Below are 111,573 nucleotides of genomic sequence, written 5' to 3'. Positions count from 1 at the left end.
GCCGAATGATTCGAGGGAAGTGGTTCACCTGCAAGAGCTCGGGACACCGGTGGATGCTTCCTGGGCCAACCCTGTCGAGGCCCACTTCGGACCGCTGAGGCAGTTCACCCTCGCCAACTCCCGCCGTTGGAACCACACCGTCCGGACCCGCGCACTGCACGCCTACCTGCGCCGGCGCAACGCCTACGCCCGCCACTGCGACGCCCTGGCCGCCTAACGCAAAGAGCGCGGCCTGTATCCGCAGCGAGAAAGGCATGCGCTGGGGCGGACGTCCCCTCGCACCAGCGGCCTGACCCACCCGTGGCGCGGCAGGCGCCGCAAGGTGTCTCTCAGCCCTCCCGAGGTTCAAATGCGCCAGATGTCTGCGCGCCTGAATCCTTGCGTGCCGCGAGCAGGAACAAGACTGCAGTGGCGGCGATGAAGCCGAAACCGACGCTCATGCAGGCCATGACCGTCTCGAAGGAGGCGTCGGCAATCCGGGGGATGCCGTTGACGAGCATGAGGGCGTAGATGCACAGAAGGCCGTAGGCACGAAGTCGCAACCCGCGCTGTCGCTTCCGCATCCACGGCGGTGTCCAGCCTGCCAGTATCGCCACCGGCACCGGCAGCACGACCGCCGTGGACACCGCCAACGCTATCCAGTGGTACAGCGGATTGCCGTTCACCCTGACTCCTTCATAGCTGATCACCACCCTACGGAGGGTTGGCGAGACCCGTCCATGCCGAACAGTGCGGGCTTCCGGCGAACCTTTGCGGTCAGAGCAATAGACCCCTTTGCGCCTACCTACGGCTGCCCTACAGCCCTGAACCCGACCCGACCAACTCCGAAGACCGGCGTGCCTACCTGCCATACGAGAAGTCGGGCACGCCGTGATCCGACTCATTCGCGACCACCTCCGTCTCCCTCTCGAACATCCCCACTCTTGGCAAGGCCACGACATCGACTTCACGGGCGTCATATCGGCGGTGGAGACACGCGCGGACCTTTCCAACGGATCGGTCAACTTCAGCGACGCAACGTTCTCCGACTGCTACGTCTCCTTCAATCGAGCGGGGGTCTCCGGCGGCACCGTCGACTCCACCCGGGCTTCGTGGCCCCCTCCGAGCGGTCTGCTTCCATCGCCCGGCACACACTCCTACCGCATGGGCTTGTACCGCCGCAGTGTGGCCCTCTCCGCTTCTTGAACGCTGCCGTGCGGCGAACTGGTCCTCGCTGGCTTTCATGGATGGCGGGCCGCGCACGGCCCGAGGCGTGCACCAGGGCCGTAGCCGTCATGAGCAGCAATCCCGGAGCCGCAGGAGTCCCGGCCGTGGCGCCCGGAGGACGGGCCGCCGCCCGGTCGTTTGGAGGCTGCTGCCAGGCAGAGGAGAAGGTGTCTGCCGCAGCAGCAGATCAGCGTGGCGCACGCCTGTCCTGACGGGAGTAGCTCAGCGGGCGGGACCCCGTACCGGGACGTACGGTCGCGAGCGCGGCCCGACTTTGACAGGACCTCGGGCGGGCGGTCCCGCGGCCCTTCCTACGTGCGCGGGACCGCTGCCTACCACTTCGCGAGGCTGGGCCACTCTTCTGCCCCATCAGGCCCAGCGTGCTGTCGATGCCTGCCGCTCCCAGCGATGCCGGCCCGGGCGGGTGCAGCGAGCGCGGTGCGCGTCGGGCGTGCCCCGGGGGGTACGTGCCGCAGACTCGTCTACGCCTGGGGAGTGGGGGAGGAGCACTCGACAGGTACCGGGGCCGGGCTGCCGAGACCGAACTACCGGTCCACGATGCCATATGAAGCTCCCAGCGGGATACGGTGCGCTCGTGGTGTGGAGATACCACGGTGATGCGACCATGCGCCCGCTGAGGACGAGGAGGATGTCGGCTCCGGCTGCCAACTGCCAGGCCCCGACGCGGTGGATCAGTCCGCTGCACTGCCTCGGCGGCCGAGAGCACAGTGATCTCGGCCGCGCCGGACCGTGTCCTACTCCGTGATCTTGACGACTCCGTTGTCGGACGGCGTAGCGACCGCCGGGCTGAGAGCGGGCTTCTTCTGTGTGATGCCCTGGAGGAGGGCGGCGAGGTCGACGCCGGTCGTGGAGTTGAGGAGTTCCATGCCTTGGGCGACGTTGTCCGCGACTGTACGGGACAGCTGACTCGCCCCGTCCGTCGAGATGACGGTCATCTTGTCGATGGCCGAGAGCGGTTCGGATGCCTTGGCCACGACTTGGGGAAGGACTTCGACGAGCATCTGGAGGACGGCCGCCTCGCCGTACTGGGCGAAGGCGTCGGCCTTCTTCTCCATGGCCTCGGCTTCCGCAGAGCCCTGGGCGGCGATGGCCGCAGCGTTGGCCTCGCCCTCGATGCGTACGGCGTCAGCGAGAGCGGCGCGGTGGGCCTTCTCGCCCTCGCCGGTGAGCTTCGCCCGCTGTGCGTCGGCTTCGGCCTCCTTGACCTGGGCGATGCGGCGAGCCTCGGCCTCCTGTTCGGCCTGGTAGCGGGCGGCGTCGGCGGGCTTGCGGACCTGGGTGTCCAGCTGACGGTCGGTCAGTGCCGCCTGTCGCTCGGCAACCTTCTCCTGCTCGGCGAGGATCTGCTGCTGACGGTCGGCTTCGGCGAGCGGACCCGCGGCGTTCGCCTGAGCCTCGGCCTCGTCCGTCTGCGCCTTGATCTCGGCCTGCTTCAGGTAGAGGGTCCGCTGGGCGATTGCGATCTCCTCCTCGGCCTTCAGCCTGGCCTGTTCGGCGGCGCGACGGGCGACGGCCTCGGCGATGTCGGCCTCCTGCTTGGCCCGGGCGGCCTCCGGCCGGCCGAGGTCTTCCAGATAGGAGCCCTCGGTGGTGATGTCCTGGATCTGGAAGGCGTCCAGGACCAGCCCCTGCCCCGACAGACTGGCCTCCGCCTCCTCTGCGACCTGGCCGGCGAAGGCGGCGCGGTCACGGATGATGTCCTCGACCGACATGCGGCCGACGATGGAACGCAGCGCGCCGGAGAGCACCTCCTGGGTGAAGCCGACGATGCCGTCCTGTTGCATCAGGAACCGCTGGGCTGCGGCCCGAATCGAGTCCTCGGTGCCGCCGACCTTGACGATTGCGACACCCTCCAGATTGGCCTTTACGCCGCGCAGGGTCACCGCGCCGCGTACGGCGATCGGGATGTGCCGACTGGACAGGTCGAGGGTGAACTTCTGCTGCACGAACGGCACGACGAAGACGCCGCCGCCGACCACGACCTTCTGGCCGCTGTTGTCCGTGAACACCCGACCTGTCTGCGGGTCTGTGGCCTGCTTGCCACGCCGTCCCGTGATGATGAACGCTTCACTCGGCCCGGCGACCTTGTAGCGCGTGATGACGACGAGGCCGAGCAGAACGAGCAGAACGACGATGCCCAACACCGCCGTGAGGACAGGGCTCATGACGAGACCCCCTTCGATTGGAACAAAGCGAGAAGAGAAAGAGATATGACGGTCCGTCAGCGTTCGACCGGACGGACGGAGATGGACGTCACGGAGGGCACGGATTCCACCCAGACCTCGGTGCCGCGTGCGACGGGGATTGCAGCCTTCGCCGCGTACTTCACCGGCTGGCCCGCCAGGTACACCAGCACCTCGCCGTATCCGCCCGCCGGGATCGCCGTCACCACCGTGCCGCTGGTGCCGGTCAGGTCCTCGCCACGCGGTGCGGGCGCGGTGCCGTCGCGCAGGAGCGCCCGGCTCAGCCGCCAGGTGCCCCATCCCACGACGCCCCCCACAGCCACGCCCGCACTGGTGGCGACCCCTGCCCCCGTACCGGCGGCGCCCATTGTGATGGCCCCGGTGAAACCGAGCGCCGACACGAAACCGGCGATCACCGGCAACGACAGGAACCCGTCCATCGCGCCGCCGAGCCCGTCGAGAACCCCGTCGAAGACCAGGCACAGGACGAGCAGCACAAGCCCGACAATGCCGAGACCGAGAAACCAAGCCATGCCCCTGTTCCCTTCGGCCACCTTGCGCTGTCTGCCGTCGGTAGATCGTGCCACTGTCCCATGCCGAGTTTCACTGCCGGAGCCCGGCAATCTTTACGTTCTCTGAATGCCGTGGTGGGCAGGTCGGCGCACTGAACACGGCGGAGGCGGTGCCCGTAGGATCGTGTGCCGGTGTGCCGGGAAGTCTGGTCGGGCACCGTCTTTCGCCTGTTTGGGGATCCGGCCGTGCCTGTCACCTTGCTGTTCCTGGCGCTGTTTGCGCTGGCCTTCCTGGCGTTCAACATCGTTCTGTGCATTCGGGTCTGGCGGCTTCGTGCCCTGCCCTTGCGACGAAGGGCTCTGCCTGCACTGCTGCTGTGCTGCGCGCTCGCGGCGAGTATGTGCCGGGCCTGGGGGGTTACGGCCGTCGCCGAGGCCGCTGCCTTTCCGCTGAACATCTCCACCGCGCTTTTGGCCATGCTCGAACTCGACCGGCATCGAAGGCGCGCCGGCACGGGAGCATCGGAGCATTTGGCGTGAGCAGGTCCGACGGGGAACATGCGCCCGTCCGCGCGACGCGTAAAGGGCGCTGATCAGGACACTTCGTCAACAGAAGCAGCAACTGCGTGGTGCCAGTGCAGGCATCATCAGGACAGGGGTCATTGACGCCTTCACTCTTTCCAGAGCCTGGGGGAGACTTTCTCCCGTCGCGGATCTCGGCGCACCTGTCCGCTTGTCATCGACCCCCGCCGACCCGTGAACAGGGCCTCGGCTACCTGATCGTAGCTGTCACACTGCAGGAATCTTCTAGGTTGTTCCGGGAGCTCGGATCCACGAGCGGCAGCCTGCGAGATCGCCGATTTCCTGCAGGGTGTCGAACAGCTCACCGTCACCACCCTGCGGAAGGCCGTGGGTTCCACGGACCCGCAGAAGACTCTCACCTCGCGCGACACCTTCAAGAGCAAACTCCGCGGCGTGCCGGACGAGGCAACCGGAGCGGGGGCTGCGAGCCAACGGGGTCGAGATCAAGGCCATCGACCCGCCGTAGCCCATCAAGGACGCGATGGAGAAGCAGGGGCGTGCAGCGCGACATGAGGGCGGCGATTCTCGGGGCTGAGGGGCAACGGCAGTCGCAGGTGCTCACTGCCGAAGGCGACAAGCAGTCCGCCGACCTCCAGGCGGCCGGCAACCGTAGCGCTGAGATCCTCAAGGCTGAGGCGCAGTCCGGGGCCATCGACGAGGTATTCAGGCCGTGCATGGCACGACCACGACCTCAAACTACGAGCCCACCAGTACACGCAGATGCTCCTCAGCTGGCTGAAAACGATCGCGGTACCTGATGGGTGATCCCCAGCGAGGTCACTTCCGCTCTTCAGGGGGGATCCCGCGCCTTCAGTGAGGTGCTGCCCCGGTCGCCGGCACTCGTGAGAGGGCGGTTCGTGAGGTGATGGCCGTTTCCCGGTGAGGCTGGCGTGGGGCTGCTTGCCCCGGTGCGTGGCGGCTACTGCTTCCTGGTGGAGCTGCCGACGTCGACCTCGGTGAGGGTGCCGAGCTTGACCAGGCGTTTCAGCTAGGCGTGGGTGCCCTCGATGTTCTTCGGCAGCAGTTCGTGGTTGAGGGCTTCGCAGACGTCCCGGGCCCGTTGCGGTCCGGTCGCGTCGTTGAAGACACCGAGGATGCGTGGGTAGTCCGGGTGCTCGGGCAGGTCCGGTGGGACGGCCGGGAGCCGGTCGGCGAGCGCGGTGACGGTCTTCCGCGTGATCTCGGGGTGTTCGAGGTGGGTCTCGGCCTCCCGCAGCCGGCCGTGCAGTCCTTCGATCTGGGTGCGGAGGTCGTCGGCCAGGGCCCGGGCAGCGTCCTCCTGGAGGCCGAGCGCGTCGAGGAGGGCTTGACGTTCACGCTGCCACTGCCTGCGCATCGCGCCAGGTGGGGGTGTTCACGCTGGTGAGGCGCGCCATGATGTGGGTCATCGCCGAGTAGACGCGGGACGCGGAGGACGCGGGGTGGTGCTCGTAGTCGCGGACCAGACACCGGTGCAGTATCAGGATCCCGAAGGTCTGCTCGACCCTCCATCGCTTCGGCTGCGGAACGAACCCCGTCTCATGCGGGTTGCGTACGACGGTCTCGACGTCGATGCCCAGACTGGCGCCATGCGCGACGACTTGGTTCTTGAAGCCCTGATCGACCAGAGCCTTCTCGACGGTGCCGCCGGTGTGCTCGGCAACCTGGTCCAGTAGGGCGATGCCCGCGGCGTTGTCATGCGTGTTCGCGGCCAGCACGATGACGGCGATGACCAGCCCGAGCACATCGACAGCCAGTCCCCGCTTGCGGCCCGGCACCCTCTTCGCCGGATCCCGGCGAGTCGTGGAGGCGACCCGGGCGGCCTCGTGGACACTTTGGGTGTCCAGGACCACCAGGGTCGTGTCCTCTAATCGGCGGGCGCGTTCGCGGACCTGGTAGCGCAGGGAGTTCGTGGATGACCTGGTCGGTCCCGTCGCCGCGCCAGGCCGCGAAGTAGTAGTAGGTCGCGCTCTTCTGCGGCAGGTCGTGCGGGAGGTAGGCCCACTGGCAGCCGGTCCTGCCCTGTTAGAGGATCGCGTTCACGACGCTGCTCCAAACCGTAGCCGGTATCCGCCCGCTCCCGATGGCCATGCCGTGCCGGCGCGGCCATCGGGAGCGAGGCCGCGATGCGCCCCGGCCATCGCTCCGACGGCAGACCTGGCCAGGGGCCATCTCAAGGGCCACCGGCAGCAGTGCCCTTGGTGCATCCTTGATGTGCCGAGACAACGCGATCTTGGCCAGAAGCCCTTGAGGATCTGTCTTCAGCTCATCGCCCCTGGGCAGTAGACGGCCGATCAGTTCGGGGTCAACCTTTGCTCCTCAGGCACCGAGACCACTCGTCGCCGCTGCATCCAGTCGTCCCGGCGAACACTGCCGTCACAGCAGGACGCCTACGCCGTAGGACGCTCTTCGTGGACCCATCGCCCTCCGCCGCCCAGCCCCTTGGCCAGTCATTTCGGTTGCATCATGCGCCCCGCCGCTACGGGCGGCAGCCCTCTGCTTCCATGGCGACCGGCAGATAGGACCGTGTGAAGCGTTCGAGTACTCGGCGCCGCTCCACGGTGTCCTTAGGGTTGTCCACCCCGTCGACGGCCAGGACGTACTGTCGCTTCTCACCCTTGTGGGTGCAGGCCTGCACGGCCATCGCTCCATGGTCGGCGATGGTGGCACCGTCGCCGATGTCGGCCGGCGAGGGGTTGCCCAGCCGACGCATCCCATCCGCTGAGATTTCCAAGGGCTTGATGTACGGCTCGACGATGTCGCCCCGCAGATACAGCGTGAGTTCGCCGTCGACGCTCAGTTGGCAGCGTGGCTGGTCCGGATCGGACAAACTGTCGTCGATTTCCAGCTTATCGCCCTCGGGCAGCAGTTCCCGGATTAGCTCTGGGTCGACCTTCGTCCCGCAGGCTTCAGAAACGTTGAACTCCTTGTCGCCGCCGCAGCCGACGGCCCCGGCGAGCAGCACGGTAAGCAATACTGCGCCGTACACCGGACGTAGGACACTCTTCTTCGTCGACCTCATCACCCTCCCGCCAGACCCTTGGCACGGTCGTTTCCGTTGTAGGCAGCGCCGTTGATCTCGTCTGTGATGGTGTAGCGGGTGTTGGTGTGTTCGGGGTTGGCCTTGGCCCATTCGTCGGCGAGTGCCTGCAACTGCCGCTCCCGGCCGTCGAAGACCCTCGCGTTGTCGCCTGTGTGGATTGCGTCGATCCGCTTCTGCTCCTGCGTCTGCCACTCGTAGGCCACGGCGTCGATGCCACGCTGGGCGAGGTCACCGACGCCGGGTGCGAAGTTCACGATGCTGCCGAACCCGTGGTACATCCACTTCGCATCCCAGGTCGGATCGTCCTTGTCCGTCATCAGAGCCTGGTAGCGGGCCTGTTCCAGGAAACCGACGCTGTTACCCGCCCGTAGCAGAGTCTCCTTGGGATCCTTCAGGTCGTCCTCGTGGATGTCCCTCACCATTTCCCGGCTCAGCCCTTCATTGAGCATGCCGTATGCGTTCTGGTCCCTGGACACCTGTTTGGAGACTTCCAGCAGTTCCTTCCTGTCCAGAAGGTTCGGGTCGTCGGGGTCGTCGGCCAGGGCGCTGGCGGAGTGGTGCACCACGTCGCCGTGGTTCGTCAGTACCGCCGCCATGTCGTCGCGCATCTCCGAGGGGAAGTCGTCGCCCCGCTCCGAGAGGTACTTCAGCGAGTTGTCCAACACCTGCCGGTGCTGTGCCGTGTGCTCGACGGGCCGCGCCGAACTGTCGTCCGGGTTGACCCCGGTCGCCGCCGCGACAAGGGCGTCGCCGGTGGCCTCGTAGCTCGCTTTCGGGCCCTTGTAGTCGCTCGCGGATTCGCCGTACCCCATGGAGTCGGGTACGACGTCGTTGAAGGGCTGCCGGTCCTTCAGGACGTGCTGGGAGTTGTCCTGGGGGTCGGTCGAGCTGAAGAAGTCCGTCGCCGCGTCGGGGTTGTGGGCCAGCGCCTTCATGAACCCGGTCATGGGGTCCGTGCCCGCGTCGGTGTTGTCTCCGTAGTGCAGCTGATCGACCTTCGCGTATGACGGCAGCTTGTCCCACGGGAGAACGTTCTCCCGCGACTTGCCACCAGGACCCGGGTCCTTGACGTCCCCGGTGTTCTCCTTCTCGAACTTGACGAGCGCGTTTCCGTAGTTGTTGAGGAACTCGCCGTCGTATTTCCCGTGGCGCATCAGGTTGCTCATGGCCTGGAAGCCGTAGACACGGGTCTGGCTCGCACCCTTGTCGCTGCCGACGTCCTGGCCGCCGAGTGCGATCACCCGGTCCTTCCAGGAGTCCATGGCGTCGGTGCCCGATCGGGAGGCGGTGGCCAGGGTGGTGCCCAGCTCCTTCTCCAGGGTGCCGAGCAGCGCCATCCGGGCTTCCCGCGACTCCCGGGTGTTCGCATCGCCCTTGTGCTCCCAGTTCTCCAGGTCAACCGCACCGGCGAAGAACTTCAGCGTCCCGTCCGGGCCCAGGCCGGTGGCCAGGCGCTCGGCGAAGATGACATCCCCGGGGTGGTCCTTCATCAGCGCGTTGAAGCGCTCGAGCTCCTTATTGGTGAGCTCGCTCGGGTCCTTCTTTCCCAGGGCTATGAGTTCGTTCGAGTCCTGGATGGTCTTCTGCGCCGAGTCGAAGCTCGTGAAGCCGCTCGACTCGAAGTCGTGCTTGTCCTTGGCATGGAAACGCAGCGCCGCCGCAGCGGTGCTGTCGGTCTCGCCGGCCGCTGTCAGGATGGTGGTGATCTCCTGGGCGACCGCGTCGACTTCGGCCTGGGTCGGCATGGGGATCTTCGCGTCACCGGCCGCCTGCGGCGACGGGACGGAAGCGTTCACCACGCCCTTGTCGCTCACGTAGATGTTCTTCCTGGCCGCCCGGTCCACGGCATCCGCCAGATCCTTCTTGTGCTTCGTCAGCTTCGTGTGCGCGCCGCTCAGGATCGTGTGAACACTCCGCGCGACAGTGACCACGTCATCGAACTCGGCGGCCGTCACCGTGACGAACTCCTTCGTCACGGTGGCGTTCTGCCCCTTCCAGTTGGCACCCCTGGCCTTCTTGTCCAGATCGGCCGCGTTGGCGTCGCCGTCGCCTCCATCGGCGACAAGAGCCAGCTTCTTGACCATCTGTTCCCAGTCCGTCACCGCAGTCTGGAGCTTGCCCAGCCGCAGGTCTTTGAGGTCTTGGAAGGTCACCATGACCGGACGCCCCCGTTACCTGATGTCGTGGTCACTTGAAATAGTCGTTGATGCGTGAAACGGATAGGTCGCCGCCCGCATCGCGCATCGTCGTCGCGATCTTGACCTCGTCCTTCGCGTGCTCGGCGCGCGAGAAGTCGAGGTGGTTGGAAATGTGCGCGCAGGCTTCCTTGAGAGTGCCCGTCTTCGTGTTCCAGGCGTCGTGCAGTTCGGTGAGGGCCGACCCCATGTCCAACCCGTCGTTGAACAGTTCGATCGACGCGTCGAAGGTAGTCGGCCGGGCGTGGTCGGCGGCGGTCGAGAACCTCTGCCGCAGCGAGTAGGCCAGATTGCCCAGCGCGCCCAGCACGTTGTCGTGCACAACCAGGTCCACGTCGCCGCCACCGCCACTGCGTTCGGGGGCCAGCTGGTTCAACTGCATGTGCTGGCCTTGGTCGAAGACCCGACCCTTCGCCTGCTCCCACTCGTCCCACGTCACGGTGTTCCCCCGTTGTGCCGTTCGATTACCTGTCCGACCATCGTCTCCTTGGACGCTACAACAGGAGACTCGAGTGCAGGCGCTGGCCCGTCCGTTCGGCACCGACTCTTCACCGAGGCCCGGAGTCGGGACAGGAAGAGTCATCCAGACCTGTCGGCTGCCGTACATTGCGCAGCACAGAAGTGACCTCCTGCGGCTCACACGAGTTCACGTGGGACGTGCAGACGACGCCCAGGCCATGCCACTCTTGAGCTTGCCGGCGGGGGTGATGGCGACGACTGCCATGGCGCACGCCTCAGGAAGGGTTCTTGACGCATTTCTCGATGTCAGACCCATCCACGAGGTCCCATATGTGGTTGTCGAGGCCGAAGGCGTCGCTTTCTTCGCAAGCGTTGGGGTAGGCGTAGCCCGCGACCATGGTGTATCCGCAGTGCCCGGGTTCCTTTTCGGCCTGCTTCGTCCGGGCTTCTTCGGCATGGCGCTTGGCTGCGGCGATTTCCGCCTCACGCTTGCGTTTGACGTCGGCCGATGCCTGGCTCGCCGCTGCATCCGCTTCAGCCTGGCTCTGCTGGCGACGATCGCGGAGTAGCGGGCGGCCTGCGCTGATTCACTTGCTTCGCTGGCGGACTGTCGGGCATATTCGGCGGAGAACTCGGCCTGTGCGGCGGCGGCGTCTCGGTCGGCGGCGTTGCGTGCGGGTAAGCACGGTGGCGAGCCCAGCTGGCTGGAGCAGTTCGGCCGGCCGCACATGCGAGTGCGGCTATTCCCGGAAGCGCAGCAGAAGCATGGCGGCATCGTCGTGGGCCGGGCCGGCAGCATGACGCACCACGTCTGTGCGCAGCGCCTCCAGCGCGGCTTCCGGGTCGGAGTCCTTCAGGAGATGGGCACGCTCGCCGAGGGGATAGAAGCTCCCTTCCCGGTTCCGCGCCTCGGTGACTCCGTCGGTGTAGAGGAGAAGCTGGTCTCCCGGCGGCGGCCCGCGAGCGTCCTGGCCGAAACATCAGTACTGCCGTGCTGCTGATGGCCGGCACCCAGGGCCGAAGCGGGCTCAAGTGCCTCATGCTCGGCTCGGTCAGAGGCGAAGTCCTCCACCCCGCCCACTGCCGGTCGCCGTCATACCCCGGGTCACGGACGACCTGGACCTTAAGTCGGCCGCCCCCGTTGCCCCTCGCCGGGCGGGGGCAGACCGTCGAGGTCGTAACGCACCAAGGGCCGCGTGCCACGGCCGACGGCGTCCAGTACCCAGCGCAAGAAGCCCTCTGTTTCAACTCGGCAGCCCGACGCGGCGCCGCGCGAACACCGCGTACGCCGCACCCCGGATCCAGTAGTAGTGGTAGTCCCAGTTGCGGGTTCCGCCGATGCACTGGGGCATGGACGACAGGTCGATCAGGGCGGCGTAGCGGCGCACGCTGAGCCCGAACAGTGCCTCGTCGACCGTCCTGCAGTACGCCGTGGCCATGACGGAGGTGCAACGGGCTGGGCTCGGGCGTAGTGGGTACACATGAGATATGGGCGACTGGCGTCCTCTGGCACGCCGTGCGGGATACCTGCCGATCGCTGACCACGGACTGGTGGGCGACGGGCGTGGCAGTGCGCTCGTTGGGCGCGATGGCGGAGTGAGCTTCATGTGCGTGCCCCGCTTCGACAGCCCTCCGCTGTTCGCGGGCCTGCTCGACCGACACAGAGGCGGAAGGTTCGTACTGGGGCCGGACGAAGTCCGGGAAAGTCGGCAGAGCTATGTGCGCGACACGGGTGTGCTGGTCACCGAGATGCGGGGGCCGGACGGGACGGTCGAGGTGACCGACGCCTTCCTGCTCCAGCCCGGTGCCCGCCTTGAGGAGGACTCTCGTGCCGGCCGCGGCGTCCTGCTCCGCCGGGCCAGGGTGACCAGCGGCACCGTCCGCCTTCGCGTTCTCGTCGATACCCGCGATCACCGCCCGGCCCAGCTCGACCCGCACGTCTGGAGGCTGGCATCGGGACAAGATGCGCCACCGTGTCTCGTCAGCACTCGCCCGTTGCCCGGTCTCGACACCTCTGTGGCTCTGGAGCCGGGAGAGGATCTCGCCTTGAGGCTGTGCTGGGGAGACGAGCCGCGCCCGGCAGACCGAACTGTCGAGGAGCCCGACGGCGCGCTCGATGCGACTGCAAGGGCGTGGCGGCGCTGGGCGGCCCAAGTGGTCGATGATGTGCCGTGTCCCGATCTGGTGCGTCGCTCGGCGATCACGATGAAGTTGCTCGACCACATCGAGAACGGTGCCATCGTGGCCGCGTCGACCTCGTCCCTCCCCGAAAGCCTCCATGGAACGCGCAACTGGGACTACCGCTACGCGTGGATAAGAGACGCGGCCTACGGGGTCTTCGCGCTCCGGCGCATCGGACTGCCGATGGAGGCCGAGGGTTTCGTGCACTGGGCACTGACTGCGCTGGGGCACGGCGAGCGTCCCTTGGTCCTGTACGACCTCGACGGCATGCCACCCCCCGCCGAGGTGGAGGACAAAGTCCTGGAGGGGTATCGCGGCTCCGCCCCGGTGCGCTGGGGCGGAGCCGCCGCGGACCAGGTACAGCACGACGTCTACGGGGAGATCCTCGATTGCGCCTTCCAATGGGCCGCTACCGGGGGTGGCCGCTTCGACGACGCGCTGTGGGAACAGCTAGCCGGGCTGGCCGAACAGGCACGCACGGCCTGGAGCCGCCCGGACCATGGCATCTGGGAAGTGCGTACGCGCGGACGGCCCTTCACCTACTCGGCCGCGATGTGTCAGGTGGCCCTTGACCGGGCAGCACGGCTCGCCCGCCGACTGGACCTGCCCGGCGACCCCGAGGGATGGAACCGTCAGGCTGAGAGCCTCACCCGCCGCATCCTGACCGATGCCTGGGACGAGGAGGCGGGCGCGCTCACCGAACACCTCGCCGGCGGCGGTGGTCTGGACGCATCACTCCTCGCACTGCCCCTGCGGCGCGTGCTGCCCGCTGACCACCCGCGGATGATCGCAACCACGCGGGCTATCGCGAACCGGCTCGACGCCGGCGGCGGTCTGCTGTACCGCTACGTGCCGGAGGTCTCGCCTGACGGGATCGACGAACCCGAAGGCGCCTTCTTGCTGTGCAGCTTCTGGATGGTGGACAACCTTGCCGGACAGGGACGCACCGACGACGCGATGGAACTCTTCGAGAAACTGTGCCGGTATGCCAGTCCCCTTGGCCTGTTCCCCGAGCAGATCGACCCGTCCGACGGCTCCTTTCTCGGGAACTTCCCGCAAGGCCTCAGCCACATCGGGCTGCTGTCCAGCGCCGTCGTCCTCGCCCGCACTCAGCACGGTGTGCGGCCGGAGCTGTCCACGCACGCGTGGTTCACATAGCTGGCGCGCCGGAGCGCCCACCCGCTAGCGGTGCCGCGCCCGGATTCTCAACAAGGTGGACACGGTCAGCTGGACGGCGAGCCGCCTGGGCTGTTCCCGTCACCTGGCCTGTCGCGTCAGTGGTTGCTGCTGAGGCGCGCACTCCCTTGCTGCGGGGTCGGCACCACCATCACTGGGCACGTGGCGGTATGCAGCACCTCACCACTCACCGAGCCGAGCAGCAGGCGCTTGAGCCCGGTGCGGCCGTGGGAGCCGACAATCAGCAAGCTGGCGTGACGGGAGGCGTCCACCAGGCAGTGGGCGGGGCGGCGCCGCTCGACTCGCGCTCTTATGTTCAGGCTCGGGTGATGGGGCCGGTAGGCGGACAGCACCTTTTCCAGTGCCTCGTGCGCGCTGCTCGAAGCCGCTTCGTGGGTAGCGAGCAGGGGCCCGGTGGGGCCGGCGGCAAGAAGCTCAGGCCGCGTGTTCGCGTACACCACTTCCAGGGCAGCGTGGCGGGACTCGGCCGCATCCAGCGCGAACTTCATCAGACCCGACGGGATGTCCTCCACATCGACACCCACCACCACGCGGTTCTCCTGCGGCTCTGCGCTCTTGGTCGGCCTGACCACGAGTACAGGGCACGCGGAGTGCGTGGCGACCTGCAGACTCACCGAGCCGAGCGGCAATCTGGGGAATCCTCCGGTACCCCGGTGACCGACAACGATCACCGACGCCTCGGAAGACCGGTCGATGAGCGCCGGCGCCGGGGATCCGGACACCAGATCCGGTACAACCTCCAGCTCCGGAAACTGGTGATTTATTGCCTCAGCAAAGGGAGCGATCACGCGTTCTGCATGTTCCACATTCGTAGCAGCCTTCCCGGCAGATTCTGTCGATCCCGGGGGCAGGGGCCACTCGACCGCATGCAGGATGCGCAGATCGGTTCCGCGCCGAATAGCCTCTTCGGCGGCGCGGCGGACAACCAGCCTCTGCTGCTCAGCATCGACCACCCCCACCACCACGGCGCCGGTCATGCGCTGATCGTCCACAGCTGCCTCCTTTCGCGGTGTCCGTGCGGCTCCTTAAGGCACTGCGTCCTCGCGATGCGGCCTGGGCCCGATGCGGGCTCGTCTCCATCACACAAGCCGACTTCGACCACGGCAACCTGTGCGTCGTCGCGCGTTCGAGGTTCTTGCGATCGAGCAGAATCCGGAAGGGAGGGTTCTGTGCCGACATCGTCCGGACCTCGGAGGTGTGGTCCATGAATGGCGGGGCTGGCTGGTTGCGGTGCTCGCAGTGCTTGGCCTGCTCGCCTTCTCGGCATTGACCGTGCAGGCACGGCGCCGTAGGGGGTGTGATCGCCGGCGGTCCGGCCCGCCGTCAGGGCAAGTTGGCCCGTCGTGACCATCTGTCGGCGAACCGGCGCATCGCCAGCAGTGGGCGGATCTCGCCGACGGCACGGCCGATGCTCGAAGATCCCACTTCGTAGAGCACCGGCAGGGCGTCGTGAGTGAGCCCAATCCGCAGTAGACCAGGGTGATCAACACATGGTCGGTGAAGACGAGTTCGTACCTCGGTCCGGCCCCGGCTTGGCGCCTGCGGCCACCCCGGCGCCGCTCGTGCCGTCCGGAGTCACAATGTGCTTCCCAGCGTGGCGCGAGTTCTTCGATCAACTCGCCGAGATGTTGGCGAGTGAGGCCGCACAGGGCAGGATGGGCCATGGCCGCGTGGGCCTGCTTGATCCTCACACCTCAAGAACCCAGGCGGCCGTCGTGATGTCACGGCCGTCCCGCGATCAATCGCGGGACGGCCGTTAGGGTTTACGGTCGGGCATGGGCCCGGGCAGCCCCGCGTACCAGCCCTCGACGGCCAACCAGAACCCGGCCAGCGCCAAGGCGAGGAGTGCGGTGCGTCCCGTGTACCCGGCGACCGACGGCCCCACTCCCCATCGTCGGGGCAGCAACCACGCAGCCAGGGCAACCACTACACCGGCAAGGACGGTCAGCGGGAGTTCCGCGTACAGGACGTGCCAGTCCGGCCCTGCCGCGAATCCGGCGCGCGCCCGGAGTTCGGCGTCCACGGCCCATCCCAACAGCCCCGCGAACCCGCCGGCCAGGGCCACTCCGATACCGCTCAGTGCTTCAATGCGTTCCCTCATGATCACGGAGACGCCTGCCGCGTCATGGAGGTTCCCGAGGAGCCGATGAGTGGCTTGCGGATGAGCGCTCCCTCGGACGGCTCCAGCTCTCGCAGGACTACAGTAACGGCCAGCCCGCTCCTATCGCGGGGGAGGCCGCAAGCTGTCACGCGCTGCCCTGGTATCCGTCCGTTTGCTGACGATGCCGAGTTCGACGATTTCTGCCTCACGCTTGCGTTTGACGTCGGCCGATGCCTGGCTCGCGGCTGCATCCGCTTCAGCCTGGCTCTTGCCGGCGGCGATCGCGGAGTAGCGGGCGGCCTGCGCTGATTCGCTGGCTTCTCTGGCGGACTGGCGGGTGTATTCGGCGGAGAACTCGGCCTGTGCGGCGGAGGCTTCGGCGGCGTCCGCGTCTCGGCCGGCGGCGTCTGCGGCATTGCGTGCGGTGGCGGCGGACTGGCTGGCTCGGGCGGCGCTGACGGCGGCGGCGTCGGCGGACTTCTTGGCCGCTGCGCGTTCCAGGGATGGTTGTCGTGTATCCCGCGGGTTCGCCTATACCGTCGTTGGCTGACAGGTGTCCTTCGGCCTGTTCGTCAGCCATCCGGCGGCCTGAAGAGGCGCCGCCGGCCCCTGGTTTCGAAGGGCAGGCCTCAGCCTCTTGTTACCTTACGGGTCGACCCGTAAGGTAATTGCTATGAGCTCCTCTCAGCCCTCCAGGGGGCGCCCCAGGGATCCCCGATCACACGAGGCGATCATCGGCGCGACAACAGAGCTGGTGGTCGAGGTCGGCTACGCCGCGACAGCAATCGGCGCGGTGGCCGCGCGGGCCGGTGTCGGCAAAGACACGATCTACCGGCGGTGGTCGGGCAAGCCGGAACTGGTCTTCGAGGCCGTCTTCACGACCACCGATGATACTCCGCCCCCGGACACCGGAACGCTGGCCGGGGATCTGACCGTGCTGGTGCAGGGCCTGGTTGACGAGTTCCGCGCGCCTGCCGCCGCGGCGGCACTCCCGGGGCTGCTCGCCGACTTCGCCGCCGATCCGGAATTGAAGGCGCGCATCCGCGGTGACTTCCTGGCCTCGTCGAAGGAGCGGCTGCTGGTTGTGTTCGAACGCGCGGTGCTGCGCGGGGAGATGGCGACCGAAACGCACACGGACCTGGTCCTGGACGCGCTGGCTGGCACCGTGTTCTTCCATGTAGGGCTGGTCGGGGAGCACCCTGACCCGCAGCTTCCCGCACTGCTGGCCGCCGTCGTGGCCAAAGGAATTGAGGTCCGGTGAACGGCTGGATTCTCGCGGCAGGGATCACTGCGCTCGGGGTGGCCGCAGTGCACATTGTCGGCGGGCACCGCGACGTGGTGCGCCCGCTGCTGTCCTGCGGGCTCGCGGACGAACCCAAGCGTGTCCTGCACGCCGTGTGGCACATGGTGAGCGGCGACCTGGTGCTCTCCGGAATCGCTCTGCTCTACCTCTCCCTGACGGACGGTACGCCGGGTACCAGCCTGGTGGCGTGGTTCGTGGCCGCGCACTTCATCGCGTACGCGGCAACCTTCTTGGTCGTCACGCTGTCAGTCGGCTGGCCCCGACCGCTACTCCGCCTGCCGCAGTGGATTCTGCTCCTGCCGGTCGCGGCGCTGGCAGCGGCGGGCGCCGCGTAGCCGCAGGCCCGGAGAGATCCCGCAGCCGCCCCGTCTAACCGTTCAGACATGCCATCGAGTCTGCAAAGCCGGCGCACCGCCATCAACCGCTGCCTTCGTAGGCCCAGCGGTGTGCGTTGACACTGCAACTGAGTGGGGAGCATAAAGCGACGCCGGGTAGATCTCGGGCCAGCACAGCCATGCGGGGATGCCCGAGCCTTGTCGTTGGTCACAGTCGTGTGACTGCACCGGACCTCACACCCTCGGCCAATCCCGAGGCGGACTGACCGTCAAAGTCCGCGGCACCTGGGACGGCCACGCGCGGCCCTCGCCATCCTGCTGGCACCTGGCACCTGGCAGCGCCACGACAGCATCTGCGCGCGGTCCCTCCCGTCCCTCCTGGAAGGGATCCGGGTCCCGCGCGCCGGCTGGCTGGCCTGCGGCACTCCTTTTGCGGCTGGGCTTGGATCAGGAAACCCGCTCCTCATTGCCCACAAGATTAATCTTGTGGCACCATGTGGGCATGACTGAGATTGCGATCAGCAAAGCCCGATCAGAGCTGGGCGACCTAGTGCGGCGCGCTGCGCATGGCCGTGAAACCATTGCACTAACAGACCACGGCCATGTCGCAGCTCTCCTCGTGTCACCTCAGGTGATAGAGGATCTTGAAGATTCTCTCGCAATTGCTGAACGGGAGCGCCTCCAGGCGCAGGGCCTGCTCGGCGAGGGCGTCAGCCACGAAGAGGTTGGCCGCATGCTGGGGCTGCGTACGTGACCTACAGCATCATCTGGGAGCCCGAGGCCACCAGCGCTGCAGTGCAGTTCCTCAAGGACGATCCGCAAGGTCTAGCCGCCCTGTACGAAGCCGTAGATGCCCTCGGTGAAAATCCTCGGCCCGTCAACTCCTCGCCATACGGCGGTGTGTACCGGCGTCTGAGGGTCGGACCCTATCGAGCGTTGTACATTATTGACAACCAAGTCATCCGCATCCTCGTCACCCACATTGGGCGCGCATCGAGCTAGTGCTGATCTTTGACTACGGGCTTGAAAAGAGGCCGCGGCCACGATCTCGTTGCTCCCGGTGCACTGGGCCTCGTACGACGCACACGCGCGTCCGGGAGTGCGCCCCACGGCTGCGAGGGATCCGGATGCGCACCACCGGCCGTGGTTCAGGCCCGGGTGTAGCCGCCGTCGGCGAAGAGTTCGGCGCCGGTGACGAACGACGAGGCGTCGGAAGCCAGGAAGAGGGCGGCCTCGGCGATTTCCTCGGTGTAGGCCAGCCGCCCCAGTGGCACGACGGCCTCGGCGAACTGGTCGACGTCCGGCCCCGCGGCGCCCAGCAGGCCAGGGGTCCGCGTGGGTCCCGGGCTGAGCACGTTGACCCGGAATCGGCGCTCCCGCGACTGCCGGGCCCAGTTGTGCACGAGGTTGCTCACGGCCCCCTTCGAGGCGCTGTAGACCTCGAGTTGTTCACCCGGCGCTGCCCTCACCGACCCGCTGACCTGCAACGTTACGTTGACAATGCCTCTTCGCACGGACCACCGCTGTTGCCTGTCGACGACGGGTTCGAAGTGCCTGGCGTACGCTGAAAACGACGTCCCTGGGGGTTCGACGGCGTCTGGGTCTCTCCAGATTGAAGGTGACCGGCGATGGCCAGGTCCCATCCGTTCCCTAGGCGTGGGTACCGGCGTGCGGGCCTGCCCGCGGCGCTCTTCTCCTTGCCGCCCTGTGTACCGGCACCGCGCCCGCAGGGGTCGCCGTCGGCCTGGTGCACCAGGACAACTTCGACGCCTACCCCACCGGCGGAGACTGGGCCGAGCAGTACCTTCAGCCGCTCGCCGACGTCCTCGGCGACAAGGTCCGCTTCGGTGCCACCGTCACCGGCGTATCCCGCCTCGGCCGCGATCGGGTCGTAGACGCCGACCGGGATCAGCAGCCGTTCACCGTCCACATCCTCAACGCCGACGGCACCGAGGAGCGGCTCACCGCCACCGCGGTCATCGACGCCTCGGGCACCTGGTCCACCCCCAGCCCGATCGGCGGTGACGGCCTCCCCGCTCTCGGCGAACAGGCCTCCTCCGACCGCATCTCCTACCGCGTCCCGGACCTCAAGAACCCGGCCGTACGGGCCCGTTACGCCGGCAAGCGCACCGCCGTCATCGGGTCCGGTGCCTCGGCGTTCACTGCCCTCGCTTACCTGGCGGACCTCGCCAAGGATGCACCCGGCACGCATGCCGTGTGGGTCCTGAGGCGCGGCATCGGGGGCTCCACCTTCGGTGGCGGTGAGGCCGATCAGCTGCCCACCCGCGGTGCGCTCGGCCTCGCCGCCAAAGCAGCCGTCGACGAGGGCTACGCCGATGCGGTCACCGGCTTCCGCACCAGCGTCGTCGAGAAGGCCGGCGAGCAGCTGGTTCTCGCCGCCGAGGACGGCCGCCGCCTGGACCCGGTCGACGAGGTCATCGTCCTGACCGGCTTGCGCCCCGACCTGTCGTTCGTGGCAGAGCTGCGCCTGAGCCTCGACGAACGCCTCCAGGCCCCCGTCGACCTCGCCCCGCTGATCGACCCCAACCAGCACTCCTGCGGCACCGTCTATCCACACGGCGTCAACGAGCTCTCCCACCCGGAGAAGGACGTCTTTCTCGTCGGTATGAAGAGCTACGGCCGTGCCCCGACTTTCCTCGCCATGACCGGCTACGAGCAGGTCCGCTCCATCGCCGCAGCCCTCGCCGGAGACCAAGAGGCGGCCGAACGCGTCGAGCTGACCCTCCCGGAGACCGGAGTCTGCGGCGGCGCGGGCCTGTTCGACGAGCCCGACGCCACCGAGTCCAAGGCCGGTGGCGGTTGCTGCGCCACCCCCACCACTGTCCAGATCGGCGTCGGCGCTCCGGCCACCTCCGGCGGCTGCTGAAGCCTCAACCCCATCCTCAGGCGGCTCGTCATGTCCCGCGTACAGCTCGCCCTTCGCGCCCCCGACCTCGGCGCAGCCAACGCCTCGCACACCAAGCTGCTCGGCACCGAGCCCGCCAAACTCCGCGACGGCTTGGCCGGCTTCGCCATCGGCGAGACCCCGCTCGAGCTCGTCCTCATAGAAGGCGCGGCGGGAGAGGACACCCGCATGGACCACCTCGGCGTCGAGGTCGAAACCACCGACGCCGTCCACACGACCATCCGCCTGAGCAAGGCGGGCCTGGCCACCGCCGAGGAGAAGGACACCACCTGCCGCTACACCGTCCAGGACAAGGTCTGGGTCCACGGCCCCAGCCAGAAACCCCGGGAGGTGTACGGCATCAAAGCCGACGCCAACGCCCATACCAGACAGGAAGGCAGCACATGCCGCTCCAACCCGGCCGCCAACGACGTCAGTGCGGCCGAGCCTGTCGCCACCAGTGGCTGCTGCTGACCTGACCATGACCGATCTTCACACCCACGAGGCCGCGACCGGAACAGGGGACCGGTCGCGGCCTCGCGCCGTCCTGCCCGCCCTGTGCGCCACCCAGATCACCAGCTGGGGAATCGTCTACTACGCCTTTCCCGTCCTGCTCCCGCACCTGACCGCAGCCACCGGCTGGTCCACGAGCAGCGCAACCGCCGCCTTCTCCGCCGCCCTGCTGATCTCGGCCGTCGCCGCAATACCCGTCGGCCGCATCCTCGACCGCCGAGGCCCCCGCGCCGTGATGACCTGCGGATCCGTACTCGCGGTCGCCTCCGTACTGGCCATTGCCGCGGCGCCGAACCTCTACGCGTTCACCGCCGCCTGGCTCCTGGCCGGCGTCTCCATGGCCGCAACCTTCTACCAGCCCGCCTTCGCCGCACTCACCCGCTGGTGGGGCCCCGACCGCATCCGCGCCCTGACCATCGTCACCCTCGCAGGCGGCCTTGCCAGCACCGTCTTCGCACCCCTCACCGCCCTGCTCGCGGACCAACTCAGCTGGCGCACGACCTACGCCGTACTCGCCGCCATCCTCGCCGGCATCACCATCCCGGCCCACGCTCTTGCCCTGCGCGCCCCTTGGCCCCCCGGCCCGCCAGCGCCCCCTGCCGCGCCCACCTCCGGCTGCGCACCCATCGCCCGGAGCCGTCCCTTCCTCCTCTTGGCGCTGGCCTTCACCTTCTCCGGCTTCGCCATGTACGCCGTCGTCTTCGGACTGGTCTCCCTGCTCACCGAACGCGGCGCGGCCCCCACAACCGCGGCCTGGGCCCTGGGACTGGGCGGAGTGGGCCAGACCCTGGGCCGTACGCTCTACGCATCCCTCGCCCGCCGAACCGGCGTCACCACCCGCACTACCGTCCTGATCGCTGCAGGAGGAGCCACCACCGCCGGCCTGGCCCTGGTCCCCGGCCCGATCCCGCTGCTGATCCTGCTCGCAGTCCTCGCCGGAGTCGTACGCGGCAACCTCACCCTCCTGCACGCCACCGCCGTCACCGACCGCTGGGGGACCGCAGATTACGGCCGCCTGTCCGCACTGCTCACCGCTCCCGCCACTGTGACAGCCGCCCTCGCTCCCTGGGCGGGAGCAACAATGGCCGGATGGCTCGGCGGTTACGACGGCCTCTTCCTCGTGCTCACCATGGGCTCCGCCCTGGCAGCCATCCTTGCTCTCTCATCCGGGCGTCGCACTCAACGCCGCTGAGGTTCGCTCTTCCACCAGCGACTGCCGCGGCGCCGCCACCCCTGCCAGCAACAGCCCTGGCACATATCCCTGGTCGCTCGCCGCGGGGGGCCACCGACGTAATCGAAGATGCCCTGTGGATTGTCGGCGGCTTCGCCCACTTCGGTCTGGAGCCACCGGTCGATGGCTACGGCCTGGCCAGCCTGTTCCCGGCCGGCCTCGCCGGATTCCACGACGGTGCGCTGGTGACGATCGCCGTCGGCCTGGAATTCGTCCGGGCCATGCTCCCCGACAACGGCGCCTGGTGCCGCCTGGTGCCGCCTGGAGGCGGAGGGAGCGTTCGCGGTCCACGTCGGTTGGGACCAGTTCGTCTACGTGGGCACCGTGAGCCACCGCTCATATCCCGAAGGGGGCTCACAGTCCCGAGTCCGGGTCCGCGGCGAAGCCGAGGAAGACAACGTTGCCCGTCATGTTCGCTACGAAGACCCGGCTCAGGACCAGGTAGCTGACCGCGTCGACAAGACCGCTGACCACGGTCAGGGTCAGCAGCGCGGCCACGGTCTGCCGGGAACCGAGCGGAGAAATCACAGCCATGAGGGATCTGAGGTTCTGGCCGCTGGCGCGGAAGACGACCGAGTTGACGGCGACGCGGGTGGCCGTCTCCGTGTGGGCCAATGCCATGCGTTGCGGCCAACTCTCGTGCAGGCGGGGTCGGGGGTGCTCGTGTTGAGGCTGATCTTGCTGCCGTCCTCGTCGCCGGCCTGTCCAGCTCCTGGAGCTCGGGCCAGGTCGAGGGCCACGTCACGCGAATCAAGCTCCTCAAATGGAAGGGCTACGGCCGCGCCAACCTTGACCTCCTGGGACAGCGGGTCCTCCTCACCATCTGACAGCGTCCGGGATCGCGCGTTCAACCTGCTTCCGCGGCGGCCGCGATTCAGACCACCGACGCTCGCTGGGGATCAACATGATCGATCTCCAGGTCCTCAAATCGGCTCTCCGTCTCGTTGCCCTGCCTGAACCGCTCGGCTGCCTCCACCCTCAACTTCTCGCGGAAGGCCCGCCGTTCGTCGGTCAGTCCGCCCCCTTGCGCATACCCCATGCGGTCGACATACCGCAGGATCAAGAGGCGTCAGCCCCTACGACACCACCATTCGAAGGTCAGTAACCGAACACTGGAAACCTGTTCGGGGTGGCAGGGGTTGCCCCTGTCTCATCTGGCGCTACCAGGGCTACACGGCCGTGTCGGGTTCGGGTAAGGGGCCCGTTGGAAACGGCTCTCTTCGCCCGTAAGCTGAGCGCGGCTTCGGGGATGTTGCATCGCTCGTTCCCTTGTGTGGCACGGATTCGTGGGGCGGCGAAGGGGGGGGGCATCCGATGACCGGTGATCCGTATCTGTGGGAGTACCGCAGGCACAAGGGGCGCGCCGTTGCCTTTGTCGTTCCCGCGTTCATGGGTGTGATAGCGGCCGCGGGGGCACTCGTGCTGGGCGGCCGGGTTCCTTTGTGGATCAGTGTGGTGGTCATCTCGTTAGTCGTGATACTCGCCGTTTGGGTGCTCGCTGCGCTGATACGAGCCGTGACGGTCGTCCACCGCGACCACATTCTGATCCGAACGGCTTTCTGGACCAAGAGGGTGGCTTGGTCAGACGTGCAGGGCCTACAGATTGAGCGCATCCCGAGCGCGGAACAGCACGACCTGCCGCAATGGGTCGTTGCGCTTTACGACAGTGACGGTCGCAGGTTCTGGCTTCCCCACCTCAACGAGCGGGAGCTGGGGAAGGTTGGGGACGAGCTTTACGCCCTGCGCGACCTGTGGGAGGAGCAGCGCGGGCAGAGCTGGACGGCCGCTCCGGGTATCGCCGACAAAATGGCCGCTACGACGCGCAAGACCAGCGAATACGAGTTGACGTCGGGCACCCTCGCTTCCTATGCGGGAGGTTGCTCCGCCTGCCTCGTCATGGGGCTGTTCAGCGTCGTGGCTTTCGGCACCGACGTACTGGATGGCGTCTCGGTCGACCTGGTGACCTATCTGCTCTTCGGCACCTTCCCTACGGCGTTCCTCATCGTCTACGTGACCTCTGTCGTTCGTCGTAGGCGCCGCCGACGTTGAGCCTTGAGACCGGTCATGACCGGGTTGGGAACGGTCGATGACCGCCAGACGCCAACAGCCGCCGGATCTCCGGATCCTCATCGGCCTTCACGGCCGAGACGATCTGCTCGATCAGCCACTCGCCGTCCATAGACGCGTGTGATGGGCGGGACGAGGCCCAACCACGGTCGTCCCGCCCATTCAGATCCGCCCGCTCAGAAGGCATCCACATCCCCAACGACTGGGCCACCCAGCAGTCACGCCGTCGCTGTCGGCCTCGGTGACGGTGATGCTGGTGAAATCGCGGTCGTCAGGGGTGTAGCTCGTTGCGTCGACGCGGCGCGGGCCGGATTCCCCTGTTTGAGGATCGGCTGCCAGGGCCTGGTCGCCGACCTTGATCTGCTCGATCGGGCGGGTGGTGCCATCGCCCATGAGGACTTGGGTGCCAGACGGGAAGCTGTCCCCGGCGGCCCTCGCTGGCGCAATTGAGCACTTCCTTGCCCCGCCGGGTTCCTGAGGCGATGTCGTCCTCGACGGCGTCAGCGCCCTTCTTGATGATTGTGAGCTTGCAGGCCGGGGGGCGATGACGACGACTGCCATGGCGGGAAGGGTCCTTGACGCATTTCTCGATGTCGAACCCACCCATGGGCTCCCGTACGAGGTCGTCGAGGCTGAAAGCGTCGCACGTGTGGCTGCCGTGGGAGGGGCCACATGGGTGCTCAGTCGCGGCCGGCCCAGCGCGCGACGACGGCTGCCATTTTCGTGGTGCCGAACAGGACGTTGAGGACGAAGCCAGCGATGAGGACCATGAGACCGATGTGTAGTCATTCGCCGACTTCGCGGGCCCAGCGCACGCACAGCATGGTGGAGACGATGGCGGAGATGAGGTGCGCGGCGAGATAGAGGACGATCATCTCGCGGATGAACGGCGTGTGGGCGTAGTAGGTGTCGAGGTCATGCCGCCCCTCGACGGCAACCGGCTTTCCTGGCGTTGCAAAATATGCATGGGGTCGTTGCGTTGACCACATCATGGCTTGAGAGTGGCCGACCAGGACCTGCGGTACACGCACGGCAGGTACGCAGGGACCGCCGTAGGCAGAAGCGGTGACGCGCCGGGCTCGGAGCAAGCGGGGCCCGGCCGGCCCGGTCGGACCAACCCAGGGAAATATCGTGATCGAGAAGGAAACGGTCTTCTACAGCGAGGGCAGCCGCCTTGAGGCCACCATCTATTACCCCGACGACCTGCCGGATGGCAGGCAGCACGCAGCGCTCGTCATCAACTCCGGCTACCAGGGCTTCAACGAGTTCTACCCGAAGCTGTTCGCGCAGCGACTGACTGCACGGGGTTATGTCTGCCTGGGCTTCGACTACCGCGGCATGGCCGACAGTGAGGGGGAGAAGGGACGGGTCCTGATCGAGGAGCAGGTCCAGGACGTGCGCAACGCGGTGACGTTCATCCGCTCGCGGGATGACGTCGACTCCCGCCGTGTCGGCCTCGTGGGCTGGGGCATGGGCGCCGCGAACGTCATCCTTGCCGCCGAGAAGGCAGGTGACATCGCCGGCGTCGCTGCCCTGAATGGGTTCTACGACGGGGAACGCTGGCTCCAGTCCATCCATACCTATGACGAGTTCCTCAAGATTGTCGAGGAGGTGGCGGAGGACAGGGTCAACCGGGTCCTGAATGGCGAGTCCAAGCTCGCGGACACCTTCGCCCACTACCCGCTCGACCCGGCGACCGGTGACTACGTCGAGAAGGAACTGTCGCAGGTCTACGGGTTCGGGCACCCGACCCGGCTGCAGTTCACGGAGTCCATCCTGGACCTGGAGGTGGCACACGTGGTGGCGAACCTCGCGTCGACACCCCTGTTCATCGCGCACGGTGAGCGGAACTCGCTGCACCCCTACGCTGAGGCTCGCTCCCTGTACGCGGCTGCCGTCTCGCCCAAGACGCTGTACACGATCGACGGTCGGCACAACGATTTCATGTACGACGATCACCCGGAGTTCGCGCTGCTCTGCGACGGTCTGCATGATTTCTTTGATGCGGCGTTTCGGGTCTCCGCCGCTCCCGCCCGGAGCGTCTCGGCCTGACGGCCGGGGTTGCGCGCGCCGGGCCCGGCCGGCCAGCCCCGGCGCCGCGGACGGCCCGTAGGCATCACGGTGTGTAAGAAATGCACGGGTGTGTTGTGTTGCCCACCGTCCACTATCTGGCGATGCATACCGCTACCTAGGACTCGGTATGGTTTTTGAGCAGAAGCAGAACCCTTCAGCGCGAAGCGGCGCTTCGCGTGTGATGGCGATCCTCGACGCCATGGCTTCGGCTGATCCGGCCGGCTTCCCGGACGGGCTGAGCGTGGCCGACGTCGCCCGAGTGGTGGGGCGCGAGAAATCCGTCGTGTCCCGGCAGCTCAAAAGCCTCCTGGAGACCGGCATGGTGGCCAGGCGCCCTTCGGGGCGGTACGAGCTGAGCTGGCGGCTATTCGCCTTGGCGGTTCGGGCGGGGGACCAGCGGCTGACCAAGCTCGCGGCTCCGCAGTTGCTCAGACTGACCGAAAGCGTGCGAGAGCGCACCTACTTGAGTGTGCTCAGCGACGGCGAGGTGCTCACCGTTCTCTCGGAAGGCTCCCGCCGGTCGATCGAGGCCGTGAACTGGGTTGGCCGCACGATCCCGGTACACCGCAGTTCCAGTGGCATGGCGCTGCTGATGGACTACGAGGACGAGCACATCCTCGATATGGTCCGGCGCGGAGCCGACGCGGTCTCGGACCGTGAAGCGGGCGAGTTTCTCGCGCGGGTGGAGGAGTCCCGCCGGCGGGGATACACGGTCGCCAACCGGGTGTTCGACCCGGAGCTGTTCGGCATCGGCGCTCCGGTGCGGGATTTCACCGGACGGATCAAAGCCGCGGTGAACATCTCGGGCCCCGCCTTCAGGATCGAGCCGCACGTCCAGGCGTTCGGCGGGCACCTGCTGTCGGCCGTTCGGGCCCTGCAGACGTCCCTCTGCTCCGACGTGCGCTCTTGCGCCGATCCGAGCGACCTCTGACGGCCGTCGAAGCCGGCCCACCACTATCCGTTCGAGCCCAGGATGACCGGAGAACACCATGCGACATCTCGCCTATCCGATTCCCGAGTCCGGTCCCACCGGCCGACATCCCTTCGGTCTGCGACAACCGCTCCGCCACGCGGTCGGTATCTGGGCCCACGGGGGGTCGGCTGCGCCGTGAACCTCATTGCCTACATGAAAGAGAATTCCTCCTATCTGCTGTTCCTGGCTCAGCAACATATCGAGCTGGTGCTGATCAGTGTTTCGATCGCCTCGGTCGTCGGAACTGGGCTCGCCGTTCTCACCCAGACCACGCCCGGGCTGCGCCAAGCCCTGCTGTCTGTCACGGGATCCCTGCTGACCGTGCCCTCGTTCGCCCTGTTCGCGCTGATGATTCCCGTCTTGGGACTGGGTGTTGCCCCTACGATCGCCGCCCTCACCGCGTACGGGATTTTCCCGATCCTGCGCAATACGGTCACCGGCATCGAAGAGGTCGATCCCGCCGTGGTCGAGGCGGCACGCGGCCTCGGCATGGGCCCGGGACGGCGGATGCGCACGGTTGTTCTGCCACTGGCCTGGCCGGTGATACTCAACGGGATCCGGACGGCGACGATCATGCTGGTCGCGACAGCGGCCATCGGAGCCGTCGTGCGCGGCCCCGGTCTGGGGCAGCTCATCTTCCGCGGGCTCGATCGCATCGGGGGAGCCAACGCGCTGGAGGAAGCCCTCTCCGGCGTGATCGGAGTGGTGCTCGTCGCTCTGGTCCTCGACCTGCTGTTCATAGGAATTGCCAAGATCACTGCGCTGCGAGGATTGCATGTCTGACAGGCCCACCCCGAGCCCCGACACCATGATCTTTCTCGACGAGGTCTCCAAACACTACCCGGGCCAGGAACTCGCGGCCGTCTCCGGGCTTTCGATGGAGATCAAGCGCGGGGAGTTCGTCGTCCTGGTCGGCCCGTCCGGATGCGGGAAGACCACCACGCTGCGCATGATCAACCGCCTCGTCGAGCCGACGGGCGGGCGGATCTTCATCGACGGCAAGGACGTCACCCACGCCGACGTGGACGAGTTGCGGCGAGGCATCGGCTACGTCATCCAGCAGATCGGCCTGATGCCGCACCTCACGATCGCGGACAACATCGCCCTGGTGCCCAGGATGCTCGGGGCGAAGAAGACCGAGCGCCGCGGGCGGGCGATGGAGCTCCTGGAGATGGTCGGGCTCGATCCGGCCGCCTACGCCGATCGCTACCCCCGCCAGCTCTCCGGCGGTCAGCAGCAGAGAGTCGGCGTCGCCCGCGCCCTGGCCGCAGACCCCCCGGTGATGCTGATGGACGAGCCGTTCGGCGCTGTGGACCCCATCGCGCGGGAGAAGCTCCAGCTGGAGTTCCTCAAGCTGCAGGAACGCATCCGCAAGACGATTGTGATGGTCACGCACGACATCGACGAGGCACTGCGCCTGGGCGACCGCATCGCCCTCTTCGGACCCGGCTCCCGCCTGACCCAGTTCGACACCCCCCTTGAGATCCTCACCCACCCCGCCGACGACTTCGTACGCGACTTCGTCGGGTCGGGTGCCCCGGTGCGGCGGCTGTCGCTCCTGACGGTCGCTGACGTCGTCGCCGGCGCTCCGCCTGGCAACGCCGCCGTCGCCAACACCATCGCGATCGACCCCGATGAAAGCGTCCACCGGGCGCTCGAACTGGTACTGGCGTCACGGGCGGAGGGCGTAGAGGTCAGCGTGCCCGGCGACGGCGTCCGCTACCTCGACCTCCAGACCCTGCTCACAGCCGCCGCCCAGCCTGCGAAGGTGTTGTCATGAGCAGCGGGGCCGTCGAAGGGATCACCCAATCCGGAGCCCGGCTCTCCAAGATCTGGGTGCTGCCGCTGGTCGTCCTGGTCCTGCTGGGCGCCCTGTGGGCCTACGTCCATTCCCTCCAGCTGGACTCTATCGAGACCCGCAGTCTGGCCTCCGACGTCGTCCTGAGCGCCTTGTGGGAGCACATCGAGCTGGTCGTCGCCTCGACGCTGCTGACCATCGCCATCGGTGTCCCCCTGGGCGTGCTGCTCACCAGGCCCGGCATCAGCAGGGCGGGCGTGATGGTGCTCGCGGCCGCCAGCGCCAGCCAGGCGGTGCCGTCCATCGGTGTGCTGGTGCTGCTGGCCATGGTCTTCGGCGTCGGCTTTTGGATGGCCGTGGTGGCGCTGGTGCTGTACGCCCTCCTTCCCGTGCTGCGCAACACCATGGTCGGCATCCGTCAGGTCGACCCCGCCCTGATCGACGCGGGACGTGGCATGGGGATGAGCCGACTGCAGGTGCTGCGCACGATCGAACTGCCCCTGGCGGTCCCGGTGATGCTGGCCGGCATCCGCGTGGCACTGATCCTCAACGTCGGGGTGGCCACCCTCGCCGCCTTCACCAACGCCGGGGGTCTCGGTTCCGTCATCTCCTCCGGCATCTCGCTGGACAGGACACCGGTGCTCGTCATCGGCAGCGCCCTCACCATGGCCCTGGCCCTGACCGTCGACTGGCTGGCCGGCCTGGCCGAGCGGGCACTGCGCCCGCGTGGCATCTGAGACCCCGCTCCCGTTCTGATCCGCCCCGACACCGTCAAGCACCACGAAAGGCCTCGGCATGCGCTCACCCATGCTGGCTGCGGCAGGTCTGCTCAGCCTCGCGCTCACGAGCGGCTGCGCGCTCACCAAGAGCGGCGTCGAACAGGCCGGCGGCGGCCCCGCTCACAGCGGTCCCCTCAAAGGGGTCACTGTGAATGTCGCTTCGAAGAACTTCACCGAGCAGCTGCTGCTGTGCGAGATCACCGCCCAGCGGCTCGAATCGCAGGGAGCGCCCGTCAAGCGCACCTGCGGCATGAGCGGAAGCAACGCCGTGCGCGCGGCGGTGACCAGCGGCTCCGTGGACATGTATTGGGAGTACACGGGCACTGGCTGGCTGGCCTTGCGGCTGGAGGGGGCCCTCACCGATCCGGAGGCCGTGTACAAGAAGGTCAGCGCGCTGGACAAGGCCAAGCACGGGGTGGTGTGGCTGCCGCCCGCAGCAGCGAACAACACCTATGCCGTGGCGGTGAAAAGGGAGACCGCGAGGAAACTGGGTGTCTCCACGCTCTCCGACTACGCCGGACTGGTCGCCACGGACCCGAAGAACGCCGGATTCTGCGGCGCCTCGGAGTTCTTCGGCCGCGACGACGGGTGGCCGCAGCTGCAGGAGAAGTACGGCTTCCGTCTCCCCAAAAGAGAGGTGGCGGAGCTGGCCGAGGGCCCGATCTACAACGCCGTCGCCAAGGGCAACCCCTGCAACTTCGGTGAGGTTTTCGCTACCGATGGCCGGATCCCCGCCCTCGGGCTGACCCTCCTGAAGGACGACAGGCAGTTCTTTCCGCCCTACAACCTGTCCCTGAACGTGCGAGGCGCCGTTTTGGAGAAGCACCCGCAGATCCGGACGGCTATGGACCCGGTGAGCAGCCTGCTGACCACCGCCGAACTGCAGTGGCTCAACGCGCGTATCGACGTGGACGGCAAGAGGCCGGAGGAGGTTGCGCACCAGTGGCTCAGCGCCAACAAGCTGAAGTGACGGCGGGCTCGGAGGCGCGGGCCACCCTACGCGTGGGACTCCTCCAGACCGCGCCCGTTTTCGGAGCGATCGAGGAGAACCTCGCCCGCATCGCCGAACTGCACCACGAACTCGACCCGGTCGATCTCGCCCTCACCCCGGAACTCTCTGTCAATGGCTACGGATTCACCCCACACGTGCAGACGGATCTCTTCGCTGCCGACGATCCCCGGCTCCTGTCCCTCGTGTCCGCGGGAATCGCCGTAGGCTTCGCCGAGAAGAGTGCCGCTGGCCTGCCCTGGAACAGCTATCTGCTGACCGACCCGCTGACCGGAACCCGTCACCTCCAGCGCAAGCTCCATCCCGTGTCCTACGCGCCGTGGAACGAACACCTTTCATTCCGGCCAGGTGAGCGGCTGCACGCAGGCGACATGCGGATGGCCAGGATCGCCACGGCCATCTGCAACGACATGTGGCATCCCGTCATCCCGTGGCTGGCGGCCCAGAGCGGTGCCGAAGTTCTGGTCGTGCCCGTGGCCAGTGCCGAAGGCTCCGATCCGGCGCGCATCCGCCGCACGTGGGAGGTGATCCTCGAGCACACGGCCGTGCTGCTGCAGTGCTACGTCGTCTTCGTCAACCGCTGTGGGACGGACTGCGGGGCCCGGTTCTGGGGCGGCTCGCGGGTCTTGGGCCCGGACGGCAGCGTCCTCGTACACCTCGGCGACGAGCCGGGTGCCGATGTCGCGGAGCTCGACCTGAGCGCTCTGCGCCGGCTGCGGGCGGAGGTCCCGCTGCGCGCCGAAGCCCGGACCGGGCTCCTCACCGGAGCCCTCACGGCCGGCCTCGGCCCTGCGAAGGAGCAAATGCATGTTTGACGTCCATGTCCACGCCGCCCCTGACGTCCTCGAGCGGATCGGCTACGACGACCAGATCGGGGCCAGCTACGCCGCGGCCGGGTACAGCGGTTTCGTGCTGAAGGCCCACCACGAATCGACCGTGGGACGTGCCAGTGCTCTCCGCCGCTCGTCCGGCCTCGACGTCGTGGGGGGCATCACTCTCAACCGCGCCGTCGGCGGGATCAATCCGGCTGCCGTCTTGTCGGCCCTGTCTACCGGTGGCCGCGTCGTGTGGTTCCCCACCGCGGACGCTCACACGCAGGAGACCGCCGGACTGCCGCGGTTGGGCGACCTGGACGAACGGTTGGACCGTTCCGTGTTGTCCGTGCCACCGGTCCTGCCGGAGGACGATGCCGCGGTTGAGGACGTCGGCTTCGTCCTCGACCTGATCGCCGAGCACGACGCGGTGTTGTGCACGGGGCATCTCAGCGGCGACGAATGCAGGTGGCTGCTGGATCAGGCGCAGGCCCGGGACATCGGCAGGTTCCTGCTCACCCACCCCTCCTACACCGTTCCCGGGATGGACGTGCGGGAGATCGGCGAGCTGGCTGAGCGGGGTGCCCATGTTGAGATCACCGCCTACCAGCTTCTCCACCAGCCCGGGATGACGCCTGTTCGACTGGCCGCCGTCGCCCGGGCGGCAGGGCCGCGTCTGGTCCTCGCCTCGGATGCGGGACAGCCCGACAGCCCGGAGCCCCCCTCGGCCCTCGCAGAGCTCATCGACGTGCTCGCCGCCGAGGGACTGGACCCCGGGCGGCTGCGAGACGCCGCCGCGCACACCCCCCGGGAACTCGTCCTTCCCTGACGCCGCCAGTAGAGCGCTCGGGAGGCAACCAGCGCATCGCCTCCCGTCCGCAAACCCGAGGCACTTCGACACGGCTTTGTCGCGAACGCATCCGTGTCGGCCCGACAGACTCCCTTGGCCCTCCAGGAGCAGCACGACATGGACGCGACTCTGACAGACCATCCGGCAACCGACGCCTTCCTCGACACCCTGCGCGGGCGCCTGGGCGAGCTCGTCGACGACTCGTCCCTGACCAGGGGGCTGTACGCGACCGACGCCTCGAACTACCGGATCGTCCCGCAGGCCGTGCTCACGCCCCGGTCGAAGGAAGACGTGATCATCGCTGTCGGTGTCGCCCGCGCCCACGGAGTCCCCGTCACTGTCAGGGGAGGTGGCACCTCCTGCGCCGGCAACGCCGTGGGCCACGGCCTCGTGATCGACTTCTCTCGCCACATGAACCGCGTCCTGTCCGTCGACATGGATTCCTCGACGGCCGTAGTCGAACCCGGGACCGTCCTCGGTACACTCCAGGACGTCGTTTTGCCCCACGGACTGCGGTTCGGCCCCGACCCCTCCACAGCCAGCCGCTGCACGATCGGCGGCATGATCGGCAACAACGCATGCGGTCCGCACGGCCTGGCCTACGGGCGCACGGCCGATAACGTGGTGTCCATGACGTGGCTGACCGGCCGCGGCGAGGTCATCACGGCCGGCTCGGGGAAGGGCGCGCTCACTGCGGTGCCCGGCCTGGACTCCTTCGTGACGGCGAACTTGGCCGTACTGCGCACCGAGTTCGGGCGCTTCGGACGCCAGATCTCCGGCTACTCCCTGGAGCACCTGCTCCCCGAGAATGGACACGATCTTGCAGCCGCCCTGGCCGGCACCGAAGGCAGCTGCGGCATCCTCCTCGAAGCGACGGTCAGGCTCGTTCCCCGGGCACCGGCGCCAGCAATCGCCGTCCTGGGTTATGCCGACATGCCCTCTGCCGCGGACGACGTGCCGAAGCTGCTCCCCTTCGATCTGCTCGCCCTGGAAGGCTTGGACGCACAGCTCGTCGACGTCGTCCGCCGGGCACACGGCGACGCCGGCGTCCCCACCCTGCCCGCGGGCAGAGGATGGCTGATCGCCGAAGTCGGCGGCGCCACCTCGGACGAGGCGGTCGAGGCGGCGCGCAGGCTCGTCGCCGCCTCCGGATCGGCCGACGCCGTCGTGCTGCCCGCCGGCCCCGAGGCGACCAGGCTCTGGCAGATCCGTGCCGACGGTGCGGGCCTGGCGGGACGCACCGCCGAGGGCAAGCAGGCCTGGCCGGGCTGGGAGGATTCCGCTGTCCCGCCGGAACGGCTCGGGGACTACCTGCGTGGACTCGAGGCCCTCATGGCCGAGGAGAGCGTCTCCGGGCTGGCATACGGCCACTTCGGCGACGGGTGCGTCCACGTTCGCATCGATTTTCCTCTCGATGCCGGGGGCACGCTCATGCGCAGGTTCCTCGAACGCGCCGCGGCCCTGGCCGCCGAGCACGGGGGCTCCCTCTCCGGTGAGCACGGGGACGGGCGTGCCCGCTCCGAGTTGCTGCCCGCCATGTACAGTCCCGAAGCCCTGCGCGCGATGGAGGCCTTCAAGGCGCTCCTCGACCCCGACGATGTCATGAACCCCGGGGTCGTCGTCCGTCCGGCACCGCTGGACGCTGACCTCCGTCGGCCCCAGGCACGCCGGGTGCGCGCCAGCGACGGTTTTGCCTTCGCGCACGACGCCGGAGACATCACCGATGCCCTGCACCGGTGCGTCGGGGTGGGCAAGTGCCGGGCCGATCTCCGCGAGCAGGGCGGATTCATGTGCCCCTCCTACACCGCGACCCGCGACGAGAAGGACTCCACCCGAGGTCGCGCCCGGGCGCTCCAGGAGATGCTCAACGGCACAGTCGTGGCACCCAGTTGGAGTTCGCCTGAGGTCCACGATGCTCTCGACCTGTGCTTGAGCTGCAAGGCGTGTGCGAACGACTGTCCCACCGGCATCGACATGGCGACGTTCAAGTCCGAGACCCTCCACCAGACGTACAAGGGGCGTCTGCGTCCGCTCAGCCACTACACGCTCGGCCGGCTGCCGCAGTGGCTCAGACTCGCCGCACCGCTGGCCCCGCTTCTCAACCTCGCTGGCCGCACCCCTGTGTTGCGCAGGCTCATGACGGCGATGATGGGGGCCGACTCCCGCCGTTCGCTGCCGACGCTGCCTCGCAAGCCGTTCCGCTGGAAGGCGTCGCTGGCCATCGGGGAGCGGACGGGTGGGCCCAAGGTCCTGCTCTGGGTCGACTCCTTCTCTGATGCCATCGCCCCGGACATCCCCCGCGATGCCCTCGAAGTCCTCGTCGCTGCGGGCTGCGACGTCGAGGTCGCCGACCCCGGGGCCTGCTGTGGTCTGACCCTGGTCTCCACCGGCCAGCTCACGGCCGCCAAGGCCAAGCTCCGCAGGACGCTGGACCTCCTCGTGCCGCACGTCCGAGAGGGAAGAACGGTCGTCGGCATAGAGCCGAGCTGCATCGCCACGCTCCGCTCGGACCTCGTGGAACTCATTCCCGACGACCCCCGAGCGACTGAACTCTCCCGCGCCGTCAGGACCGTCGCGGAGTTCCTCACCTCCATCGGCTGGACACCTCCACAGGCAGCCGAGAAGCTCCTCGTCCAGCCACACTGCCACCACTACTCCGTCATGGGATACGGCCCGGACCGGGCGCTCCTGGAGGCGATGGGCTGCGACGTGGAGACCTCCGCCGGATGCTGCGGTCTCGCCGGGAACTTCGGCATGGAGACGGGGCACTACGAGGTGTCCGAGAAGATTGCACGGGACGGCATCCTCGCCAAGGCGTCCGAGAGTCCTGACCGCCGTATCCTCGCCGACGGGTTCTCCTGCCGCACTCAGGTGCGCGATCTCGCCGACCTCGACAGCCGCCACCTCGTGCAGGTCATCGCCGAGGCCCTCCGGCACTCGACGGCGACGGGGGAGGTGCCGTCGTGATGCGGGCGTCCTCGTGGGAACGGCATGTGGCATCGTGCCGAAGGCGACCGGGTCCTTGCCACACCGCCCGTCGGCCTCCGGGACCACCACCGTTCCCCGCAGTCCGACGTCACCGACCGATGTCGGCAGCGGCACTGCCGGCTCTGTACCGCACCCCGACGCTGACCAGGGACAGGTCCACCTCACCGGGCTTCGCGGCTTCCGCGATCAGACCCTCCAGCAGGGCCTCGAAGGTGCCGACGTCACGCCACTGCCGGAAGCGGTTGTGGACGGTCGACCAGGCGCCATTCCGTCGGCATCTGCCGTCGCTGCCGCCCGTGCTGACCGCCAGATCGCGCTCGAACTGCTGCCGCAGCTGCTCAGGGTACGGACCGTACACCGATTGGCAGGTATGGCTCGATGAACTCCCACGCACTCAGGATCGGTCAGTTGCACTCGCGTCACACACCATGATCTGTCGGATCAGGACGCGACCGTGAGAGCGAAACCCGCAAGCTGATCGCACCCGATAGGCGTTTTAGCCGTACGGGTTGAGTGCCCAGAAGCGGACGGTGTCGCTGCGACGGTCGAACCACAGATAGGTGGAGTATCCGCTACCGTCACGGTCGAGCTCGTGCGAGCGAACCCATTGCGGGTTGCCCCTCGCCCTTAAGCGGCTTTTCGAACCACGAGGAGAAGTCATTGGCCGGCCCCTCGGAGACGAAGGCGTGGGCCGCCGTCAGCTCGGCAAGTTTCCCCGGTGCCAGCCGGGCGAAGCCCGAGATCACCAGCTCCGGCGATGGTATGCCCCGGTCGTTGTCTCGGCTGCTCACCCACTTGGCGTCGGTGAGCGGACCCAGCGGCGGGAACGCCCGCTGGAGCGGTGCGGTGTCAGTGTGCCAGCCCCCCTTGGCCCCGTTCGCCACCTGACGCAGGGCCCACCAGGCGGGCAGGACCGCCAGCCCCGCCCCGATCCCGATCACCATCCGTCGCTCCAACGCGATCCCCCTCATGCCTGACTTCGGGGCACCATATCTAACTGGCCGTTCTCTATCCGTTCGTGTGCTCGGTCTGCTGCGAACGGGGGCCTGGTTCGGGTGAGTTGGCCGACGTCAGGGCATCAAGGAAGGGCCTCTTGGTAGCTCGCGGCGAACCCGTGGCAGCTAGGCTGCGTACGGTCCGCCAGCGTATGCCTCACCCGGCTGACGACAGGCCCCGCTTCGCAGCGGCGGTGATGTGACGGCGGGTCACCTTGGTGACCTCGTCCCAGAACGGCTTGGCGCTGAGGTAGGTGCCGAGCGCGGCGAGAACGCCGAGGGAGACGTCCACGCTGAGCCGTCCCTGCTTGGCCCAGTAGACGTCCTGCAGGTCCAGCAGGAGGGCGAACTCGTCCGTGATCAGGGCGGTTCCGGCGCCGTAGGCGGCAGCGACCGCGGGATGACCAACGGCCCGTTCGTCACCGCGTACGGCGATCAGGCCGATGCCGGCCAGCGCGGCAATGCCGAAGTTGTAGTGATGCAGGTGCTCGCCACCGGCGGAGATGTTGCCCCAGGGCAGCCATCCGCCACGGATGCCGTGGGTAATGAATCGCACTGTGCCCCAGGTCGTGCCGAAGGACGTCCACATGACGACCAGTGACCTCTTGGTCGGTGTGAGATTCCGGTCCGCGGCCTGGCGCCAACGCTCGACCAACCGCGGCCTTCCCGTCACTGACCCGCTCATACCCGCCGCCCCCCGCCACGTGCACCGGCCGGCACACGGGCACCGCCTGGGCCGACCGCGGCGGCGACGTCGTTCGTGCAGCGGCGCCAATCATCCTCGCGCTCCATCACGCCTCCTTGTGCGACGGTTGCCTTCCCCTCCAGCGGCCGGCCGCACAGAGCACGGCCATCACGATCGAGAACGTGCCAGATAGCAGGCCTGGTACGTTCCCCACCGCCAGGTATTGGGGCCCATGCGCGCCGGACCAACTCACCCTGATCACGCCGGATGGAGTCAATGAGCTTCCAGCGGGCCGCCACCCAAACCGGCGACCTGAACCCGGAGTGAAGCGCGCGGCCCGCCAGCCCCTCCCGTGGCGCAGTACGCCTGGGGGGTTGGTATGGCGGGCATCGCGTTCCCGCAGATTCGGACCAAGACACAGGACTACGGGGAGCTGAGCAATTGATTCGGCGACGGCACCTGGTTCTGCACCGGGGCGCCCGAGCTTGCTCCCGCGCCCTTCACCTTGTTGATGACGTTCTGGTAGTTGTTCACAGTCGCGTCGGGGGAGTCGCTCTTGTGGAACTCGTGGGGCAGGTTTTTCAAGCCCTCGATAGCCGCGGTGAGCGGTGCGAGCGCCTTGGAGAGAGCGGGGTCGGCTTGGGCGTTACGGGCGGCCGCCTTGAGCCGGTTGTACGCGAACGCGCCGGCGAGACCGGCCTTCACGAGAGCCATCGTGCGACCGTGATGGCCTTTCTTCAACTTGCCCGCCTTGAAGGGCTTCACGATCCACTCGTAGGTGGCACCCGCGGCCAGACCCGCGTCCACCGCAAAGCGGGTCTTCGCGAGCTTTCGTTCCTCAGTGGTGGGGCTGGGAGTCGGCTGGGCGACGGCACGTGCGTCTTGGGGAGCGCTGCGGCTGGCGGCGTAGGCCGTTGTGCCGAAAACCAGGGCGCAGCAGAGGGCGAATGTCACGGCGAGGCGCCGTATCGGTACGATCACGGTCTCCTCCAGGGAAGCTTCGGGGAGCGTCTCCGGGACACGTCGTCTGCGAAGTGCACGACTCTCCCAGAGTCACCCTGGATCGACAGCTACGCCATTCGGGCAAGTCTGGTGCTCACCGGCTTCATCTCGACGAATCCGTTCCGCCATGACCGAGGGAGCAGTCACAGGTCGACCCGTGCCCTTGACCTCCTCATGGAAATCATCAGCTTGTGGACGAAGCCAGCGCGCCCAACCCCCAGCCTCAACAAGGACGGTTGGGAGAGTGAGCTTTTCACCTCCTGGAAGTCCAGCAGGAGCCGCTCCTGGCGCTGCTCGGTTCACAGGATCCCCACCCTCCCGGATCAAAACGGCGGAGGAGACGAACCCATGGAAAAGGGGACTGTAAGAAATTCGGCTCTGTTCCGTAGTCGGTGGTGACGGCCGGTTGCAGTCATTGGAGAAGGATGCGATGGCGGAGGAGGTCGAATCCTGCTCGGCCGTGCATCTGTCGCATGATCCTCTTTGTTCGGGTATTGACGCCCTCGGTCCGGCCGTTGTGGTGGGGCAGGGTGAGGCCGGCGTTCACGGCGGCGCGGTCGAGTTCGAGGCCGTTGCAGAAGCTGTGCAGGTGGGGAAGGTCGGCAGTGCGGACGGTGGTGATCCACTCGGTGAGCTTGTCGTTGTTGCCCTGGGCGGGGTTCAGAAGTGCAGCGAACTCGCCGGTGAGTCGGGCGAGTGCGGTCATCTGCGGGCAGGCCGCGGTGAGGAGGCCGAGCAGGTCGGTGTCCTTGGTCCACAGGTGCTCGGGGTGGGTGAGCAGGAGTCGGGCGAGGCGGCGGGGGGTTGTCACGGGACGGTCGCCTTCGGCACGGCCCTGGTTAAGGTAGCGAACGAGCAGGTTGGCACTGCCGGTGTAGCCCAGTTTCCTGATCTCGTGCAGGAGGTGGGTGACGGGGACGGCCGGGTTGTCGGACCGGCGTCGGCGCAGGTGCTCGCGGTAGGGGTCGACCAGGGTGGGCCGGTATCGCGGGGCGATGCGATCGGCGGACGGTTCGGGCATGCGGGCGTAGCGTTTGACGGTGTTGAGGGCGAGGTTCAGTCTGCGGGAGCAGTCGAGCAGGCCGACGCCGGAGTCGAGGAGGGCGTGGACTTTGTGCCAGCGCTCGCGGATGGTTTGCTCGCGGACGCCGCCGGTCCGGGACGGGTTGACGACGGCCCAGCAGGGGGCGTGGGCGCGGACCTCGGCCAGGACCTTGTCGCACAGGTTCCGCCACAGATGCCAGCGGTCGCTGACCTGCACCGTGTCGGGCAGGGCCCGGCGGATTGCCTCGGCGTAGGTGGCCGAGCCGTCTCGGCACACGACCTCGATCCCGGTCTTCCCGCGCAGCCATGCCTCCAATGTGGCGGCCTCGCGGTCGGGCAGGACATCGACGCGTTCCCCGGTCTCGGCGTCGATGATGATCGTGGCGTAGCGGTGACGGCGGCGCAGGGCGAAGTCGTCGACCCCGATCACCCGCGGGTCTCGCACCGTCGGCGGGGGGATGCGCCGCAGCAGGCGCAGGGCGGTGGCGTAGGAGACGGGCGTGGCTAGGAACCGGGTGAGTCGGGAGGCCGCCCGGCCGCATAACTCCTTGACCACCTCCGAGACCTGGCTGGTCAGACGCGTGGTGCGGCGTTGAAGGCGCTCGATCAGGCCAGGAACTTGTTCGCGGAAGGTCTGCCGCCGGCAGCCCAGGACCGGGCAGACCAGGCGCCGCACCCGGACACAGGCCACGACCTGCCGACCGTCCACCGGCACATCCGCCACCGTCCGGAGGTGATACCCATGCACCTTCCCCGTCGGCACCCCGCACACGGGGCAGGGCACCGGAGCATCCCGGGTCCGGGCGATGACCCGGATCACCTCGCCGTCATCCGCCACATCCTCGATGACCAGCGCCGAGAGCCCTGAAAACACCATTGCCACAAGGGAGTTGACGTATCGCATGTAGCGTCAACGACGCCCGTCACCTGCCGTCACCACCGACTACGGAACAGAGCCGAAATCTTTACAGACCCGGACCTGAACAACCCGCACAGACCAACCGACCGAAGTACTGACTTGGGGAGCGCAGAGGGGTGCCGGCGCGAGCGGCGCCATGGGGGCGCGAGGCTCAGAGGGCGAAGGCGCGAGCAGGGCCGCAGGACAGTGGCACGACGCCGCCGCGGGGGTGCGAGCAGCGGCGGGTGCGGCATAGCGGAGTGCGGTGTAGTGGCGGTCGTCTGTCGGCGCAGGGCGGCGTCTGCGGCGACCACCGCTGTCACCTCACGGCCGTTGGCCTCCGGGCCGCCCCGGAGGGGGCGGCCCGGAGGCCGAGGACGGTGAGGTGTTCCGGCAGAGGATCCGCGTGGCCGTGGACCGTGGACCACGCCCGCGCCCTGTGCGTGTCGCGCCGCGGGGCTCCTGCCCGACGCGCCTGGCGGGCGATCCGGCGGAGGCGGTGCCCGTCGCTCCGGCGGGCGCGTCCTCGGCGATCCGGTGGAGGCCCCGCCGGCGATCTAGCGGGTGGACCCGGTGTGCTCCCGCACGGTCGCCGGCTCGCTCGCCGTCGTCGCGGCCCCCGGCTCGGCGTTCTGCTTCGCGAAGCCGCGCCGGCCCGGCAGGATCGCGAGGACGATCAGTGTTCCGGCGGCCATGATGATCCCGCCGATGAGGCTGGTCTGGGCGACGCCGTGGGCGAAGGCCTGGTGGACGGCGTCCACGGCGGCCTGGGCCTGCTGGGGCCCGGCGGAGAGATCCTGCGCGACCCGCTGCGCGACGGCCAGGCCGCCGCCGACCGAGTCCTTGGCGATCTCCATCGCCTCGCCCGGGAGCCGGTTGCCCACCAGGTCGGTCAGCTCGTCCCGGTAGGCCGTACCCAGCAGCGAGCCCAGCACCGCGATACCCAGCGCCCCGCCCAGCTCCAGCGCGGTGTCATTGACACCGCCGCCGACGCCCAGCTCGGACTCGGGGAAGGAGCCCATGATCGTGTCGGTCGCCGGGGAGATGGCCAGTCCGAGCGCGAGGCCCAGCATCATCAGCGGCACCAGGAAGTCCCCGTACGTCGAGCCCTTGTCGATCTGGGTGAGCAGGAACATGCCCGCCGTGCCGACGGCCAGGCCGGTCACGACCATGGGCTTCACCCCCAGCTTCGGGGTGAGCATCCCGGTCAGCGCGGACCCGAGGAACACCGCACCGCCAAGCGGCAGCAGCCGTACACCCGTGTCCAGGGCGCCGTAGCCGAGGACGAACTGCAGGAACTGTGTCGAGTAGTAGATCACGGCGAACATGCCGAAGAAGAAGAACATCACCGCGAGCATCGAGCCGCTGAAGGGCCGCAGCGCGAACTTTCGGACGTCCAGCATCGGGTGCGGGTGCCGCAGCTCCCAGGCGACGAAGGCGACCAGACCGACACCGGCGACCACGGCGGCCGTGACGGGGCCGGCGCCCCAACCGGAGTGCGGGCCCTCGATGGCGGCGTAGATCAGGGAGCCGACGGTGACGATCGACAGCAGACCACCGACGTAGTCGATCCGGCCCATGCCCTCCGCCTTGGACGGCGGTACCAGGGCGAGCGCGCCGAACACGGCGAGGACGGCGATCGGCACGTTGATCAGGAAGGTCGAGCCCCAGGCGTGGTCCTCAAGCAGCCAGCCGGAGACCAGCGGGCCGACGGCTACCGCCACCCCGGAGGTCGCGGCCCAGGCAGTGATGGCCTTGGCCCGCTCGCTCCGGGGGAAGGTCGCGACCACCAGGGACAGCGTGGCCGGCATCACGACCGCGGCACCGACACCCATGATCGCGCGGGCCACGATGACCAGTGAGGTCTCGTCGACCATGCTCCCCATCACCGAACCGCCGGCGAAGATCAGCAGACCCAGCACCAGCGCGCCGCGCCGGCTGTACTTGTCGCCGATCGCGCCCAGCACCAGCATCAGCGCCGCGTACGGAACGGTGTAGGAGTCGACGACCCACTGCAGATCACTGCTGCTCAGGCCCAGGTCGGTGGTCATGTCGGGGGCGGCGACGATCAGCGACGTGTTCGCCATCACCGTGATCAGCAGGCTCAGGCACAGCACGAGCAGCGCCCACCAGCGCCGCGCGTAAGGCCCGGCCATTTTCTCCACGGGGGTGTTCGCTAGGAAGGGCATCAGTAGCTCCTGAGAGGGACGGGGCGGACGAGCGGAATCACTTAATTGCCCGTGAGGGGAGCGGGCGACGGGCTGAGATCTCAGGGCTTCGAGATCATCCTGTGGCCCCGTGTGGGCTTGCCTCGGCGATCCCCTGGAGGGCCGCGTCGGTGTCCGCGGTGGCCAGCATCCTGTTGATGTAGTCGGCGGCCAGTGCGCCGGCCGCTGCGGAGGCCCCGACCTGGGCGACCGGATCGGTGGCGTTGCCGGCCACCCACACACCCGGCACCTCGGTGGTGCCGGCCATACCGGCGGCGAAACCGCGGCCCATGTTGTTCGGCAGGTCCTGCACCGGCAGGCCCAGACCTTCCAGGCCCCGGGTGCGGGCCTGCATCCGCGGGACGACCGCGAGGACGCGGCGGGCCACGACCTGACCATCGGCCAGGCGCACCCCGGCGAGGGCACCGCCGGTGTCGTTGACGACCTCGGTGACCGGGGTGTCGATGACGCGGATACCGCGGGCGGCGAAGCGGGCGCGGCTGTCCTCGTCCAGGTCGGTGCCGTGGGTGAAGTAGGTCAGGTCCTCGGTCAGCTGACGGAACAAAAACGCGGGGCCGATGGAGGCCGGGCCGGTGGCGAGGATGCCGATGGGCTCGTCGCGCATCTCCCAGCCGTGGCAGTACGGGCAGTGCACCACACTGTGCCCCCAGTGCTCGGCGAGCCCGGGCACCTGTGGCAGCACATCCGTGAGGCCGGTGGCCACCAGGATGCGGCGGGCGGTGATGTTTCGGCCGTCGGCCAGGGTGACGGTGAACCGCAGGTCCCCGTCCGCCGACGGGGCGGCGGACTCGGCCGAGACCACCTCGCCGAACACGACGCGTCCACCGTACTGGCGCACCTGCTCCCGGCCCCGTCGAAGGATCTCGGACGGCGAGGTGCCGTCCAGGACGATGAAGCCGTGCATGGCCTCCGCGGGCGCGTTGCGTGGGGAGCCGCTGTCGATCACGACGACCGAGCGGCGGGAGCGGGCGAGGATCAGTGCACCGTTCAGCCCCGCGGCGCCCCCGCCGATCACCACCGCGTCGACGGTCCCCTCGACCAGTGCGTCGCTTGCGTACGGAGGAGTCGCCACAGCCATGGCCTCCTGCGTTTCCTTAGCAGTCATGGTTCGGTCAACCCTTCGAGTTCTGGGTGGTTGGAGGGGGTCAGCTGTTCAGAAAGCCGTGGATGTGGTCGGCGACCGTCTTGGGCTGTTGTGGAGAGTGCGGCCCCGGTTTGCTTGGGACGTTCGTGATGTACAGATCCAGTACGGCGATGAACTCGCCGTCGCCAGGATCGCGAGGATCAGGCCGTGCCTTGCCGGCCTGGAAGGCGTCGCAAGGCCGGGCGGCGCGGAGGAGTTCGAAGGCATGGGTCGCCCTCAATCGCGCCGGGCGTGCACGCAGCCTGTCCGGTGAGCTCAGGACCGTTGTGTACTGGACTGTCATAAACCTAGTCGGTTCTGTACTGGGTTGTCAAATACGGTGGGTCGGCTTTACCTTCGGTGTATGGCGAGACCACGAAGCTTCGACCCCCACCACGTCCTGCATGCCGCCGAGCGGCAGTTCCGCACCTCGGGCTACAACGGCACGAGCGTCGACGACATCAGCGCCGCCACCGGCCTGGGCCGCGGCAGCCTCTACGCCGCGTTCGACGGCAAGCACGGCGTGCTGCTGCAGGCGATGACCGGCTACTTCGCCCGGCTGGCGCAGGGTCCGCGGAAGATGCTCGCCGGACCGGACGAGGACGCCCTGGAACGACTGCACGCATACCTGCTCCGCGCCGTCCACGGGGTGCCACTCGCCGCCGACGTACCCCCCGCCCCTGACCGGGCGGGGGCGGCCTGCTTCGCCGCCAAGATGGCCCTGGAGATCGGCGCCTCCGACCCCGAGGTGAAACGCCTGGCCAACGACTGCTTCTCCGTGGTCGCGACGGCGGTGGCCGAGTGTGTGCGAGCGGCGCAGCGCAACGGCGACATCGACCCCGACGCGGATCCCGACGACCTCGCGTACCTTCTGCTGACCATCATCCGCGGGACCGATGTCGTAGGCGCGTACGGCCACAGTCCCGCCCGCCTGACCTCGATTGCGGAGAGCGCGTTCGCCTTGCTGCCTCGCCCGCGCCACCGCTGAGAAGGGCACGGCCGGCCTCGTTGCACAGGCATACCTTCTCCTGGTGGGCCGCGTGTACGCGGTGGTCGCCAGGCTGGCCCCCGCGAGCGCAAAGGGCCGCTACCTGGCTGTGTACGGCACCAGTTGGGGTATCGCAGGGATCGCAGCACCTCTCCTGGGGACGCAACTGCTCGAGCATGCCGGACCCGCCGGGCTGTGGAGTGCGATGGCACTCGCATGTGCTGCTCGCGGTCCTGCAGGCAGCTCTGGTCCCCTACGTCACCTCCAGAGGTGATGACGACCAACGCCGTTCAACACCTGTCGAGTTGAGCTGAAGAACGACGGTGCGCGGGGCATACCGCAGGGTTCGAATACGTACCGGAACCCACCTACGAGATGGGCTCTGCGCGATCTACCTGGCACTGTGCCAAGTCGAGAACTCAGCCGCCGAAGCCATCACCGGGTCCCGGCCCACGCGTCAGGCGGGCCTCCGTGCTCACGGTGCCCCAAGGACGGTTCCATAACGGCTGTGGCCAGACTGCTTCCGTAGGTCAAAGAGTCGAGGCGATCCGTAGTCCTTCAACATGTAGGACTTGACAGAGAAGATGAAGTGCGCCGGCTGCTCCACAGCCAGCCGGGCGGCCGTCGCGGACGCCGGTTCATCCGCTGCTGCAGCGCCGAGAAGTCGAGACGCCCGCCGGTATGGATGACGACCTCACCATCGAGAACGACGTCCTCCCCGAGGGTCGCGGCCGCGGCCGCGATCTCGGGGAACGCACCGGTGAGAATCCCGCAGGTTCCGGGACTGCAAGAACACCTTGCCGCCATGGGCGAAGACCAGCAGCCGGCAGCCGTCGTACTTGGGCTCGAACACCATGTCCCGGGCACGGCCCCGGGCGCGGGCAACCGGACCAGGGCCTGCGCCGCCATCGGGACCACCGGCGGACGAATACTCACATTCCCCTCATACCCTCTAGAGGTCAGCAGTCCTCCGGTGGCGTACGTGGCACCGAGCGTTGCTCGCCAGGCCAGTTGCCGTATCCGGCGACGATGCGCGCCCCACGACGGTGCTGTTTAGCTCACAGGAAGATGGCGTCTGAGGCCTCGAGCCTTTGCCTGGGTCGTAACCGCGGGTGCCCTGCCCGGCGGTCGATGCCGCTGGGGCTGACTGTAGGTCGATGGGACGGTTCCCCAGACGGCCGGCACCGGCCATGCCCGATTACCTCGAAGTCCGACACGCGGAAACCTATGTCGGCTGGAGTAGACATTGGGTGGTGGTGTAGTTATGGTTTCTCTCGTAGCCGAGATCAGAAGGGCCCGGGAGACACGAACTTCCGGGCGGTGGTTCGCAGTTGCACGGCGGTGCGGCGGTGGAGTTCCGGAGCCGGAGTGGTTGCAGGATGGCGACGGGACTGACGGCCGGACCGGGTGGCCCGCAGTGATGAGGGGCCGCCGTGAGTAGTACCGCAGTGGCAGTACCTGTAGGTGCAGTTCGCAGTACTCAGCAGTGAAGTCAGTGAGCAGTACCTCGGTGAAGGCGTTGGCTGCGGGCGCGCGCACTGGGAGGTTCGGCAGTGGGGTTCCAAGCCAGAGCGGATGCAGGACGGGCGACGGGGCTGGCTGCCGAAGAGTGGCGCTATGGCAGGTCACCAGTAGTTCGCACCACCAGCAGTACAGAGCAGTACGCAGTACCAGCAGTACCGGTTTTAGGGTAAGTGATTCCAGAGGGAAGAACGGAGGAGCCAGGCGCCATCAGGATCGCCCGGGCGGAGTGTTGAGTCCGGGTACCGCAGGACATCGATAGTGAGGTGGTCTCCGGTCGAGCAACCGCGATCCCCGCATTGCCCGCCCTCTCCCGGGTGGGTGTGCGGACACAGAAGGCCGGCGCAGTACCAGGGCCGGCAGATGGTGTAGCAGTTCCTTCGGGGCCCTGGTGCCATACGGCACCAGGGCCCCTCCACGTTTCGCAGAGAGGTGCAATGACAGCAGACGACTCGTACGGCCGTCTCGATGACGACGACTACCCCGCCTACACCATGGGCCGGGCCGCCGAGATGATCGGCACCACCCAGTCCTTCCTCCGCGCCATCGGCGACGCCCGCCTCATCACCCCGCTCCGCTCCCCGGGCGGCCACCGCCGCTACTCCCGCTACCAACTGCGCATCGCCGCCCGCGCCCGCGAACTCGTCGACCAGGGCACCCCCATCGAGGCCGCCTGCCGCATCATCATCCTCGAAGACCAACTCGAAGAAGCCCAACGCATCAACGCCGAACACCGCCGCACCGCCACATCAGCGAATCCAACAGCCGCCTGAGCCAGCCCGAACTCGCGGCTTTCCCGGCAGTCTTATCGCCAGCCCTCATGCACGAAGCCCGGAACGATGCAGCATCCGGGCACGGGAGTGGTCCGCATCTCCGCCCGAGGCCCCTTACGGTCTGGTTGAAGACGATCCGAGGTTCGTCAACGAGTGAGGTCGTTGGCGTCACCCTGCCCCGATGTGCAAACAGGGCAGGGAGCGTCGATCCCGCAGCGTTGGCGGATCAGGTCGTCTTCGTCGCGTTCGGTAGATCGTTCGAGGCTGAGCAGCCCGGCGAATGTCTGTAGTTGTCGGCACCATCAACGGTCCCGCGCCCCGCCGCCCCGGCGAGCTGTGCCGGGACGGCGTGCCGTGTTGCATGCTGGGTCCGGGACTGGGTACTCGGACGCTTTCGTGTCTGAACAGAGGAGGGACATGGACGACGTCGGCGTTCCTGGCAGGGAAGGTGTTTCCCGTGTCCGGGCATCAGACGGGGTCTGGCGCTCTGCTCGACGCAACGCTGGAAAGGCTGCGGGCGCCCGCCATCGCGGTCGATGACGATGGTCTCATCGTCGCGGCCAACAACGCTGCCCTGAGCTTGCTGGGCTGGGCCGCCTGGGAACTCGTTGGCCAGGACTTCCACGATTTGCTGCACCGGGACAGATACGGGCACTCGGTGCCGCGCACTCGCTGCCGGATGAGGAAGGCGCTTCTCACGGGGGACACCCGGCATGGCGATGCCGAGTGGTTCGCCCGTGAGGACGCCACTCTCGTCCAGTTGTCGTGGCTGGTCACTTCCTATAACGCCGGTTCGGACGTGACAGGTGCGCTGGTGATGCTGTACGAGCCGAAGCAGGATGACTCGAACGACATCGATGCCGAGCACTCCGCTCCGCTGACGGAACTGGACCGCCTGACCCTGTTGGCGGAGACGACCACGCAGCTGACCTCCACCCTGGACGTGGACGAGGGCCTGCACCGACTGGCTGCCCTGACCGTCCCCCGGCTGGCGAACTGGGCTGTGTTCGACGTGCTCACTGAACGTGATGAAGTGCGACGTGTTCTCGTGATGGAGCACAAGGACGGCATTCTCGTCGAGCGGGATGACCTGGAAGGTCCGATTCCTCCCGTCCCGGAAGAGTCGCCGATGCCCCTGTCGCGGGCCCTGCGCGGTGCCGCCTCCTCTCTCGCCGGTCCCGCCACCTACCAGGGCCCGCCGGATTCGGGCATCGCGGTCGAGCAGCAGCGCTTGTTCACCGAGACGGGCATGCACTCCGCTGTCATTGCCCCCATCCGCGGTCTGCGCGACGTACTCGGCGCCCTGACCCGGGGCCGCGCACAGCGTCAGGACGCCTTCACTCCCGCCGACCTGCCGCTACTGGAAGACCTCACCCGCCGGGCGGGCCTGGCGCAGGTCCGAGACACGGTGCAGGAGGTCTGGCCCTCGCGTCCCGTACAGATGCCAATGGTTCCTGTGCCGTGCTTGGGACGAGAAGGCACATAGCGGCATCGACGGGGCAGGCGTACTGAGAGAGCCGGTACATCACGACGAGGGCCGAGGCGACATGAAGGACAGGGGCTATGGGGCCATGCACGCTGTGCGTGGGGGAGCGACGTACGACGGGACCTCGGAGTCGATCGCAGCAGCACGGTACTTTGCCACCCGTTTTGTCGCGCAGCTCCATGACAGACACGGCGTTGCGACACAGCGGGAGGCTGTTGGGTCGCTGCAGCTGGTGGTCAGCGAACTGATCACCAACGCATGCAAGTTCGCGCCGGGCTCTACGTCGCTGGATCTGGAGTTCGCTGGCGGGAAGCTGGCGATCACGGTCTCGGATACCAGTACGACGATGCCCGTGGTCATGGCTGCCGATCCAGGCCGCGTAGGGCAGCACGGTCTCGAAATCGTGCGGGCCTTGTGCGACGGTTTCGAAGTCCAGCGCGAGCCTGCAGGTAAACGCATCCGGGTCCTCTTGCCCCTGCGGACCGCCATCACCTGAGACCTGCTCCCACTGGCTCAGCTCGTCGGCCGGACGACCTACCCGGCCTGCCGGTCAGCGAGCTCTCGGCCAGTATCATCACGGCCACTGAATGTGGGGTGCCTGAAGGTGTGTGCGCAGACGGATCGCCGGGCAGCCTGCAGGCCTCGGGTGTAGGTGGGCACGGTCTTTCCGGCACGTCCCGGACAGGCCGGTGGTGAGTTCTACGGCATTGACAGCGCGGGCGCTGACGCCGGAAGGGGACGGGCGGAATGGCTGGACGGGCGCGCTACGTGGTCGGGGTGGTGGCCTTGGCGGGGGTCGCGGTCCTGGTACTGGGACGGACCTCGGGCGACGATGGCGATGCCAGCGGATCCTCCGCGACCCCGGCCTTCTCTGTCGCCCCGGGGTCCTCCGGGCGGCCGGTCACCCCGACCGCCCCGGTGCCTGAAAGCCCGGCGGAGACGCGCCTCGACCTATTCTCGTTCGACGGATTGTGCCAGGAGGAGGGGAGCCGTCCGGTCCTGCGGGCGGCACGCGTATCGGCGTCGGGCCCGCGCCCTGTGATCGTCCATGTCAACGGGTTGCTGCACCAGTTCGAGGGCCGCGGCGCTTACGACCGCGCCGACCCGTTCACACCGCTGCCCGAGCGGGTGCAGATCGTCGCCTGCGCCTGGTACGAAGGGCTGGGCAAGCTCCTCAAGGTGTGCCGGTACGATTCGCCCGTCGAAGCGGGCCGGGAGATCTCCCATTACGAGGGCCGGTACGCGGTGCGGGTCCTGGAGGCCCGCACCGGCCGCCTGCTAGGCACCCATCGCATGGTCGGCCGCACCTCCGCCGCCTGTACACCGTTCGTCGAACGCGGCGCGGACGCCGAGGAGTTCAGGGCACCCGGCGACGCCGCATTCCGACAACTCCTCGGCCCGTACGCGCGCGGCGAGAAGCCCTGAGCGGGGTGCCGTACGGGACCGATCGCGACGACAGCGTGGGCGCACCCGGCAGGATCCGGACGACGGGCTGCAGTGACCCGAGCCGGAGATCCATGGGCAGTTGCGGCCGGACACTCGATGCCTCAGCGAGGTTGAGAGAGGCTCGTTCGCAGGCGCCGTCGGATCTCGCAGATGAACCGCAGGCGGCGATCTACCGAAAAGGTCCCGGCTCAGGTCGCTAGTTGAGGATGCCGAAGCCGCTGTCGGTGAGGGCCGCCACAGCGGGATGGCTGTGTGGATGGCGTAGGCCCTCGGGGTGTCTGCCCTGGGCGCGGTACGCCGGAAGACCCACCGCGACGGCAATCCCCCCGACGGCGAACCCAATGCCGGCCGCGAGCGCGAACACCGTGCCGGATTCGCTGTATTGATGAGCTGGGCTACATGGAACTGGACTGGACCGCCACGGCGCCGAACTCCTCTTCCAAGTCCTGACGGAGCGCGAAGAGAAGAACAGCGTCGCCATCGCCTCCAACGAGTCCTTCGGTGGCTGGACCAAGACGTTCACCGATCCTCGCCTCTGCGCAGCCATCGTCGACCGTCTCACCTTCAACGGCACGATCATCGAAACCGGCATCGATTCCTACCGCCTCGCCAGCACTCGGGCCCGAGCCGAAGAGTCCGCCGCCAAGGTCAGCTGAGACATGACGGCTCGCCCGCCCTCACGGGCGGCGGGCCGTCCCGCACCACCTCTCACTCGGCTCCCCTCGAACAGGTGCCACAGGCGAGAGCCGGCCTCACGAGCCGGGCTCCGAATCCGTTGCCAGGCGGGCATGAAGCTCCACATCGAAGCGGACGCCGTCGTATTCGAGCTTCTGGCGTTGCCGTCCTTCTATTACGAAGCCGGCAGCGCGAGCCACTCCGCACGAGGCGGGGTTGTTCAGTCGGTGCCCGAGCTCCAGGCGGAAGAGGTCCGCATCGTCAAAAGCCCAGCGGGCCACAGCACAGCAGGCAAGCGAACCTATGCCTCGGCCCCGCGCTGTTGCCGTCGTCCAGTAGGACACCCATCCAGTGGCATGGCGCCGATTCACCTGGCCGACACATACCTGGCCGAGAACGAGACCACTACCGTCCACGACAGCGAAGGAATACGCCGAGCCTGCAGCCCACTGGTCATCATGAGTCTTTACCCACCGCTCTGCCGCCTGGTCAGAATCAACGGGTTCGCTGGACTGACCCCGCATGAGGGGATCCGCGCACGCGGTCATCACCGCCCCGATGTCCTCGGCCTTCCATCTCCGCAACACCAGGCCAGAGGATGCCTCCACGAGTTCTCGCACGATCGCGAGTCTCGCGCAGTAGCCATCGCCTGTCACGTCAGTTCCACTAGGGCCGACGACTCCGTCGTGAAGCCAGACCTTCTGAAACGCGCCTGCCAGGGCCACCAGCCAGCCACCACAGACAGCGCCGTCATTTTCATCGACATCCAGGCAACCAGAGATCACCAACCGCCTCCCAACACCATCCAAATTCGCTGTCCCTAGAGATTCACAAAGCCAGACGACAAGGGCGACGACAAGAAGATTGTCGTCGAGGGGGCACCTGCCGCCCCGAAGCACGCCCCGCCACTGCAGATCGGTACCGCCTACGAGTGGGCAGGCGAGGACGACGACGGCCCGTACAAGGGCACCAGGACCTCCACTACGCCCCCTTCGACGGCTCCTTCCACTGCGCAACCTCGACATCCGGCGCCGCGGCACCCTCAAGGCCTGGTCGAGCGGGCGAACGGCTATCTGGAGACATCGTTCTTGCCGGGCCGGGTGTTCAGCTCGGCCGCGGACTTCAACGTCCAGCTGGCCGACTGGCTCACCAAGGCCAACCGGCGCATTCATCGCACTTTGCAGGCCCGGCCGTGCGACCGGCTCGAAGCCGACCGGTCGAGGATGCTGTCGCTGCCGCCCGTCGCTCCGCTGGGCTGGTGGAAGGCGTCGCTGCGGCTGCCGCGGGACCACTATGTCCGCCTGGACACCTGCGATTACTCCGTCCACCCACTCGCCATCGGCCGCCGCATCGAGGTCGCCGCCGACCTCGACCAGGTCCTGGTGACCTGCGACGGAGTCGAGGTCGCCCGCCATGCCCGCAGCTGGGCCAGGCACCAGACGATCACCGATCCCGACCATGCCGCCGCTGCCGCGGCCGGCCGCAGGAAGGCCGCCACGAAGCAGGCCCCTGCGGACCTCACCGAGGTTGAGGAGCGGTCGCTCGACTCCTATGACCGCCTCTTCGGCGTCATCGACGGCGGATTGACAACCGGTGAAGGGGCAGCGTGATGAGCTCGAACAACACGAAGCAGGCGGGCAGCAACCGCGATGTCACATCCGAACTCATCTATCTCACCAAGGCGTTGAAGGCTCCGGCTCTGCGAGATGCGGCCGCCCGGCTCGCTGATCGAGCCCGTTCGGAAGAGTGGGGCCACGAGGAGTATCTGGCCACCTGCCTGCAGCGGCAGGTCGCCGCCCGTGACTCCCACGGCGCTGAAGGGCGCATCCGCGCGGCTCGTTTCCCTTCCCGCAAGTCGCTCGAGGACTTCGACTTCGACCACCAGCGGTCGGTCAAACGCGAGGTCATCTCTCACCTCGGGACGCTCGACTTCGTCGTGGGAAAGGAGAACGTGATCTTTCTGGGGCCGCCCGGAACCGGCAAGACTCACCTGGCCACCGGGCTGGGGATCAGAGCTTGCCAGGCCGGTCACCGGGTCGCGTTTGCCACCGCCGCCCAGTGGGTCACCCGCCTCGCCGAAGCCCACGCAGCCGGCCGCCTCAGCGACGAGCTCACCCGCCTCGGCCGGATCCCGCTGATCGTGGTCGACGAAGTGGTATACATCCCGTTCGAGCCCGAGGCCGCGAACCTATTCTTTCAGTTCATCTCAGGCAGATACGAACGCGCGTCCGTGATCGTCACGAGCAACAAGCCCTTCGGACGCTGGGGGGAGGTCCTCGGCGACGACACCGTCGCCGCAGCCATGATCGACCGCCTGGTCCACCACTCGTTTGACAGTCCCCCCGTCCCTGGAATCAAGGCTTGGGCGCAGAAGCCAAGGCCCAGTTCTTCCTCGCGTACATCTACGCGCCTCTAAGTGGCCTTGAGGCAAGACGAAGCCCTGGACAGATGTGACGGCCGTCCAGGGCTTGGCCCAGCCACTCCGAAGTGGGAGCGCTTAGGAGTTAACACGGTCCAGTCTGAGGCCGGACGGGAGTTGGGCTGGTGTCCGTGGGCCGCGTGTCGCGCGACTGTGCAAGTACTGGCCGGAAGCTTCTCGTTTGAAACCGCCAGTCATGCGTGGCCCGTATCGGCCGGTGGACGGCAACGACACTCGTAAGGGTGAGCTTGTCGGGTGTGGAGGCGGGCATGTGCAGGTGATGGGATTCTTCGGAGCCACTGAACGTGCCCTGGAGCAGTGGACGACGACCGCGTGGCGGCTACTGTTTCCGACGAGAGGGCGGTAGTTGGAGGTCGTGGCGATACTGCACCGACGGTGCGACGACAATGCATTGATCCTTGGGCGCCAGCGCGTCCTGGCACCCAACGCCTACATCGTCGAACTGCTACCCGAGATCCACCGCCAGCTCGCGGCCAGCGCAAGTCCACTCGAGCTGCATCTTGTGAACCAGGTGTGCCGGCATGCCGCAGAGCAGGGCTATACGTTCGCAGGGCCCGTGGTCGTAGACCTGCGCCCTGCAGCAGGCGCGACGCCTCGGTTCCGTATTCATAGCCGCATCGCGCCCGCCGAACCCCAGGCTCCCCAGCTGGCCACTTGGACGTGAACAGCAGACGATCGGCGACGACCGCTACCGAGCGTCGGCGGCAACGTTCGGCGCCGCACCTCCCTCCCGGCAGCGTTTCGCCGCAGAGGGCTCTGAGGAACAGGACTGCCCTCTGGGTCGGGCTCAGTGGTCGGTGAGCATGCCCGCCCGGAGCTTGGCCAGGATGCGGTTGAGGAGTCGGGAGACGTGCATCTGCGAGATGCCGAGCTCGTTGCCGATGTCGGCCTGCGTCATCTCCTGGCCGAAGCGCATCTGCAGGATGCGGCGCTCGCGGTCGTCCAGCTGTCCGAGCAGCGGCGCGAGAGCGTGCAGGTTCTCCGTCAGTTCCATCGCGGGGTCGATGTCGCCGAGGATGTCGGCGATGGCGCGGCCGCCGGTGCCGGTGGGGGCGTCGTCGTTGTCGGTGTTCGGGGTGTCGAGGGAGCCGGCGGTGTAGCCGTTGGCGGCGACCAGGCCCTCGATGATCTCGTCCTCGCTGAGGTCGAGCAGCTCGGCGAGTTCCTTGACCGTCGGGTCGCGGTCGAGCATGCCGGCCAGTTCGTCGCGGGCCTTGGTGAGTTCGGTGCGGAGTTCCTGGAGCCGGCGGGGCACATGGACGGCCCAGCTGGTGTCGCGGAAGTAGCGCTTGATCTCGCCGACGATGTACGGCACCGCGAAGGTGGTGAACTCGACCTCCCGGGACAGTTCGAAGCGGTCGATGGCCTTGATCAGGCCGATGGTGCCGACCTGCGTGATGTCCTCCATCTCGCCGTTGCCGCGGTTACGGAATCGGCGTGCGGCGAACTGAACGAGCGAGAGGTTCATCTCGATGAGGGTGTTGCGCGCGTACTGGTATTCGGGTGTGCCCTCTTCGAGGGTCTGCAGCCGGTCGAAGAAGACCTTGGACAGGCTCTTCGCATCCCTCGGCGCGATCTTGCCGGCATCCTCGACCCACGGCAGGTCGCCCACCCACTGCGGGGCCCCGGCCGTCGACTCTGCCGAGTTTGGCAGGCTCCGATGCATGAGCTGCGACATAACGGTTCCCTCCCTTTCCCCGGTGTGGCATGCACCGCCTGCCCGGACGAGCGGCGTCATCCACAAGATCTGTCGTGCGTACTTCCTGCGTCCCCTGGTAGGCCGCTTAGGCCGGCGGACAGCGAGCCGACCCAGGATCCTGAGGACCTTCCGGGCACGCCACTCCACTGCCTTCCTCAAATGCTGTTGCCGGGGAGACGTTAACCAAGAGGTAGACCGAATGTCTACTTCCGCCATGGCAGATTTTCTGTGTGGAGAAAGCCGGACTTCTGTCTCCTGGCCACTCGGTCCGCACCAGCGACCGGCGGGGCGTGAGGCCGCGCGTGGGCCGACCGTCGCGGGCGCGGTGAGAGGGCCGATGACCGCCTCGGCGGCATGCCGACCAGGTTGTGTCCGTCGATGACGAGCAGTCGGCGGACCGTTGAGGGTTTTCGCCTCGGCCGGCTGCATCGCGAACTTGATCGACACTTCAGCCCGGGGGCCGAGGACACCGCCGATGGCGGCTGTACCTACGCCGAGCATGGGCGACGACGCCCCGGCGATGGATTTGTTCGAGGGCATGCACGCGCTGGCCCCTCTCCCCGAGCAGCTGGATGACCGCTAGGGGAAGATCATTGAGATGCGATTCGGTCAGGAGCTCACCCAGGCACGGATGGGCGAGGAACTGGGCATCTCCCAGATGCGCGCATCCCGGCTCCTCGGCCACACACCCTGACTCGGCCTCCGCGAAGGCCTCTTGGCCCACGGCTGGGGGCGTGTGACAGCGGGCGCGATGACCGCTGGCCGGTGGTGGACTCCACCGTGCGGTTTATAGGGCGCTCCTGAGCGAGGCCCCCTGAGCCGTCGGCTGTCTGATGCGAACGGCTGAGCACGATGATGGGGCTCTGGCCTTGCAACGTGGCTACCCTGCGGGTGGCAACCGGGCCACTGGCTTTGCAATATGCCAAGCCCGCCTGCCCGTCGTGGCATGAGGTGTGGGCTTGCCGGGCGAAGCGTGTGCTTTTCCGTTTGCTGGCCGACTGCGTCTACCACAACGTCCCTGTCGAACTCACGAAGGAAGACCGGACTGGGCAGACGCTGCAGCTCCGCCGAGGCCACGACACCCACCCCGGGCCACACTCTGGCTGCCCCGCCTTGCCGGCCGAGCCGATTCCGTTTGAAGGAGATCCGCCGCTTGGCGCCGTCTGAGCTTGGCTCATTCGCCTCCGGGTCGCCTGATGGCCGGCAGGACGGGGGACTGGTCGACCTCGACCCGCACGCCACGAAGCAACTCGAGCTGGCGATCCCCGTCTCCCGGCGCAACGGGGCATCTCCCGGCCTGGGCAACGACAGGCCAGTCAACGCCAGTTGGCGTGGCACTCGCTATCGCTTGCCGATGATGCGTCCGTGCGGGTCTGGTTGAGGGCGAGGCGGGCCCGGCCAAGCGGTCGGACAGGCGGATGCCGGTGCCGAGCAGCATGGGTGCGAGGGGAATTGAGAACTTATCGATCAGGCCGCTGTCCAGGTACTCCTGGATCGTCTCGGCGCCGCCGGCGATGCGGATGTCGCGGCCGCACGCGGCCTTGGTTCGCCTGGTCAACCAGCGCCAATTGCGCGGAACACCCGCTTCTGCGGGGTGAATCCACCGCATTGATACGAGCCTCCTACGACCGCCAGCGGCAGCACATGAATCCCGCCGACGTTCCCACGGCACACACGGTGGTGGGGCAAGCGCACCGGCTGCTCCGGCTGCTTCACGCCGGCTGCCAGATCCGGGACAGGGCCGTCGGGGTGAGTACCTGCTCGGGCGTGCCCTGCCCGACCAGCCGTCCGTCGCTGAGGAGCAGGCAGGCGTCGGCCGAGCGGGCGGCCTCCAGGTCGTGCGTCGCCTGGACGACGGTCGTGCCGTCGGCGACCAGATCCGTCAGCAGGGCCGTGATCCGCTCGCGGGCTTCGGGGTCGAGCCCGGTGGTCGGCTCGTCCAGGAGCAGAAGGTCGGACTGCTGGGCGAGGCCCTGGGCGATCAGGACGCGCTGACGTTGCCCACCGGACAATTCGCCGAGCTGGCGGGCGCCGAGGCCGGCGACGCCCAGTCGTTCCATGGCGGAGTCGACCACGGTCCGGTCCTGCCGGGTCAGCCGTCGCCACAGCCCCCGCTCGTCCCAGCGACCCATCTGCACGGTCTGCCGCGCCGTGAGGGGGAGTGTGTCGCCGACGGCGCCGCGCTGCGGGACGAAGGCCGGTGGGCGGCCTTCCGCGTACTGGAGATGCCCGCCTGTGGCATCGATCACGCCGGCGAGTACGCCCAGCAGCGTGGACTTCCCGCTGCCATTCGGTCCGACGAGCGCCGTCATCGCCAAGGCCGGTATACGAGCACTGAGTTGACGGAGTACCGGACGGCCGGGGTAACCCGCGTCCAGGTCGCTGAACCGGATGCGCACGTTCCTTGGCTCGTCGCTGGGTGGCGCCGGTGGGTGTTTTTTGAACATGGTTGTCATTGTAGGGTCCTCGTATGGAGTGGTTGACGGCGCCTTTCGAGGTGGCCTTTGTGCAGCGGGCCCTGTGGGCCGGGATTCTGGTGTCGGCGATATGTGCCCTGGCGGGGACATGGGTGGTGCTGAGGGGGATGGCGTTCCTCGGTGACGCCATGTCCCACGGCCTCTTGCCGGGCGTCGCGGTCGCCGCGCTGCTCGGCGGCAACCTGCTGGTGGGGGCTGTGGTGAGTGCGGCCGTCATGACGGCCGGTGTCACCGCCCTGGGCCGCACTCCGAGGCTGTCCCAGGACACCGGTATCGGCCTGCTCTTCGTCGGCATGCTGTCCCTCGGCGTCATCATCGTGTCGCGCTCGCAGTCGTTCGCCGTGGACCTCACCGGGTTCCTCTTCGGCGACGTCCTCGCCGTACGCGAGAGCGACCTGGTCCTCCTAGGGGTGGCGCTGCTGCTGGCACTGGTCGTCTCAGTGCTCGGTCACCGTGCCTTCCTGGTCCTCGCGTTCGACGAGCGCAAGGCCCGGACGCTCGGCCTGCGTCCCCGACTGGCGCACGCCGTGCTGCTCGGTCTGCTCGCCCTGGCCATCGTCGCCTCCTTCCACATCGTGGGCACGCTGCTCGTCCTCGGCTTGCTCATCGCCCCACCTGCGGCAGCCCTGCCCTGGGCGCGCAGCGTCCGCGGCGTCATGGTCCTCGCCGCGGTCCTCGGTGCGGCCGCCACCTTCGGCGGCCTGCTGCTCTCCTGGCACCTGAGCACCGCGGCAGGCGCGACCGTCTCGGCCCTCGCGGTCAGCCTCTTCTTCCTGTCCCACCTGGCATCCGGCTTCCAGCACCGACATCGTGGACGCCGCGCCGACCTCCCCGCCCGGACCGCCACATTCACCGCGAACGCCCCCACGACCCGACCGAACGAAACCTGAGGCGATCTCCTTGTTCGTCCGAAGAAACGTCACACCCCTGATGCCGGCACTCCTGTCCATGGTCCTGCTGACCGCGGGATGCGCGGGCCAGGATGACGCCAAGTCCAGCCCCGAGAGCCCTACTTCCCCCACCACCCCCCACGGTTACGTCGACGGCGCCACCGAGGCCGCCGAGCAGCAGTCCCGGCTCCTTCTCGGCGACGCCGGCACCGGCGACACCCGAGTGCTGGACCTCATCACGGGCAAGATCCACGACACCACGCGCAGAGCTGGTGTCACCGAACTCACCACGGACGGCCGTTTCGGCTACTTCCACGGCGCCGACGGTACCCACGTCCTCGACAGCGGCGCATGGATGGTCGACCACAAAGACCATGTGCACTACTACCGCGCGAAGATCCAGGAGTTGGGCGAACTCCCGGGCGGCACCGGCACAAGCATCCGCAGCGACGCGGGCGTAACCGTCGTCACGGCAACGGAGGGTAAGGCGGGCGTATACCCTCGCGCAGATCTGGAGAAGGGCGCCCCCGGCACCCCCGACCAGCTCCCGGGCACCTACGCCGGCCCCGTCGTGCCGTACGCGGAACACCTGGTCGCCCTCACGCGCGACGGCGACGCTCCCGCGAAGGTCGTCGTGCTCGACCGGTCCGGCAAACGCGTCGCCACTCCGGAGTCCGAATGCGAGGACCCGAAGGGCGATGCGGTCACCCGGCGGGGAATCGTCCTCGGCTGCGCCGACGGCGCCCTGCTCGTCCACGAGGACGGCGGTACCTTCACCGCCGAGAAGATCCCGTATGGCGAGGACGTGCCGAAGACGGAGCGGGCCACCGATTTCCGGCACCGGCCGGACAGCACCATGCTCACAGCACCCGCGGGGCAGGACGCCGTCTGGGTGCTGGACGTCACCGAGCGTGCCTGGAAGCGGGTGGAGACCGGCCCCGTCGTCGCCGCCAACACTGCCGGTGAAGGCTCCCCGCTCGTCGTCCTGGAGACCGACAGAGCCCTGCACGGCTATGACATATCCACCGGCAAGGAGACCACGGTCACCGCACGTCTGCTGCAGGACCTGCCCAAGGCCGCCACCGACGGAGCCGCGACACCGGTGATCGAAGTCGACCGGAGCCGTGCCTACCTCAACGATCCCGCGGGCAAGCGCGTGTACGAGATCGACTACAACGACAACCTCCGTGTCGCGCGTACCTTCGACCTCGACATGCGGCCGTCCCTGATGGTGGAGACAGGCCGATGAGCGCGCGTGCGCGAGCCGCGCGGGTGCGCGCCCTGCTGCTGAGCCTGGTCACCTTCTGCGTCGTCGCCGGTACGGCGACCGGCTGCGGGGGCGGCGACGAGCAGCCCCGGGTCGTGGTGACGACCAACATTCTCGGTGACATCACCCGGGAGATCGTCGGCGACGAGGCGGACGTCAGCGTCCTGATGAAGCCCAACGCCGACCCGCACTCCTTCGGCCTGTCGGCCGTCCAGGCCGCCGAACTGGAGAATGCGGACCTGGTCGTCTACAACGGCCTGGGCCTGGAGGAGAACGTCCTGCGGCACGTGGAGGCGGCTCGCGCATCGGGAGTGGCCACCTTCGCGGCCGGCGAGGCGGCCGATCCCCTGGCCTTCCATGTCGGCGAGGAGGGCGGTCCCGACGACGAGGCCGGCGAGCCGGACCCGCACTTCTGGACCGACCCCGACCGCGTGCGCAAGGCGGCCGGACTGATCGCGGATCAGGTGGTCGAGCACGTCGACGGCGTGCGCGAGAAGGCCGTCCGGGACAACGCAGCACACTACGACGGACAACTCGCCGACCTCACCACCTGGATGGAGAAGTCCTTCGCGACCATCCCCGAGGGCCGCCGTGCCCTGGTGACCAACCATCACGTCTTCGGATACCTGGCCGAACGCTTCGGCTTCCGGGTGATCGGCGCGGTCATCCCGAGCGGCACGACACTCGCCTCACCCAGCTCATCCGACCTGCGCTCCCTCACCCAGGCCATGGAGAAGGCCAAGGTGCGCACCGTCTTCGCCGACTCCTCCCAGACCACCCGGCTGGCCGAGGTCCTGCGCCAGGAAATGGGCGGTGACGTGGACGTCGTCTCGCTCTACTCCGAGTCGCTGACCCAGAAGAGCAAGGGCGCCGGCACCTACCTGGAAATGATGCGCGCCAACACCTCGGCCATAGCCGAGAGCCTCGCTGACTGACCCCCTTCCCATCCCCGGGGGCCGGCGTACCGCCGGCCGCTGCACCACCCAATCCCGTGCCCTCAGGGCCGGAGAGGACATACACACAATGAACAGGTCGATACGCGCCAGAATGCTCACGGGCACGGCCCTCGCCCTGACGACGTCCATGGCGCTGACCGCCTGCGGCGGCAGCGACGACGCCTCGTCCGACGCCGAGCAGACCAAGCAGACGAAGAGCAGCAAGGCCACCGCGGTCAAGAACCCGCTCGTCGCCTCCTACGACGGGGGACTGTACGTCCTCGACGGCAAGACCCTGAAGCTCGCGAAGACCGTCGAGCTGGCCGGTTTCAACCGGGTCAACCCAGCAGGCGACGAGGACCACCTCGTCATCTCCACCGACAGCGGTTTCCGCATGTTCGACGCGGCCCGGCAGACCTTCACGGACGCCGAGTTCAAGGGCTCGAAGCCCGGCCACGTCGTGCGGCACGGCGGCAGGACGGCCCTGTTCACCGACGGTACGGGCGAGGTGAACGTCTTCGATCCCGCGGGCCTGGCCGGCGGGAAACAGCCGCAGGTCCGAAGCTACACCTCCGCCGAGCCCCACCACGGCGTCGCCATCGAACTGACCAACGGCGAACTCGTCAGCACCCTGGGTACCGAAGAGAAGCGCACCGGCGCCCTCGTCCTGGACAAGAACAACAAGGAGATCGCACGCGCCGAGAACTGCCCAGGTGTCCACGGCGAGGCGGCCGCCAAGGGCGAGGTGGTCGGTCTCGGCTGTGAGGACGGCGTCCTGCTCTACAAGGACGGCAAGTTCACCAAGGTCGACGCCCCCGACGACTACGCCCGCACCGGCAACCAGGCAGGCAGCGACGTCTCCCCGATCCTCCTGGGCGACTACAAGACCGACCCCGAGGCGGAACTGGAACGGCCGACCCGCATATCGTTGATCGACACCCGCACGGCGAAGATGAAGCTGGTCGACCTCGGCACCAGCTACTCCTTCCGCTCGCTCGCCCGTGGCCCGCACGGCGAAGCCCTCGTGCTCGGCACCAACGGTGTCCTCCACGTCATCGCCCCAGAGACCGGCAAGGTGGAGAAGAAGATCGCAGCAGTCGGCGACTGGACCGAGCCCCTGGACTGGCAGCAGCCCAGGCCCACCCTGTTCGTCCGCGACCACACGGCGTACATTTCTGAACCGGGCAAGCGCCAACTGCACGCCTTCGACCTGGACTCAGGTGAGAAGCTGACGTCCGTGACGCTGCCCAGGGGCACCAACGAACTGTCCGGGACGGTAGACGGTCACTAACCGGTCTCGCCCCATCACTCCCCACGAAGCGCCCGCCGGCCCTGGGCCGCGGGCGCTCCGTGCTGCCCGCCTCAGGAGCTCACGAGGGCCACAAGGAGCGTCGGCGTGCACCCCTCTGGCGACGTCGGTGGCCCTTTCCCGCCCGGCAGACCGGGTAGACAGTGAACGAGATCCTTACGGCTGCTGGCGGCCGCGCCCAGGAGATTTCTTCCCATCTGTCTCCCCGCACGGTTGAACAGCCCGGGCGTCAACTGCTTGTGCAGCGGGTCGCCGCAGCTCTTCTTCCTTCGTCTTCGTGGGTCGATGGGCCGACGATGCGCGGAAAGACGTGGGTCATGCGCAATCCGACTGCTCTGCGGCGCGGCGCGCTACGAGTGCACGGCGAGTCTCTGTCCAGCAGGCACGGGACGCCCTGGACCGTCTCGGCGACGGCGCCGGTTTGAGTTCCCTTCGCTCCTGCCTGATGGCAAGGCGCCTCCGCATACCTCAGGGTGCGCAGTCCTGTCAGCCGTCGTTCGAGTGCCTGCTCGGCGGCGTGTGGGTCCCCGCCTCGTGCGATCCAGTGTGCGGCCTCGTTCATCGCGCCCGATAGCAGTTGGGGCAGGGGCTCCACCGGCTGGTCGGCGATGATCCCGGCTGCGGCGAGCGCCACCAGGACATCTATGAGGTGCCGGCCGGAGGAGTCCTCGTCCAGGGCCCGCCACTCGCCCCAGCTGAGCACGGTCGGCGCGTCGAGGAGCAGGATTTTACGAACCGCCGGGTCGGTGCCCGCTGCCAGGAAGGCTTGGCAGCCGGCCCGGAGTTGCTCCCAGAGGTCCTCGTACTGCTCGGCCGCTGTCGCGACTTGCTCGCCCAGTTCCTGCTGGACCTCGGCGACGACGGCCCGGAAAAGTCGCGTGACCGCCCGCTGCTCTGCCGGCAGCTGGGCCTTGGGGCGCCCGCCGAATGCTTCAGCTCCTGCCGGGAGGCCCCGGGGGGCCGGCCTGGCAGCGGGGCCTCCTGGCAGGAGCGGTCCCGGTCACCGTCCGAAGACGGCGGCCGGGCCATCGGTCTCCGTATCGCGACCGCTGGCGCTGAGAGGGATCATGGTCCGGTCGGCGCGAGGATGCTGACCCGGTTCTGGTATTCGCGGCGGGCCTTGCGCTGGGCCGGGACCGCCGGGATGCCTTGGCCGCCGTCGAGCGGCTGGTAGCGGGCGAGGAGCCCGAGGCACACAGCAGGAACGGCGGGCCCGGAGGCATTTACCGAATCCCAGCGGCGAAGTGGATCACTGTGCTAACCAACCATGCTTGTTCACGCCGATAGCCGCTGTACCGATGTTCCCCGAGGCCGACTCAGCTGCGGCGAGGGTCGCACCGTCGCCTACCGGGTCACCGGTAGAGCGTCCACTTCTGGGAAGGACCGCCGGTGCACCTGGTGAGATTGACGTGGCGGATGCCGTTGCTGTCCTCCGGCTGCTCGCCGAGGCAAGTCTTTGTCACGTCGTTGATCAGCTGGAAGCCTGTGCTGGTGTAGTACGCATTCCACAAGGCTGCCGGGTCGCTGGACGAGCATGGCTTCATCGTTGCCTGACCGCCGCGGGCGACCAAACACAGCCTGCTACCCGCGTTTTGCCGCATTGCGGAGAGCTGGCCGATGGTGTCGTTCATCAGCCAGGTCTGGTACCCACCCTCGTTGCACCCCGTCGCGTAGGGCAGGGGCCCGTAGTCGGCCCGATAGTCCAGGCAATTGTGCGTGGCCTTGTTCTGCAGATGGTAGTAGGCCGGCGCGGCGTTTGCTGGCGGGGTATGCAGTCCCCACCCCAGTACAACGGCCGTACCCACGGCGGCAACTTTCTTCCTCAACCTAGTCCCCCTCGGTTTGTTCCGGCGGAACAAGGTGCCACGCGGAAGAGTTAAGCAGCGGATACCAGAGCTTCAGAAGGCCGCAGCCAAGCTTGGCTGGATCCTGCCAACACAGTCAGCAGGGCCGAGGAGCCCGCCGAACCTCACCGGAAGCCCGTCCCGGCACGATCGGACCGTAGCCAGCCCCGGCACCCGCCCGTCGATCTTTCCGCGAACCTCGGTGCGCTAACCGACCAATGCGCGCGGATTCTCGCCCTGGGCCGCTGCCGGAGCGATGCCTGTGGCGACGGCGATGGACCGGCATGACCGTCCGCGCCGGCGAACGGTCTTCTGTGGTCGCCAGGTGAGCGAGGTCCGGGCCGGACACGCCCCTGAGGGAACGTCTGGTGGTCCGCACTCCTGAGGTCTGTGCGGGCCACCGGTCGTGTTGGCCTGGGTGTTGTGGTCAGTGGTCGGAGGGCAGGCGTTCTCTGGTCTCGGCGTCGTGGGCAGGGCCGGTCGGTGAGAGGCGGATCATCCGGGAGGGCCTTGGTTTCCTTCCTTTTCCAGCTCGTCCGGCCGACTGCTACCTGGGCCGTCACGTCGGCGAGGGGGTCTTTCACGGGTAGTGCGATCTCGGGGGACTTGGAGTAACCGGTTGTCCTGCGTACCGACGGCGCTTTCTCCGTTCGCGTCGATGCGCAGATACTTCGCGTTGCGGTATGAGCCAACGAGGGCTGGCGGACGACGGAACGATTGCACGCGAAGGCGCACTGGACCGGGTGCCGCCAGTCTCCACACCTGTCGTGGAGGCAGCCCGGACGCGGATCGCTGAGACGTTCGACAGTGTGCGGCTGCACAGTGCCTACCTCTACGGCAGCATCCCCCGCGGCACCGGTCCACGGGTTACGTGGGTAACCTTGCCACCGGCCCCGAAGCTGTTCGCCGACGCGGCTACGACTAACAAGCATCGGCGCCTCCTGCGGGCCCGCGGCATCACACCGAAGATCGCTCTGGGCAAGGCTCGCTGGGTCGTCGAGGGACCGTCGCCTGGCTCCGCCAGTCCAAGCGACTTCGGATCCGCTGGGAGTTGCGCGCCGACCTATACCTCGCCTGCAACAGCATCTGCTTGAGACGACTCCGAACCTCATTCTCAAACGGTCGGTAAATGGCAGAGCTGGGCATCAACTGGCTCAACGCCGTCAAAGACCAGGTCGCGGGCATCGGGCAGATGGTCGTCCCGGGCACCCCACGCGACTCCCTGCACATCCTGGACGCGCTGCTGAACCTGGACGGCGGGGTCAAGCCGGAGATGGTGGCGACCGATAACGCCTCGTATTCCGACATGGTGTTCGGACTGTTCAAGATCCTCGGCTACAACTTCAGCCCGCGGCTTCGCGATCTGGGCGATCAGCGGTTCTGGCGGGCCACCATGCCCGGCGTCGAGACGGGCACGTACGGCGCGATGGAGAGCCTGGCCCGCAACCGCGTGAATCTGAACAAGGCGATCACGCGCTGGCCGGACATGCTGAAGGTCGCCGGTTCCCTGGTCACCAACCAGGTCCGCGCCTACGACCTGCTGCGCATGTTCGAGGGACACCCGACCCCGTTGGGGGCGGCGTTCGCGGAGTATGGGCGGATCGCCAAGACCGAGCACCTGCTGCGAGGCGACCCGGTCGACGACATCTACCGCCAGCAGATGAACCGCCAGCTTACCGTGCAGGAGTCGCGGCACAAGCTGGCCCGGATGTGTGTCACGGCAAGCGCGGCACCATCCACCAGGCGTACCGGGACGGGATGGAGGACCAGCTCGGGGCGCTCGGCCTGGTCCTCAACGCCATCGTGCTCTGGACCACGAAGTACATCGACGCCGCCGTTGCACAGCTCCATTCCGAGGGCCACGAGCGGTGAGGTGAGGACACCGCCCGGCTCTCCCCGCTCATGCACCGCGATCTGAACCTGATCGGACGCTACAGCTTCACCGCAAGCGTCCCGGCCGCCGGAGCCCTGCGTCCGATGCACGACCCGGACGCGCCGGAGCTGGACGAGGACGACGATGGCGGTGACCAGGAGTAGGCGCCGGCGGTGGTGGTCAGGGTGCGGAAATGTCGACGGACTTGCTCTTGAACTGGCCCGCGATGACGGTCTTCATCACGCGCTTGCCGACTTGGTTGCTGGTCAGCTTCTGTGTGAGGGCGCGAACCGTGATGTCCCGGCGGGTCTGGGGAACGAACATCGGCAGGCCGTCTGTGCGGCCGAGGTGTTGCTGGGTGGCGATGAAGGGCCGCAGCCTCTGGTCGTATTCGCGTAGGGCCCTGGTGATGTTGTCCGGGTTGCGTTGCAGGGTGGTCCCGAGGAAGTCGGCGCCGGCCAGAGCGCTGGAAGCGCCCATGCCGGAGTAGAGGGTCAGGCACCAGGCGGAGTCGCCGAGGAGGACGACGCGGTCGGTGTACCAGGCCGGCATCACCACCTGGTGGGTGGAGTCGAAGAGAACGTCGTCGGCCCGCTCGAACTGCGTCAGCAGGTTCTCCAGCACGGACCCGGTGGGCTCGGGTCCGAAGGCGTGGCGCAGAGACTCGACGGGCGGGCGGCGGAACTGGGCATCCTCGTCGTCGGTGCGGTAGTTGAAGAGCACGCCGGGCTGGTGGTCGGTGAAGGGGAAAACCCAGACGGAACGGCCGGGCTCGGCCAGGATCATGCCGTCGTTGGGGCGGAAGCCGGGCACAGGTTCCTTGAGGATGGTGGCGCCGATGATGTGGTGGAAGGGCTGCAGGTAATCGGAGTCCGGTCCGAAGGCCAGGCGGCGGACGGTGGAGCGCAGCCCGTCGGCGCCGACGACAAGGCCGAAACGTTCGGTGGTCTCGGTGGTGTTCTCGCCGGTGGTGGTGGCCAGGGTGACGTCCACGCCGTCGGGGTGCTCGTCGATGGCGACGGGGGTGGTGTTGTACCGGATCTCGGTCTTGGATGCGACCTGGTCGTAGAGGGCGGCTTCGATGTCCCCGCGGAGGAGGAGGCGGGGTTCGCCGGGGAGGTCGCCGTAGCCCATGCTGGGCCGGCGGCGGCCCCCGCGGTCGATGTCATAGGTCACGCTGGCGGGGTCGGTCCGGTTGCCGATGGCGTCGAGAACGCCCATCCGCTCAGCGGTCGCGCGGCCGGTCTCGAACAAGCCGATGAAATATCCGGCGGCACGGCGTCCGGGTGCGCGTTCGACGACCACGGGCTCCCAGCCGATCTCGTGCAGCCGCATGGCCGTGGCCAGTCCTCCGATACCCATGCCCACGATCAGGGCGCGAGGCTTGTTCATCAGGGTCTCTCCTCCGTGTGAGGGGCGGTCTTTGTGGGTTGGCGACGGTGCCCCGGCTGACTGACCGGCCTGCGGCGGGAGTGCTTCATCGATAGCGGCAGTCACAACAATCTCCACCTAAGGCGACAGTAAACGGAGAACCAATCTCCGCTTGGGTCTCCATCGTAGCACCTAAGTGGAGAAGTCGTCTCCATATAACTGCTATAGTGGATGCATGAGCCGTGAAACCGCCCCCGCCCCACCCGCCGATGAAGCGTCGGCCCGCCCGCTGCGCGCCGATGCGGAACGCAATCGTCAGCGGATCATCGCCGCAGCTCAGCACGTGTTCGCCCAGCGAGGGCTCGACGTCACCCTGGACGACATCGCCCACCACGCGGGCGTCGGCGTGGGCACGGTCTACCGGCGCTTCGCCAACCGCGAGGAACTGGTCGAAGCGATCTTCGACACAGAGATCCAGCGCATCACCGACATCGCGGAAGAGGCCCTCACTCACCAAGACCCCTGGGACGGGCTCGTCCACTTCTTCACCACGGCCAGCCAGGACTTCGCCGACGACCGCGGACTGAGAGAAGTGCTCCTGGTCGGTACACACGGCAAGGACCGGGTCGCCGCTGCCCGTGAACGGCTCTCGCCTGCGATCGCTGCCGTCATCGAGCGCGCCCAGCGGCATGGCGCACTCCGCGACGACATCGAGGTGACCGACTTCCCGCTCATCCAGATGATGCTCGGGACTGCGACGCAGTTCAGCCAGGCCGGCTCGCCCGGCCTCTGGGAGCGCTACCTCACCCTGATTCTCGACGGCCTCCGCACGAGCCGTCAGGTCCCCACCCCCCTGCCTCATCGTGCACTCGGTCAGGAGGAATTCGATCGGACGGCCGGCGCCGTAAGAGTGCTCTGACCGAATGCGACCGGGCCCTGCGCCGAACCTGTTGCCCGACTCGAACCGGGCAACCTGGAGCCCCGCCACCAGCCGCGTGTGCAGCGCGGGTCCGACAGGGGCGGCGCGCTCCCAAGCCCTTCACACGAGGCCATCAGCTCGCACCGAAGCAGACCGCGAGTTTGTCGAACCTCTTGGCGACCGCCCGGTTGCCCTTAGAGGATGTCTCGTGTGGTGAGTTTTGCGAGTCTCTTGTAGCAGGTCAGGGTTGCGGCGAGGCCGAGGAAGTGGCTGCCTTTTCGTTCGTACCGGACGGTGAGGCGGCGGTAGCCGAAGAGCCAGGCGATCGATCTCTCGATCTTCCAGCGGTGGCGGCCGAGGCATTCGCTGGACTCGATGCCGGGCCGGGCACTCCGTGAGATGAAGTTCCGTCTGCGGAGCCAGCGGAGGTGTTCAGCGGAGTAGTACGCCTTGTCCGCGCGGACCTTCACGTGCCGTCTGCGCTGGTCCGCGCCGGGAGCGGACGGCGGGTATGCCCAGGACCAGCGGCTTGAACGCCTGACTGTCCTGCAGGTTCGCCCCCGACACCGCGACGGCCAGCGGCAACCCCTGGGCCTCGGACAGCACGTGCACCTTGCTGCCCTTCTTGCCCCGATCGACCGGATTCGGCCCGGTCAGCGCCCCCCTTTCGCCCGCACCGACGCGGCATCGACAATGGCGGAAGTCCAGTCCAGCTCGCTCTGGCGCCGAGCTCGTCGAGCACCGCCCGGTGTAGACGACGCCATAGACCGGCTTTGGTCCACGCCGCGAATCGACGATGCGCGGTGGCGGGCGAGGTGCCGAACGTCGGAGGCAGGTACCGCCAAGCGCAACCGGTGGTAAGCACGTACACCACCGCCGTGAACACCCTCCGGTCCGCTACCGGCACTGTCCCGACGCCCTGCTGTCTGGGCCGGAACGGCGGTATCAGCGGTGCGGTTGGCGTCCACAGCTCATCGGGGACCAGGTCGCGCGCAAGATCCACTGCCATAGGGACGATCATCCCCAAGAGGGCTCACGGTCCAGCGGGGCAGTGTGGGAATAGCAGTTGGGCACCGAGTCCCACGGCTTCTACCTCTTCTCCGAGCTGGCAAGACCGTTCGGGGACGACCCCACACTCGACTTCGTCGTGAAAGCTCGCGGGCAATGGGTGAGCATCGAGACCTTGGTGCGGACGTGGGACGGCGACGGCCTTGACGCTTTCCTCTCCTCGTTGGTCGAGGACTTCCGTGGCTGGGAAGGAGCTCGCGCCTGCCGCTCTCTGGAACGCGACCTGACGATCTCGGCGGAACACCACACGGGCGGCTACGTTGTGGGGTATCCACGATCGACCTCCGTGAGAGGAGTGGCACTTCGAGACCACCACCGTGCACGCGGCCGGCGAGGAGATGCGAAACCACGCCGCCGAGTTTCACACATTTCTCACGAGGATCGTTGAGTAGCTGAAGCACCACGTGAGACATCCTCTTAAGCCGGTTGACTGAAGCCGCTGTCCAGGCGTAACTCCTCCAGCCTCCGTAATGCCGGCCGGAGTCGGCAAACGATCGTGTCGACAGATTGCCGACGCATCCAATGAACCCGTGCAGTCCGGGGGTTCGCCTCGGCTGAATCCAATCAGATCCGATCGCGACTGCTGACAGGGTTTTACGACGGATAGGGTCCACTCCTCCGTACGGAAGGGACCCCTTGGTGGCGAACCTGGTCTACGAGCGGGTCTCGACCGACCAGCAGTCCACCGCCCGACAGAACCTCGTCCTCGACGAGGCCGGGGTCGAGGACCCGGTCGTCTTCGAGGAGGACCCTGGCACCTCCACCCGCCTCCACCCCCTCCAGCGCCCGAAGTTCCGCGAACTGCTCACCTACGCGCGGCCAGGCGACACCGTGCGCATCTCCACACGCTGCGCCTGCACCGCCCGCAGGGCCAGGGAGATCTGGATCCAGCTGACCTGCGGAGACCGGCCGGGGTGGGCCAGAATCGCGTCGCAGGCCCGGGTGAAGGTCTCGGTGATGGTACGAGGGTTCGAAGTGCGCGGGTGATGCCCATCGACAAAACTGTGAAGAGCACCACCTGCGTCGTACGGAAACCCTCGTTCATAAAAGGTGACGAACCTGGCCACATCGACGCCGCAGTGCCCGGTCACGTACTACCCGATCGTGACGCAGCAACTGTTCCGGTCCAACGCCGAACGGGTCAAGGACAAGCCCTACGCGAAGTACTTCTCCGGCGACATGCGGCTCCGCGAGGAGGTCCTGCCGCACCTGAAGCAGGCATTGGCTCCGGAGGACACGCTGACCTCCCGGCCGGAGGACCTCAACAAACTCCTCGACCCCGGCTACCTCCGGGAGGAGCTGGGGTTCGGCCTCACCCAGACCGGTCACCCCTACACCGCTGGCCTCAACCGCTTCCCGCGCTGTACCACGGAAATGTTCACCTGGTGGATGTGGTGGCACTCCGTCGAGCGCGAGCGCTACTCCCTGTGGCACCCCTACTGCCACGTGCAGACCATCCCCCGGAACCAGGACGTGCTCACCAAGCCCGGCCTCGGCGACTTCGAGCGCATCGTCGGCAACACCCCACGACATCGTCGAGTACATCGGCTCGCAGCGCATGGAGCTGGTCGCGCACTTCGTCGAGCCGCACGAACTGGGTTTTGACGCCGACCGTTTCGAGGCGGTCGGATACAGCGGCTACGCGTGCTCGGCCATCGAGGGCGGTGTCATGATCCACCTGGCCCGCGAGACCGGGGACGGCTTCGAGCTCCGCAGCCGATTCATCTTCGACCGGGGGGCCGAAGCGGCCCCCGACGACGAGGCGGGGGGCGCCGGCCTCGCCATGGCCTACGAGCTGTTCATCCATCTCCAGAGCGAGTTCACCCACCTGTCGACGTTCCTCGCCGACCTCTACGGCGAGTTCGGCCAGCGTCCCTGAACCCGTCACGAAAGCCCTTGGGGCCGGTCTTGTACGCAGCCGAAGCGCTGCGTACAAGACCGGCCCCAAGGGATGTTGCCGTTTTCGGCCTCAAACGACCGGCACCCCCGGGCGGGCGGATGGGGGTCGCCGTGGCGCCCCCTCCGCGGTGAGCGTGAGCAGTTTGCGTCGGCGGTTCTCGGGGTCGACCTCGCGGGCCGGAAGCCCCGCTGCTCCATCCTGTGCACCAGGGCGGCCAGGGTGGCCGGATCGATGCCCGTGGCCTCTCCCAACCGGTCCTCGGGAAGATATCGGCAGTTCGGGTCGATTCTGCCAGCCGCGTCACGAGGCCCCGGGTGGTCAGCCACAGCACCCCGTTCGGGCCGTACCTGCCGACCAGCGGGTAGGGCCCGCACCCCGACGCCGCGGCACCGTGTTGCCGGAGCTGGAGATCGGACCCCCGGGCCTGACCCGGGTCGAGAAGCTCCTCGTCGCGGCGCGGGGCAAGTGGGAGAAAGAAGACGTTCTGCGCCCGCCGGTCGCCAGGGCGAGGCGGGCACGGCCCGGCTCGCGCGTTGCCGTCAGGAACGAAGGGTGCGCAGGCCGGTGCGGATTTCGCTGACCAGGATTTCGGGCTGTTCCAAGGCCGCGAAGTGCCCGCCCTTGTCGGCCTCGCCGTAGTGGATCAGATTGCTGTAGGTGTCTTCGATCCAGCTACGTGGCACGCGTGGGATGTCCCTCGGGAAGACGGTCACCGCGACCGGAAGCGCCACCTTCGGGCCGGCGAAAGTGAGCGACTTGTTCTCCCAGTAAATTCGGCCGGACGACGCTGCGCTGTTGGTGAACCAGTAGAGAGATATCGCGTCGAGCATGTCGTCGACGCTGAGAGCATCCTCGGCGAGCCCGTGATTGTCGGTCTTGGACTGGAACTTCTCGTAGATCCAGGCCGCCTGGCCAGCGGGAGAATCCGCGAGGGCGAATCCGACCGTCTCCGGCTTCGTGCCCTGAAGGTGGTTCGCCCCCCCGAGATCGCCGGCGTAGAGGGCGAGGGTCTCCACGGCGTAGCGCTGTTCGGGCGACAAGGTCTCGGGTATCTGAGCGGGAAAGGCGTACTGGGTGTTCAGATGAATTCCGAGAAGCCCCTCAGGTTGCATGGCCCCGAGGGCGGTGGTGACGACGGCACCCCAATCGCCGCCTTGCGCGGCCCATCTCGTGTAGCCGAGACGCTTCATCAGCTCCACCCACGCGCTTGCGATGCGCGATACAGTCCACCCGGTCTCCGCAGGCTTCTGGGAGAACCCGAACCCGGGGAGCGACGGGACGACGACGTCGAATGAATCGGCGGCGTCTCCTTCGAAGGAAACCGGATCGGTCAGCGGGCCGATCAGCTTCAGGAACTCGACGATCGAGCCCGGCCATCCGTGCGTGAGTATCAGCGGCATCGAGTTGGGATTCTTGGACCTGAAGTGGATGAAGTGGATGTCCAGCCCGTCAATCTCGGTCAGGAATTGTGGGAAGCGATTGAGGTCGGACTCGAAACGTCGCCAATCGTAGCCGCGCTCCCAGTAGTCGACCAGGGATCTGGCGTTCTCTACGCGAACCCCTTGCGACCAGTCGCCCACCGTTTCCGGATCCGGCCATCGAGTTCTGGCCAGTCGCTGCTTCACGTCGTCGATCTCCGAATCCTGGATCGAGACGGTGAACGGGCGGAGGAGGGCCGAGGTCGGCGGGGTCGATGCGGACATTGCCTTCTTCTCCTGGGCTTCGAAGCACAGTGCAACTCTCCGTTGCGCACCAGTGTGCAGTCTATTTCACTGCGCACTGGTGCGCACAATGATGTCGTGCCCGCCGAATCCTCCCGTGTGCGCTCGATGAATGGGTCGCTGAGCCCGGACAGCTACGAATCGGAGGGGCAGGACAAGCAGGTCGCTTCTGTTGCTTCGGAGGAAAGGATCGACCTCGTCGCGCAGATGGAACATTAGGTCCCGTTGTCGGCGTACACGTGAACGTTTCCAGCCTCGTACGGATGAAAAGGGAAGTTACTGATGTGGTGAGACCTGCTGCTCGGAACTCTGCTGCTTGGCCGAATACGGGCGGCGGAGGGAGCTGGCAGTGGTCTTACTGATCGTTTCAGAATGAGGTCGGATCTTGTGTTCGGCGATCTTGGTCGCGAGGGTGTCCGGAGTGCGAGCTGATCTTGTTCCTGACGACATGTGGGAGCGAGTGGCCCTGCTTCTGCCGCCCGCCCCTGAGCGCCGCCGCTACCCGGGGCGGCCGCGGGTTCCCGACCGGGCGGCACTCGCCGGCGTCATGTACGTGTTGCGAACCGGTGTCGCGTGGCGCGATGTCCCCGCAGAGGCCGTGGGCTGCTCCGGGGTAACGGCCTGGCGCCGGCTGCGGGGCTGGACCGAGGCTGGCGTCTGGCCACGACTGCACGCCGCTCTGCTGGCCGCGGGACTGCGTTCATCGCTCATGCGAAGTCCCTTTCCGACCGGTATCCAGGCTGGGCCGAGATCCTCTCGTGAAGGACTTACGGGACGAGAAGTCGTTCCAGCTCCACGGCGATCGCGGTCATTCCAGCTTCGTTGGGATGGAACGACCCGGCCGTGCGCATCATGTCCTGGATGAACGGCTGCACCCACGGGTCCGCCGAGCCGAGTGCATGGTCAAGGCTGAGTTGAGACGCGAGAACGAGATCAGTGGCTGTCTGCTCTGCGGCGTCACGGAAGACCTTGCCGATCGCGTCCTGGATGACGAGGAAGGTCGCGACCTCTTCTTCCGTGAAAGGCGTCCATGAAAGCGAGTCATCATCGAGCACCGTCAGATAGTCCACCAGCACGACTCGCGCAGCGGGTGCCACCCTGCGCGCCTTCTCAATCACCCGGGCGAGACCAGCTGTCGCCTGTTCGATCGCGTCATCCGTGGGTACTTGTATCCCGCTCGGAAACATCTGACCAAGCATCGGCACGAGAGGTGAGTCCGGTTCGGCGTGACGCCATGCCGCATAGAGCATCGCGCCAGCGAACTGGAGGTCATTGCCGCCTGCGGTGATCGTAACGGCGTCCGCATCCGAGGGAACGCCGTCGAGTTGCGGTGGGTAGGAGCGGCCGTCGGCCATTTGCTGGGGAATGTCGATCACGTTGGCGGTTGTGGCGCCCGAGACCGTGAGATCGACCAGTCGCGCGCCAAGACGATGGGCGAGTTGGTGGGCGTAGTTCTTCTCCGAGCGCATCGCAGCAGCTTCGGCGACGGGCTCAATTCCGGGTCCGGCCGCGAATGAGCTTCCAAGGGCCGCAACAAGACGGTATTCAGTCACGGCCCAATGCTGTCACACTTCTGTAGCTGCGAACTGAGCATGAGGTCTCGCGCGACCCCAACCCGTTCCATACGGCGTCATCCCCCCTGAGCCCGTGGCTGAAGGGATTGTCCCCGGGCCGCCAGCGTCTCCGCAGGACGGCATTCTGAAACGATCAGTTAAACCCGCAACGTTGGCTGGAGTACGGCTTCACCGGGAACTATCAGCGGGTCAAAGGCGAGCGGCCAGGACAGACCCACTTCGTGTCCCACCGCAGCCACGGCAGCGGCCGTGGCCAGCACCAGTCCGGTGCCAAGGAGCATGATGCCGCGCACGTTCGTCCGGATCTCGCGGAGCGAAGTAGTCAGCGATTCCCAGTAGAGGAGAGGAGGCAGAAACAGCAGCAGAACGACCTCGGGAGGCAGGACCAGCGTGCGGAAGTCGGGGATGAGACCGAGCAGGCAGCCGCCCGCCACCAGCATGACCGGCTCGTTCCAACCCAAGCGGCGAGCCAGCCACGTGATGGCCACCACAGCCGCGAGGATCACCACGGTGACTTCGAGGCCATACATTCGGCACCCTTCTCCCGGCTGCTCCTCGCAGCCGTGTCGCAGCCCTCGCCCGGGCGCGCCACAGGGGTACGCGGTTTAGCCCTGGGCAAGTTCCCCCCAAGGCACCGACATGCATGAGTGTTCAGCCGGGTCCCGGGCGCCGGTGAGCTTCTGGTTCACGCAACGGCTTCCGCGACGAGGGCCATCCGCTGAAACAGCGGACGCGCGGTGGCCGCCAGGATCGGTAACGGCGGTCACGATGAGTTGCCCGTATCGGCCCGCGCCCAGTACACGTGCTGCATGCAGCGCGCTCGGCCATCACATCCCCTCCGGGGACGGGCCGGCGACCGGCGTGCCCGCAGCCATGATCTTGTCGATGTCCGCGCGGTCCTCCTCAGTCAGCGAGATGTCCGCTGCTGCGAGGCTCTCGTCGACGTGCTCGGCCCGCCGAGTGCCGACGATCGCCACGTGAACTGCCGGATGAGCCAGCGTCCACGCGATGGCCAGTTGGCTGACCGTCATGCCTCGGGCGGACGCGAACTGTTGCAGTTGTCGCACGACGGCAAGGTTCCTGCGATACGTCTCACCCTGGAACACACTGCTCTTGCCGCGCCAGTCGTCGGAGGGGAAGTCTGTGTTCTCGTCGAAGGTTCCGGTCAGCAGGCCGTGGGCCAGCGGACCGTAGACCAGCACGCCGATGTTGTACCGGCGGGCGTAGGGCAGGATCGTCTGCTCGATGTCGCGGCGGAACAGGTGGTACGGAGGCTGGACCGTCTCCACCGGCAAGGTCTCGGCGAACTCAGCCATCTGCTCGGTGTTGTAGTTGGACACGCCTACATGCCGGATCCTGCCCGCATCGACCAGCTCCCGTAGCGCACCGGCGGTCTCGGCAACTGACACTTTAGGGTCTGGCCAGTGGACCTGATAGAGGTCGATGTAGTCGATGCCGAGCGCCGCCAGGCTGGCGTCAACGCCCCTGCGCAGTGACTCGGGACTGGCATCGCGAGCGACACCGTTGTCCGTCTCGCGCAACCCGCCCTTGGTAGCGATCACCAGCTCGTCGCGATTCCTGCCGAGCTCGGTCCGAAGGGCGTCGCCCAGCAGCCGTTCTGACGCGCCGAAACCGTATGCCTGCGCGGTATCGAAGAAGTTGACTCCTTGCTCACGCGCCCGGCGGATGGCGGCCTTGGCCTCCTCCTCGGCGAAGCCTCCCCAGTCCCCGCCCAGCTGCCAGGTCCCGAACGCGATGCGGGACACCTTCAGGCCGGACCTGCCCAGCGTAGTGGTGCGCATGGCTACCTCCTCAGGCCAGATTGAACATCTTCCGATTTACGCCACCAGTCGCGGCGTTCTCTGGCTGTGCCTGCATGGTGACCAGCAGATACGTCGAAAGGCCAATTGGCGGATCGATAACGGCGATCGGGCCGATGCCTGCACCCACTTGGCCTCGATCGACGCCATGGTCCTCGATATTGATCACGGGGCTTGCTTCCGTTCGCCCGTCACGACGTGGGTGGCCGCGCTCGTCCGGCGTCGGTAGCCGAGAGCCGATTGTTGGACACAGCGGCGGCGACGAAAAGGAGCAGTGCCAGGCCGGGAGCTGCAGCAGTTTGCGCATGCGGTGCCTCCCAACGGTCCTCTGCGTGCGAGGGCCCGCAGGCGACCTACGGCGGTGGCTTCCGCAGGTAGTCGACGGCGGCGAGGTCTTCGCTGTCGTGTCCGGCCTCGGCGGTTGCTACCAGGCGGTCCCGGACAACTTGGAGCAGCGGGCTGGGGGTGGTAACCGCCGCGGCTAGGTCGATGTCCTTCAGGGCGAGTTGCACCGCGAATCCCGGCGCGTACGAGGCGCTGTCCATGAGGCCCACCTTCTGCAACTCGTACGGCATCGCGAGCGGGCCCGCCTCCAGCACCCGGACGAAGGTCGCGTGGTCGACGCCGAGAGCGTCGCACACCGCAAGGACGTCGCTCATCGCGACTGTCGAGGCAGCCATCCAGGCGTTGACCGCCAACTTGACGGCGCTTCCCTCGGTCCCTGTCCCGACATGCAGCACGGACGAGCCAAGATCGTCGAGCACAGGACGCGCCCGCGTGAGGGCGTCTTCGGTTCCGGCGGCCAGCCATACAAGTTTGCCCTGCAGAGCGGGCACGGTACTTCCCGAAACCGGTGCATCGAGGTAGGCAACACCGTGATCACTCGCCAGATCGGCAAGGGCGCCGGCGCTCCGCGGCCCTACCGTACTCGCCTGCACCCACACGGCATCTCTGTCGAGCCGGTCGATGGCGTCCGACATGACCTCCGCGACAGCATTGCCGTCACGGAGCACAGTGATGACGACTGACGCTCCGGAGACCGTATCGCCTACCGCGCTCACTGCTGTGACGCCGGCAGCGCCGTCCGCCACCGCGCGGGCCCGTTCCTCCGTACGGTTCCACAGCCTCACCTCGTGGCCGGTATCTCCGAGCCGCGTTGCCATCGCGCCGCCCAGTGCGCCTGCTCCGAGAACCGCGACGGTGGAAGCGTGAGCCATGGAGAACCCCTTACGTGTTTCCCCTTATCCATGTTCCACCGAGAAGCCGACCTTTTCCCGCCGAAGGAGCGCACCCGCCTCACGAGTAGCAAGTCAATGATCGGTCACATACCGGATGGGGCGACCGGAGGGTCGACGCCACGCGCTGACCCAGGCCGATACCGCTCACGTGCCGCAGCAAGCCGCGATGCTTCCGCCTCGATGGAATCGGCGCGTCCGAGGCAGGAAGACCCTGCCAGCGGGCCGCCGAGGTCCTTCTGGTCCCGCGCCTCGTACATGGACCTTGGTCAGGCGTGCAGGCTCATGGGGATATCTGCTTGGTCATGCTGGTCGGCATCGGCTCTGCCGGCGTAGACCTGCCAAGGGTCCTGGCCGGGCCCGTGGCCCCAGGGCCTTCCTGGAGGACGTAGCAGCCGGTGCCGACCTGCTCCACGTCGGTTTCGCAGCCGGTAGCGCCAAGCCGGAGGGTGGCGGCCTCGGACGCCTCGGAGGAGTCGACTTCGACGCCGAGGTGGTCCATCCGTGTGGCCTCGTTGAACGCGGGACAAGGTGAGCCTCATATTGCGTCTCCGCCCACCTGGTCTGCTATCTGTTCTGATCGGCCACAGTGCGCCGGTCACCGGCTGCCCACGTGGAACTGCACCAGCTCGCCCGCGACTACAACCGCCACCACAGAGAGGCGACGGCACCATGACGGATCACCACAGCGTCCGGCAGAAAAGTGCCCCCGGCTACATCCGGGAGCGGATCTCGGAAACCGGCGCGGGGCCGAATATTCGCCAGGTCCGGCGGCTCCTCGTTCTGTATTCCACCTCGTCCGTGGCCTACCACCCCGCCCGCCTCGAGACCGCGGACTGATCAACTCGTGCGGCTTCTACGCCGTGTCCAGGCCCCAGTAGCCCGCCACCACCGACCGGTGGGTCAAAGAAGCAGAGCAAACGCCGAGCCACCTCCCGGCCCGCCACCCGCCGCCGGACTGGGTGCTCGAGCACAGCGGCAAGGACAGGACCCCGATGTACGTCCATGGCGGCCCTGCAACATCAGCCTCGGCACCCGCCAGATCATCACCGCCCAGGAAGTCCGCGTGATCACCGACGGCTTGCGCGCCTGCGTCATGTACTGCCACACCGAACTCGGCATCGTCGCCCAACCGACGCCGCATACAGAGACTGTCAGGCTGCGTCCCATTGATGCGCACGACCGCCGCGCCATTCCACCCATCGTGGATCGTCCAGCACCTGCGCCGCATCCAGGACACCGGCGGCTTCCAGGAAGACGACGAAGTTGTGGTCGGAGTGGGCGAGGCCGAGGATCTCGTCCCGGCCGTGGCGGTGCGGTGTGACCGGCGGCCGCCACCGGTCGACGGCGGATGCACAACGATCGGCGCGCTGCTCATTCCTTCTATTCCCATGATCGTTAGGCTCGCTTCCGCGGCCGGACCGCCGTCTTCTTCGCGGCACGCTTCTTCGGTGTGTCATGCACGGTGACGTGCTCACCGCTCCCGGCCGGGGACAGCAACTGCCGCCACCGCCTGTATCTGCTGGTGGGGCAGTGTTCTTGAGGGGACGTCATCTGCTTCGTCGACCGCCCGCCACGTCGCCGCGACCGTCCTGACCGCCGGCGTCCTCGTCTCGGCCGTCGCCCCGCCGGCCTCCGCCCACGACGGTGATCGTGACCGTCACCGTCAGCCTCGGGTCGAGATCAGCCGCGTCCAGGCCGACAGCCCCGGCCGCGACAACGGCTCCAACCGGTCACTGAACGCCGATTGGGTCGAGATCACCAACAACACCCGGCGCGCGGTGAACCCGGGCGGCTGAACCCTGCGCGACCGCGACCGCGACGGCAACCGCTACCGCTTCGACGACGTCCGACTCCAGGGCCGCGCCAGCGTGCGCATCCACACCGGCGTTGGCCGCGACACCCGCAGCGACTTCTTCCAGGACCGCCGCACCTACTCTGGGAGAACCCCTCCGACACCGCCACCCTGCGTGACGACCGCGGCCGGACCGTCGACACCGAGTACTGGGGCCGTCACCACCACCGCCCCTGACGCGGCCACCCGCACCTGACCGTGGGCCGCTCCAGGGACGGTGTGCCATCGGCACGCCGCCCCGTCGTTGTGTCCGTCCGGGACCGGCCCGGCAGGCCGGCATGCCAGGGGTAGGGCATGGCGCGAGGTCATCGGGTGGTGACCGGCCTGAACGGTGGCCTTACGCAGCTCGTACTCTCCCCTCTGCAGGTCCCGGAACGCTGGATCAGCCGTGCGTCATCGCGCGCATGCGGCGGGCGTTCATCAACCGGGCCAGGGACCGTTCGGCGCCCCAGTGCCGGGGTAGCAGCACGAACCCGGAAAAGTCCTCCGGCCGGGGCCCCCATGAGCCCGGTTGGCCCAGACGAGCGTGACCTCCCGGTGTATCGGGCGCAGGCGGAAGAGGACGTCCTTCGCCGCCTGGGAGTCGTGCGGGTCGCCCTGGACGACCACGACCCTCAGGGGCGGTGTCGACCACGGGCTGGGGGCTGTGGCCGTCGAACCTCTTGTCTGGTCGTAACCGCGGGTGTCCTGCGCGGCGGTCGATGCCGCTGGGGCTGTTTGTGAGTCGATGGGACGGTTCCCCGGACGGACGGTGCCCGATTACCTCGAAGTCCGACACTCGGAAATCTGTGGCGGCTGGAGTAGACATTGGGTGGTGGTGTGGTTATGGTTTCTCTCGTAGCCGAGATGAGAACGGCCCGGCAGACATGAACTGCCGGGAAGCTGTATGTAGTTGCAGTTCGCAGGGCGGTGCGGTGGTGGAGTTCCGAAGCCGGAGTGGTTGCTGGATGGCGACGGGGCTGACGGCCGGACCGGGTGGCCCGCAGTGATCAGGGGCCGCCGTGAGCAGTACCGCAGTGGCAGTACCTGTATGTGCACTTCGCAGTACTCAGCAGTGAAGTCGGTGAGCAGTACCTCGGTGAAGGCGTCGGCTGCGGGCGCGCGCACTGGGAGGTTCGGCAGTGGGGTTCTGAGCCAGAGCGGATGCAGGATGGGCGACGGGGCTGGCTGCCGAAGAGTGGCGCTATGGCAGGCCACCAGTAGTTCGCAGTACCAGCAGTACGCAGTCCCAGAAAGTAGTTGATCAAGAGGGAAGAGCGGAGGAGCCAGGCGCCATCAGGATCGCCCGGGCAGCGTTTTGAGTCCGGGTACCGCAGGACATCGATAGTGAGGTGGTCTCCGGTCAAGCAACCGCGATCCCCGCATTGCCCGCCCTCTCCCGGGTGGACGTGCGGACACAGAAGGCCGGCGCAGTACCAGGGCCGGCAGATGGTGTAGCAGTTCCTTCGGGGCCCTGGTGCCATACGGCACCAGGGCCCCTCCACGTTTCGCAGAGAGGTGCAATGACAGCAGACGACTCGTACGGCCGTCTCGATGACGACGACTACCCCGCCTACACCATGGGCCGGGCCGCCGAAATGCTCGGCACCAGCCAGAACTTCCTCCGGGCCATCGGCGACGCCCGCCTCATCACCCCGCTCCGCTCCCCGGGCGGCCACCGCCGCTACTCCCGCTACCAACTGCGCATCGCCGCCCGCGCCCGCGAACTCGTCGACCAGGGCACCCCCATCGAGGCCGCCTGCCGCATCATCATCCTCGAAGACCAACTCGAAGAAGCCCAACGCATCAACGCCGAACACCGCCGCACCGCCACATCAGCGAATCCAACAGCCGCCTGAGCCAGCCCGAACTCGCGGCTTTCCCAGCATCCTTGCCGTTGCCCGGCACGCTTCAGCGTCCCGGGCAACATCGACTTCAGGTCAAGCCCTCGTCCGGGGCACCCCGCTGTGCCGATGGTCTGACCGACCTGGCGCCCGCTCGCGGACGGCAGCAGCGATGTGTGGATCGCCACACCCCGACGTCGTTGTTGTCAATTGGTGATGTCATCGATGCGGATACTCCGCTGGCAGAGGGTCGCGCACGAACCCGGTGCACCGCTCGTCACAAGCGCCCATGGTCTCGAAGTTCCGTCGAGCTTCGGTGAGGCTCAGCCCGCCATTTGGCCCGCCGCGAAGCCGATCTGCGTCGTGGTCATCCTGCCCGTCGTCCTCCCAGAAGCACACGGAGCAGATCTCGAAGTTGCCGCGCTCGCCAAGCGTCACGAAGCCGCAGCAGGGGCAGCGGTACGGGCCGTCTTCGGCCTTCCCCTAAATGTTCTCGAAAGGAGTAGCCACAGCGGCATCCTCCCTTGTCGTAGCTGCCCATCGCCACTGACTTGATGCGAACTGGGGGCAGCGCGGTGGCTGAGACCTACTGGGCTTGCCGGGAGCTCGCTGGTGGATCCCCACTCTCGTTTCGGCGCTGCTGACAACTGCTTTGTAAGTTCGACCGGACCGTCGTCGCACCTGTTCATACCTCGGGCAACGGCGCCGTCGACGGCTGCTCGGTCCTGCTGCTGCCCCGCAGTCGTTGATGTCAGCCGTGGATGGCACGGTGCCCCCTGGATGCGAACTATCAGCACGGCTGGCATCCACGTCAGCACGGACGGAGGACGAGATGTTGCTGCTCCGATCACTCGAGGAGAGGCTAAGCAGGGCGTCGCCAGGTCTCAGCGAGCGCGGACGGGACCGCGCCGGTCGTGGTGGACGGAAGGAGCAAGTGCGATGAGGGTCATGCTCAGAGCGCATCTGGACACCCAGATCTCGAATGAGGCACTCAAGAACGGCGCACTGCAGAAAACCATGCAGTCGATGACGGAACGGCTCAAGCCTGAGGCGGCCTACTTCGGCCCCAGCGAGGGCGGACGGTCCTGCACCTTCGTCTTCGACATGCAGGACAGTTCACTGCTGCCCACCATCGTGGAGCCGCTCTTCGAGGGACTCGGCGCGAAGGTCGAGATCCAGCCGGTGATGAACAGCGAAGACATGCAAAAGGGTCTCGCCGCGCTGCAGCAGGGCTGACCTCTTCGGCCGCCCACAACGCTGACCCGACGGCATACAGCACCGCATACGTCAGCACCGCAGAGACGGAGACCGGAGCGCCCGCACAGGCTCCGAGGCGGGCCCCAGCAGCACGGTCAGACCCCGACCCGCGAAGGCATGCAGCGCTGGCCCGTCCACCACCGGCACGCCCTCACTCGCTGGTGGTGTCGGCGTGCGCTGCCGACACCCAGCCGGCATAGGCCGCCCACCCCGCACGGTCCTGCGAGCCCGTCTGGATGTGCGCAACTCTGTGGCCCGCCCGCGGTGCTGCCGTGCCGTCAGCCGGTGGTGCGCACGCGATGGATGCTGTCCAGAGCGGCCGCACCGCCGGCGGCCTTGTCCACGACGTAGGCGGTGCCGCGATGCAACACCACGTGGTTGGTGTTCGTGCCGGTCGGCAGGACCGCGAGTGCCGTGCCCCGGCGTGGGTCGACCGCGGTAGTTGTGCCGGATCCCCGGTTGGCCACGTACACATGGCCGGCGCGGTCGTCGTTGGCCACCGCGAGACTCTCCACGCCAGTCAGGATCTCCTTGATGACGACGCCCGCTCGCAGGTCGACCACGGACATCGATCCGGCACCCTGATTGGCGGTGTAGGCGGTGGTGCCGTCGGTGGACAGTGCCACATCGATGGCGCCCTGGCCGACGGTGACGAACGTGGGCGTTCCCGCCGCGGGTCGGACGACGATCAGGCGGCTGTTCGTCAGGTCGGCGGCGAGAACGGTGCCCGTGCGTGTGTCGACGGCCAGACCGGCGGGTGTGGCACCGGGAATGATGATGCGCTTCTTCTCCTGGTAGGTACGGGCGTCGAAGGTGACGAGGCTGCCGTCCTCCAGTCCGGCCGTCCAAACCAGGTCGTGACGGGAGTCGATGACGACGTCCCGCGGATGCTTCACTCCTGGCACCGTGGCGAGATGACGACCGGTGCGCTGGCTGTATACGGCGAGGGAGTTGTCCACCGTGTTGGTGGTCCACACGGTGTTGTGCTCGGCGGGAATCCCACCGAACTGGTGACCCACAGTGTATTGTTCCGCGCCGAGTAGGCGGACTGGTAGAGCCCCTGTGCCAGTTCCGCAGAGTCCACCTTGTGGTGCGCTTGGCGGGTGTGGACAGTGCCCAGGGGTACGGCTGATGCCGCGCTGACCGGGCCGAGCGCGCAGGTCGCGGAGACGGCTGCGGCGAGCAGGACGCGGCGCCGGATGAACGAGCGGTTGGGGGACATGGCAGGTGACTCCTGTAGGTGTGTTCCGGGTGGGGGAGTGTGGTGCGGTCGGTGTGTCAGGTCCCGAGTGCGTGGAGCCGAGAGGTGATAACGGACGCGACCATGTCGAGCTGCAGTGGCTGCGTCATCTCGGCGTGCCGACAGTCCAGAGGGTGCTCGACCAGCCGCCCCGTCACATACGGCAGCCAGGCGAAGGGAGTGAGCCAGCCCTCCGGCCGGGGGGCTGCTGCCGTGAAGAACAGCAGATCTCCTTCGTAGACCTGGTGCCGATGGGTGCGCATCAGGCGGGCGTTGTTGGTCACTACTCCGAGGACGGCGGTGAGTACCCGTTCGGGCAGGGCCGCCAAGGCGCTGCCCTCATTGCGGAGGGTGGCCAGGACCTGGTCCCGGGTGAGGGCCCCTGTGCCGCCCTCGTAGCCGGCCATGCGCAGGAGGGCGTTGAGTGCGTCGGCTTCGGTGGGTCCGGCGAGTTCGCGCCACTGGTCGGAGGGGTAGGCGTCCATGAGAGCGAGGAGGTCGACCTGTTCGCCGGCCCGCTGAAGATGGACGGCCACGGTGTGGGCAATGACTCCTCCGACGGACCAGCCGAGCAGCCGGTAGGGCCCGTGAGGCCGGACGCTGCGGATCTGAGCCGCGTAGTCGGCGGCCATCTCGTCCATCGTCGCGGGGAGGGGTTCGTCGTGCATCAGTCCGCGGGCCTGCAAGCCGTGCACGGGCTGCCCGGGGCCAAGGCGGCAGCAGTCCTGAGTAGCACCAGCTGAGCCCGCCGGCCGGGTGGAACACGAACAGCGGGACACGATCGCCGCTTGCCCGTAGCGGCAGCAGCACCTCCAGGGCCGTGTCGGCGCCGCCGTCGCCGGTGAGGCATTCGGCGAGGGCGGCCGGTGTCGGAGCGCGGAACACGTACTCGGCTGTGTTGAGGGCGGGGCTTTGGGGGTCGATCGCCTGAGCGAACCACATGCCCTGCTGCGCGGCCGTGAGCGGGAGCCCAGCCGCGGCTCCCTGTGCCGGATGGGCAGGGGAGTAGTCGGTGGTGCGCGCGGCCGTCACGTGTGAGCTCCCATCAGGGCGGCCCACACTTCGATGGCCGGACGTTCGGCGAGGTCCACGAACGAGATCTCGGCCGCGTGTTCCCGCCGCCACCACTCGACCAGACTCATCAGCCGGACCGAGTCGAGTCCGTGGTCGCCGAGGTCCTCGTCGTCGGGGATGTCGGTCGGGTCCTCGCCCAGGACGTCCGCGACGTCCTGACGTATCTGCTGCACGGTCAGCGCCATGGTCATTCCCCTTGGGTGAGGATCGAGTCGGTGGTGGTGACGACGGCGCAGCGGCCCGCGGCGCCACGCAGTGCCGAGCGGTGTTCCCGTTCGCCGAAGTCGGCGACGGCGTCGGCGACGACGAAGGCCTCGACGTCACGCATCCAGGCGTCGCATGCCGTCGCGATCACACCGATGTGGGCGTAAACGCCGGTGATCACCAGTTGGTCGCGGCCGTGGCGCTCGAGGAGGGCGGCGAGGTCGGAGCGCACGAAGGCGCTGTACTTCCATTTGGTGATGACGGTGTCGCCGGCCTGCGGAGCCACTGCGTCCGCGATGGCCGAGGCGTGTGGGTCGTCGGGCAGTCCAGGGCCCCAGAAGTCCTGCTGGAGCCCACGCTCCTGTGGGCTTTGGCCGTCAGGCTGGGCGGAGTAGACGACGGGTATTCCGTGGTTCCTGGCGTGTTGCGTCAACCGGCCCGTATTGGCCTGGAGTTCACGCACCGGCCTCGTAGGCCGACAGGAAGTGGTTCTGCAGGTCGTGGACGAGGGTGGTCGAAGCCCTCGTGCCGGTCCGGGATCACATAGGCCACGGCCTCGGAGAACTCGCAGAAGTACCGGATTTCCGTCTCCCGGTGGGCGGGCAGCGCGAAGACGGGTAACGCGCCGATCCGGAACAGCGCGAACACGACCTCGAAGAACTCGGCGACGTTCGGGAGTTGCACCACGGTGGACAGCAGTTCGCCGGTGCGCGGGTGGCGGGCGGTGAGGTCCATCGCGGAGAATGCGCCGTCGTGGATGCGCAGGGCGAGGCGGTCGCGGTGGAGGGTGTCGAGCACGTCGAGGATGTGCCCAGTGCCGCGTACGAGGCGGAACATTTCGGAGATGTGGACGGTGTCGCCCGGCCGCGCGTACACGAGCAGCTCGGCGAACTTCGGGCGCTGAAGCGGGTGGAGGCGGCTGGAGGTGCCCGCGGCTTTCTCGAAGGCGATCGGGTCCTCGATCCCGGCCTCGTCCAGGACGAAGTTCTGGTGGTCGGTCGACTGCTGGTCGGTCGACACCCGCTTGTAGACCAGGTTGGCATGCCCCTCCCCGCGTCAGCAGCCGTCATCGGATCTGATTGGATCTGCGCCGCCGTCGGACCCCCGAAAGCCTGAGTTCATTGGACGGCCGCCGCGCCTGTCGTCATTCGTTCGTTTTGCGTCGCCGAGTGGGGGCGTCGCGGATGTTGAGCATTGCGCGCCAGTGTCAACGTTCCGGCTTCGGGTCAGGCCGGCGGGTCGGGGTGTATCTGGCGAGCATGGTCTGGACGGCCTGTTCGACGGCATCGTGGATGTCTGAGGCTGCGGGGTTCCAGTCGGTCAGCAGCATGCGGGGCCACAGGACGTAGTTGGCGATCATGCCGAGGAACTGGTTCGCGGCGCTCGCCGCGTCCGGGACATCAGCGTTGCCCGCCTCGTGCTCGGATTCCAAGTAGTGCTGAACGGAGGTGAAGTAGGGCAGTTTGCCGAGCTGGAACTGCATCCGTCCCAGTTCGGGGAAACGAGGCAGTTCGGCGATGACGATCCGGAACAGGGCTGTCATGCCGGGCTGGCCGACCAGGTCGGCATACCGGTGGCCGACGGTTGTCAGTCCGGCACGCAGATCTCCGGTCTGCGGCCGCGCGGCAGCGTCGTCGGCGTCACGCTGCCAGGACTCGGTGACGATGGCCTCGAAGAGGGCCGCCTTGGTGGGGAACCGCTTGAACAGGGTGGACTTCGAGACCCCGGCCGCTTCGGCGATCCGAGCTAGTGAGGTGCCGTCGTAGCCACGATCCAGGAACAGTTCTGTGGCTGCGGTGGTGATCGCCTCGCGTTTCTGCTGAGCGAGTCTGCGGTGGTGTGCGGAGAGTTCTGCTGCCATGCGGACAGTATGCCGCAGACCCGAGGCGAGTCACTTGACTCGCCTCGGTAGTCCTGCTTACGGTACGAGAGCAAGGCGAGTCGCGTGACTCGCATCCTATCTGTGGCGCCCGGGCGAATTCCGGTAGCCGCGCGGTGGAGGAACAGTTCATGACGATCGACAAGATCGCTTTGGTGACCGGTGCGAATCGCGGCCTCGGACGTGGCGCGGCCATCGCTCTGGCCACACGCGGGGTGCGGGTCTTGGTCACTCACCGCGGTGATGCGGCCGGGGCTGAGAAGACGGTGGAACAGGTGCAGGCGGCGGGTGGGACTGCCGCTGTTCTCCGGCTCGACATCAGCGACGTCTCCTCTTTCGCGTCCTTCACCTCCGAACTGAGCGAGCAGCTGGAGCGCTGGGGTACTTCGCGGCTCGACATCTTGGTCAACAACGCGGGAGTGGGGATCTTCGGACCGCTGGAGGACGTCACGATCGACGACTTCGACACGGTGATGGGCACCAACGTCCGGGGCACGTTCTTCCTCATCCAGTCACTTGTGCCGCTGCTGACCCAGGGCGGCCGCGTCATCAACGTCTCGACGTCACTGACCCGCCACACCAGCCCCGCCACCTCGGTCTACTCCGCCTCGAAGGCCGCCGTCGAAGCCTTGAGCCGCACCCTCGCCGCAGAACTCGGCCCGCGCGGAATCCGGGTCAACTCCATCGCCCCGGGGCCGACCGCCACCGATTTCAACGGTGGAGCGATGCGGGACGACGCCGAGATGCGCCAGGTTCTTGCCGGACAGACCGCGCTCGGCCGCGTCGGCGAACCTGAGGAGATCGGCGACGCCATCGCCACGCTGGCCTCCGAGGGCCTGCGCTGGGTCACCGCCCAGCGAATCGAGGTCTCCGGCGGCGCCCTCCTCTGAGCGACCGAGCGACGGCCTATAGAGACGCAGGCAGCGACGGCCCCGACTCACTCCCAGCCGGTCTCGTCCTCGTCCAGCTCCGGCGCATCAGGGTCCCGAAGCGGGCGCAGGACGCCGACGGCCGGGGTCGAGGCGGTGAAGCTGTAGCGGCCGAGTGTTGAGGTTCGCGTGCTTGAGCGGGGAGACGCGGGCAATGTCCTCGTCCAGGACGTCGTGCTTACGCTCCTCGGCCGGCAGCGCCCGCAACTCCTCGACGGCGGCATTCAGCACCAGCCCGAGCGCTCCGGGGTGACGCTGCGCCATCACCCCGAGACCGAGACCGGTTCATCGGAAGGGGTGCGCGGGCCCGGCATGGTCCGGGTGGTCAGATCCAGGTCGAGGCGCCGGTTCATGTCCAGCTCGAACGGGTCTGTAAAGATTTCGGCTCTGGCCCGTAGTCGGTGGTGACGCCGGGTAGCCATTCGCAATCATGATCTTGTGATAGATGTCAACTCGCTTGTCAGCACGGTGTTTTCCGGTTTGGCGGTGCTGGTCGTCGAGGACGTGGTGGACGGTGGTGACGCGGTGGTGGTCACGGCTCGCACTCGGGATGCGGCGGTGCCGTGTCCGGTGTGCCGGACGCTGACGGTGAAGGTGCACGGGTATCACTGCCGGGCGGTGGCGGACGTGCCGGTGGACGGCCGCCAGGTCGTCAGGGCAGGGGCCCGACTGGTTGCGCTCGTCGACGAGCGCGCGCCACAAGGGCCCGGGGCAGTGCACCCTCCGCCGGTCATCACCACAGACCGGAAGGACCAACCCTGATGTTCAGCAAGTTGTCCCGGCGCATCCTCGTGTTCCTCGCGGCCGCGCTCGCCGCTGCACTCTGCATCGGCGTGCTCCTGGGAGGCCTCATCGCCCATGGCGGCGGGGGCACACCCAACCCGGGCCCGACAGCGACGCCGACCGAGCCGACCGACGCACCGACGGAGCCGACACAGGAGCCGACGGCGCAGCCGTCCCCGACCAACCCGCCGTGCAGCAAGCTACGAGGACGAGTCGACGTACGCGGAGTACGAGATCGTCGTCCACGACAACGGCACCGCCCAGGTCGCCATCTCGTACGTCAAGGTCGACGACGTGGTGACGATCCTCGACCTCCTCGAGCAGGCGCTCGCCGCGCGGCGCACCGACTGACCCGCGAGGTGACGTGACGCGGCATGCAGGGCCTGACCGCGTCACGTCACCTGCACAGAGTGCGGTTCAGCGCATGTGGCAGTTTCGCCAGAGCCGGCCGCTGCGGGAGAGGAGTCCCCGCTCCTCGAGCCGGCCGAGCTGGTAGGCGACCGACGAGGACGACGTCAGGCCCACACGCTGCCCGATCTGCCGGATGCTCAGTCCTTCGCCCTCGTCGGCGATGTGGTCCCGAATGCAGCGCATGATCTTCGCCTGCCGTTCTGTCAGTGCCTGCTCCATCGGTTCCTCGCCCTCTCCGCCTGGCGCATCGCTGGTGGATCGAATTACAACACGGGTTCGATTTTCTCCGCATCCGTCAACCGCCGACAGGCAGGACTGAGCTGTCTCACCTGCTGCTCGAGCTCACCGCGGCGGACCACCGTTCAGGTACCGACGGCCCTCCAACAACAGCTCATCGACGGCATTCGTAAGTGCGTGCCAGTGCCAGGGCTCGCCTGGCCCCGGCACTCCAGCGATCATCGGCACGGGGAAGGGTGACGGTGCTGTGAGGGCACGCGCGGCCGCAGCGATGCGCGCAGCAACGTCGGCAAGGTGATCCGGGCCCTCGAGAGAAACCCTGCCCACCGCAAGCTCGAGGGTATTCAGCGCTGCCCTTTTGGCATCCCTGTGGCTTGTGTCAGTTCGATGTGAACGAGCGACGGTGATGAAGCTCTGCGCTGTGCGGTACAGATCGGCATATGCATCCCGTTGAGCCGCACGGCGCACGGCGTCGACGGAGCCGCGGTATGTGTTGCGCCCCTGCACTCGACCGGCCGCCCAGGCTGCGGCACCGGTGATCAGAACTGCGGGCGCACCGATGAGTGCTGCTACGACTTCGGACTCCATGTGCGCGGAGTCTATGGACGGTAGACCCGGTGACGGAGCGGATCGTCGAGAATGGGGTGAGAGTGATCGAGTCACGCCCCCGGCCCGCCACGCCGACCGATCCAGGCGGCGACGACTGTCGCGATACCCGCAATGGCAGCGGACATGATGATCTCCATGAATTCCCCCTCGGAATGGTGGCCGTCGAATGACGTCCCGAGCACAAAGTTTGGTCCGCTGTAACTGGGTAAAGCAACCTGCCTTTTCTGGAATCGTTGCAGGTCAGGGCGCGAAAGGTGACGGGGAAACCTTCTAGGAATCCGCATATAGCGGCGCCATCCTGAGCTGCGACCGGCACGGACGCGCTCGCCCTTCCCGCACGTCCCGATGCGGCCCACCCGATTTTCCACGCTATGGATCACAGGAAAATCCAGTTCTTCCAACCAGGTTTCTAACCAGGTTTCTGCCGCTGGCGACCCCAGGAACCGGCGCGCGACGTAAGGCGCGGCCGCCGTTCACTCTCCCCGCCTCGCCTCGGTCGTGATCACCTGGGCCGCGCTACAGCGGTCCGACGCCCGGGGCAGGCGAGGAGACCAGTGCTGTGGCACGACGGCGAACCGGACCCACCGATGTGGTGCGCGCCATCGTCTACGACCGCGACGGCGGCGCATGCGCACGCTGCGGCTCGCGTCAGGACCTGACCATCCACCACCGCGTTTACCGCGGCATGGGCGGAGCGCGAGAGCCCTGGATTTGCCTCCCAAACTCGTCGACATCACCCATCCGTGGAACAGGGCACCTCCCAAACCCATCGACAAACGACGTCGCTAGTGCCGCATCAGGCAAGGTTCGCCCTGGAGGCGGACGCCATCCGGCAACCTGCCTGGCGGGTCCTCATGGGTGCCGCCAGGACTATCCCGGCGTCCCGCCGGGTGGCGGGATGACGCCGAGCTGCTGGAGGAATCCGAGAAGGTCCTTGTCCGACCACTTCTCGGCGAGCCTGCCGTTTTCGATGCGGTGCATCACTGTCGCCGTCATCGTGAGCTGGTTACCGGTGGCGGAAATACCGGGAAGATCCCTTTCATGCACTCCACGGGCCGTCATCCGGGTCACCACTTTGTCGCCCTCCGCGATCTGGTCTTCGATCTCATGGGTCCCGGGAGTGGCCTCCCAGAAGAGGCGGAAGGCCTGTTTGAGCCCCTCGCGACCGGCCCCGAGTCCTGGAAACGGTGGCGGGGAGTGGTCCACGTAGTCCTCGGCCACGAGATCGTCCATGGCCTCCACGTTGCCCTTGTCGATCTCCGCGTAGAAGCGGCGAACCAACCTCTTGTTGTCTTCGCTCGACACCGGGCTCCTCTGCGCGTGGTGTTGCACCGCCGGAGGAACCGGCGTAGCCGACCGGAAGCATGACCCGCCCGGCCACGGGGCGACACTGCCGCCGCGCCGGGCTTCTGTGTGCGATCACCCGAAAGCAGCCATGCGCGTAACTCGTCACGCCGACAACAGGGCGAACTTTGCCTGATGCGGCACTAGGGTCCGTCTTCAAAGATCATCAGGTTGGTGGATCATGGTCGGGTGATGCGCCGTCATGAACTCACTGACCTGGAGTGGGAGTTACTCGCTCCGCTCATACCGCGTGCGGCAACGGGGCGACCGCGAGTGCCGGACCGGCAGGTCATCAACGGCATGGTCTACAAGATCCGGACCGGAGTCTCCTGGCGTGACCTGCCGGAACGCTACGGACCATGGCAGACGGTCTACACCCGCTTTCGCCGCTACGCGTTGGACGGCGTGTTCACCCGAGCACTCCAGCAGATCCAGGCCGGCGCGGACGCCGTCGGCGACATCGACTGGCTCGTCCAGATCGACTCCACCATCGTCCGCGCCCACCAGCACTCCGCCGCCACCGGCCGAAAAGGGGGATCCATCGGCCGGACGAACCGGACGATCACGCCCTCGGCCGATCCCGAGGCGGACTGACCACCAAAATCCACCTCGCCTGCGACGGCCGCGGCCGCCCCCTCGCCGTCCTGCTGACACCCGGCCAACGCCACGACAGCACCTGCGCGCGCGCCCTCCTGGAACGCATCCGCGTCCCGCGCATCGGGCTTGGCCGACCCCGTTGCAAACCCGACCAGGTCGTCGCCGACAAGGCATACAGCTCCCGCGGTTTCCGCGCCTACCTGCGCAAACGCGGAATCGCCTGCACCGTCCCGGAGAAGTCCGACCAGAAGCATCACCGTCTGGGCCGCGGCCGCCGCGGCGGCCGGCCACCTGCATTCGACCGGCAGATCTACCGTCGACGCAACGTCGTCGAGCGCTGCTTCAATCGACTCAAAAGCTTCCGCGGCATCGCCACCAGATACGACAAGACCGCCACCTCCTACGAGGCAGCGGTCAGTCTCGCCTCATTCCTACTCTGGGCAAGATCAGTTTGAAGACGGACCCTAGAACGAGTCGGCCTGGCCCGGCCCCCGACTGCGGGATCAACCCCGGGGGCCAGGGGCACTTCGACCACACCCAACTCTTGCGAATTTCGCAATTCATTGCGACCATCGCAACATGCATCAGCTGAGTGAACTCGCTGCCATCGCGCACCCGTTGCCCGTGCCCGTTCCTGTGACCGGTCCGGTCGCGACCCGCCAGCAGGGCGACCCGGAAGGCGACGCGGAAGACGCCAACCAGCACATCCACGACTCGTGCGAGCCGCTCGAGGGCGACCTCCCCGACCCGGATGACGATGACGATCACTTCGTCGAGATCTGCGACCAGATCGAGCGGGATCGCCGGGAGTATGCCGAAGACCTCGAAGCCGCCAGTCACGGCATGGAGGAGGATCCGCTCATCCTGGCCCTGCGGGAAGAGTGGGGGAAGAAGCAGCAGGCGGACGCACGAATTCGCCAAATCCTGGCCTACGCGAGGGAGTTCTACCCTCCGCGCCGCTACAAGCTCGAGGAGCTGGCCCAGGCTTCGGGATACAAGTTCTCGAGCGTGCGCACCGCCTACGGTGAAAAGGAGATCACTCAGGTCGCCGATCAGATCAAGCGGCTACCCAGGCGCGCCACCACCGATGTTGAAGGGGGGCAGCAGTCGTGACGCCCACATCCGGGGGGTCCCTGCCCCATCTGGTGGCGAGGGGTGGCCGCCGGAGATGCCTCTACCAGCTGATCGCGGACGACCTGCGCGAGCAGATCCGCTCCGGGCAGTTCAAGCCGGGCGAGCAGATTCCCTCAATGCGCTTCCTGCGTGACTATCACCAGGTCGCCGACATGACGGTTCGCTCCGCGGTGCGGGTCCTTGAGGAAGAGGGACTGGCCCACACGATGCAGGGGAAATGGTCGTTCGTCGCCGACCCCCTCCCCGCCACCACTCCCGACCAAGACCGGGCTGACACGACTGCCCCCGGGAGGGTCATGCCGAGCGTCGAGTTCCTCGAACTGTCCCGCCGGATCGAGGAGCTCGCAGCCGGGCAGGCCAGGCTGCTGGAGATGCTGAGCGCGGCTGGAACACCATGAACGGGACATGCACCCCGTACGCGGGCCGTGTCGGGGTGTCGTTCCCGGGTTCTGCTTGGCGGCCTCGGTAGGCTTGCCCTGCGGCTGCTGGCGGCCGCGCCCCGGAGACCTGGGCCCATCCGTCTCCACGCTCGGGTGAACTCTGCCTGCGTCATCACCTCTCCTTGTTCAGCGGATCGCAGATCCTCTGCTTGCGTCTTCGTGTGTCGACGGGCCGACGCCGCGCGGAAGGACATGCTCATGCGCAGTCACCCCGGTGACCAGCACACTGGACGCCGCTGCAATGGACCACCTGGGCGGGCGGCAGGTTCTCGGTGCCGCCGGACGGCATCGGCGCCGCCTGGCCCGGGGCACAATCCATGTGGCCGACGGATCGGGCTCGGTAGTGAGGGCGACCAATGCGGTGCCGCGCCGCAGGTGTGTGCGCAGGGCCTCGTGGAATCCCTCTTCCTCGACCATGGGCCCGAACCACTCCTCCACCTGACCCGCGAGCTGAAGCAAGCCTGCGAAGTCGGCCTCGACCGCCACCCTGATGATCACCCCGTAAGTCTGCCACGGTCCGTACCCCCGCCGCCGATTCAGATGCGCAACAACCCCGAGAGGAGCGAGAGGAGTTGATACGGGCGAAGTCGGGGAAGTGTCCTCCTACAGGGCGATGCTCCGGGAGGCTGCACAGACGCACGGTGAGTGCCATGCGAATCCAACGGGCGCTTGCCCATACTTCCCTCGTGCTGTGCCTGGCCGTCACCTCGGGGGCCGCCGCAGCCGCTGCTGCTCAGCCTCCCCCGCCCGCACAGGCGGGTGTGCGCTTCGCGTTGCCTGAGGCGACGGGGAGACATCCGGTCGGGACGACTGAGCTGCACCTCGTAGACCGTGAACGTCGCGACCCTTGGGCGGCAGACAAAGAGCGGGAGCTGATGGTGAGCGTCTGGTACCCGGCGCGCCACACCGTCGGACATCCGGTTCAGCCGTACATGCCTGCCGGGGTGGCCCGCCAGGTCGACGAATCAGGCTCCTTCGACCTGGCCGCGCCCGGAGTGGTGGACTGGGCCGGTGTCCGCACACAGGCGACCGTGAACGCCCCCGTCGAAAACCGTGCCGGGCGGCGCCCCGTCGTGGTGTACTCACCGGGCTTGGAAGTCTCCCGGACGCTGGGCACCTCGACGGTGATCGATCTGGCCAGCCGCGGTTACATCGTGGTCACCATGGACCATACCTACGAAACTCCCGCCGTCGAGTTCCCCGAAGGACGGGTCGAGCTTCACAAACCGATGTCGGGAACCGAGGATCTGAAGAAAGTGATGGACACCCGGGTAAGAGACACCAGGTTCGTCCTCGACCAGCTGGCTCTGCTGCACCAGGGCCGCAACCCCGACGCGGAGGAACGTCGGCTGCCCAAGCACCTGGGCAAGATGCTGGATCTGGAGCGGCTCGGCATGTTCGGGCACTCCGGCGGGGGAGCCACCGCCGCACAGACCATGCACGAGGACCGTCGCATCGACGCCGGCATCAATCTGGACGGCACGCTCCAGTTCAACGACGAAGACTTCCTTCCTGTGGCACGTCAGGGCCTGGACCGCCCGTTCATGCTGATGGGCAAGACCAACCAGACCCATCTCAACAAGCCGTCCTGGCAGTCCCTGTGGAATCACTCGACCGGCTGGAAGCGGGACCTGAGCCTGGACCGGGGCAGCCACTTCAGCTACACGGACGCGCAATCGTTCGTCGCCGCCCTGGACGCACGGCTGGACATTCCGGCCCCGCTCCGCGAGCAGTACATCGGTACCGTGGACGCCCACCGCAGCACCGCAGCCCAACGCGCCTACATCGCCGCATTCTTCGACCAGCACCTGTGCGGCCGGCCACAGGACCTGCTGAACGGCCCCTCCCCCTCCCACCCGGACATCCGCTTCATCAACTGACCCCGTGAACAACACCTGCAAGCCGTGAACGTTGGTGCCTGGCGAGTCCGCCCGCAGTGCCTGCCCACAGCACGGACGGTGGGCGGCACCGAGAGCAGCCGACCTTCGGCAACGAAACGGGAGCGTGTGTTGCCTGACGCCGGCAATGCGCGGGATGGCCCGCTTCTGAAACCCTTACTCGCGCCCCTCGAATCCCATACAAAGGTGGTTGACCTGATGCGTTCCTCCCGCTGGGCCCTCGCCGCAGCTGCTGGAGCATTGGCTCCGGCGTTGCTGCTCTCCACACCGGCCCTCGCTACTTCACCCTCGGCGCCGGCCCCGGTCACCGTGGCCGGCTCGCTTTACGACGACATGGACATCGACGACCTGCGCGTGGCCATAGCCCGCATCCTTGCCGATCCCGACTGCGGCCGCCGTGTGACACGAGAGGCCAATGCCCTCTTGGACGGTGGAACGGTCGAGGAGATGCGCGCCTGGCTGGAGACCGGTTACCGGATCGCTCAGGCCGAGGACGACCGCGTCGCTCTCGCCAGGATCCTTGCCGATCCCGACAGCGGAAGGCGCGTCACGGCCGAAGTCAACCAACTCCTCGACACCAGCGATCCCGAAGCCACACGTGCCTGGCTGGAGACCGGTTACCGGATCGCTCAGGCCGAGGACGACCGCGTCGCCGTCGCCCGCATCCTCGCCGACCCCGACATCAGCGACGCTCTACGCGCGGCAGCCGGCGCGGCCCTTGACGACAACACCCCCGAGGCACTGCGCTACTTCCTGGAGACCGGCCAGTACGAGGCCCGCTAAAGGTTGTTGCCGAACGCCTGGGACAGGGCATTCCTCCTGTATGGACGGGGTGTTGCGGGCTGAGTCATTGTGGGTGGAGACGTTCACCGGCTTGCGAATGGGCCGGTTCGAGAAGTTGGTGAAGGTACTACGGGAGCGGGGAGGAAACGGTCCCGGTGGAGGGCGCCCGTGGTGCCTGACGCTGGCGGACCGGGTCCTGCTGGTGGCCGTCTACTACCGCACCAACCTCACGATGCGCCAGCTCGCCCCGCTCTTCGGAATCTCACCGGCCACCGTCTGCTGGGTCATCCATCGCCTGCGGCCGCTCCTCGCGCTGGAGCCGGCGCCGCGGCCTGTCGCGGATGTCGAACGGTTGTGGATCGTGGACAGAACCCTGGTCCCGGTCCGCGACCGCAAGGTCGCCGCGTCCTCCCGCAACTGCTTCGACTGGGTGCTCTGCGGCCTCGTCCTCCTTGATGCCGGCCAGCGACATCGCGTACCGAGGCCCGCCCTCGATCCACCAAGTAGGGGGTCCGACCTTCACCCACATCCGCTACCTCTCCGTCCAGGAGCCGGACAGCGGCTTCGAAGGGCTCGGCGAACTCATCTCCCTCGCCGCGGCGACCGGCGCGCACATGCACATCTGTCACCTCAACAGCGTCGCGGGCCGGGACATCAAGGCCTGCGTGGAACTCGTCTCGGAGGCACAGGAACGCGGTCTGCCGATCACCGTCGAGGCCCATCCCTACGGTGCGTGCTCCAGCACCGTGGGCGCGGAGGTCTTCCGCAAGGACCGGCTCGCGCGGTGGGGGGTGGAGGACGCCTCGGCGATGGAGCTCAACGGCGAACCACTAACCCAGGACAAGATCGACGAGCTGCAGGAGAAGGACCCCTGCGCCGTCATCGTGATGCACTTCCTGCGCCCGGATGACAACGACGCGGACGCCGAGATGCTGGACCTCTCCGTGCTGCACCCCGGGGCTGCGATCGCCTCCGACAGGATGCCGTGGGCACGGAAGGACGGCACGATCGTGGAGGGCGACGCCTGGCCGCTGCCGGACGACGCCTTCGCCCACCCGGCGGAGACGGTGGGCTGCTCCGGTGTGACGGCCTGGCGCCGGCTGCGGGACTGGACCGTGGCCGGCGTCTGGCCCCGCCTGCACGCCGCCTTGCTGACCGAACTGCGCCGCGCGAAACTGCTGAACCTGAACGACTGCGCAGTCGACGGTTCACACGTCCGGGCCCTCAAAGGGGGATCTCATGTCGGTCCCTCGCCCGTCGACCGCGCCCGCCCCGGCTCCAAGCACCACCTGATCGTCGACCGCCACGGAACCCCGCTCGCTGTGGCACTCACCGGCGGCAACCGCCATGACGTCACCCAACTCCTGCCGCTGCTGGACGCGATCCCGCCGATCCGGGGCCTATGTGGACGTCCCCGCCGCAAGCCCCGGCGGTTGTACGCCGACCGCGGCTACGACTTCGACAAGTACCGCCGCCTGCTGTGGAAGCGCGGCATCAAACCGCTGATCGCCCGGCGCGGTGTCGCCCACGGCTCCGGACTGGGCAAGGTGCGCTGGGTCGTCGAGCGCGCCTTCGCCTGTTTGCACCAGTTCAAGCGCCTCCGCGCCCGCTACGAGCGACGCGCCGACCTCGATCAGAGCCTGCTCGAACTCGTCTGCAGCATCATCTGTCTCCGTCGCCTTCGAAAGTCATTCTGAAACGATCAGTAAGGCCGCCGCCGAACGCGTTCACCGTGCTGCGCGGCAGATGAACACCGGGCGTACCACGCCGGAGGGAAGGATTGCCGGAGCGTAGTGGGGGCATTCCTGCGTGAGCCCGACGCGGGCTCGACGTGGGCTCAGCCGGCGGGCCGTTGATTCGTAGGTCGTCGCTCTCCTTGGCATCGAGCCCCGGTTCTCGCCCCTCGGACACGCCCAAGCGCACCGACTCCGACTCACCGAATGGCCAAGCCGGCCGCTTCCGAAACCGACCTGTCAAGAACGGGCCGACATGGCTGTTCCCCAACCGGTTCCCGTCCTCCGGAACGCGCCTGCGTCTCGCCGAAGCAGCAGGCGGGACGGGGCGGCGACGAGCAGCCACGTCCCCCATGTGCGCCTCCAGGCTTGCCGCGCCACCCCGTTTCCCGGGGTGTGCCGCCCGAGCCGAGCGGCCCCGGACTATCCGGCCGCCGACCCTCACGGAGGACACATGAGCACCATCACCCGCCGCATCACCGCGGTCGCCACCGCCGCAACCGCCATCTCGGCGGGCCTGCTCGCCATGCCCCAAGCGGCGAGCGCCGCCCCGGTCGGCTCGTGCGGCAGCGGCTACAGCAAGGTCGGCTCCTACCCGGTCACCCGCGCCTGGGAAGGCACCGCCGGCCGTGTCGACGTCTACTACTCCCGCGCGGCAGGCAAGAACTGCGCGATCACCCGCCCCAACGCCTCCCTCGCGGGCAAGGCCGGCCACATCTGGGTGTGCATCGAGCGGGCCAGCGGCGCACCGGGCCGCTCCTGCGACGGCAACAGCGCGAACTACCGCTACTACGCCGGCCCCGTCTACGTCTCCGCCCGCGGAGCGTGCATCGACGTCCGAGGCGGGCTCAACCGCAAGCCGGGAGACAACCAGCCCTTCAACGGCGGCGCACAGCGCGTCCACTGCGGCTCACGACCACATCGCCATGGGTCCAGCCCGCGGCCTGCACGCAGGGGTCCGTGAGACCACGCTTGCGGTCGCGGGCGTCGTCTCACGGCTCCTTGCTGCCTGAGCGCTGAACACCGGCGGCGGCCGCCTCGCCGGGGTCACGACCAGAACGAATCCGGTGCCGGGCCCTTCCTCCGCGGCATCCCACCACACCAGATGCCCGAACCGTCCGGCCCGGCCGGCTGGAGTGGCACGAGAGGGCCTCCCAAGGGAGCTGAGAAAGCACCGCGTCTGCGGGTGAGCCCGTCGTACGTTTCGGAGGTCGCCCCGTACACGCTGAGGGACAGCTTCGACGGCGGATTCTCGACCAGCAGGTTGAAGATCCGGTCGTTCGTAGGGGACCGCTTCCCGGACCGCGTCTTCGCGTTCGACGAGTTCGGCCCGCTCGGGATTAGGCCCACCGCGGGCTCGGGCTGGGCTGAGCAGGGGCGTCCCGACCGGCTGCCCGCCACCTACCACCGCACCCACGGCGTCCGATACTTCCACGGCTGCTACTCGGTGGGCGACGACCGCATGTGGGGCGTCAACCGCCGCAAGAAGGGTGCCGTGAACACGCTGGCCGCGCTGAAGTCGATCCGCGCCGCCCGGCCCGACGGCGCCCCAATCTACGTGATCCTGGACAACCTGTCCGCCCACAAGAGCGCCGACATCCGCCGCTGGGCGTCGAGGAGATCTTGGGGGAAGTCGTGCGGATCGAACGCGGCTGAGCTCATGGTGCGGAGCCTGGAACGAGCGACCGACAACACCCGGCCGTGGGACCTGCGCAAACGCGGTCAGGCGCTGAGGGCCTGCTCGGTGACGCGTGCGCAGGGTCGTTCGGAACGTACACCTGTTGGGGGAGGGGCATTCCGTGGCGACGAGAGTAGCGGCGGAGGTGCTGGGCGGACCGTTCGGGTCAATCAGGATGGCAAGAGGCGGCCTTGGGGGTAACGGTGATGTGGCGCCGACGGCACTGTCGGCGCCCCGTACCGCCCGTCCTCGAGGAGCGAACGTATGTCTGAACGCAACACGGTTCTGCGCAGCCTTCACGATGTAGGGCTCGCCGCCTGGTTCGGCGGTTCCCTGATGGGCGCGGTCGGCCTCAATGGCGCGGCTAAGGCTCAGGGGGGAAGCTGGGAGCAGGGGGCCAGGATTGCGAGTGCCGGGTGGGCGATCTGGACGCCGGTCAATGCCGTGGCGATCGGCGTCCATCTGGTTGGCTCGAGCGGACTGCTGGCTGCCAATGCCGCCCGCGTCGCCACCCAGCAGGGCGTCGCCGCTTCGACCATCGCCAAGACGGTCCTCACCGGAGCCGCACTCGGCGCCACCGCCTACTCCCGCGTGCTGGGCAAGAAGATCGAGCTCGCATCCTCCGACGAACCCAGTGACGCGGAGAAATCGGCGAGGCATCCTCTCGACACCGGCAAGGCCGAGCGCCAGCTCGCCTGCGTCCAGTGGATCGTGCCGGCCCTGACCGGTGGCCTCCTCATCCTCAACGCCCTGCACGGCGAGCAGCAGCGCCCCGCCCAGCAACTCCACGGCATGTGGCAGCGCTACCGCACCCTGGCCCCGCACCTGGCTATGCCGAACTGGCAGCTCTCCCGCTGAACCGGACGAAGACCCCTGCACGGACCGTAAACGGCTCCCGTCGCCCCATGGGCGATGCAGTGCCGTGCCGGATGGCGCCGGGACCGGTGATCCGGGCACGTGCCCATCGGGCCACTGTTTGTCACACGGACCAGTGCCCGACCGCACGAGCCGGAGGCGTGCTGCGCATAGGTGTGGCCGCACCGCAGGTGGGCCAGGGTCAGCAGGGCCTGCCGGCTGGCAGGCAGCCGACGCCAGCGGGTGCCGCATTGCCGGGCGATGCGCCCGCAGCCGGGCGGACAAGAAGCGCAGGGTGGAGCTGGACACGTCGATCCCGGAACGGGTAGACAAGCATGCGAAGCCTCTGGTGGAGACGGTTCTCTTGGTCGAAAACCCATCTACCAGGGGCTTCGCTGCGCTGTCAGCCCAACTGGTCAGCATCCAGGCCAGGTTGGAAAGAGCTCAATAGATGTCAGAGCGCCCCCTAGATGCGAACTATCGGCGGGGCTGTCACTGAGGTCCACTCGGCCGCTCTGGTGACTGCTTACAGTTGGCGAGGGTCACCAGCGGTCGCGCCGGTTGCTGTACTTGTGTGCTGTAGAGCAACCCCCTCAGAGCAACTGCTGTCGGTCGGCGGGTCCTTTACTGGGTAACAGCCCACGGAAAGAAATAGCCCCATAAGGTGAAGGTGTGAACTCGGTTACTTCCGCTCAACTGGTGCAGTCCTACGGCCTGGAGGACGTGATCTACTTTCCTCAGGACGCAGTTGCCGACTTCGACCCGCGCGCGGCCAACTTCCTCAGTTCGGTGGGTCTTCCCGATTTCGACGTCTTCACCTCCCGTACGGACGTCGAAGACCCCTACGAGGCTGGCACAGATGCGATCACACTGGGGAGCCGTTTCGACCAGGACGGCATTCTCTGCCCGCCGGAGAGCAGGTCATGGTGGATGCTCGGTTACCTTTTCACTTCCCTCGTAGTGCTCGACCCGAAGTCGGGCCACGTGTACGCCTTTCCGGAAGGAACCACTGACTGCATCCCGCTCCACCGCGATGTCGAGTTCCTCGTGTACGCCCTGATCGAGTTCAGGAAGCTCGAGGTCGATCACGACAACGACGTGGAGCCGGAGGAGCTCTCAACACGCTTCAAGCGGGTAGTCGGCGCTTTCGATCCCACACCGTTCTCCGACGAAGACTCACAGTGGAATCTGTCACTGGAAGAACTGGAGCACGGCATGTGGTGACAAGGCCAGCGAGGACAATGGCGGACTGCGGCGGTTCCTGCTCTAGTGGCAAGCTGCGCGTACCGCGAGGGCGGCGACGCCGAGCAGCACGGGTTCGACCGCTCGACGTACGTGCCGGCGGTGGTGATGTCCAGATGAGGAGCGGCGGACGACCGAATTCACCTCTGCCGTCTGCGGAACGAGCGAACCGGGGCCGCGGTGCTGGTGGGCGTCGACATGCTCACCGCCGTGTTGCGGCTCCTGCCCGGCAAGGCCCGACGGCTGGCTGTCCAGCCGACCTGTCCTCGCCGTCAACGGACGCTCCGCGCTTCTCCGCTACCCCCGGGCTCAACTGTTCGCACCCAGCTACATGTTCCTGGGCGAGATCTCGCGCCGTACGTTGCTCGATCGAATTACCAGATGCCGTCGATGACTTCTTCGAAGGTCAAGTGCCATTGCGAGTCCTCGTCCTCGAAGGGCAGAGCGTCGAAATCGGCAATCTCGGCGCGTAGTGCGTCGACGCGCCCTTCCGTGTCTCCATCCTCGCCGTCTTCCAACCGCTGCTGGAGCATCTGGAACTTGGTCAGGGCGTAGACGAGCGATTCGACGTCACGATGGATTGCCGTGTAGACGAGGTGTGTCTCGCCGTCGCCGAGGGCATAGACCGTGCCTGTGTCGGGGGTGAGCGCAAGGGTGGTGTCGGCGAACATGCCGAGCACGAGCCAGTCGTTGCACTCCTTAGGCACCGTGCCCCTGTCGGCGTACCACTCGCTGAGGTTGACGGAGTTACCGGCGCGGAGGCTGGCCTTGGACATGAACCACTCGGTGTCCGGCAGGCCAACGCTGCTCAGCAAGAGCGCGGCGTAGTCGTTCAGTCGGTTGTGCGTAGCGCGGTAACGGGGGAGGTAGACGACGCCGGTCAGCCCGAAGGCGATGCGCACCTCGTCCGGTGAAACGACGAAGTTCATGCTAGCCCGAAGTGGCCGGCGGGCGAATGCGGAGTCTGATGGACGAACTCCTCCCCGCATCTGACTGATCTAGACGAGCCTATCCATCCGCGCGGGTCGGGTACTTCAGCAGGCTGCCGCGTCAAGGTCCGGCGTCTTCCCGGTGCGGCAACGGCCGCCAATCGATGCAAACTCTCGCGGCTTCGGCTACGGTCGCCCGAGATGCAGAGCCACAGCCTCGGCAGCCATTCGATGCGACAGGGGCTTTGTCCGCCCCGCGTCGCTACCGTGTCGGTCCATGATGGTCCTGATCCTCGGAGGCAGTGGCTTCCTGGGCACCGAAAGATCCGGCAGGACACCGCGGCTGGCTTCACGACGTCAGCGACGTTCTCATCCCGGCCCGGCAGGGCCTCGGGTGCTCGTCTGGCATCCGCTCGACGTCCGTGACGCTGCGCGTGTGTCCTGAGTGATCGCCGACACGGCTCAGTCCGTTGCGGTCAACGCGGCGAGTGGTGCGGCGGCCCACTGGGTGGTCACTGCTGAGGACGCCGTCGGCTTGGACGAGCCGAGGGAAGTCGTTGTTGTCATGGTGGGGTGTGGTTCCGGGTTGGTGCTCGTCTCGCAACCCGGAAGCACACGTCACATGGGGTGCGGGCATACGGCCCGACGCGGTTGGCCGCTCCCGGTTCAGGCGTGGCCGTGCCCAGTGCGGGTTGCCGCCGTGCGCTCGGTGCGATGGCGGCGGGTGATCAGGAAGGCTCCGGTGCAGGCGCCCAGTGCCGCCAAGGCACCGCCGGCGATGGTCGTCATGGTGCCGGGCATTTGGCTGCCGCCGAAACCGCCCTGGGCCCCGGCGCCGACCAGCACGGTGAACGAGGCATTCGCAGTCCGGCTGCCGCACCGTACTGTCGACGTGTGGGTGCCGGGTGTGGCACCGTTATTCACCCGCGCGGTGGCCGTCGTGGTCGCCCCGGCAGGCAGCGTCACGGTTGGGAACGCCGCGGAGGTGACCGTGCCACCGGTGGTGCAGCCCGAGGCAGTGACCTGCAGCGTCGCGCCCTGATGCACCTGCATCGGGCTCACGCGCACGTTCGAGGGCCCCGGTCCCGCCGGCGCACCGCCCGCCCACGCAGCGGGCGACAACCACACCAATGCAACGGCAGTTCCGGCCAGGACGGTCCGGGCCTGTGACAACCTGCGCATGACACTCCTCCCATGGAAGAACACGCCCCCGGGCATGTCTGGCACCGGTGGGTATCCGGTATCGCGCCTCCCGTTAACTCACCATCAGCACAAACCCGTGCAACGGCACACCCACACCACCCCGCACAGACCCGAGGAACAAGCGAAATCGCAGGTCACAGGCGCGATACTCCCTGTCAGTCGCGGATGGCTTGCTAGGTCCAAACGGCCCACCGGGCAGCTGGGGTCTGTAAAGATTTCGGTGCCACACACACCGGCGCCCCCATCCAGGCGACTTGGGTTGAGCAGTTCGCCCGATTCCCCCTGTCCGGCCGTCTGCTACATGAGTTCCGTGCCAGATCCTGCTGAACAAGGCGAAGCAGGCCTGAGCCCTATGGGGATTGAAGGCATGAGTAGCACGCCGATCGTTGTCCATCCGCCGTCGACGGGTGGCGGTCGACGGGTCACGATGCACCGGCACGCTGCACCGGCACGGGCGGGACGAGATCCTCGGCCTTGCCCACTCCGACCACGACCTGGTCGTCTTCCTCGAAGCGGCCGGTGTCATGGATCCGGAGCAGGTGCTCGAGGATCCGCGCTGGGTGGAATGGCGCGGTGGCCGCCCTCATCACTGGGAGACGCTGCCTGACCTCTCGGTTAGCCGATGATGCCGAGTTCGGTGTCGGGGCGGCACAGGACGCAGGCGCGGACGCCATCGGTGATCAGCCGGCGGGCTTCCGCCGCGGTGATGTCCTGGCGGGTACGGAGGCGGGTGTTGCACGGTCCGGCGTGGACGTACATCGGTGTCTTGTCTTTGCCGCTGTGTTCGAGCACCCAGTCCGGCGACGGGGCGGCGGTCGGCGAGAGCGGCTTGGCGCTGCTCTGCGTCTTTGATCCACCGGTCGGTGGTTGCGAGCTGCTGGACCTGGACGCGGCGCAAGAAGTAGAGCAGCTCTAGCGGTGAGGGCGGCGGGGGAGGGAGTGGTTCGGACACGCTGGTGCTCCTGACCGAGGTCAGGTGCCGAGGCGGACCGAGCGCCAGCTGCTGGTGCTGCGGCTGATCAGGCCGCGGTCTTCGAGCCGTCCGAGCTGGTAGGCCACGGACGAGGTGGACGACAGTCCGAGATGCTGCCCGATCTGCCGGAAGTTCGGCCCTTCGCCGGTTTCGGCGATCCGCTCCCGGAGGCAGCCGAGGATCCGCTCATGCCGGACGCTCAGGTGATCCATCACGGCGACGTCTCCTCTTCGTTCTCACGGTCGCGGGCGACCTGGTGCAGTTCCACCCGGGCGGCAGGCGACCGGCCCGCCGCCGTCGACCAGAACGGATGACAGACCAGGCGCGCAGACAGCCGCAGCAGCCGGCGGCGCAGCACCGTGGTGCTCCGCGGCCGTGGGGCGGCGAGCGCCGCATACGTTCGGTCCCAGTCCTTCTGGACCTGCACCAGGTCATCGGGAAACACAGTTCGCGCCATAGCCAAATTGCAACACGTGTTCGATTTTCGAGGCGAGCGACGCGCAAGTCAGTCGAGGGTGGAGACGTCCCTTGGAAAGAGATCGGTGCGCATGCGTTGTGCTCGCACGTTGTGGCGCCAGCGGCCGGAGTCGATGGCGGTGTCGCCGAGGAATTCGACAACAAGGTCCGGGGTGACGCAGGTGAAGGACAACGGCTCGCGGCTACCCCAGGCGACGGTCAGCCGCATGCCCCACCACGGATTCTCAGGGCCGGCGGGTGTGAGCAGGCGGCCGATCTCGTCCCGTAGCGCGAGCGGCAGGGGAGCGGTGCGGGCGACGAGCCTCAGGCGGCCGCTGCGTGCGTAGCGGCCGAGGAGGAGCGCGTTGGGGCGGGTGATCGGTCCGGTGACCGCGCCCACGACCGCTTCCGCGGTGTCGCGGGCACGGATCTTGAACCACCGGCGCTGCCCGGCCAGGTACGGCTGCTGGGCACCCTTCGCCACCACACCCTCCACACCGAGGCCGCCCCACTCGGTCAGCCACTGCTCCGCCAGCTGGCGGTCCTTCGTAGCAGGGGTCAGCTGCCACGGCGCATGCAAGTCATGCTCTTGAAAGAAGGACTCCAGCGCGGCCCGGCGCTCAACGTAGGGCCAGGTGAGCATGTCCGTGCCTGCATGTTCCAGCAGGTCGAAGGCGATGAAGTGCGCCGGCTGCTCAGCGGGCAGCCGGGCGATCGTGCCCGGCCGCCGGTTCATCCGCTGCTGCAGCGCGGAGAAGTCAAGACGCCCGCCGGTATGGATGACGACCTCGCCGTCCAGGACGACGTCCTCACCCAACGCAACGGCCGCGTCTGCGATCTCAGGGAACGCACCCGTCAGATCCCGCAGGTTTCGTGACTGCAGGAACACCTCACCGCCATGGACGAAGACCAGCAGCCGATAGCCGTCGTACTTGGGCTCGAACACCATGCCCCCGGGCATGACCCCTGGTGCGGGCAGCCGAGCGAGGGCCTGCGCCGCCATCGGCACCACCGGTGGATCGATCCTCATATTCTTCGCATACCCGACCTTGTCAGTCAGGTGCGAAATGGCCTCGAGCGCAGGTGCCGTCGTGTGCGGTGCCGAGGCAGATCTTGTTGGATCCCCTTCGCTGGGCTGCGCCGACACTAGGGGGCGGGCGGCGAAGCCAAGGACGCAGCTCTGTTTGCTGCCACGGCGAGGAATGCCTCACCGGCCTCCGCTGGCTGGCTCGGGATTGGCTGGCTATCTGCCTGTCCGAGATCGAGGAAATTGCTAAGTTTCTGAGTATCGGTCCACGGCACGGTGAGGACCGCCTTTTTGTGCCCTCGGACGGAAAGGCTCTTGTCGTGCCTGCTGACGAATCTCACTCCGGGACGATGGATGCAGTGGCGAAAGGTGCCACCGCCGCATCGACGGTCCAATCGCCGGGCTCCTCGGAGCTGGACCTGTTCCACGCCCTCGCGCAACCGGACCGCCTCCAGGACCCCTACCCGTTTTACGCCTGGTTGCGCGCCAACCGCCCCGTACACACCGATTTGGACGGCACCGTCTACCTCTCCCACTACGAGGACGCCATTCACCTCAGAGACCCGGATCTGCGCACCGCATCCGCTGACGACACCCGTTCCTTCGCCCTGCACACCTTCAACCAGACCCTGGTCAAGGCCGTGCCACCACGCCACGGCGAGCTGCGGCGCGTGGCCGGGGCTGCGTTCGACCGGCGCCTGCTTGCGAAGGCCGGTGAGCGGATGAAGCGGACCGCCGAAGGCCTCACCGAGCAGCTGGTCGCGACGCTGGCCGCCGAGGGCAGAGCCGATCTGCACGCGATGTACTCCCTGCCCTTCACCCAGCGTGCCGCGGCCACAGTGTTCGGGATCCCCGACGAAGACTTCGAGCTGCTCGCCGCGATGCCAGCCCGCCTCTTCGCACCGCTGTACCCCAAGAGCACCCCGGCCGCATGGGCTGAGGCCGACGAGGCCTCCCGCGCCCTGTACACCTACATGGAAAACACCATCCGACGTCGGGGATTCACCCCCGAATCGGGCTTCGCCCGCCTCGCCGAAGCAGCCGGCACGGCCCCAGACGACGAGATCACCCGCCTGTGCTGGATCCTGTGGCTGGGCTCGTACACCTCCGCCATGGCCGCCCTCGACCTCGCGATGCTCACCCTCATCGAGCACCCCCGCACCGCACCCCTGCTGCAGCAGGACGCCGACGCGTGGGTCGCCGAAGCGCTGCGCTACCGCAGCCCTCACGTCATCAACTCAGCCAACCTCACCACGCGCCGCGAGCTGGTCATCGGCACCACCACGCTCCCGCCCAACACACCCGTACGGTTCCTGCTGGCCTCCATGAACCGCGACGAGAACGCCTTCCCCCACGCCGACACCTTCGATCCCGCCCGCACCGGCCAGACACGCCACATCGCCTTCGGCGAAGGCATCCACTCCTGCATAGGCGCCCAACTGGCCCGCATGGAACTCGCCACCGCTCTTACCACTCTCAACACGCAGCTACCCAACCTCAGCCTCATCGGCCAACCCACCTGGCGCCCCTACACCACCCAACGACTCTGCACCCACCTGCCCGTGGCAGCCACCTGACCCACCGGCAACCCCCGACCCGACAGGACGGCCCCAGAGCCCAATCCTCTACGAAGGTCGCCCCATCCGGTTGGACATCGAGCACCAGGCGCCGCGGCATCTGTGGGCGGTTTACATGGCGGGTGATCTGCCGCCGGCTGCTCTCGTCGTTGCGCGCGTATTGATGGCTGGCGGGGAGGGGAGGGGTGCCTGGCTGACCTCCGGTGTGCCGTCCGCCGGGCGGCACTTGGGTTGGTCGCCCTACTCCCGCCGTCACGGATGACGGGCGCGTGAGGAGAGCGCACCATCGGCCGTGGCTGAGGGGGAGCAGCTGCTCCCGCGATGTGGCGGAGATCCGTGGGGGCGCTCCGCTCGCCGCGCCACCGTCGGACTGAAACCCGCGGCGCCTGACCGGCGCGGGGGTTCAGCTGCAGCAGTCGCAGCCCGGGCGGCACCCGCAACCGTGGCTCTCGGCACTCGCGAGACCAGCGGCCGGGGCAGCCGGGACCGCGCAGCAGCCCTTGCCCTGCCAGGCGTCGCGGCCTTCCTTCACTGCGATCACGGCGATGACGAGGGCGGCGATCGGGTCGGCCCAGGACCAGCCGAGGACGCTGTTAGCGAGCAGGCCGACGAGCAGGACGGCCGACAGATAGGTGCACAGCAGGGTCTGCTTGGAGTCCGCGACCGCGGAGGCGGAGCCAAGTTCACGGCCCGCGCGGCGCTGGCTGGCGGACAGGAACGGCATCACGGCCAGGGAGAGCGCGGCGAGCACGATGCCGACCACGGAGTGTTCGGCCTCGCCGTCGCCGACCAGGGCCCGGACGGACTCGACGGCGACATACGCGGCGAGGGCGAAGAAGGAGACGGCGATGATCCGCAGCGTGGTCTTCTCGCGGGCCTGGCGGGCGGCGTGGTCGCGGGCTGAGAACTGCCAGGCGACCGCCGCGGCGGAGGAGACCTCGATGATCGAGTCGAGCCCGAAGCCGATCAGGGCGGTGGACGAGGCGATCGTCCCGGCGGTCAGCGCGACGACCGCCTCGATCACGTTATAGGTGATCGTCGCGGCGACGAGCAGTCGTATTCGCCGGGTCAGGACGTCCCGTCGGGCCAGCGATGGACCGAGGGATATCGCGGTCAGCAGCAGCACCCCTCGTCGGCGTTCACGCAAGTGCGGTCGGTCTCGACGGCCACCACGGCGGTCCGCAGGTCCTCGAGCGCGTGGCCGAGGCGTTCGTCGGCGAGTTCATAGCGAGTGCGGCGGCCGTCGGGGACCGCCACGGCCAGGCCGCAGTCCCGCAGGCACGCGAGGTGATTCGAGAGCCGGGTCCGGGAGATCCCGATCTCCTCGGCTAGGTCGGCGGGGTAGGCAGGGGCCTTGCGCAGGGCAAGCAGGATGCGGCAGCGGATGGGGTCGGCGAGTGCACGGCCGAACCTGGCCAGCACCTCGATCTCAGGGGCGACGGTCAGCATGAAATGAGAGTACAGATATACCTGAATTCATGGAACCATGAACCCTGATGCTGCTGGATCAAGGTAATAGCGCAGGACTGTTACCGCCGACCAGGTCGCGGACCGCTACGGCGTCAGTCGAGGGACCGGGGAGCGTCTGCTCGCCGCCGCTCGTCAGCAACTGCAGGGGCGTTCCTGACCGGTCGCCGTCACAGGCCCAGCTCTTCCAGCCGCGAGCCCATCGCCCACCATCCCAACTGCCGGCCGTCGAGCAGATGGACGCCGCCCTGGCATGAAGGTCAGAGCACGTCCGCACGGCTGAAGTCGCCGCGAGGGACCACGACCCGCAGCAGGTTGTCGACACGAAGCAGACCCTCGGCTGGACGACGCCGAAACTCCGTACTCCCGAGGCAGCGGACCGGTGGACCTGGATCCTGATCGTCGCTTACACCCAGCTCCGGCTCGCCCGGCCACTCGCCGCGGACCTCCGCCGACCCTGGGAGAAACCCACCACCTCCGACCGGCTCACCCAGGCCCGGGTCCGCCGTACGACGAGACCGGGCTGCTGCGTCGACACGACTACACGGCCGAGGTCCTCAACGCCGGACCGGCCGCCCACTACAGCTCCGACTACAAGGAATTCGGCGGCATCATGGTGCCTACCAAGCGGCGCGTCTATCCGCTGGGAGAGGATGGCGTCGTCATTCGTGATATCGAACTCGTCACCATCGACATCGATCACGTCGAATTGTCCTGAAGGGGTCGGCAGCAGATTCCGGCCCAAGGGGCGACGCGGCTTCCCGCGTGACCCCCCACGCCTTGCGGCGTCTCTTGACACCCCATCCGGGTCCCCTGCTACCTGCCCGCGTGTCACCGAAGTCTCGTGCCGCGAAGTCGACGGCGGGCGTGAACATGGGCTTCAGCCGGGAACCCGGGGGAACCCTGAACTCCATGACGACCGGGGGCAAGACGTACTACTACCTCACCGACGCGATCGGTTCCGTCGTCGCGCTCACCGACGACACCGGCGCCAAGGTGAACTCGTACGCCTACAGCCCTCGCGGTGTCCGCATCCTCGCCACTACGACCGAAAACGTCCCGCAGCCCTACCGGTTCGCCAGCGGGTTCCAGGACCCGACCGGCCTCTACCACTACGCGGCCCGCTACTACGACCCCAACATCGGCCGCTTCACCAGCCCCGACCCCTCCGGGCAGGAGAAGAACCCCTACCTTTACGCCGAAGGCGACCCCGTCAACCGCATCGACCCCACAGGACTCGCAGCGTGGGATGCCCTGCCGATCGGCGACGCCATTCAAGGCGTAGGCCACCTGGCAGAAGGAGACACTAGAGCCCTCTGGGGCGACGTCGCAGGTGTTGTTCTGGGGGGTCTTACGGCAGCGGCGTGTAGAACGGCAGTCGCAGCATCCGCACCGGTAACGCTGTGGGTCCCTCGGCGCTGCGGCTGGCCGCCACGCGATCTCCTGGAGCGTGGGCCAAATAGCGTCGAACGCAGTCGGTGGCTAAGTGGTTGCCGCAGGGGCCAGAGGAACCATCACCTCTGGCCCCATGCAGCAAGAAGAAGGGAAGCGTCCACATGCCTCAAGTCGGTTGGTCTTTGGAACAGCGTGCCGTAGTAAAGCGATACATGCTCTTCACCGCACTCTTCGCCATCGCCGGAATAATACTGTCGGTGTTTCTCATTTCCGCAGGTATCGGCGGCGGTTGGGTGATCCTCGGCATGGTGGTGTGTATTTCCCTAGCAACCGTTCTTTTCGTGGGGGATATCAAGAAGCGTCAGCCGTAGAACAAGTTGGCCAGCGTCTTCACGGCGTGTCAACCTCGTTGCACGGTACCCCTGGGGCCGCGTACGTCTGGCTTGGCCAATCTCATGTCAACCGCATCGACCCTCACGGGGTTGTTGCGAGGGCGCAGAAAATAGGGTGCTGGAGGCTCTCCTCGGTGTAGCCCGGTGAGAGCCTCCATCGCATGGCGCCAGTCCTGCCGCTTCGCGGTTGGGTTCCAGGACCCGACCGGCCTCTACCACTACGCGGCCCGCTACTACGACCCCAACATCGGCCGCTTCACCAGCCCCGACCCCTCCGGCCAGGAGAAGAACCCCTACCTCTACGCCGAAGGCGACCCCGTCAACCGCATCGACCCACAAGGAACACTGAGCTTCGGAGGCATTACCGGAATCGGTGACGCTGTCAGTCTGGTGACCGACACCTTGAGTGGAGATACACAAGGCGCCAATGCGACCAAGATGGGCATCCTGATGGGCCTCGGCGTCGAGGAGCTCTGCAAGGCTGGAGCCGCGGCCGGGACCTTCGCAACACTCGGGTTGTCTCTGGGGGCCGGATTTACTGGCTGCTCCGTCGTGGCCGCGGGTGCCACAACCGCCGTCTACAGCAACTAAACACAAGGGGGAGGACGTTGCGAAGGTGTCCTCCCCTCCTCCGGGAGGGATTCGATGCGCCGAGGTGTAGTGATTGCAGGCGGGCTGCTCGCGTTCTGCTGCGGCGTTCTGCTGCTCATCATGGGACTACGCGATGGTTCGGCAGGAAATGGACGAGCAACGATTCCCATCCTGGCGGGGGCAGTACTCATCGGTGCCGGGGGATGGTTTGTCCTCTCTGGACGGGGCCGAGAATGAACCTTGCGGCGCTCATGCCCACATCGGCAGCAGGGCTGCCGATGTGGGGAATTGCCCTGATCATCCTTGTTTTTCTTACTGCCGTAGTGTTCGTTCTGTCGCGACGCCGTTAGCCGGGGTAGACATCGGCAGGGGGCGGGGCGAGCGGTCTGCTTTGCGGGATCCTGGGGTGTCAGCACCTCCTCCGTAGCCGCGGGCCGGACCGTGCCGGTTCCGCTGACACATGTCGAAGGACCTCGCGTAAACGCCCTGCCTGCCTACCGAGCGGGGAGAGGCCCTACGGCTTCACTCTCACCGGGCTTGAGCTCCCTCACGGCGGCGCCACATCCCAACCCACAAGATGCGCCCATCTTTTTCGGCCAGTTTCGTCGGCGGAAGGCTCTTGCATCTTTGGGCTGGACTGTTGTCGAACGGCAACATTGAGGGCAGTTCGGCGCCCGTAAGGAAGGCTCAAATTCGCCCGCATGTGCGAAGAGTTGGCGGGCACGCCGTGCCGTCGGTGAACGCACTGTGAAAACGTGTGCGGCTCCAGTGGCCGTGGGGGCCGCTGTGGTTTCTCTTCCTGTGGGGGGAAGTGCATGGTTTCGCGTGCTTCCGGCACGCCGTTCCGGCGTGCCCGTATGTCCGCAAGACACTCATTGACAGCGGCCGTTGCCGTGCTCGCGCTGGGAGCCTCGGCGCTCCCGGCGTTCGCCGCGCCGACACCACCGCCTACCGATCCGGGGCCGGGATCGGTGTGGGGAAAGAAGACGGCGCCGCTCACCGAGCCGCCGGTGAAGGTGGGCTCCACCAAGCCCGTACCGGGCGAGGCGGAGGCGGC

At 67.5% G+C, this 111,573-nt stretch carries 104 protein-coding genes and 25 pseudogenes; 71 read left to right on the top strand and 58 right to left on the bottom strand.

Annotation, left to right across the window (positions count from 1 at the left end):
* Positions 1-43: 43 nt before the first annotated feature.
* A pseudogene (locus tag ABTX78_RS28695) lies at positions 44-293 on the top strand (IS630 family transposase); the annotation flags it as partial.
* Positions 294-329: 36 nt separating this feature from the next.
* On the opposite strand, the gene ABTX78_RS28690 reads toward ABTX78_RS28695, so the two are convergent.
* The 3 genes from ABTX78_RS28690 to ABTX78_RS28680 form a co-directional block, all read right to left on the bottom strand.
* Positions 330-692 carry a hypothetical protein gene (locus tag ABTX78_RS28690; protein WP_352209675.1) on the bottom strand — a complete coding sequence of 121 codons (363 nt, stop codon included), beginning with the start codon at positions 690-692 and terminating at the stop codon, positions 330-332.
* A gap of 1,269 nt (positions 693-1,961) precedes the next feature.
* Positions 1,962-3,392 (bottom strand): flotillin family protein, encoded by a 1,431-nt coding sequence (locus tag ABTX78_RS28685; RefSeq protein ID WP_352209674.1) that lies wholly within the window; start codon positions 3,390-3,392, stop codon positions 1,962-1,964.
* A 56-nt stretch (positions 3,393-3,448) separates the two neighbouring features.
* Positions 3,449-3,943 (bottom strand): NfeD C-terminal domain-containing protein, encoded by a 495-nt coding sequence (locus tag ABTX78_RS28680; RefSeq protein ID WP_352209673.1) that lies wholly within the window; start codon positions 3,941-3,943, stop codon positions 3,449-3,451.
* 225 nt (positions 3,944-4,168) lie between these two features.
* On the opposite strand from ABTX78_RS28680, the gene ABTX78_RS28675 reads away from it, so the two are divergent.
* Positions 4,169-4,462: a hypothetical protein gene (locus ABTX78_RS28675; protein ID WP_352209672.1), complete on the top strand. Its 294-nt coding sequence runs from the start codon at positions 4,169-4,171 to the stop codon at positions 4,460-4,462.
* Between the two features lie 285 nt (positions 4,463-4,747).
* Positions 4,748-5,343, top strand: a pseudogene (locus tag ABTX78_RS28670) (SPFH domain-containing protein); the annotation flags it as partial.
* A 149-nt stretch (positions 5,344-5,492) separates the two neighbouring features.
* Here the strand turns inward: ABTX78_RS28670 and ABTX78_RS28665 are convergent.
* The 5 genes and pseudogenes from ABTX78_RS28665 to ABTX78_RS28645 form a co-directional block, all read right to left on the bottom strand.
* Entirely contained in the window at positions 5,493-5,840 is a 348-nt protein-coding gene (locus ABTX78_RS28665; protein ID WP_352209671.1) for a hypothetical protein, read from the bottom strand.
* Positions 5,818-6,529: pseudogene (locus tag ABTX78_RS28660) on the bottom strand (IS5 family transposase); the annotation flags it as partial. The gene ABTX78_RS28665 and the pseudogene ABTX78_RS28660, both read right to left, overlap by 23 nt.
* A gap of 433 nt (positions 6,530-6,962) precedes the next feature.
* Complete coding sequence (locus ABTX78_RS28655) at positions 6,963-7,472, bottom strand: hypothetical protein (RefSeq protein WP_352209670.1); 510 nt, start codon at positions 7,470-7,472, stop codon at positions 6,963-6,965.
* A gap of 32 nt (positions 7,473-7,504) precedes the next feature.
* A complete protein-coding gene (locus ABTX78_RS28650) occupies positions 7,505-9,682 on the bottom strand; it encodes a hypothetical protein (protein WP_352209669.1) in 2,178 nt (725 codons plus the stop codon).
* 31 nt (positions 9,683-9,713) lie between these two features.
* Positions 9,714-10,160 (bottom strand): hypothetical protein, encoded by a 447-nt coding sequence (locus tag ABTX78_RS28645; RefSeq protein ID WP_352209668.1) that lies wholly within the window; start codon positions 10,158-10,160, stop codon positions 9,714-9,716.
* Between the two features lie 211 nt (positions 10,161-10,371).
* On the opposite strand from ABTX78_RS28645, the gene ABTX78_RS28640 reads away from it, so the two are divergent.
* Entirely contained in the window at positions 10,372-10,749 is a 378-nt protein-coding gene (locus tag ABTX78_RS28640) for a hypothetical protein (protein WP_352209667.1), read from the top strand.
* 171 nt (positions 10,750-10,920) lie between these two features.
* Here ABTX78_RS28640 and ABTX78_RS28635 read toward each other — a convergent pair.
* Both ABTX78_RS28635 and ABTX78_RS28630 read right to left on the bottom strand, forming a co-directional pair.
* Positions 10,921-11,130: pseudogene (locus ABTX78_RS28635) on the bottom strand (SpoIIE family protein phosphatase); the annotation flags it as partial.
* A 294-nt stretch (positions 11,131-11,424) separates the two neighbouring features.
* The gene (locus tag ABTX78_RS28630; RefSeq protein WP_352209666.1) at positions 11,425-11,619 is read right to left on the bottom strand and encodes a hypothetical protein; all 195 of its coding nucleotides are present in this window, start codon (positions 11,617-11,619) and stop codon (positions 11,425-11,427) included.
* 49 nt (positions 11,620-11,668) lie between these two features.
* Between ABTX78_RS28630 and ABTX78_RS28625 the strand changes: the two genes are divergently transcribed.
* A complete protein-coding gene (locus ABTX78_RS28625; protein WP_352209665.1) occupies positions 11,669-13,519 on the top strand; it encodes a glycoside hydrolase family 15 protein in 1,851 nt (616 codons plus the stop codon).
* A gap of 116 nt (positions 13,520-13,635) precedes the next feature.
* On the opposite strand, the gene ABTX78_RS28620 is transcribed toward ABTX78_RS28625, so the two are convergent.
* A complete protein-coding gene (locus ABTX78_RS28620; protein WP_352209664.1) occupies positions 13,636-14,550 on the bottom strand; it encodes a universal stress protein in 915 nt (304 codons plus the stop codon).
* Between the two features lie 764 nt (positions 14,551-15,314).
* Complete coding sequence (locus ABTX78_RS28615; RefSeq protein WP_352209663.1) at positions 15,315-15,659, bottom strand: hypothetical protein; 345 nt, start codon at positions 15,657-15,659, stop codon at positions 15,315-15,317.
* 673 nt (positions 15,660-16,332) lie between these two features.
* On the opposite strand from ABTX78_RS28615, the gene ABTX78_RS28610 reads away from it, so the two are divergent.
* The 4 genes from ABTX78_RS28610 (at position 16,333) to ABTX78_RS28595 (ending at position 18,299) form a co-directional block, all read left to right on the top strand.
* Entirely contained in the window at positions 16,333-16,920 is a 588-nt protein-coding gene (locus ABTX78_RS28610) for a TetR/AcrR family transcriptional regulator (RefSeq protein WP_352209662.1), read from the top strand.
* A complete protein-coding gene (locus ABTX78_RS28605) occupies positions 16,917-17,297 on the top strand; it encodes a hypothetical protein (protein WP_352209661.1) in 381 nt (126 codons plus the stop codon). Before ABTX78_RS28610 ends, ABTX78_RS28605 begins: the two co-directional genes overlap by 4 nt.
* Positions 17,298-17,799: 502 nt before the next feature.
* Positions 17,800-18,051 (top strand): type II toxin-antitoxin system Phd/YefM family antitoxin, encoded by a 252-nt coding sequence (locus ABTX78_RS28600; protein ID WP_352209660.1) that lies wholly within the window; start codon positions 17,800-17,802, stop codon positions 18,049-18,051.
* A complete protein-coding gene (locus ABTX78_RS28595; RefSeq protein ID WP_352209659.1) occupies positions 18,048-18,299 on the top strand; it encodes a type II toxin-antitoxin system RelE family toxin in 252 nt (83 codons plus the stop codon). Before ABTX78_RS28600 ends, ABTX78_RS28595 begins: the two co-directional genes overlap by 4 nt.
* A 146-nt stretch (positions 18,300-18,445) precedes the next feature.
* On the opposite strand, the gene ABTX78_RS28590 is transcribed toward ABTX78_RS28595, so the two are convergent.
* Entirely contained in the window at positions 18,446-18,940 is a 495-nt protein-coding gene (locus tag ABTX78_RS28590; RefSeq protein WP_352209658.1) for an SDR family oxidoreductase, read from the bottom strand.
* Positions 18,941-19,044: 104 nt separating this feature from the next.
* Here ABTX78_RS28590 and ABTX78_RS28585 point away from each other — a divergent pair, with 104 nt between their 5' ends.
* The 3 genes from ABTX78_RS28585 to ABTX78_RS28575 are packed head-to-tail and all read left to right on the top strand — an operon-like array spanning position 19,045 to position 21,907.
* A complete protein-coding gene (locus tag ABTX78_RS28585) occupies positions 19,045-20,184 on the top strand; it encodes an FAD-dependent oxidoreductase (RefSeq protein ID WP_352209657.1) in 1,140 nt (379 codons plus the stop codon).
* 30 nt (positions 20,185-20,214) lie between these two features.
* Positions 20,215-20,676, top strand: coding sequence for an ArsI/CadI family heavy metal resistance metalloenzyme (locus ABTX78_RS28580; protein WP_352209656.1), 462 nt, complete (start codon positions 20,215-20,217; stop codon positions 20,674-20,676).
* A 7-nt stretch (positions 20,677-20,683) separates the two neighbouring features.
* Complete coding sequence (locus ABTX78_RS28575; RefSeq protein ID WP_352209655.1) at positions 20,684-21,907, top strand: MFS transporter; 1,224 nt, start codon at positions 20,684-20,686, stop codon at positions 21,905-21,907.
* Between the two features lie 414 nt (positions 21,908-22,321).
* Here ABTX78_RS28575 and ABTX78_RS28570 read toward each other — a convergent pair.
* Together ABTX78_RS28570 and ABTX78_RS28565 are read right to left on the bottom strand one after the other, a co-directional pair.
* Positions 22,322-22,480 (bottom strand): annotated as a pseudogene (locus ABTX78_RS28570) (DUF1275 family protein); the annotation flags it as partial.
* A gap of 340 nt (positions 22,481-22,820) precedes the next feature.
* Entirely contained in the window at positions 22,821-22,985 is a 165-nt protein-coding gene (locus tag ABTX78_RS28565; protein WP_352209654.1) for a hypothetical protein, read from the bottom strand.
* Positions 22,986-23,260: 275 nt separating this feature from the next.
* Between ABTX78_RS28565 and ABTX78_RS28560 the strand changes: the two genes are divergently transcribed.
* Positions 23,261-23,995, top strand: coding sequence for a hypothetical protein (locus ABTX78_RS28560; RefSeq protein WP_352209653.1), 735 nt, complete (start codon positions 23,261-23,263; stop codon positions 23,993-23,995).
* Between the two features lie 180 nt (positions 23,996-24,175).
* On the opposite strand, the gene ABTX78_RS28555 is transcribed toward ABTX78_RS28560, so the two are convergent.
* A complete protein-coding gene (locus tag ABTX78_RS28555; protein WP_352209652.1) occupies positions 24,176-24,406 on the bottom strand; it encodes a hypothetical protein in 231 nt (76 codons plus the stop codon).
* Between the two features lie 392 nt (positions 24,407-24,798).
* Positions 24,799-25,005 carry a hypothetical protein gene (locus ABTX78_RS28550; protein ID WP_352209651.1) on the bottom strand — a complete coding sequence of 69 codons (207 nt, stop codon included), beginning with the start codon at positions 25,003-25,005 and terminating at the stop codon, positions 24,799-24,801.
* 73 nt (positions 25,006-25,078) lie between these two features.
* Here ABTX78_RS28550 and ABTX78_RS28545 point away from each other — a divergent pair, with 73 nt between their 5' ends.
* The 9 genes from ABTX78_RS28545 to ABTX78_RS28505 all read left to right on the top strand — a co-directional run bounded on the left by ABTX78_RS28545 (position 25,079) and on the right by ABTX78_RS28505 (position 35,274).
* Positions 25,079-26,065 carry an alpha/beta hydrolase gene (locus ABTX78_RS28545; RefSeq protein WP_502993991.1) on the top strand — a complete coding sequence of 329 codons (987 nt, stop codon included), beginning with the start codon at positions 25,079-25,081 and terminating at the stop codon, positions 26,063-26,065.
* 148 nt (positions 26,066-26,213) lie between these two features.
* Positions 26,214-27,017, top strand: a complete 804-nt coding sequence (locus tag ABTX78_RS28540; protein ID WP_352209649.1) for an IclR family transcriptional regulator — start codon at positions 26,214-26,216, stop codon at positions 27,015-27,017.
* A gap of 177 nt (positions 27,018-27,194) precedes the next feature.
* Complete coding sequence (locus ABTX78_RS28535) at positions 27,195-27,842, top strand: ABC transporter permease (protein WP_352209648.1); 648 nt, start codon at positions 27,195-27,197, stop codon at positions 27,840-27,842.
* Positions 27,843-27,867: 25 nt separating this feature from the next.
* The gene (locus ABTX78_RS28530) at positions 27,868-28,839 is read left to right on the top strand and encodes an ABC transporter ATP-binding protein (protein ID WP_502993993.1); all 972 of its coding nucleotides are present in this window, start codon (positions 27,868-27,870) and stop codon (positions 28,837-28,839) included.
* Positions 28,836-29,594, top strand: a complete 759-nt coding sequence (locus ABTX78_RS28525) for an ABC transporter permease (RefSeq protein ID WP_352209646.1) — start codon at positions 28,836-28,838, stop codon at positions 29,592-29,594. Before ABTX78_RS28530 ends, ABTX78_RS28525 begins: the two co-directional genes overlap by 4 nt.
* 70 nt (positions 29,595-29,664) lie before the next feature.
* Positions 29,665-30,606, top strand: coding sequence for a glycine betaine ABC transporter substrate-binding protein (locus ABTX78_RS28520; protein WP_352209645.1), 942 nt, complete (start codon positions 29,665-29,667; stop codon positions 30,604-30,606).
* A gap of 32 nt (positions 30,607-30,638) precedes the next feature.
* Positions 30,639-31,460, top strand: coding sequence for a nitrilase-related carbon-nitrogen hydrolase (locus ABTX78_RS28515; protein ID WP_352209644.1), 822 nt, complete (start codon positions 30,639-30,641; stop codon positions 31,458-31,460).
* Complete coding sequence (locus tag ABTX78_RS28510; protein WP_352209643.1) at positions 31,453-32,286, top strand: DUF6282 family protein; 834 nt, start codon at positions 31,453-31,455, stop codon at positions 32,284-32,286. Before ABTX78_RS28515 ends, ABTX78_RS28510 begins: the two co-directional genes overlap by 8 nt.
* 138 nt (positions 32,287-32,424) lie before the next feature.
* Positions 32,425-35,274 carry an FAD-binding and (Fe-S)-binding domain-containing protein gene (locus ABTX78_RS28505; RefSeq protein WP_352209642.1) on the top strand — a complete coding sequence of 950 codons (2,850 nt, stop codon included), beginning with the start codon at positions 32,425-32,427 and terminating at the stop codon, positions 35,272-35,274.
* A gap of 157 nt (positions 35,275-35,431) precedes the next feature.
* Here the strand turns inward: ABTX78_RS28505 and ABTX78_RS28500 are convergent.
* From ABTX78_RS28500 to ABTX78_RS28470, 7 genes and pseudogenes are all read right to left on the bottom strand, one after another.
* Positions 35,432-35,696 (bottom strand): annotated as a pseudogene (locus tag ABTX78_RS28500) (transposase); the annotation flags it as partial.
* A gap of 177 nt (positions 35,697-35,873) precedes the next feature.
* The gene (locus ABTX78_RS28495) at positions 35,874-36,239 is read right to left on the bottom strand and encodes a hypothetical protein (protein WP_352209641.1); all 366 of its coding nucleotides are present in this window, start codon (positions 36,237-36,239) and stop codon (positions 35,874-35,876) included.
* Positions 36,240-36,447: 208 nt separating this feature from the next.
* Positions 36,448-36,963, bottom strand: a complete 516-nt coding sequence (locus tag ABTX78_RS28490; RefSeq protein ID WP_352209640.1) for a hypothetical protein — start codon at positions 36,961-36,963, stop codon at positions 36,448-36,450.
* 435 nt (positions 36,964-37,398) lie between these two features.
* Positions 37,399-37,956 carry a hypothetical protein gene (locus ABTX78_RS28485; RefSeq protein ID WP_352209639.1) on the bottom strand — a complete coding sequence of 186 codons (558 nt, stop codon included), beginning with the start codon at positions 37,954-37,956 and terminating at the stop codon, positions 37,399-37,401.
* A 433-nt stretch (positions 37,957-38,389) separates the two neighbouring features.
* Complete coding sequence (locus ABTX78_RS28480; protein WP_502993990.1) at positions 38,390-39,925, bottom strand: ISL3 family transposase; 1,536 nt, start codon at positions 39,923-39,925, stop codon at positions 38,390-38,392.
* 551 nt (positions 39,926-40,476) lie between these two features.
* Entirely contained in the window at positions 40,477-42,108 is a 1,632-nt protein-coding gene (locus ABTX78_RS28475; RefSeq protein WP_352209638.1) for an MFS transporter, read from the bottom strand.
* 94 nt (positions 42,109-42,202) lie between these two features.
* Positions 42,203-43,225 carry an NAD(P)/FAD-dependent oxidoreductase gene (locus ABTX78_RS28470; RefSeq protein ID WP_352209683.1) on the bottom strand — a complete coding sequence of 341 codons (1,023 nt, stop codon included), beginning with the start codon at positions 43,223-43,225 and terminating at the stop codon, positions 42,203-42,205.
* A gap of 409 nt (positions 43,226-43,634) precedes the next feature.
* On the opposite strand from ABTX78_RS28470, the gene ABTX78_RS28465 reads away from it, so the two are divergent.
* The 6 genes and pseudogenes from ABTX78_RS28465 to ABTX78_RS28440 form a co-directional block, all read left to right on the top strand.
* Positions 43,635-44,258, top strand: coding sequence for a TetR/AcrR family transcriptional regulator (locus ABTX78_RS28465; protein ID WP_352209637.1), 624 nt, complete (start codon positions 43,635-43,637; stop codon positions 44,256-44,258).
* A gap of 1,958 nt (positions 44,259-46,216) precedes the next feature.
* Entirely contained in the window at positions 46,217-46,552 is a 336-nt protein-coding gene (locus tag ABTX78_RS28460) for a helix-turn-helix domain-containing protein (RefSeq protein WP_352209636.1), read from the top strand.
* Between the two features lie 457 nt (positions 46,553-47,009).
* Positions 47,010-48,038, top strand: a complete 1,029-nt coding sequence (locus tag ABTX78_RS28455; protein ID WP_352209635.1) for a PAS domain-containing protein — start codon at positions 47,010-47,012, stop codon at positions 48,036-48,038.
* 61 nt (positions 48,039-48,099) lie between these two features.
* Complete coding sequence (locus tag ABTX78_RS28450) at positions 48,100-48,534, top strand: ATP-binding protein (RefSeq protein ID WP_352209634.1); 435 nt, start codon at positions 48,100-48,102, stop codon at positions 48,532-48,534.
* 542 nt (positions 48,535-49,076) lie between these two features.
* Entirely contained in the window at positions 49,077-49,463 is a 387-nt protein-coding gene (locus ABTX78_RS28445; protein WP_352209633.1) for a hypothetical protein, read from the top strand.
* A gap of 399 nt (positions 49,464-49,862) precedes the next feature.
* A pseudogene (locus ABTX78_RS28440) lies at positions 49,863-50,140 on the top strand (ATP-binding protein); the annotation flags it as partial.
* Positions 50,141-50,236: 96 nt separating this feature from the next.
* Here ABTX78_RS28440 and ABTX78_RS28435 read toward each other — a convergent pair.
* Positions 50,237-50,944: a GNAT family N-acetyltransferase gene (locus ABTX78_RS28435; RefSeq protein WP_352209632.1), complete on the bottom strand. Its 708-nt coding sequence runs from the start codon at positions 50,942-50,944 to the stop codon at positions 50,237-50,239.
* 303 nt (positions 50,945-51,247) lie between these two features.
* On the opposite strand from ABTX78_RS28435, the gene ABTX78_RS28430 reads away from it, so the two are divergent.
* The 3 genes from ABTX78_RS28430 (at position 51,248) to ABTX78_RS28420 (ending at position 53,263) form a co-directional block, all read left to right on the top strand.
* Positions 51,248-51,769: a Mu transposase domain-containing protein gene (locus ABTX78_RS28430; protein WP_502993989.1), complete on the top strand. Its 522-nt coding sequence runs from the start codon at positions 51,248-51,250 to the stop codon at positions 51,767-51,769.
* Positions 51,769-52,575 (top strand): IS21-like element helper ATPase IstB, encoded by an 807-nt coding sequence (gene istB / locus ABTX78_RS28425; RefSeq protein WP_352209631.1) that lies wholly within the window; start codon positions 51,769-51,771, stop codon positions 52,573-52,575. Before ABTX78_RS28430 ends, istB begins: the two co-directional genes overlap by 1 nt.
* Before the next feature lie 379 nt (positions 52,576-52,954).
* Complete coding sequence (locus ABTX78_RS28420; RefSeq protein ID WP_352209630.1) at positions 52,955-53,263, top strand: FhaA domain-containing protein; 309 nt, start codon at positions 52,955-52,957, stop codon at positions 53,261-53,263.
* Positions 53,264-53,386: 123 nt separating this feature from the next.
* Here ABTX78_RS28420 and ABTX78_RS28415 read toward each other — a convergent pair whose 3' ends face one another.
* A complete protein-coding gene (locus ABTX78_RS28415; RefSeq protein WP_352209682.1) occupies positions 53,387-54,265 on the bottom strand; it encodes an RNA polymerase sigma factor SigF in 879 nt (292 codons plus the stop codon).
* Positions 54,266-54,800: 535 nt separating this feature from the next.
* On the opposite strand from ABTX78_RS28415, the pseudogene ABTX78_RS28410 reads away from it, so the two are divergent.
* Positions 54,801-54,992: pseudogene (locus tag ABTX78_RS28410) on the top strand (sigma factor-like helix-turn-helix DNA-binding protein); the annotation flags it as partial.
* Between the two features lie 480 nt (positions 54,993-55,472).
* On the opposite strand, the gene ABTX78_RS28405 reads toward ABTX78_RS28410, so the two are convergent.
* Both ABTX78_RS28405 and aztA read right to left on the bottom strand, forming a co-directional pair.
* On the bottom strand, positions 55,473-55,907 hold the full coding sequence (locus ABTX78_RS28405; RefSeq protein WP_352209629.1) for a dihydrofolate reductase family protein: 435 nt from the start codon (positions 55,905-55,907) through the stop codon (positions 55,473-55,475).
* A 103-nt stretch (positions 55,908-56,010) separates the two neighbouring features.
* Entirely contained in the window at positions 56,011-56,754 is a 744-nt protein-coding gene (gene aztA / locus ABTX78_RS28400) for a zinc ABC transporter ATP-binding protein AztA (protein WP_502993988.1), read from the bottom strand.
* 14 nt (positions 56,755-56,768) lie between these two features.
* Here aztA and aztB point away from each other — a divergent pair, with 14 nt between their 5' ends.
* From aztB to aztD, 4 genes are all read left to right on the top strand, one after another.
* Positions 56,769-57,665, top strand: coding sequence for a zinc ABC transporter permease AztB (gene aztB / locus ABTX78_RS28395; RefSeq protein ID WP_352209627.1), 897 nt, complete (start codon positions 56,769-56,771; stop codon positions 57,663-57,665).
* Positions 57,666-57,705: 40 nt separating this feature from the next.
* Positions 57,706-58,914, top strand: coding sequence for a hypothetical protein (locus ABTX78_RS28390; RefSeq protein ID WP_352209626.1), 1,209 nt, complete (start codon positions 57,706-57,708; stop codon positions 58,912-58,914).
* Positions 58,911-59,867: a zinc ABC transporter substrate-binding protein AztC gene (aztC, locus tag ABTX78_RS28385; protein ID WP_352209625.1), complete on the top strand. Its 957-nt coding sequence runs from the start codon at positions 58,911-58,913 to the stop codon at positions 59,865-59,867. Before ABTX78_RS28390 ends, aztC begins: the two co-directional genes overlap by 4 nt.
* An 88-nt stretch (positions 59,868-59,955) precedes the next feature.
* Complete coding sequence (gene aztD / locus ABTX78_RS28380; protein WP_352209624.1) at positions 59,956-61,158, top strand: zinc metallochaperone AztD; 1,203 nt, start codon at positions 59,956-59,958, stop codon at positions 61,156-61,158.
* A 247-nt stretch (positions 61,159-61,405) separates the two neighbouring features.
* Here aztD and ABTX78_RS28375 read toward each other — a convergent pair whose 3' ends face one another.
* The 3 genes from ABTX78_RS28375 to ABTX78_RS28365 all read right to left on the bottom strand — a co-directional run bounded on the left by ABTX78_RS28375 (position 61,406) and on the right by ABTX78_RS28365 (position 62,981).
* Positions 61,406-62,014: a TetR family C-terminal domain-containing protein gene (locus tag ABTX78_RS28375; protein WP_352209681.1), complete on the bottom strand. Its 609-nt coding sequence runs from the start codon at positions 62,012-62,014 to the stop codon at positions 61,406-61,408.
* A 227-nt stretch (positions 62,015-62,241) separates the two neighbouring features.
* A complete protein-coding gene (locus tag ABTX78_RS28370) occupies positions 62,242-62,373 on the bottom strand; it encodes a hypothetical protein (protein ID WP_352209623.1) in 132 nt (43 codons plus the stop codon).
* 155 nt (positions 62,374-62,528) lie between these two features.
* Complete coding sequence (locus ABTX78_RS28365) at positions 62,529-62,981, bottom strand: RICIN domain-containing protein (protein WP_352209622.1); 453 nt, start codon at positions 62,979-62,981, stop codon at positions 62,529-62,531.
* Positions 62,982-64,149: 1,168 nt separating this feature from the next.
* Between ABTX78_RS28365 and ABTX78_RS28355 the strand changes: the two are divergent.
* Together ABTX78_RS28355 and ABTX78_RS28350 are read left to right on the top strand one after the other, a co-directional pair.
* A pseudogene (locus tag ABTX78_RS28355) lies at positions 64,150-64,892 on the top strand (Tn3 family transposase).
* 30 nt (positions 64,893-64,922) lie between these two features.
* A complete protein-coding gene (locus tag ABTX78_RS28350) occupies positions 64,923-65,057 on the top strand; it encodes a hypothetical protein (protein ID WP_352209621.1) in 135 nt (44 codons plus the stop codon).
* Positions 65,058-65,073: 16 nt separating this feature from the next.
* Here the strand turns inward: ABTX78_RS28350 and ABTX78_RS28345 are convergent, their stop codons facing one another.
* Positions 65,074-66,285, bottom strand: a complete 1,212-nt coding sequence (locus ABTX78_RS28345) for an FAD-dependent monooxygenase (protein ID WP_352209620.1) — start codon at positions 66,283-66,285, stop codon at positions 65,074-65,076.
* 214 nt (positions 66,286-66,499) lie between these two features.
* On the opposite strand from ABTX78_RS28345, the gene ABTX78_RS28340 reads away from it, so the two are divergent.
* A complete protein-coding gene (locus ABTX78_RS28340; RefSeq protein WP_352209619.1) occupies positions 66,500-67,183 on the top strand; it encodes a TetR/AcrR family transcriptional regulator in 684 nt (227 codons plus the stop codon).
* Between the two features lie 194 nt (positions 67,184-67,377).
* On the opposite strand, the pseudogene ABTX78_RS28335 reads toward ABTX78_RS28340, so the two are convergent.
* A pseudogene (locus tag ABTX78_RS28335) lies at positions 67,378-68,192 on the bottom strand (IS5 family transposase).
* A gap of 138 nt (positions 68,193-68,330) precedes the next feature.
* Between ABTX78_RS28335 and ABTX78_RS28330 the strand changes: the two are divergent.
* From ABTX78_RS28330 to ABTX78_RS28315, 4 genes are all read left to right on the top strand, one after another.
* Entirely contained in the window at positions 68,331-68,639 is a 309-nt protein-coding gene (locus ABTX78_RS28330; protein ID WP_352209680.1) for a DUF6228 family protein, read from the top strand.
* 251 nt (positions 68,640-68,890) lie between these two features.
* Positions 68,891-69,238: a recombinase family protein gene (locus ABTX78_RS28325; RefSeq protein ID WP_352209618.1), complete on the top strand. Its 348-nt coding sequence runs from the start codon at positions 68,891-68,893 to the stop codon at positions 69,236-69,238.
* Positions 69,239-69,355: 117 nt separating this feature from the next.
* The gene (locus ABTX78_RS28320; protein WP_352209617.1) at positions 69,356-69,856 is read left to right on the top strand and encodes a DAPG hydrolase family protein; all 501 of its coding nucleotides are present in this window, start codon (positions 69,356-69,358) and stop codon (positions 69,854-69,856) included.
* Positions 69,810-70,130: a DAPG hydrolase family protein gene (locus tag ABTX78_RS28315; protein WP_352209616.1), complete on the top strand. Its 321-nt coding sequence runs from the start codon at positions 69,810-69,812 to the stop codon at positions 70,128-70,130. Before ABTX78_RS28320 ends, ABTX78_RS28315 begins: the two co-directional genes overlap by 47 nt.
* 560 nt (positions 70,131-70,690) lie before the next feature.
* Here ABTX78_RS28315 and ABTX78_RS28310 read toward each other — a convergent pair.
* Positions 70,691-71,854 (bottom strand): epoxide hydrolase family protein, encoded by a 1,164-nt coding sequence (locus ABTX78_RS28310; RefSeq protein WP_352209615.1) that lies wholly within the window; start codon positions 71,852-71,854, stop codon positions 70,691-70,693.
* Between the two features lie 96 nt (positions 71,855-71,950).
* On the opposite strand from ABTX78_RS28310, the gene ABTX78_RS28305 reads away from it, so the two are divergent.
* Positions 71,951-72,091 (top strand): hypothetical protein, encoded by a 141-nt coding sequence (locus ABTX78_RS28305; RefSeq protein ID WP_352209614.1) that lies wholly within the window; start codon positions 71,951-71,953, stop codon positions 72,089-72,091.
* Positions 72,092-72,293: 202 nt separating this feature from the next.
* Positions 72,294-72,560, top strand: a pseudogene (locus ABTX78_RS28300) (transposase); the annotation flags it as partial.
* 79 nt (positions 72,561-72,639) lie between these two features.
* Here the strand turns inward: ABTX78_RS28300 and ABTX78_RS28295 are convergent.
* The 5 genes from ABTX78_RS28295 to ABTX78_RS28275 all read right to left on the bottom strand — a co-directional run bounded on the left by ABTX78_RS28295 (position 72,640) and on the right by ABTX78_RS28275 (position 76,483).
* Entirely contained in the window at positions 72,640-73,425 is a 786-nt protein-coding gene (locus ABTX78_RS28295) for an SGNH/GDSL hydrolase family protein (RefSeq protein ID WP_352209613.1), read from the bottom strand.
* Between the two features lie 158 nt (positions 73,426-73,583).
* Positions 73,584-73,976 (bottom strand): cation:proton antiporter domain-containing protein, encoded by a 393-nt coding sequence (locus tag ABTX78_RS28290; protein WP_352209612.1) that lies wholly within the window; start codon positions 73,974-73,976, stop codon positions 73,584-73,586.
* Positions 73,977-74,273: 297 nt separating this feature from the next.
* On the bottom strand, positions 74,274-75,248 hold the full coding sequence (locus ABTX78_RS28285) for an aldo/keto reductase (protein ID WP_352209611.1): 975 nt from the start codon (positions 75,246-75,248) through the stop codon (positions 74,274-74,276).
* Between the two features lie 10 nt (positions 75,249-75,258).
* Positions 75,259-75,573 carry a hypothetical protein gene (locus ABTX78_RS28280; protein WP_352209610.1) on the bottom strand — a complete coding sequence of 105 codons (315 nt, stop codon included), beginning with the start codon at positions 75,571-75,573 and terminating at the stop codon, positions 75,259-75,261.
* 46 nt (positions 75,574-75,619) lie between these two features.
* The gene (locus ABTX78_RS28275; RefSeq protein WP_352209609.1) at positions 75,620-76,483 is read right to left on the bottom strand and encodes an NAD(P)-dependent oxidoreductase; all 864 of its coding nucleotides are present in this window, start codon (positions 76,481-76,483) and stop codon (positions 75,620-75,622) included.
* Between the two features lie 690 nt (positions 76,484-77,173).
* Here ABTX78_RS28275 and ABTX78_RS28270 point away from each other — a divergent pair.
* The 4 genes and pseudogenes from ABTX78_RS28270 (at position 77,174) to ABTX78_RS28255 (ending at position 80,194) form a co-directional block, all read left to right on the top strand.
* A complete protein-coding gene (locus ABTX78_RS28270; protein ID WP_352209608.1) occupies positions 77,174-77,341 on the top strand; it encodes a LexA family protein in 168 nt (55 codons plus the stop codon).
* 332 nt (positions 77,342-77,673) lie between these two features.
* Complete coding sequence (locus ABTX78_RS28265; RefSeq protein WP_352209607.1) at positions 77,674-77,970, top strand: hypothetical protein; 297 nt, start codon at positions 77,674-77,676, stop codon at positions 77,968-77,970.
* A gap of 123 nt (positions 77,971-78,093) precedes the next feature.
* Positions 78,094-78,533, top strand: a pseudogene (locus ABTX78_RS28260) (lamin tail domain-containing protein).
* Positions 78,534-79,858: 1,325 nt separating this feature from the next.
* Positions 79,859-80,194 carry a helix-turn-helix domain-containing protein gene (locus tag ABTX78_RS28255; protein WP_352209606.1) on the top strand — a complete coding sequence of 112 codons (336 nt, stop codon included), beginning with the start codon at positions 79,859-79,861 and terminating at the stop codon, positions 80,192-80,194.
* Positions 80,195-80,398: 204 nt separating this feature from the next.
* Here the strand turns inward: ABTX78_RS28255 and ABTX78_RS28250 are convergent.
* Positions 80,399-80,629: pseudogene (locus ABTX78_RS28250) on the bottom strand (CPCC family cysteine-rich protein); the annotation flags it as partial.
* Positions 80,630-81,118: 489 nt separating this feature from the next.
* On the opposite strand from ABTX78_RS28250, the gene ABTX78_RS28245 reads away from it, so the two are divergent.
* Complete coding sequence (locus tag ABTX78_RS28245; RefSeq protein ID WP_352209605.1) at positions 81,119-81,415, top strand: DUF3303 family protein; 297 nt, start codon at positions 81,119-81,121, stop codon at positions 81,413-81,415.
* 299 nt (positions 81,416-81,714) lie between these two features.
* Here ABTX78_RS28245 and ABTX78_RS28240 read toward each other — a convergent pair whose 3' ends face one another.
* The 6 genes and pseudogenes from ABTX78_RS28240 to ABTX78_RS28210 form a co-directional block, all read right to left on the bottom strand.
* Positions 81,715-82,455 (bottom strand): YncE family protein, encoded by a 741-nt coding sequence (locus tag ABTX78_RS28240; protein ID WP_352209604.1) that lies wholly within the window; start codon positions 82,453-82,455, stop codon positions 81,715-81,717.
* A gap of 259 nt (positions 82,456-82,714) precedes the next feature.
* On the bottom strand, positions 82,715-83,344 hold the full coding sequence (locus ABTX78_RS28235; protein WP_352209603.1) for a thioesterase domain-containing protein: 630 nt from the start codon (positions 83,342-83,344) through the stop codon (positions 82,715-82,717).
* 360 nt (positions 83,345-83,704) lie between these two features.
* Positions 83,705-83,935, bottom strand: a complete 231-nt coding sequence (locus ABTX78_RS28230; RefSeq protein ID WP_352209602.1) for a phosphopantetheine-binding protein — start codon at positions 83,933-83,935, stop codon at positions 83,705-83,707.
* A gap of 2 nt (positions 83,936-83,937) precedes the next feature.
* Positions 83,938-84,463, bottom strand: a pseudogene (locus tag ABTX78_RS28225) (isochorismatase family protein); the annotation flags it as partial.
* Between the two features lie 175 nt (positions 84,464-84,638).
* Positions 84,639-84,989 (bottom strand): annotated as a pseudogene (locus tag ABTX78_RS28215) (recombinase family protein); the annotation flags it as partial.
* 172 nt (positions 84,990-85,161) lie between these two features.
* Complete coding sequence (locus ABTX78_RS28210; protein ID WP_352209601.1) at positions 85,162-85,815, bottom strand: TetR/AcrR family transcriptional regulator; 654 nt, start codon at positions 85,813-85,815, stop codon at positions 85,162-85,164.
* Between the two features lie 149 nt (positions 85,816-85,964).
* Between ABTX78_RS28210 and ABTX78_RS28205 the strand changes: the two genes are divergently transcribed.
* The gene (locus tag ABTX78_RS28205; protein ID WP_352209600.1) at positions 85,965-86,723 is read left to right on the top strand and encodes an SDR family NAD(P)-dependent oxidoreductase; all 759 of its coding nucleotides are present in this window, start codon (positions 85,965-85,967) and stop codon (positions 86,721-86,723) included.
* Positions 86,724-86,770: 47 nt separating this feature from the next.
* Here ABTX78_RS28205 and ABTX78_RS28200 read toward each other — a convergent pair.
* Positions 86,771-87,008 (bottom strand): annotated as a pseudogene (locus ABTX78_RS28200) (hypothetical protein); the annotation flags it as partial.
* A gap of 195 nt (positions 87,009-87,203) precedes the next feature.
* Between ABTX78_RS28200 and ABTX78_RS28195 the strand changes: the two are divergent.
* A pseudogene (locus tag ABTX78_RS28195) lies at positions 87,204-87,416 on the top strand (ISL3 family transposase); the annotation flags it as partial.
* A gap of 204 nt (positions 87,417-87,620) precedes the next feature.
* Positions 87,621-87,896, top strand: a complete 276-nt coding sequence (locus tag ABTX78_RS28190; protein ID WP_352209599.1) for a hypothetical protein — start codon at positions 87,621-87,623, stop codon at positions 87,894-87,896.
* A gap of 66 nt (positions 87,897-87,962) precedes the next feature.
* Here ABTX78_RS28190 and ABTX78_RS28185 read toward each other — a convergent pair whose 3' ends face one another.
* Both ABTX78_RS28185 and ABTX78_RS28180 read right to left on the bottom strand, forming a co-directional pair.
* Positions 87,963-88,175, bottom strand: a complete 213-nt coding sequence (locus tag ABTX78_RS28185; protein WP_352209598.1) for a LexA family protein — start codon at positions 88,173-88,175, stop codon at positions 87,963-87,965.
* 1,497 nt (positions 88,176-89,672) lie between these two features.
* Positions 89,673-90,107 carry an ester cyclase gene (locus ABTX78_RS28180; protein ID WP_352209597.1) on the bottom strand — a complete coding sequence of 145 codons (435 nt, stop codon included), beginning with the start codon at positions 90,105-90,107 and terminating at the stop codon, positions 89,673-89,675.
* Between the two features lie 231 nt (positions 90,108-90,338).
* Between ABTX78_RS28180 and ABTX78_RS28175 the strand changes: the two genes are divergently transcribed.
* From ABTX78_RS28175 to ABTX78_RS28130, 10 genes and pseudogenes are all read left to right on the top strand, one after another.
* Positions 90,339-91,198, top strand: a protein-coding gene (locus ABTX78_RS28175; protein ID WP_502993987.1) for an IS5 family transposase whose coding sequence is annotated in 2 segments (ribosomal slippage) — positions 90,339-90,684 and positions 90,684-91,198 — 861 coding nt in all. Because the reading frame shifts where the segments join, the coding sequence is not laid out codon by codon here.
* Positions 91,199-91,322: 124 nt separating this feature from the next.
* Positions 91,323-91,856 (top strand): hypothetical protein, encoded by a 534-nt coding sequence (locus ABTX78_RS28170; protein WP_352209595.1) that lies wholly within the window; start codon positions 91,323-91,325, stop codon positions 91,854-91,856.
* Complete coding sequence (locus ABTX78_RS28165) at positions 91,853-92,275, top strand: GntR family transcriptional regulator (RefSeq protein ID WP_352209594.1); 423 nt, start codon at positions 91,853-91,855, stop codon at positions 92,273-92,275. The genes ABTX78_RS28170 and ABTX78_RS28165 overlap by 4 nt, the downstream gene beginning before the upstream one ends.
* A 692-nt stretch (positions 92,276-92,967) precedes the next feature.
* On the top strand, positions 92,968-94,197 hold the full coding sequence (locus ABTX78_RS28160; protein ID WP_352209593.1) for an alpha/beta hydrolase family protein: 1,230 nt from the start codon (positions 92,968-92,970) through the stop codon (positions 94,195-94,197).
* 216 nt (positions 94,198-94,413) lie between these two features.
* Positions 94,414-94,998 (top strand): ALF repeat-containing protein, encoded by a 585-nt coding sequence (locus ABTX78_RS28155; protein ID WP_352209592.1) that lies wholly within the window; start codon positions 94,414-94,416, stop codon positions 94,996-94,998.
* Between the two features lie 40 nt (positions 94,999-95,038).
* Positions 95,039-95,521 (top strand): annotated as a pseudogene (locus ABTX78_RS28150) (helix-turn-helix domain-containing protein); the annotation flags it as partial.
* Positions 95,522-96,053: 532 nt separating this feature from the next.
* Positions 96,054-96,695, top strand: a pseudogene (locus tag ABTX78_RS28145) (IS5 family transposase); the annotation flags it as partial.
* Between the two features lie 490 nt (positions 96,696-97,185).
* Positions 97,186-97,695 (top strand): hypothetical protein, encoded by a 510-nt coding sequence (locus ABTX78_RS28140; RefSeq protein ID WP_352209591.1) that lies wholly within the window; start codon positions 97,186-97,188, stop codon positions 97,693-97,695.
* 324 nt (positions 97,696-98,019) lie between these two features.
* Positions 98,020-98,349: pseudogene (locus ABTX78_RS28135) on the top strand (transposase); the annotation flags it as partial.
* Between the two features lie 324 nt (positions 98,350-98,673).
* Positions 98,674-99,267: a hypothetical protein gene (locus ABTX78_RS28130; protein ID WP_352209590.1), complete on the top strand. Its 594-nt coding sequence runs from the start codon at positions 98,674-98,676 to the stop codon at positions 99,265-99,267.
* Between the two features lie 149 nt (positions 99,268-99,416).
* On the opposite strand, the pseudogene ABTX78_RS28125 reads toward ABTX78_RS28130, so the two are convergent.
* Positions 99,417-99,601 (bottom strand): annotated as a pseudogene (locus tag ABTX78_RS28125) (IS5/IS1182 family transposase); the annotation flags it as partial.
* Positions 99,602-99,936: 335 nt separating this feature from the next.
* On the opposite strand from ABTX78_RS28125, the gene ABTX78_RS28120 reads away from it, so the two are divergent.
* Positions 99,937-100,488: an SUKH-4 family immunity protein gene (locus tag ABTX78_RS28120; RefSeq protein ID WP_352209589.1), complete on the top strand. Its 552-nt coding sequence runs from the start codon at positions 99,937-99,939 to the stop codon at positions 100,486-100,488.
* Between the two features lie 392 nt (positions 100,489-100,880).
* On the opposite strand, the gene ABTX78_RS28115 is transcribed toward ABTX78_RS28120, so the two are convergent.
* Both ABTX78_RS28115 and ABTX78_RS28110 read right to left on the bottom strand, forming a co-directional pair.
* Positions 100,881-101,435: an SUKH-4 family immunity protein gene (locus tag ABTX78_RS28115; protein WP_352209588.1), complete on the bottom strand. Its 555-nt coding sequence runs from the start codon at positions 101,433-101,435 to the stop codon at positions 100,881-100,883.
* A gap of 666 nt (positions 101,436-102,101) precedes the next feature.
* Positions 102,102-102,488: a hypothetical protein gene (locus ABTX78_RS28110; protein WP_502993992.1), complete on the bottom strand. Its 387-nt coding sequence runs from the start codon at positions 102,486-102,488 to the stop codon at positions 102,102-102,104.
* 517 nt (positions 102,489-103,005) lie between these two features.
* Between ABTX78_RS28110 and ABTX78_RS28105 the strand changes: the two are divergent.
* A pseudogene (locus ABTX78_RS28105) lies at positions 103,006-103,264 on the top strand (hypothetical protein).
* Here ABTX78_RS28105 and ABTX78_RS28100 read toward each other — a convergent pair.
* The 4 genes from ABTX78_RS28100 to ABTX78_RS28085 all read right to left on the bottom strand — a co-directional run bounded on the left by ABTX78_RS28100 (position 103,254) and on the right by ABTX78_RS28085 (position 105,097).
* The gene (locus tag ABTX78_RS28100) at positions 103,254-103,430 is read right to left on the bottom strand and encodes a DUF6233 domain-containing protein (RefSeq protein WP_365936749.1); all 177 of its coding nucleotides are present in this window, start codon (positions 103,428-103,430) and stop codon (positions 103,254-103,256) included. The pseudogene ABTX78_RS28105 and the gene ABTX78_RS28100 sit on opposite strands and share 11 nt — an antisense overlap.
* Before the next feature lie 180 nt (positions 103,431-103,610).
* Positions 103,611-103,823, bottom strand: a complete 213-nt coding sequence (locus tag ABTX78_RS28095; RefSeq protein WP_352209585.1) for a LexA family protein — start codon at positions 103,821-103,823, stop codon at positions 103,611-103,613.
* Complete coding sequence (locus ABTX78_RS28090) at positions 103,823-104,068, bottom strand: DUF8825 domain-containing protein (protein ID WP_352209584.1); 246 nt, start codon at positions 104,066-104,068, stop codon at positions 103,823-103,825. Before ABTX78_RS28090 ends, ABTX78_RS28095 begins: the two co-directional genes overlap by 1 nt.
* 48 nt (positions 104,069-104,116) lie before the next feature.
* Entirely contained in the window at positions 104,117-105,097 is a 981-nt protein-coding gene (locus tag ABTX78_RS28085) for an ATP-dependent DNA ligase (RefSeq protein WP_352209583.1), read from the bottom strand.
* 356 nt (positions 105,098-105,453) lie between these two features.
* Here ABTX78_RS28085 and ABTX78_RS28080 point away from each other — a divergent pair, with 356 nt between their 5' ends.
* Positions 105,454-106,671, top strand: coding sequence for a cytochrome P450 (locus tag ABTX78_RS28080; RefSeq protein ID WP_352209582.1), 1,218 nt, complete (start codon positions 105,454-105,456; stop codon positions 106,669-106,671).
* Positions 106,672-107,074: 403 nt separating this feature from the next.
* On the opposite strand, the gene ABTX78_RS28075 is transcribed toward ABTX78_RS28080, so the two are convergent.
* Positions 107,075-107,788: a cation diffusion facilitator family transporter gene (locus tag ABTX78_RS28075; protein ID WP_352209679.1), complete on the bottom strand. Its 714-nt coding sequence runs from the start codon at positions 107,786-107,788 to the stop codon at positions 107,075-107,077.
* Positions 107,785-108,120, bottom strand: coding sequence for an ArsR/SmtB family transcription factor (locus tag ABTX78_RS28070; protein WP_352209581.1), 336 nt, complete (start codon positions 108,118-108,120; stop codon positions 107,785-107,787). Before ABTX78_RS28070 ends, ABTX78_RS28075 begins: the two co-directional genes overlap by 4 nt.
* 344 nt (positions 108,121-108,464) lie before the next feature.
* Here ABTX78_RS28070 and ABTX78_RS28065 point away from each other — a divergent pair.
* The 5 genes and pseudogenes from ABTX78_RS28065 to ABTX78_RS28045 form a co-directional block, all read left to right on the top strand.
* Positions 108,465-108,722: pseudogene (locus tag ABTX78_RS28065) on the top strand (NF041680 family putative transposase); the annotation flags it as partial.
* Positions 108,723-108,972: 250 nt separating this feature from the next.
* Positions 108,973-109,624: pseudogene (locus ABTX78_RS28060) on the top strand (RHS repeat-associated core domain-containing protein); the annotation flags it as partial.
* Positions 109,625-109,745: 121 nt separating this feature from the next.
* The gene (locus ABTX78_RS28055; RefSeq protein ID WP_352209580.1) at positions 109,746-109,904 is read left to right on the top strand and encodes a hypothetical protein; all 159 of its coding nucleotides are present in this window, start codon (positions 109,746-109,748) and stop codon (positions 109,902-109,904) included.
* A gap of 165 nt (positions 109,905-110,069) precedes the next feature.
* Entirely contained in the window at positions 110,070-110,516 is a 447-nt protein-coding gene (locus ABTX78_RS28050) for an RHS repeat-associated core domain-containing protein (protein WP_352209579.1), read from the top strand.
* An 857-nt stretch (positions 110,517-111,373) separates the two neighbouring features.
* Positions 111,374-111,573, top strand: a pseudogene (locus ABTX78_RS28045) (hypothetical protein); the annotation flags it as partial.

The organism is Streptomyces sp. NPDC096193 (assembly GCF_040302905.1).
Taxonomy (GTDB): domain Bacteria; phylum Actinomycetota; class Actinomycetes; order Streptomycetales; family Streptomycetaceae; genus Streptomyces.
The sequence above is the reverse complement of the archived record's forward strand: the minus strand, read 5'-3'. Positions and strand labels throughout refer to the sequence as shown.

Excerpts from the sequence above, each read along its gene's own strand:
- ABTX78_RS28685 (WP_352209674.1), bottom strand. The coding sequence starts at position 3,392 with ATGAGCCCTGTCCTCACGGCGGTGTTGGGCATCGTCGTTCTGCTCGTT.
- ABTX78_RS28680 (WP_352209673.1), bottom strand. The coding sequence starts at position 3,943 with ATGGCTTGGTTTCTCGGTCTCGGCATTGTCGGGCTTGTGCTGCTCGTC.
- ABTX78_RS28665 (WP_352209671.1), bottom strand. The coding sequence starts at position 5,840 with ATGCGCAGGCAGTGGCAGCGTGAACGTCAAGCCCTCCTCGACGCGCTC.
- ABTX78_RS28650 (WP_352209669.1), bottom strand. The coding sequence starts at position 9,682 with ATGGTGACCTTCCAAGACCTCAAAGACCTGCGGCTGGGCAAGCTCCAG.
- ABTX78_RS28630 (WP_352209666.1), bottom strand. The coding sequence starts at position 11,619 with ATGGCCACGGCGTACTGCAGGACGGTCGACGAGGCACTGTTCGGGCTC.
- ABTX78_RS28625 (WP_352209665.1), top strand. The coding sequence starts at position 11,669 with ATGGGCGACTGGCGTCCTCTGGCACGCCGTGCGGGATACCTGCCGATC.
- ABTX78_RS28615 (WP_352209663.1), bottom strand. The coding sequence starts at position 15,659 with ATGAGGGAACGCATTGAAGCACTGAGCGGTATCGGAGTGGCCCTGGCC.
- ABTX78_RS28610 (WP_352209662.1), top strand. The coding sequence starts at position 16,333 with ATGAGCTCCTCTCAGCCCTCCAGGGGGCGCCCCAGGGATCCCCGATCA.
- ABTX78_RS28600 (WP_352209660.1), top strand. The coding sequence starts at position 17,800 with ATGACTGAGATTGCGATCAGCAAAGCCCGATCAGAGCTGGGCGACCTA.
- ABTX78_RS28590 (WP_352209658.1), bottom strand. The coding sequence starts at position 18,940 with ATGGGACCTGGCCATCGCCGGTCACCTTCAATCTGGAGAGACCCAGAC.
- ABTX78_RS28580 (WP_352209656.1), top strand. The coding sequence starts at position 20,215 with ATGTCCCGCGTACAGCTCGCCCTTCGCGCCCCCGACCTCGGCGCAGCC.
- ABTX78_RS28575 (WP_352209655.1), top strand. The coding sequence starts at position 20,684 with ATGACCGATCTTCACACCCACGAGGCCGCGACCGGAACAGGGGACCGG.
- ABTX78_RS28565 (WP_352209654.1), bottom strand. The coding sequence starts at position 22,985 with ATGGGGTATGCGCAAGGGGGCGGACTGACCGACGAACGGCGGGCCTTC.
- ABTX78_RS28560 (WP_352209653.1), top strand. The coding sequence starts at position 23,261 with ATGACCGGTGATCCGTATCTGTGGGAGTACCGCAGGCACAAGGGGCGC.
- ABTX78_RS28555 (WP_352209652.1), bottom strand. The coding sequence starts at position 24,406 with ATGGGCGATGGCACCACCCGCCCGATCGAGCAGATCAAGGTCGGCGAC.
- ABTX78_RS28550 (WP_352209651.1), bottom strand. The coding sequence starts at position 25,005 with ATGATGTGGTCAACGCAACGACCCCATGCATATTTTGCAACGCCAGGA.
- ABTX78_RS28540 (WP_352209649.1), top strand. The coding sequence starts at position 26,214 with ATGGTTTTTGAGCAGAAGCAGAACCCTTCAGCGCGAAGCGGCGCTTCG.
- ABTX78_RS28530 (WP_502993993.1), top strand. The coding sequence starts at position 27,868 with ATGATCTTTCTCGACGAGGTCTCCAAACACTACCCGGGCCAGGAACTC.
- ABTX78_RS28525 (WP_352209646.1), top strand. The coding sequence starts at position 28,836 with ATGAGCAGCGGGGCCGTCGAAGGGATCACCCAATCCGGAGCCCGGCTC.
- ABTX78_RS28520 (WP_352209645.1), top strand. The coding sequence starts at position 29,665 with ATGCTGGCTGCGGCAGGTCTGCTCAGCCTCGCGCTCACGAGCGGCTGC.
- ABTX78_RS28510 (WP_352209643.1), top strand. The coding sequence starts at position 31,453 with ATGTTTGACGTCCATGTCCACGCCGCCCCTGACGTCCTCGAGCGGATC.
- ABTX78_RS28505 (WP_352209642.1), top strand. The coding sequence starts at position 32,425 with ATGGACGCGACTCTGACAGACCATCCGGCAACCGACGCCTTCCTCGAC.
- ABTX78_RS28495 (WP_352209641.1), bottom strand. The coding sequence starts at position 36,239 with ATGGTGATCGGGATCGGGGCGGGGCTGGCGGTCCTGCCCGCCTGGTGG.
- ABTX78_RS28480 (WP_502993990.1), bottom strand. The coding sequence starts at position 39,925 with ATGCGATACGTCAACTCCCTTGTGGCAATGGTGTTTTCAGGGCTCTCG.
- ABTX78_RS28475 (WP_352209638.1), bottom strand. The coding sequence starts at position 42,108 with ATGCCCTTCCTAGCGAACACCCCCGTGGAGAAAATGGCCGGGCCTTAC.
- ABTX78_RS28470 (WP_352209683.1), bottom strand. The coding sequence starts at position 43,225 with ATGGCTGTGGCGACTCCTCCGTACGCAAGCGACGCACTGGTCGAGGGG.
- ABTX78_RS28465 (WP_352209637.1), top strand. The coding sequence starts at position 43,635 with ATGGCGAGACCACGAAGCTTCGACCCCCACCACGTCCTGCATGCCGCC.
- ABTX78_RS28460 (WP_352209636.1), top strand. The coding sequence starts at position 46,217 with ATGACAGCAGACGACTCGTACGGCCGTCTCGATGACGACGACTACCCC.
- ABTX78_RS28450 (WP_352209634.1), top strand. The coding sequence starts at position 48,100 with ATGAAGGACAGGGGCTATGGGGCCATGCACGCTGTGCGTGGGGGAGCG.
- istB (WP_352209631.1), top strand. The coding sequence starts at position 51,769 with ATGAGCTCGAACAACACGAAGCAGGCGGGCAGCAACCGCGATGTCACA.
- ABTX78_RS28415 (WP_352209682.1), bottom strand. The coding sequence starts at position 54,265 with ATGCATCGGAGCCTGCCAAACTCGGCAGAGTCGACGGCCGGGGCCCCG.
- ABTX78_RS28405 (WP_352209629.1), bottom strand. The coding sequence starts at position 55,907 with ATGCGGTGGATTCACCCCGCAGAAGCGGGTGTTCCGCGCAATTGGCGC.
- aztA (WP_502993988.1), bottom strand. The coding sequence starts at position 56,754 with ATGACAACCATGTTCAAAAAACACCCACCGGCGCCACCCAGCGACGAG.
- aztB (WP_352209627.1), top strand. The coding sequence starts at position 56,769 with ATGGAGTGGTTGACGGCGCCTTTCGAGGTGGCCTTTGTGCAGCGGGCC.
- ABTX78_RS28390 (WP_352209626.1), top strand. The coding sequence starts at position 57,706 with ATGCCGGCACTCCTGTCCATGGTCCTGCTGACCGCGGGATGCGCGGGC.
- aztC (WP_352209625.1), top strand. The coding sequence starts at position 58,911 with ATGAGCGCGCGTGCGCGAGCCGCGCGGGTGCGCGCCCTGCTGCTGAGC.
- aztD (WP_352209624.1), top strand. The coding sequence starts at position 59,956 with ATGAACAGGTCGATACGCGCCAGAATGCTCACGGGCACGGCCCTCGCC.
- ABTX78_RS28350 (WP_352209621.1), top strand. The coding sequence starts at position 64,923 with ATGCACCGCGATCTGAACCTGATCGGACGCTACAGCTTCACCGCAAGC.
- ABTX78_RS28345 (WP_352209620.1), bottom strand. The coding sequence starts at position 66,285 with ATGAACAAGCCTCGCGCCCTGATCGTGGGCATGGGTATCGGAGGACTG.
- ABTX78_RS28340 (WP_352209619.1), top strand. The coding sequence starts at position 66,500 with ATGAGCCGTGAAACCGCCCCCGCCCCACCCGCCGATGAAGCGTCGGCC.
- ABTX78_RS28315 (WP_352209616.1), top strand. The coding sequence starts at position 69,810 with ATGGAGCTGGTCGCGCACTTCGTCGAGCCGCACGAACTGGGTTTTGAC.
- ABTX78_RS28310 (WP_352209615.1), bottom strand. The coding sequence starts at position 71,854 with ATGTCCGCATCGACCCCGCCGACCTCGGCCCTCCTCCGCCCGTTCACC.
- ABTX78_RS28290 (WP_352209612.1), bottom strand. The coding sequence starts at position 73,976 with ATGTATGGCCTCGAAGTCACCGTGGTGATCCTCGCGGCTGTGGTGGCC.
- ABTX78_RS28285 (WP_352209611.1), bottom strand. The coding sequence starts at position 75,248 with ATGCGCACCACTACGCTGGGCAGGTCCGGCCTGAAGGTGTCCCGCATC.
- ABTX78_RS28280 (WP_352209610.1), bottom strand. The coding sequence starts at position 75,573 with ATGCGCAAACTGCTGCAGCTCCCGGCCTGGCACTGCTCCTTTTCGTCG.
- ABTX78_RS28275 (WP_352209609.1), bottom strand. The coding sequence starts at position 76,483 with ATGGCTCACGCTTCCACCGTCGCGGTTCTCGGAGCAGGCGCACTGGGC.
- ABTX78_RS28270 (WP_352209608.1), top strand. The coding sequence starts at position 77,174 with ATGACGGATCACCACAGCGTCCGGCAGAAAAGTGCCCCCGGCTACATC.
- ABTX78_RS28265 (WP_352209607.1), top strand. The coding sequence starts at position 77,674 with ATGCGCACGACCGCCGCGCCATTCCACCCATCGTGGATCGTCCAGCAC.
- ABTX78_RS28255 (WP_352209606.1), top strand. The coding sequence starts at position 79,859 with ATGACAGCAGACGACTCGTACGGCCGTCTCGATGACGACGACTACCCC.
- ABTX78_RS28245 (WP_352209605.1), top strand. The coding sequence starts at position 81,119 with ATGAGGGTCATGCTCAGAGCGCATCTGGACACCCAGATCTCGAATGAG.
- ABTX78_RS28235 (WP_352209603.1), bottom strand. The coding sequence starts at position 83,344 with ATGCACGACGAACCCCTCCCCGCGACGATGGACGAGATGGCCGCCGAC.
- ABTX78_RS28230 (WP_352209602.1), bottom strand. The coding sequence starts at position 83,935 with ATGGCGCTGACCGTGCAGCAGATACGTCAGGACGTCGCGGACGTCCTG.
- ABTX78_RS28210 (WP_352209601.1), bottom strand. The coding sequence starts at position 85,815 with ATGGCAGCAGAACTCTCCGCACACCACCGCAGACTCGCTCAGCAGAAA.
- ABTX78_RS28205 (WP_352209600.1), top strand. The coding sequence starts at position 85,965 with ATGACGATCGACAAGATCGCTTTGGTGACCGGTGCGAATCGCGGCCTC.
- ABTX78_RS28190 (WP_352209599.1), top strand. The coding sequence starts at position 87,621 with ATGGCGGCGGGGGCACACCCAACCCGGGCCCGACAGCGACGCCGACCG.
- ABTX78_RS28185 (WP_352209598.1), bottom strand. The coding sequence starts at position 88,175 with ATGGAGCAGGCACTGACAGAACGGCAGGCGAAGATCATGCGCTGCATT.
- ABTX78_RS28170 (WP_352209595.1), top strand. The coding sequence starts at position 91,323 with ATGCATCAGCTGAGTGAACTCGCTGCCATCGCGCACCCGTTGCCCGTG.
- ABTX78_RS28160 (WP_352209593.1), top strand. The coding sequence starts at position 92,968 with ATGCGAATCCAACGGGCGCTTGCCCATACTTCCCTCGTGCTGTGCCTG.
- ABTX78_RS28155 (WP_352209592.1), top strand. The coding sequence starts at position 94,414 with ATGCGTTCCTCCCGCTGGGCCCTCGCCGCAGCTGCTGGAGCATTGGCT.
- ABTX78_RS28140 (WP_352209591.1), top strand. The coding sequence starts at position 97,186 with ATGAGCACCATCACCCGCCGCATCACCGCGGTCGCCACCGCCGCAACC.
- ABTX78_RS28130 (WP_352209590.1), top strand. The coding sequence starts at position 98,674 with ATGTCTGAACGCAACACGGTTCTGCGCAGCCTTCACGATGTAGGGCTC.
- ABTX78_RS28115 (WP_352209588.1), bottom strand. The coding sequence starts at position 101,435 with ATGAACTTCGTCGTTTCACCGGACGAGGTGCGCATCGCCTTCGGGCTG.
- ABTX78_RS28110 (WP_502993992.1), bottom strand. The coding sequence starts at position 102,488 with ATGCAGGTGCATCAGGGCGCGACGCTGCAGGTCACTGCCTCGGGCTGC.
- ABTX78_RS28095 (WP_352209585.1), bottom strand. The coding sequence starts at position 103,823 with ATGGATCACCTGAGCGTCCGGCATGAGCGGATCCTCGGCTGCCTCCGG.
- ABTX78_RS28090 (WP_352209584.1), bottom strand. The coding sequence starts at position 104,068 with ATGGCGCGAACTGTGTTTCCCGATGACCTGGTGCAGGTCCAGAAGGAC.
- ABTX78_RS28085 (WP_352209583.1), bottom strand. The coding sequence starts at position 105,097 with ATGAGGATCGATCCACCGGTGGTGCCGATGGCGGCGCAGGCCCTCGCT.
- ABTX78_RS28070 (WP_352209581.1), bottom strand. The coding sequence starts at position 108,120 with ATGCTGACCGTCGCCCCTGAGATCGAGGTGCTGGCCAGGTTCGGCCGT.
- ABTX78_RS28055 (WP_352209580.1), top strand. The coding sequence starts at position 109,746 with ATGCTCTTCACCGCACTCTTCGCCATCGCCGGAATAATACTGTCGGTG.